The organism is Embleya hyalina, assembly GCF_003967355.1.
Classification (GTDB): domain Bacteria; phylum Actinomycetota; class Actinomycetes; order Streptomycetales; family Streptomycetaceae; genus Embleya; species Embleya hyalina.
Window position 1 is genome coordinate 57,672 of the sequence record NZ_BIFH01000035.1, and the last position, 94,639, is coordinate 152,310.

General features: G+C 67.1%; 100 protein-coding genes, 1 other RNA gene and 2 pseudogenes (1 of these 103 running past the window's edge). 53 read left to right on the forward strand and 50 right to left on the reverse strand.

The window, feature by feature from the left end; translation table 11 throughout:
* The 3 genes from EMA17_RS37120 to EMA17_RS37130 all read left to right on the forward strand — a co-directional run.
* Positions 1 to 432, forward strand: the 3' portion of a protein-coding gene (locus EMA17_RS37120; protein WP_126641601.1) for an amino acid ABC transporter permease. The gene continues 216 nt to the left of window position 1, outside the view; the window shows 432 of its 648 coding nt (coding positions 217-648); the start codon falls outside the window, past its left edge; its stop codon occupies positions 430 to 432.
* Complete coding sequence (locus EMA17_RS37125; RefSeq protein ID WP_126641602.1) at positions 429 to 1,316, forward strand: amino acid ABC transporter permease; 888 nt, start codon at positions 429 to 431, stop codon at positions 1,314 to 1,316. The genes EMA17_RS37120 and EMA17_RS37125 overlap by 4 nt, the downstream gene beginning before the upstream one ends.
* 150 nt (positions 1,317 to 1,466) lie before the next feature.
* Positions 1,467 to 3,176, forward strand: coding sequence for an FAD-dependent monooxygenase (locus EMA17_RS37130; protein ID WP_160161710.1), 1,710 nt, complete (start codon positions 1,467 to 1,469; stop codon positions 3,174 to 3,176).
* Between the two features lie 265 nt (positions 3,177 to 3,441).
* On the opposite strand, the gene EMA17_RS37135 is transcribed toward EMA17_RS37130, so the two are convergent.
* The 17 genes from EMA17_RS37135 to EMA17_RS37215 all read right to left on the reverse strand — a co-directional run bounded on the left by EMA17_RS37135 (position 3,442) and on the right by EMA17_RS37215 (position 15,864).
* Positions 3,442 to 4,515, reverse strand: a complete 1,074-nt coding sequence (locus tag EMA17_RS37135; RefSeq protein WP_160161711.1) for a tyrosine-type recombinase/integrase — start codon at positions 4,513 to 4,515, stop codon at positions 3,442 to 3,444.
* Between the two features lie 355 nt (positions 4,516 to 4,870).
* On the reverse strand, positions 4,871 to 5,026 hold the full coding sequence (locus EMA17_RS37140) for a helix-turn-helix domain-containing protein (RefSeq protein WP_126641605.1): 156 nt from the start codon (positions 5,024 to 5,026) through the stop codon (positions 4,871 to 4,873).
* Positions 5,027 to 5,037: 11 nt separating this feature from the next.
* Positions 5,038 to 5,253: a hypothetical protein gene (locus EMA17_RS37145; protein ID WP_126641606.1), complete on the reverse strand. Its 216-nt coding sequence runs from the start codon at positions 5,251 to 5,253 to the stop codon at positions 5,038 to 5,040.
* Positions 5,254 to 5,262: 9 nt separating this feature from the next.
* Entirely contained in the window at positions 5,263 to 7,059 is a 1,797-nt protein-coding gene (locus tag EMA17_RS37150; RefSeq protein WP_126641607.1) for a DNA polymerase, read from the reverse strand.
* A gap of 104 nt (positions 7,060 to 7,163) precedes the next feature.
* Complete coding sequence (locus EMA17_RS37155) at positions 7,164 to 7,415, reverse strand: hypothetical protein (protein ID WP_126641608.1); 252 nt, start codon at positions 7,413 to 7,415, stop codon at positions 7,164 to 7,166.
* Positions 7,416 to 7,494: 79 nt separating this feature from the next.
* Positions 7,495 to 8,016 (reverse strand): D29-gp49 family protein, encoded by a 522-nt coding sequence (locus tag EMA17_RS37160; protein ID WP_126641609.1) that lies wholly within the window; start codon positions 8,014 to 8,016, stop codon positions 7,495 to 7,497.
* Between the two features lie 41 nt (positions 8,017 to 8,057).
* Positions 8,058 to 10,061 (reverse strand): ribonucleoside-triphosphate reductase, adenosylcobalamin-dependent, encoded by a 2,004-nt coding sequence (nrdJ, locus tag EMA17_RS37165; RefSeq protein WP_126641610.1) that lies wholly within the window; start codon positions 10,059 to 10,061, stop codon positions 8,058 to 8,060.
* On the reverse strand, positions 10,058 to 10,273 hold the full coding sequence (locus EMA17_RS37170) for a hypothetical protein (protein WP_126641611.1): 216 nt from the start codon (positions 10,271 to 10,273) through the stop codon (positions 10,058 to 10,060). Before EMA17_RS37170 ends, nrdJ begins: the two co-directional genes overlap by 4 nt.
* Positions 10,266 to 10,817 (reverse strand): hypothetical protein, encoded by a 552-nt coding sequence (locus EMA17_RS37175; RefSeq protein ID WP_126641612.1) that lies wholly within the window; start codon positions 10,815 to 10,817, stop codon positions 10,266 to 10,268. The genes EMA17_RS37170 and EMA17_RS37175 overlap by 8 nt, the downstream gene beginning before the upstream one ends.
* On the reverse strand, positions 10,814 to 11,593 hold the full coding sequence (locus EMA17_RS37180; protein ID WP_126641613.1) for a hypothetical protein: 780 nt from the start codon (positions 11,591 to 11,593) through the stop codon (positions 10,814 to 10,816). The genes EMA17_RS37175 and EMA17_RS37180 overlap by 4 nt, the downstream gene beginning before the upstream one ends.
* On the reverse strand, positions 11,590 to 12,216 hold the full coding sequence (locus EMA17_RS37185; protein WP_371863102.1) for a toprim domain-containing protein: 627 nt from the start codon (positions 12,214 to 12,216) through the stop codon (positions 11,590 to 11,592). The genes EMA17_RS37180 and EMA17_RS37185 overlap by 4 nt, the downstream gene beginning before the upstream one ends.
* Positions 12,140 to 12,529, reverse strand: a complete 390-nt coding sequence (locus tag EMA17_RS56140) for a CHC2 zinc finger domain-containing protein (protein WP_126641615.1) — start codon at positions 12,527 to 12,529, stop codon at positions 12,140 to 12,142. The genes EMA17_RS37185 and EMA17_RS56140 overlap by 77 nt, the downstream gene beginning before the upstream one ends.
* 117 nt (positions 12,530 to 12,646) lie before the next feature.
* Positions 12,647 to 13,054, reverse strand: a complete 408-nt coding sequence (locus EMA17_RS37195; RefSeq protein WP_126641616.1) for a hypothetical protein — start codon at positions 13,052 to 13,054, stop codon at positions 12,647 to 12,649.
* A 62-nt stretch (positions 13,055 to 13,116) separates the two neighbouring features.
* On the reverse strand, positions 13,117 to 13,932 hold the full coding sequence (locus EMA17_RS37200; protein ID WP_126641617.1) for an AAA family ATPase: 816 nt from the start codon (positions 13,930 to 13,932) through the stop codon (positions 13,117 to 13,119).
* Between the two features lie 86 nt (positions 13,933 to 14,018).
* Positions 14,019 to 14,807: a RecB family exonuclease gene (locus EMA17_RS37205; RefSeq protein ID WP_126641618.1), complete on the reverse strand. Its 789-nt coding sequence runs from the start codon at positions 14,805 to 14,807 to the stop codon at positions 14,019 to 14,021.
* On the reverse strand, positions 14,804 to 15,136 hold the full coding sequence (locus tag EMA17_RS37210) for a hypothetical protein (protein ID WP_126641619.1): 333 nt from the start codon (positions 15,134 to 15,136) through the stop codon (positions 14,804 to 14,806). Before EMA17_RS37210 ends, EMA17_RS37205 begins: the two co-directional genes overlap by 4 nt.
* 227 nt (positions 15,137 to 15,363) lie before the next feature.
* The gene (locus EMA17_RS37215) at positions 15,364 to 15,864 is read right to left on the reverse strand and encodes a hypothetical protein (RefSeq protein ID WP_126641620.1); all 501 of its coding nucleotides are present in this window, start codon (positions 15,862 to 15,864) and stop codon (positions 15,364 to 15,366) included.
* Positions 15,865 to 16,409: 545 nt separating this feature from the next.
* Here EMA17_RS37215 and EMA17_RS55590 point away from each other — a divergent pair.
* The 25 genes from EMA17_RS55590 to EMA17_RS37340 all read left to right on the forward strand — a co-directional run bounded on the left by EMA17_RS55590 (position 16,410) and on the right by EMA17_RS37340 (position 39,683).
* Positions 16,410 to 16,727, forward strand: coding sequence for an HNH endonuclease (locus EMA17_RS55590; protein WP_218043192.1), 318 nt, complete (start codon positions 16,410 to 16,412; stop codon positions 16,725 to 16,727).
* A 249-nt stretch (positions 16,728 to 16,976) separates the two neighbouring features.
* On the forward strand, positions 16,977 to 17,405 hold the full coding sequence (locus EMA17_RS37225; protein ID WP_126641621.1) for a phage terminase small subunit: 429 nt from the start codon (positions 16,977 to 16,979) through the stop codon (positions 17,403 to 17,405).
* A 13-nt stretch (positions 17,406 to 17,418) separates the two neighbouring features.
* Complete coding sequence (locus EMA17_RS37230) at positions 17,419 to 18,021, forward strand: terminase large subunit domain-containing protein (protein WP_126641622.1); 603 nt, start codon at positions 17,419 to 17,421, stop codon at positions 18,019 to 18,021.
* Entirely contained in the window at positions 17,975 to 19,021 is a 1,047-nt protein-coding gene (locus EMA17_RS37235) for a terminase TerL endonuclease subunit (protein ID WP_126641623.1), read from the forward strand. Before EMA17_RS37230 ends, EMA17_RS37235 begins: the two co-directional genes overlap by 47 nt.
* Positions 19,022 to 20,449, forward strand: coding sequence for a phage portal protein (locus EMA17_RS37240; RefSeq protein ID WP_126641624.1), 1,428 nt, complete (start codon positions 19,022 to 19,024; stop codon positions 20,447 to 20,449). It begins immediately after the preceding gene.
* A 64-nt stretch (positions 20,450 to 20,513) separates the two neighbouring features.
* Positions 20,514 to 21,086 carry a hypothetical protein gene (locus tag EMA17_RS37245; protein WP_126641625.1) on the forward strand — a complete coding sequence of 191 codons (573 nt, stop codon included), beginning with the start codon at positions 20,514 to 20,516 and terminating at the stop codon, positions 21,084 to 21,086.
* 20 nt (positions 21,087 to 21,106) lie between these two features.
* Entirely contained in the window at positions 21,107 to 22,183 is a 1,077-nt protein-coding gene (locus EMA17_RS37250) for a phage major capsid protein (protein ID WP_246127144.1), read from the forward strand.
* An 8-nt stretch (positions 22,184 to 22,191) separates the two neighbouring features.
* Complete coding sequence (locus EMA17_RS37255; protein ID WP_126641626.1) at positions 22,192 to 22,788, forward strand: phage gp6-like head-tail connector protein; 597 nt, start codon at positions 22,192 to 22,194, stop codon at positions 22,786 to 22,788.
* A 312-nt stretch (positions 22,789 to 23,100) separates the two neighbouring features.
* The gene (locus EMA17_RS37260) at positions 23,101 to 23,457 is read left to right on the forward strand and encodes a hypothetical protein (RefSeq protein ID WP_126641627.1); all 357 of its coding nucleotides are present in this window, start codon (positions 23,101 to 23,103) and stop codon (positions 23,455 to 23,457) included.
* Between the two features lie 6 nt (positions 23,458 to 23,463).
* Positions 23,464 to 23,850 (forward strand): hypothetical protein, encoded by a 387-nt coding sequence (locus EMA17_RS37265; protein WP_126641628.1) that lies wholly within the window; start codon positions 23,464 to 23,466, stop codon positions 23,848 to 23,850.
* Between the two features lie 8 nt (positions 23,851 to 23,858).
* Positions 23,859 to 24,572: a phage tail tube protein gene (locus EMA17_RS37270; protein WP_126641629.1), complete on the forward strand. Its 714-nt coding sequence runs from the start codon at positions 23,859 to 23,861 to the stop codon at positions 24,570 to 24,572.
* Positions 24,573 to 24,574: 2 nt separating this feature from the next.
* Positions 24,575 to 24,757 (forward strand): hypothetical protein, encoded by a 183-nt coding sequence (locus tag EMA17_RS37275; protein WP_126641630.1) that lies wholly within the window; start codon positions 24,575 to 24,577, stop codon positions 24,755 to 24,757.
* Positions 24,758 to 24,842: 85 nt separating this feature from the next.
* On the forward strand, positions 24,843 to 25,148 hold the full coding sequence (locus EMA17_RS37280) for a hypothetical protein (RefSeq protein WP_126641631.1): 306 nt from the start codon (positions 24,843 to 24,845) through the stop codon (positions 25,146 to 25,148).
* Positions 25,148 to 25,552 carry a hypothetical protein gene (locus EMA17_RS37285; protein WP_246127145.1) on the forward strand — a complete coding sequence of 135 codons (405 nt, stop codon included), beginning with the start codon at positions 25,148 to 25,150 and terminating at the stop codon, positions 25,550 to 25,552. The genes EMA17_RS37280 and EMA17_RS37285 overlap by 1 nt, the downstream gene beginning before the upstream one ends.
* A 9-nt stretch (positions 25,553 to 25,561) precedes the next feature.
* Positions 25,562 to 31,351: a CHAP domain-containing protein gene (locus EMA17_RS37290; protein ID WP_126641632.1), complete on the forward strand. Its 5,790-nt coding sequence runs from the start codon at positions 25,562 to 25,564 to the stop codon at positions 31,349 to 31,351.
* Between the two features lie 159 nt (positions 31,352 to 31,510).
* Positions 31,511 to 32,416, forward strand: coding sequence for a phage tail domain-containing protein (locus tag EMA17_RS37295; protein ID WP_246127146.1), 906 nt, complete (start codon positions 31,511 to 31,513; stop codon positions 32,414 to 32,416).
* A 1-nt stretch (position 32,417) separates the two neighbouring features.
* A complete protein-coding gene (locus tag EMA17_RS37300) occupies positions 32,418 to 33,647 on the forward strand; it encodes a siphovirus ReqiPepy6 Gp37-like family protein (protein WP_126641634.1) in 1,230 nt (409 codons plus the stop codon).
* Positions 33,647 to 34,720 (forward strand): hypothetical protein, encoded by a 1,074-nt coding sequence (locus EMA17_RS37305; RefSeq protein WP_126641635.1) that lies wholly within the window; start codon positions 33,647 to 33,649, stop codon positions 34,718 to 34,720. The genes EMA17_RS37300 and EMA17_RS37305 overlap by 1 nt, the downstream gene beginning before the upstream one ends.
* A gap of 1 nt (position 34,721) precedes the next feature.
* Positions 34,722 to 35,507 (forward strand): hypothetical protein, encoded by a 786-nt coding sequence (locus EMA17_RS37310; protein ID WP_126641636.1) that lies wholly within the window; start codon positions 34,722 to 34,724, stop codon positions 35,505 to 35,507.
* Positions 35,500 to 36,327 carry a hypothetical protein gene (locus tag EMA17_RS37315; RefSeq protein WP_126641637.1) on the forward strand — a complete coding sequence of 276 codons (828 nt, stop codon included), beginning with the start codon at positions 35,500 to 35,502 and terminating at the stop codon, positions 36,325 to 36,327. Before EMA17_RS37310 ends, EMA17_RS37315 begins: the two co-directional genes overlap by 8 nt.
* 7 nt (positions 36,328 to 36,334) lie before the next feature.
* A complete protein-coding gene (locus EMA17_RS37320; RefSeq protein ID WP_126641638.1) occupies positions 36,335 to 36,871 on the forward strand; it encodes a hypothetical protein in 537 nt (178 codons plus the stop codon).
* Entirely contained in the window at positions 36,871 to 37,413 is a 543-nt protein-coding gene (locus tag EMA17_RS37325; protein ID WP_126641639.1) for a hypothetical protein, read from the forward strand. Before EMA17_RS37320 ends, EMA17_RS37325 begins: the two co-directional genes overlap by 1 nt.
* Positions 37,414 to 37,419: 6 nt before the next feature.
* Positions 37,420 to 37,683 carry a hypothetical protein gene (locus tag EMA17_RS37330; RefSeq protein WP_246127147.1) on the forward strand — a complete coding sequence of 88 codons (264 nt, stop codon included), beginning with the start codon at positions 37,420 to 37,422 and terminating at the stop codon, positions 37,681 to 37,683.
* A gap of 72 nt (positions 37,684 to 37,755) precedes the next feature.
* Entirely contained in the window at positions 37,756 to 39,405 is a 1,650-nt protein-coding gene (locus tag EMA17_RS55595; protein ID WP_126641640.1) for a LysM peptidoglycan-binding domain-containing protein, read from the forward strand.
* Positions 39,402 to 39,683 carry a hypothetical protein gene (locus EMA17_RS37340; RefSeq protein ID WP_126641641.1) on the forward strand — a complete coding sequence of 94 codons (282 nt, stop codon included), beginning with the start codon at positions 39,402 to 39,404 and terminating at the stop codon, positions 39,681 to 39,683. Before EMA17_RS55595 ends, EMA17_RS37340 begins: the two co-directional genes overlap by 4 nt.
* Positions 39,684 to 39,747: 64 nt before the next feature.
* On the opposite strand, the gene EMA17_RS37345 is transcribed toward EMA17_RS37340, so the two are convergent.
* The 15 genes from EMA17_RS37345 to EMA17_RS37415 form a co-directional block, all read right to left on the reverse strand.
* Positions 39,748 to 39,978 carry a hypothetical protein gene (locus EMA17_RS37345; RefSeq protein WP_126641642.1) on the reverse strand — a complete coding sequence of 77 codons (231 nt, stop codon included), beginning with the start codon at positions 39,976 to 39,978 and terminating at the stop codon, positions 39,748 to 39,750.
* A 252-nt stretch (positions 39,979 to 40,230) separates the two neighbouring features.
* Positions 40,231 to 40,722, reverse strand: coding sequence for a hypothetical protein (locus EMA17_RS37350; RefSeq protein WP_126641643.1), 492 nt, complete (start codon positions 40,720 to 40,722; stop codon positions 40,231 to 40,233).
* A gap of 293 nt (positions 40,723 to 41,015) precedes the next feature.
* Positions 41,016 to 42,407 carry a DUF3987 domain-containing protein gene (locus EMA17_RS37355; protein WP_126641644.1) on the reverse strand — a complete coding sequence of 464 codons (1,392 nt, stop codon included), beginning with the start codon at positions 42,405 to 42,407 and terminating at the stop codon, positions 41,016 to 41,018.
* Positions 42,404 to 42,931, reverse strand: coding sequence for a hypothetical protein (locus EMA17_RS37360; protein WP_126641645.1), 528 nt, complete (start codon positions 42,929 to 42,931; stop codon positions 42,404 to 42,406). The genes EMA17_RS37355 and EMA17_RS37360 overlap by 4 nt, the downstream gene beginning before the upstream one ends.
* 14 nt (positions 42,932 to 42,945) lie before the next feature.
* A complete protein-coding gene (locus tag EMA17_RS37365) occupies positions 42,946 to 43,206 on the reverse strand; it encodes a hypothetical protein (protein ID WP_126641646.1) in 261 nt (86 codons plus the stop codon).
* Entirely contained in the window at positions 43,203 to 43,748 is a 546-nt protein-coding gene (locus EMA17_RS37370; protein ID WP_218043193.1) for a BRCT domain-containing protein, read from the reverse strand. Before EMA17_RS37370 ends, EMA17_RS37365 begins: the two co-directional genes overlap by 4 nt.
* A 78-nt stretch (positions 43,749 to 43,826) precedes the next feature.
* Positions 43,827 to 44,057 (reverse strand): hypothetical protein, encoded by a 231-nt coding sequence (locus EMA17_RS37375; RefSeq protein ID WP_126641648.1) that lies wholly within the window; start codon positions 44,055 to 44,057, stop codon positions 43,827 to 43,829.
* Positions 44,047 to 44,340 (reverse strand): hypothetical protein, encoded by a 294-nt coding sequence (locus EMA17_RS37380; RefSeq protein WP_126641649.1) that lies wholly within the window; start codon positions 44,338 to 44,340, stop codon positions 44,047 to 44,049. Before EMA17_RS37380 ends, EMA17_RS37375 begins: the two co-directional genes overlap by 11 nt.
* A 49-nt stretch (positions 44,341 to 44,389) precedes the next feature.
* Positions 44,390 to 44,755: a hypothetical protein gene (locus tag EMA17_RS37385; RefSeq protein WP_126641650.1), complete on the reverse strand. Its 366-nt coding sequence runs from the start codon at positions 44,753 to 44,755 to the stop codon at positions 44,390 to 44,392.
* A gap of 1,050 nt (positions 44,756 to 45,805) precedes the next feature.
* Positions 45,806 to 46,012 (reverse strand): hypothetical protein, encoded by a 207-nt coding sequence (locus EMA17_RS37390; protein WP_126641651.1) that lies wholly within the window; start codon positions 46,010 to 46,012, stop codon positions 45,806 to 45,808.
* Positions 46,009 to 46,281 (reverse strand): hypothetical protein, encoded by a 273-nt coding sequence (locus EMA17_RS37395; RefSeq protein WP_126641652.1) that lies wholly within the window; start codon positions 46,279 to 46,281, stop codon positions 46,009 to 46,011. The genes EMA17_RS37390 and EMA17_RS37395 overlap by 4 nt, the downstream gene beginning before the upstream one ends.
* A gap of 85 nt (positions 46,282 to 46,366) precedes the next feature.
* Positions 46,367 to 46,894 (reverse strand): antirestriction protein ArdA, encoded by a 528-nt coding sequence (locus EMA17_RS37400; RefSeq protein WP_126641653.1) that lies wholly within the window; start codon positions 46,892 to 46,894, stop codon positions 46,367 to 46,369.
* Positions 46,891 to 47,142, reverse strand: coding sequence for a hypothetical protein (locus tag EMA17_RS37405; RefSeq protein ID WP_126641654.1), 252 nt, complete (start codon positions 47,140 to 47,142; stop codon positions 46,891 to 46,893). Before EMA17_RS37405 ends, EMA17_RS37400 begins: the two co-directional genes overlap by 4 nt.
* Before the next feature lie 72 nt (positions 47,143 to 47,214).
* Positions 47,215 to 47,892 (reverse strand): hypothetical protein, encoded by a 678-nt coding sequence (locus EMA17_RS37410; RefSeq protein ID WP_126641655.1) that lies wholly within the window; start codon positions 47,890 to 47,892, stop codon positions 47,215 to 47,217.
* Positions 47,893 to 48,586: 694 nt separating this feature from the next.
* A complete protein-coding gene (locus tag EMA17_RS37415) occupies positions 48,587 to 48,844 on the reverse strand; it encodes a hypothetical protein (RefSeq protein WP_126641656.1) in 258 nt (85 codons plus the stop codon).
* Between the two features lie 1,208 nt (positions 48,845 to 50,052).
* On the opposite strand from EMA17_RS37415, the gene EMA17_RS37420 reads away from it, so the two are divergent.
* Positions 50,053 to 50,898 (forward strand): hypothetical protein, encoded by an 846-nt coding sequence (locus tag EMA17_RS37420; RefSeq protein WP_126641657.1) that lies wholly within the window; start codon positions 50,053 to 50,055, stop codon positions 50,896 to 50,898.
* Here EMA17_RS37420 and EMA17_RS37425 read toward each other — a convergent pair.
* From EMA17_RS37425 to EMA17_RS52180, 5 genes are all read right to left on the reverse strand, one after another.
* Positions 50,883 to 51,659 (reverse strand): aldo/keto reductase, encoded by a 777-nt coding sequence (locus EMA17_RS37425; RefSeq protein ID WP_246127148.1) that lies wholly within the window; start codon positions 51,657 to 51,659, stop codon positions 50,883 to 50,885. The two genes, EMA17_RS37420 and EMA17_RS37425, sit on opposite strands and share 16 nt — an antisense overlap.
* A 14-nt stretch (positions 51,660 to 51,673) precedes the next feature.
* Positions 51,674 to 52,897, reverse strand: a complete 1,224-nt coding sequence (locus EMA17_RS37430; RefSeq protein ID WP_126641659.1) for a JmjC domain-containing protein — start codon at positions 52,895 to 52,897, stop codon at positions 51,674 to 51,676.
* Between the two features lie 85 nt (positions 52,898 to 52,982).
* The gene (locus EMA17_RS52740; protein WP_170222327.1) at positions 52,983 to 53,153 is read right to left on the reverse strand and encodes a hypothetical protein; all 171 of its coding nucleotides are present in this window, start codon (positions 53,151 to 53,153) and stop codon (positions 52,983 to 52,985) included.
* A 356-nt stretch (positions 53,154 to 53,509) separates the two neighbouring features.
* On the reverse strand, positions 53,510 to 54,298 hold the full coding sequence (locus EMA17_RS52175; protein WP_160161712.1) for a phosphotransferase: 789 nt from the start codon (positions 54,296 to 54,298) through the stop codon (positions 53,510 to 53,512).
* Positions 54,295 to 54,750, reverse strand: coding sequence for a hypothetical protein (locus EMA17_RS52180; protein WP_160161713.1), 456 nt, complete (start codon positions 54,748 to 54,750; stop codon positions 54,295 to 54,297). The genes EMA17_RS52175 and EMA17_RS52180 overlap by 4 nt, the downstream gene beginning before the upstream one ends.
* Positions 54,751 to 55,633: 883 nt before the next feature.
* On the opposite strand from EMA17_RS52180, the gene EMA17_RS37440 reads away from it, so the two are divergent.
* A complete protein-coding gene (locus tag EMA17_RS37440) occupies positions 55,634 to 56,470 on the forward strand; it encodes a helix-turn-helix domain-containing protein (protein WP_126641661.1) in 837 nt (278 codons plus the stop codon).
* The gene (locus EMA17_RS37445; protein WP_246127149.1) at positions 56,467 to 56,655 is read left to right on the forward strand and encodes a DUF397 domain-containing protein; all 189 of its coding nucleotides are present in this window, start codon (positions 56,467 to 56,469) and stop codon (positions 56,653 to 56,655) included. Before EMA17_RS37440 ends, EMA17_RS37445 begins: the two co-directional genes overlap by 4 nt.
* A gap of 73 nt (positions 56,656 to 56,728) precedes the next feature.
* On the opposite strand, the gene EMA17_RS55845 is transcribed toward EMA17_RS37445, so the two are convergent.
* From EMA17_RS55845 to EMA17_RS37460, 3 genes and pseudogenes are all read right to left on the reverse strand, one after another.
* A complete protein-coding gene (locus tag EMA17_RS55845) occupies positions 56,729 to 57,406 on the reverse strand; it encodes a GntR family transcriptional regulator (RefSeq protein ID WP_307721585.1) in 678 nt (225 codons plus the stop codon).
* Between the two features lie 265 nt (positions 57,407 to 57,671).
* An RNA gene (rnpB, locus tag EMA17_RS37455) (RNase P RNA component class A) lies at positions 57,672 to 58,081 on the reverse strand.
* A gap of 80 nt (positions 58,082 to 58,161) precedes the next feature.
* Positions 58,162 to 59,322: pseudogene (locus tag EMA17_RS37460) on the reverse strand (RNB domain-containing ribonuclease); the annotation flags it as partial.
* 384 nt (positions 59,323 to 59,706) lie between these two features.
* Here EMA17_RS37460 and yaaA point away from each other — a divergent pair.
* On the forward strand, positions 59,707 to 60,504 hold the full coding sequence (gene yaaA, locus EMA17_RS37465) for a peroxide stress protein YaaA (protein WP_126641663.1): 798 nt from the start codon (positions 59,707 to 59,709) through the stop codon (positions 60,502 to 60,504).
* Between the two features lie 4 nt (positions 60,505 to 60,508).
* Here the strand turns inward: yaaA and EMA17_RS37470 are convergent, their stop codons facing one another.
* A complete protein-coding gene (locus tag EMA17_RS37470; RefSeq protein WP_126641664.1) occupies positions 60,509 to 60,769 on the reverse strand; it encodes a hypothetical protein in 261 nt (86 codons plus the stop codon).
* Between the two features lie 109 nt (positions 60,770 to 60,878).
* On the opposite strand from EMA17_RS37470, the gene EMA17_RS37475 reads away from it, so the two are divergent.
* From EMA17_RS37475 to EMA17_RS37485, 3 genes are all read left to right on the forward strand, one after another.
* The gene (locus EMA17_RS37475; RefSeq protein WP_126641665.1) at positions 60,879 to 61,586 is read left to right on the forward strand and encodes a DUF732 domain-containing protein; all 708 of its coding nucleotides are present in this window, start codon (positions 60,879 to 60,881) and stop codon (positions 61,584 to 61,586) included.
* 177 nt (positions 61,587 to 61,763) lie between these two features.
* Positions 61,764 to 62,000: a chaplin gene (locus EMA17_RS37480; RefSeq protein WP_126641705.1), complete on the forward strand. Its 237-nt coding sequence runs from the start codon at positions 61,764 to 61,766 to the stop codon at positions 61,998 to 62,000.
* A gap of 320 nt (positions 62,001 to 62,320) precedes the next feature.
* Positions 62,321 to 63,010 carry a bifunctional DNA primase/polymerase gene (locus tag EMA17_RS37485; protein WP_246127150.1) on the forward strand — a complete coding sequence of 230 codons (690 nt, stop codon included), beginning with the start codon at positions 62,321 to 62,323 and terminating at the stop codon, positions 63,008 to 63,010.
* Positions 63,011 to 63,032: 22 nt separating this feature from the next.
* On the opposite strand, the gene EMA17_RS37490 is transcribed toward EMA17_RS37485, so the two are convergent.
* Both EMA17_RS37490 and map read right to left on the reverse strand, forming a co-directional pair.
* Positions 63,033 to 63,992, reverse strand: coding sequence for an SCO2278 family lipoprotein (locus EMA17_RS37490; protein WP_126641666.1), 960 nt, complete (start codon positions 63,990 to 63,992; stop codon positions 63,033 to 63,035).
* 90 nt (positions 63,993 to 64,082) lie between these two features.
* Entirely contained in the window at positions 64,083 to 64,931 is an 849-nt protein-coding gene (gene map, locus EMA17_RS37495) for a type I methionyl aminopeptidase (RefSeq protein WP_126641667.1), read from the reverse strand.
* 81 nt (positions 64,932 to 65,012) lie between these two features.
* Between map and EMA17_RS37500 the strand changes: the two genes are divergently transcribed.
* Positions 65,013 to 65,231 carry a hypothetical protein gene (locus tag EMA17_RS37500; protein WP_246127151.1) on the forward strand — a complete coding sequence of 73 codons (219 nt, stop codon included), beginning with the start codon at positions 65,013 to 65,015 and terminating at the stop codon, positions 65,229 to 65,231.
* A 27-nt stretch (positions 65,232 to 65,258) separates the two neighbouring features.
* Here EMA17_RS37500 and EMA17_RS37505 read toward each other — a convergent pair whose 3' ends face one another.
* A complete protein-coding gene (locus EMA17_RS37505) occupies positions 65,259 to 66,032 on the reverse strand; it encodes an MgtC/SapB family protein (protein ID WP_246127152.1) in 774 nt (257 codons plus the stop codon).
* 144 nt (positions 66,033 to 66,176) lie between these two features.
* On the reverse strand, positions 66,177 to 66,710 hold the full coding sequence (locus EMA17_RS37510; protein WP_126641668.1) for a YegP family protein: 534 nt from the start codon (positions 66,708 to 66,710) through the stop codon (positions 66,177 to 66,179).
* Positions 66,711 to 66,845: 135 nt separating this feature from the next.
* On the opposite strand from EMA17_RS37510, the gene npdG reads away from it, so the two are divergent.
* The gene (gene npdG / locus EMA17_RS37515) at positions 66,846 to 67,538 is read left to right on the forward strand and encodes an NADPH-dependent F420 reductase (protein ID WP_101897013.1); all 693 of its coding nucleotides are present in this window, start codon (positions 66,846 to 66,848) and stop codon (positions 67,536 to 67,538) included.
* A 145-nt stretch (positions 67,539 to 67,683) separates the two neighbouring features.
* On the opposite strand, the gene EMA17_RS37520 is transcribed toward npdG, so the two are convergent.
* Positions 67,684 to 68,292: an NADPH-dependent FMN reductase gene (locus tag EMA17_RS37520; protein ID WP_126641669.1), complete on the reverse strand. Its 609-nt coding sequence runs from the start codon at positions 68,290 to 68,292 to the stop codon at positions 67,684 to 67,686.
* Between the two features lie 263 nt (positions 68,293 to 68,555).
* Here EMA17_RS37520 and EMA17_RS37525 point away from each other — a divergent pair, with 263 nt between their 5' ends.
* The 5 genes and pseudogenes from EMA17_RS37525 (at position 68,556) to EMA17_RS37545 (ending at position 72,950) form a co-directional block, all read left to right on the forward strand.
* On the forward strand, positions 68,556 to 68,747 hold the full coding sequence (locus EMA17_RS37525) for a hypothetical protein (protein ID WP_078975031.1): 192 nt from the start codon (positions 68,556 to 68,558) through the stop codon (positions 68,745 to 68,747).
* A 207-nt stretch (positions 68,748 to 68,954) separates the two neighbouring features.
* A pseudogene (recA, locus tag EMA17_RS37530) lies at positions 68,955 to 69,968 on the forward strand (recombinase RecA); the annotation flags it as partial.
* Positions 69,969 to 70,104: 136 nt separating this feature from the next.
* Complete coding sequence (locus EMA17_RS37535) at positions 70,105 to 70,971, forward strand: regulatory protein RecX (protein WP_126641671.1); 867 nt, start codon at positions 70,105 to 70,107, stop codon at positions 70,969 to 70,971.
* Between the two features lie 123 nt (positions 70,972 to 71,094).
* Complete coding sequence (locus tag EMA17_RS37540) at positions 71,095 to 72,462, forward strand: L-serine ammonia-lyase (protein WP_126641672.1); 1,368 nt, start codon at positions 71,095 to 71,097, stop codon at positions 72,460 to 72,462.
* Positions 72,463 to 72,572: 110 nt separating this feature from the next.
* A complete protein-coding gene (locus tag EMA17_RS37545; protein WP_126641673.1) occupies positions 72,573 to 72,950 on the forward strand; it encodes an STAS domain-containing protein in 378 nt (125 codons plus the stop codon).
* Positions 72,951 to 73,195: 245 nt separating this feature from the next.
* Here EMA17_RS37545 and EMA17_RS37550 read toward each other — a convergent pair whose 3' ends face one another.
* Positions 73,196 to 74,158, reverse strand: a complete 963-nt coding sequence (locus EMA17_RS37550) for an alpha/beta hydrolase (protein ID WP_126641674.1) — start codon at positions 74,156 to 74,158, stop codon at positions 73,196 to 73,198.
* Positions 74,159 to 74,326: 168 nt separating this feature from the next.
* On the opposite strand from EMA17_RS37550, the gene EMA17_RS37555 reads away from it, so the two are divergent.
* From EMA17_RS37555 to EMA17_RS37565, 3 genes are all read left to right on the forward strand, one after another.
* Positions 74,327 to 75,544 carry a putative hexosyltransferase gene (locus EMA17_RS37555; RefSeq protein WP_246127153.1) on the forward strand — a complete coding sequence of 406 codons (1,218 nt, stop codon included), beginning with the start codon at positions 74,327 to 74,329 and terminating at the stop codon, positions 75,542 to 75,544.
* Positions 75,545 to 75,784: 240 nt separating this feature from the next.
* Complete coding sequence (locus tag EMA17_RS37560; protein WP_126641709.1) at positions 75,785 to 76,951, forward strand: 4-hydroxybenzoate 3-monooxygenase; 1,167 nt, start codon at positions 75,785 to 75,787, stop codon at positions 76,949 to 76,951.
* A gap of 31 nt (positions 76,952 to 76,982) precedes the next feature.
* The gene (locus EMA17_RS37565; protein WP_126641676.1) at positions 76,983 to 78,704 is read left to right on the forward strand and encodes a methyltransferase; all 1,722 of its coding nucleotides are present in this window, start codon (positions 76,983 to 76,985) and stop codon (positions 78,702 to 78,704) included.
* Positions 78,705 to 78,925: 221 nt separating this feature from the next.
* On the opposite strand, the gene EMA17_RS37570 is transcribed toward EMA17_RS37565, so the two are convergent.
* The 3 genes from EMA17_RS37570 to EMA17_RS37580 form a co-directional block, all read right to left on the reverse strand.
* Positions 78,926 to 80,092 carry a bifunctional RNase H/acid phosphatase gene (locus tag EMA17_RS37570; RefSeq protein WP_126641677.1) on the reverse strand — a complete coding sequence of 389 codons (1,167 nt, stop codon included), beginning with the start codon at positions 80,090 to 80,092 and terminating at the stop codon, positions 78,926 to 78,928.
* The gene (locus EMA17_RS37575) at positions 80,089 to 80,832 is read right to left on the reverse strand and encodes a zinc ribbon domain-containing protein (RefSeq protein WP_126641710.1); all 744 of its coding nucleotides are present in this window, start codon (positions 80,830 to 80,832) and stop codon (positions 80,089 to 80,091) included. The genes EMA17_RS37570 and EMA17_RS37575 overlap by 4 nt, the downstream gene beginning before the upstream one ends.
* A 207-nt stretch (positions 80,833 to 81,039) precedes the next feature.
* Entirely contained in the window at positions 81,040 to 81,867 is an 828-nt protein-coding gene (locus EMA17_RS37580) for a Nif3-like dinuclear metal center hexameric protein (RefSeq protein ID WP_126641678.1), read from the reverse strand.
* A gap of 166 nt (positions 81,868 to 82,033) precedes the next feature.
* On the opposite strand from EMA17_RS37580, the gene EMA17_RS37585 reads away from it, so the two are divergent.
* From EMA17_RS37585 to EMA17_RS37615, 8 genes are all read left to right on the forward strand, one after another.
* Positions 82,034 to 83,335: a PASTA domain-containing protein gene (locus tag EMA17_RS37585; protein WP_126641679.1), complete on the forward strand. Its 1,302-nt coding sequence runs from the start codon at positions 82,034 to 82,036 to the stop codon at positions 83,333 to 83,335.
* Positions 83,336 to 83,453: 118 nt separating this feature from the next.
* Complete coding sequence (locus EMA17_RS37590; RefSeq protein WP_126641711.1) at positions 83,454 to 84,215, forward strand: SDR family NAD(P)-dependent oxidoreductase; 762 nt, start codon at positions 83,454 to 83,456, stop codon at positions 84,213 to 84,215.
* An 86-nt stretch (positions 84,216 to 84,301) separates the two neighbouring features.
* Positions 84,302 to 85,567, forward strand: coding sequence for a sensor histidine kinase (locus tag EMA17_RS37595; RefSeq protein ID WP_218043196.1), 1,266 nt, complete (start codon positions 84,302 to 84,304; stop codon positions 85,565 to 85,567).
* A complete protein-coding gene (locus tag EMA17_RS37600) occupies positions 85,564 to 86,235 on the forward strand; it encodes a response regulator (RefSeq protein ID WP_174861493.1) in 672 nt (223 codons plus the stop codon). Before EMA17_RS37595 ends, EMA17_RS37600 begins: the two co-directional genes overlap by 4 nt.
* A gap of 520 nt (positions 86,236 to 86,755) precedes the next feature.
* Complete coding sequence (locus EMA17_RS37605; protein ID WP_126641680.1) at positions 86,756 to 89,974, forward strand: class III lanthionine synthetase LanKC N-terminal domain-containing protein; 3,219 nt, start codon at positions 86,756 to 86,758, stop codon at positions 89,972 to 89,974.
* 5 nt (positions 89,975 to 89,979) lie between these two features.
* Positions 89,980 to 91,797, forward strand: coding sequence for a S9 family peptidase (locus EMA17_RS37610; RefSeq protein ID WP_246127160.1), 1,818 nt, complete (start codon positions 89,980 to 89,982; stop codon positions 91,795 to 91,797).
* 77 nt (positions 91,798 to 91,874) lie between these two features.
* A complete protein-coding gene (locus EMA17_RS52185; protein ID WP_160161714.1) occupies positions 91,875 to 92,012 on the forward strand; it encodes a VenA family class IV lanthipeptide in 138 nt (45 codons plus the stop codon).
* A 366-nt stretch (positions 92,013 to 92,378) separates the two neighbouring features.
* Positions 92,379 to 94,181: an ABC transporter ATP-binding protein gene (locus EMA17_RS37615; protein WP_126641682.1), complete on the forward strand. Its 1,803-nt coding sequence runs from the start codon at positions 92,379 to 92,381 to the stop codon at positions 94,179 to 94,181.
* Positions 94,182 to 94,639: the final 458 nt, after the last annotated feature.

A 94,639-nucleotide genomic window follows, 5' to 3' on the forward strand; every position in this document is an offset into this window, starting at 1 on the left:
CTCGGTTTCCCGAAGCTGCGGTTCAACCTCTCCTACTTCGAGTTCGCGGTCATCGCGCTGAGCACCTACACCGCCGCGTTCATCTGCGAGGCGATCCGCTCGGGCATCAATACCGTGCCGATCGGCCAGGCCGAGGCGGCCCGCAGCCTCGGAATGTCCTTCACCCAGTCGCTGAGCCAGATCGTGCTGCCCCAGGCCGGTCGGGCGGCGGTCCCGCCGATCGGCAGCCTGCTGATCGCGATGGTCCGCAACTCGGCCATCGCCAGCGCCTTCAACGTCACCGAACTCATGGGCACCAGCGCGGAGATGGTCGAGAACGGCTACAAGTCGCTGTGGGTCCTGCTGTGGATCGCGGTCGGCTACCTGATCATCACCCTGTCCATGAGCGCCGCGCTGGCCGCGCTCGAAAAGAAGCTGGCGGTGGTCCGATGAGCCGCGAAGCGAGCGTGCTGTTCGACGTCCCCGGTCCCAAGGCGCGTCGCCGCAACCTGATCATCGGCGTCGTCGGCAGCCTGGGCCTGGCCGCGTTCCTGGTCTTCGTGATCGTGCGGTTCAACGACACCGGCCAGTTCGAGTCGGCGAAGTGGGACCCGTTCCAGTACAGCGGTGTCCAGCAGTTCATCTTCGACGGCCTCAAGGCCACGCTGAAGGCGTTCGCGCTGGCCGCGGTGTTCTCCATCCTGCTCGGCGCCTTCCTGGCCGCCGGTCGGCTCTCCGATCACCGGATCGTGCGCTGGGCCTCGACCACGTTCGTGACCTTCTTCCGCGCCATGCCGCTGCTGGTGCTGATCTTCATGCTCTACCTCGTCCCGGGCAGCCAGGGCTGGTGGAAGTGGGATCCGATGTGGCCGCTGGTGGTCGGTCTGACCATCTACAACGGCACCGTGCAGGCGGAGAACATCCGCGCCGGCATCCTCGCCGTGCCCAAGGGGCAGAGCGAGGCGGCCTACGCGCTGGGCATGCGCAAGACCCAGGTGATGACGATGATCCTGGTCCCCCAGGGCATCCGCACCATGCTTCCGACGATCATCAGCCAGATCGTGGTGACCCTCAAGGACACCTCGCTCGGCTTCCTGATCACCTACCCGGAACTGCTCGCGGCGGCCAAGCTGATCGGCGGCTACCAGGACTACAACATGCCGTTCATCCCGGTCACCATCATCGTCGGCACCATCTACGTGGCGATGTGCATGATCCTGTCGGCGTTCGCGACCTGGCTGGAGCGCAGGCTGCGCACCTCCCGCAAGGGCAAGCCGCCGGCCGTCGTGCCGCCCACGCAGGCCGAGTTGTCCCGCGACAACGTGGCCATCGTCTGACCCGGTCGAACGCGCCGTCCCACCCCCGCACCACCGACCGACGCCCCGCGGTGAACGCCACCCGCGGGGCGTCGCTTTGTCGTCGTAGGGCCCCGGTGCCGGATGATGGGCGACGAGTACGACACGTCTTGCAACACTTGGGGGGCCACGATGGCGGGCAACGCTCCGCGCGCGGACTCGGTGATCATCGCGGGCGCCGGGCCCGCCGGTTTGGCCGCCGCACTGGCGCTGGCCGGGCGCGGGGTGCGCTCGGTGGTGCTCGACACGGGCAACGGCACACCGCGCGCGGGCTCGCGGGCCTGCGGTCTGGAGGCCTCGACACTGGCCTTCGTCTACGACCTGACGGGCACTCGGCTCGACGGCGCCGCCGAACCGTGGGGCGTCCAGCGCATCCGCCGCCGCGGTCGCGACGTACCGCAGCCGGCGGCCGAGCCCGAGGCTCCCGTGCGCTACGGGTTGTCCCAACAGCGGCTGGAGCGCGCCCTGTTGGACGCCGCGCACGCCAGCCCCCTGGTGACCACCGCGTGGCGCCACCGGATCGAAAGCGTCGAGCAGGACGAGACCTCCGTCACCGTGCTCGCCCGGGGCCCGGGCGGGCCGGTCAGGTTTCGGGCCCAGTGGCTGGTCGGCTGCGACGGCGCCCGCTCGGTGGTGCGCCGCGCGGTCGACGTGCGCTTCCCGGGCCGGCCCCGGGTGGACCGGCTGTTGTGCGCGGACGTGAAGGTACGGCTGCCGCGCCGGATCACCGCGACCGCGCTGGTGCCGCCGGACCCCTCGCTCGCCGACGAGCCCGCGAGCCCGGACGTCGGCGGGCCGGCCACGCCGTGGTTGTTCGTCGACCCGCCCTTCCACCGCGGCGGCACCGTCCTGGCCCAGCCGCTGCCGGACGACGTCTGGCGGCTGACCTGGCAGTTGCCGATGGCCCACGGGGTGGCCAAGGCCGCCGAGGAGACCCGGGTGATCCCGGTGACGGGCGATCCGGCCGACCCCAAGCGGATCGCCGCGCGGGTGCGTTCGGTGCTGCGCACCCTCGACGCGCTCTCGCCCGAGCCCGACACGTCCGAGGATCCCGCGCACGACCTGCTGTGGAGCGGCGAGTACGAGGTGCATCAGCGGCTCGCCCGACGCTTTCGGGTCGGCCGGGTGCTGCTCGCCGGCGACGCCGCGCACCTGGTCCACCCGTCCGCCGCCGACGCGGTCGAACTCGGCCTCCAGGACGTGCGCAACCTGGCCTGGAAGCTGGCCTTCACGCTGCGTGGCTACGCGCCCATCCGGCTCCTGGAGACCTACCACGGCGAACGTCGAGGGGCCGCCCGCCGTCGGCTCGCGCTCGGGGAGGACGCGCTGCACTTCCTCGCGCCCGCGAGCCCGGCGCAGAAGGTCGGCCGCCGGTTGACCCTGATGGGCGCGCGCGGCAAGGGCACCACGCTGCGCCGGCTCGACCCGCGCGGGCCGGCGGCGAACACGTCCGGCCCGGACTACACCGGCTCGCCGCTGCTCACCCCGGGCCCCGGCGTGGGCGAGTGGATCCGCGACGTGGAGGTGTTTCGCGCGGACGGTGCCGAGGGGTGGCTGAGCGAGTGCCTGGACCGCGGCCTGGTCGTGCTGCTGATCGCCCCCGGCATAGAGGTGTGGCACGGCGGCGGCTGGCGCGAGGCGGGCCTGATGCCGAGGCTGCGCGGACGGCTGGACAAACTCGCCGCGCCCGCCGAGCTGGTGGTCACCCCGGACTACCCGGGCGCCACCGCCCACACGATCCTGCTGATCCGCCCCGACGGCTACATAGCCGCCCACCTGCCCCCCGACCACCTGGACATCCTGGAACAGTCCATCGACCGAGCCCGCGGAGCCGGCCACTGACACGGCACCACACCAGGCACCGGACGGGCCGATTTTCGGCCCGCCCGGAACAGGCAAGGTCGACCGGGAGACCCGACCGTGCCGGCGGAGTTCGAAAAGGCCCTCCGACCTGCTTGTGCACAGGTCGGAGGGCCTTCGTTCGGCCGGCCGGCGGATGAGTCGGCCTCTACGCCGGGTATATGCGAGTCATGGGCAGTGACCTGCGGTTTTCTCTTCGAACGATGCCCGATCGCCACCGAATCGCCACATCGATGCGGATCGCCACTCACGCCGCCGTCTCGTAGTCCACCTCGTTGCCCTCAACCTCGACCACCGCAGGAGGCGGGATGAAGCGAGTGCTCGTGATCGAGAAGACGTTGTCAAGGAAGCGTCGACCACTCGCCGCAGAGCCGGCCACCTGGTGCTTGTAGGTGCCTTCCGTCTCTGCTTCGCTAGCGTGCCCCACCCACAGACTGACCTCGGACAGTGGTGCGCCCGCTGCAAGAGCCGTCGAGACGAAGGTGTGCCGAAGGTCGTGGAATCGGAAGTCTTCTGGCAGTCCGACAGCCTTCCGAGCCTTGTTCCACGTCTTGTAGAACGCGTCACGACGGATCAGGTTACCCCGGGAGGATACGAAGATTACGGGGCGACTCGCTGGCACGTTGTCTTCGACGTGCTTGAGCAGCACTGCCTTGGCTAGGTCGGGGAACGGTGTTTCACGGCCGTAGGACGCGGCGGTCTTCGTATAGTCGACCAGAACGGCCCGGGACTTGACCTTAATCACCTGTCGCTTGACGACGAGAACGCCTTCGTCCCATTGCACGGCATCTCGACAAAGTCCCAGCGCCTCGCCGAGGCGCAACCCACATAGAGCCCCGATGAACACCACGGCTCGGTAGTGCTTTGGCAAGTTCTCGTAAAGACCCAAAACCTGTTCCAGCGTAGCCGGGACAACCCTGCGTTTTGTAATTTCTGGCAGTTCGATATCGACGCAGGGCGAGACCGGAAGAATACGTTTCTTAACCGCTCGATTGACGCAGGCCCTGAATGTTTTGTAAATCAGGTGAACGGTCCGGGGAGCCAAACCCTTGGCCTCAAGCGCCCAAACCCAGCGCTGCACCTCCATGGGTTCTATCCGGTGGAGCAAGGTTCCACCAAAGTGCGGAACGATGTGATTTCTCTGGTTTCGCTCGTACGACTCCTGCGTGCCCGGCTTGCGCTTGCCGAGTTTTATCCACTCGTCCGACCACTGCTTGTAGGTGGTCTTCAGATGCTGGGGGCGTAGAACTTGCCCACGAGACTTTGCCGCCTTGACCTTGGCTTCGTATGCCTCGGCCTGCGCCTTGAGTTCGAAGGTCATGTCGGCGGGGTCGCCGTTTGCATCTCGAACCCGTGCCGTCCACCCGTGGGTGCAACCCTCTCGGTTGCATTCGCACCTAACTAGGCAGATGCATTTCTTTGCGTTCTTGTGCCTGCATTTCTCCGCGCACAGGCATGGGCACTTGCATCTCTTGCTGACTGACACAACGATCCTTCCGAGTTGCGTACGAAGGAGTGTCCGCTTCTGATGCAGCAGCGGAAGCATCCCGACAGCCAGAAGACTACAGGAGAAACCTACCAAGTCAACTTCTGATTGCTCGTGACATGTCCCACCATGGGCCCGAGTCATGGACACGCAAAGAGCCCAGGAGCCGTAGCTCCTGGGCTCCTCTATGTCAGTTCTGTTGGTCGATCCACCGCTCAAGGTCCGCAGGGCGGCATCTCAGTGTGCGGCCGATTTTCCGAAATGGGATCTTGAGAGGGCGCCAGTTTTCGTAAACCCACGAGGACGGCCGCCCGAGGTACGTTGCCACGTCGTCCACTCCCAGCATTGAGGGCGGGGTCACGCAGCCGCCCCCATGGAGACCTCCCAGTACCGGCGAGCCATGTACTCGGCAACCTCATGGCCCAGACCCCAGTTACGTGCCTCGTCGTAGATGAGGGCCGCGTACCTGGTGAGCAAGAGCGCAACCTTGGCTCCCTGCTCCATCAGCTCCTGATTCAAACCCTCGCCAATCTCGGCGATCAGCTCCTCAAACGAGTTCTCGTTCTTGTCCATGAAACTCCTTCAGTGCTTACTGTCGGCAAGGTCGAGAATCGATCCCCAGGAGCGATCCCCGATTTCAGGCTCGGCCGGGATGAGTACACCGCGGATAGTGATCTCCATGATGCGAGCAGCTTGCTCCGCCAGCTCTCCGGCACGTTCCCTCGGGAATGAAAAGACCAGCTCGTCATGGATCGGCAACCGAACGTGCGGCGTGAATCCGGCCTTATCGAGTTCGATCAGGGCTCGGGCGGTGATGTCTCGCGAACTCGACTGAATGAAGTAGTTGAGAGCGCTATACGCCCGATGCTTATCCACGGGGAGTCTGCGCCCTGTGGCTGTGTAGATGTATCCCGAGCGCTTTGCTTCCCGTGTCAGCCTGTCGGCCAGGCGGCCGACGCCTCGATAAGTCTCGTTGAAGGCGGCCAGAGTTGCGCGGGCAAGCTCCAGGGAGATCCCGGCCTGTTGTGCCAGCGCTTTCGGCCCACCTCCAAAGACGGTCAAAAAGTTGGCCATTTTCCCGACCTTGCGGGGGACTCCTGCGGCATCGGCGGTGATCTGGTGTAGGTCTTTTCCGTCTCGGAAGGCATCCAGCATGACCGGGTCTTGGGAGTAGGCTGCGAGGACTCGCAACTCCATGTTTCCGTAGTCGATGCTGACGCTGACATCGCCCTCATCGGCAAGAAATTCGTGGCGAACGAAAGAACTGCTGGCGGGGAACGTCTGAGCGGCAACGGCACCGGTAATGGTCATGCGTGCCGTCCGAGCTTGGCAACTGTTGATGGATGCGTGGACCCGATCATTTGAGTCACGGTTCAAGACGGCATTCTCGAACCAGGTCGTTCGCCATTTGCCCGCGCGCTTCGCCCGAATCACTGCCTGGCAGAGAGGGTCGTCCGGGTAGCTGGCAAGCAAAGCATCGTCCACCTTCGGGAGTCCCGTTTTGGTACGCCCCGGGATTTTGATTCCTCGCTCGATCAAAGCCTGAGCAACCTGCCGAGTGCTGGCGACGTTTTCGACGCCGTGTTCCGCGGCAATGGCCTGCCATCCACGTTGTTCAGACGCGAGTGCTGCTATCTGCTCAAGGGCGTAGTCGACATCGAGCAGATAGCCAGTTCGTTCGATCTTGGCCGTGATGTGAGCAAGCCTGTGCTCCCACGAGATCAGGCCCGCCCGGCGTGACCGAGGAGGGACCTGCGGCAGCAGTCGAGCACACAGCCGGTATGCAAGAACCGGATCGCACCCGGCGTACAGCAGGTATTCATCGTCGGTGAGGTCAACTGCCTTCCACATCTCGGCCCGGCTGACCTTTAGCCGGCGGGCGATCTGTGAGGCGCTGCCCTTGACCTCGGCCGCCGTCCGGGTGCACAGGTAGTAGGCCGTCAGCTCTTCGAGCCGTAGCCCCGACCCTCCCTCCTTGAGGGCCCGCGGATCGACGAGGTGCGCCAGGAGCTTGGTGTCCAGGGATTTCGGCGCCACGGCCTCCATGGGCAAACCGCATGCCGCTTCCATGGCGTGCATGTCGAAGGTTCCGTTGTGAGCTACGAGCTGGCTTGCGAACCCCAGCGCCCACACGGCGGCGTCGGTGAAGTGGCTATCCAACTCCACTGGGAGTACCCAAGACTCGTCAGCGGTGCCGAACTGTACGAGGCGGACACGGAAGTCGTCGCTCCACCAGTCGAGTCCCGTCGTCTCGGTATCCCACCCGAGGAGCTGTCGGTTGTCGCGAACGAAGAGGTAGAAACGTGACAGATCATCGACGGTTTCGACGATGTTGATCTGTACCGGCGTGGAACGAATGGTGTAGCTCAGCCGCTTCAAGCAGCCTCCCTTCGTGGATTCATTGGGACCGTCTCCCGGCTCGGTATCCCTGGATATAGGCGAGCAGCAGCCCCGGCACGGCGCCGCCCAAAGCGGCCATGAACTCACCCACGGCAGTCGTTTTCGATGTCGTCGAAGGCAAGGTTGAGGCCCGTGACCAGCGATTCCCCAAGGCTCAGGAAAAGGTCGTGTGCAGCCCGCACGGAGAGGTGCGCAACGTGGCTGGACGCGTGTCGATCGTCGGTCGAGTGAGTGATGACGATCGTGATCGTCACTTGCCCTTCACTCGTTTGGGATGCGGATGCTGTCGCCGCTTCGTTGACGACTCCGAGGGTGACGGGCAGATCCAATTCCACAGGGCTCCTTGAGAAGGAGCGGGGGCGGGCCGTCGAACCCGCCCCCACTCAAGTCAACTTTTCGGGCAGGCCAACGCCGCTACTTGACCTTGAACTTGCCGGTCTTCTTGTCGAACCACGCCGGTTCGCACTGATCGGCCTTGTCGGGCGCCGGGCAGAACAGCGCCTTCCAGGTCGGCTTCTCCACCAGGTTTCGTCGACCGTGTTCGCAGGTCACATCGCCCTGCGGTTCTCCACCGTCCCGAGTCGTTACCTTGCCGCCTTCGAACGACTTGGCTGCACCGCTTTTCGGGCCACCGCCCTTGTACTGGTTCCGCGTGTATTCGGCGGCTCGCGCGGTGAGGTCGATGGCACCCTCGGCCTTGAGGGCGGTCAGCAGCTCCACCGTGCGCTTGGCCGCCTCCGTCGCGGTGTGGCCGTACACCTTGGGAGTCAGCCACTCGGCGTCGTAGCCCGCGGCTCCCTTCAAGGTCATGCCAACGACGAACGGCGCCGGAGTGTTCGGAACCTCGGACATGGGCGACTCCTGTGCGGTAGTGGGTTGTTCGGGCGGCGTCTCGTCCCACGGGGACGTGTCGGCGAAAGGATCGATGTCGGTCATCTCTAAGCCTCGATATCTATCAAGTCAACTTTTGGGGATGGCTAAATCGGGCATGCGCCGGATGCGCACCACTCGTCGTAGCCGGTGTCCGTTTCGAAGGTGAGGCCGTTCGAGCGGAGAAGGAACTCGTCCTCGTCGATCCGCTCGTACGGTGCCTGATCTCGGCTCGTCTCGGGGAAGATCGTGCTCCCCTTCAGCCGGGGCATGTACTCGCGGAGGATCCTCATGAGTTCGCTCACGGTGTACTGCTCCGGTCGAATCGAGGCCGTGTACGACACGGCCTGGTCTGCCCAGAGGCGCTGGTAGAGCACTTGCACGTCAAGCTGCTGTGGCAGAGTCAGATCTGCTGCACTCTCGAAGTTGGAGAGGCAGTCGATACGGTCTGCCAGGGGGTCGAGCGTCGGTATCTCAACTACGCCGGTGTTGGGTGCGTATCGGCAGGGTTCGATGTAGTAGCCGGCCGCGGCGTACCGTTCCATTTGCTGAACCTCGTCGGCCGCCACGGTCGAAAACCGGACCCGCCGAATGAAGTAGGGGCTGAACGGTGCGTGAATTCCTTCGCCACTCACGCCTGCGAGCTTCGAAATCGTACCGGTGGGGGCTACCGCCCGCGTTTTGATCGGGCGCGGAATCCTCAGCTCGTTGCTGTAGTCTGCGGCGGCCTTGTCCACAACTTGCGCAAGCGACTGCAAAAGGTACGCCACCCTGGTATCGGTCGATGCCGACGAGTACCAGATACCACGCATGGCCAGGTGATCGGCAAGTCCCGTGTGGCCCACGCCGATCCTGCGGTACCGCTCGATCGCCGCCTGCGATTGCGGATCGGCGACAGTCGCGAAGGTAGCTCGAATCAGGAAGCGAACCAAAAGCCGATGAGCTTCGTCCAGTGATTCGTACTCGACATCCCCGTAACCGTTCACGAATGCGCCCAGGTTGATACTTCCCAGCGTGCACGGTTCCCAGGCCGTCAGGGTGGCTTCCCCACAGGGATTGGTCGTGTAGACCCCATCTACCTCGCCCTCAGCCGACAACGATGAGTTCCAAAACCCCGGCTCGCCGTTGCTGAGCGCTGCCGCAGCCAACTGCCGGAGAACCCAGATGGCCCGCTCGTCGTCGCGATCCAGGGCTTCGAAGAAGGCGTCGTCGACCTCGACCGAGATGTTCGTTGTCCAGTGGTCGGACTGGTCGCGTTTGGCGTTGATGAAGAACTCGATGTCCAGGTCGGCCCAGTGCTTGATGGACATACGAGCGGACCGACGTACACCACCACTCATGATGCATGCCGCGATCGAATGATCGATGGCCATGGCATCCATGCCGTCGAGACGGTACCCAACCGCTGAACTCAAAGTACGGCCGACCTCCACCAGCATCCGCGCAAACGGAGTAGGTCCACTGGCCGTACCACCGAATGCGCGCAGCGCTGCCCCCTTGGCTCGCACGCGACCTACATCGAAGACCTGGCTTCGGTCCTCGGTGGTCGGGTCGTGTGCCACACGAATCAACTCGGCGAGCGCGGCAGCCCAGCCTTCGCGGCTGTCCTCCACCGGGTAGGCGCCCGGCCAAGTGGGGTCGTACTCCGAAGAGATGAGGCCGGCGGCCAGCAACTCGGCGTAGTCGGGATGGGCCGGGTCACAAACGATGTGCACTACCGGCGCGGTCCAGACGAGCGGGTATTGCTCGAAGTACCGCTGCGAGTAGTTGCTTCCAACTCCTCCGCCCTCGGCCAGGCGAAGGAGTGTGAAGGTGAAGTGTCGCGCAGGCTCCGCCGGATCCCAGCCGGCGGCCCAACAATTGTTGAGGGCGAAGTCGCTGACGCCGCCGGCTCGCAAGTGCCGGCCGGCCGGCAGGATCCGAAACCGACCGATCTCGTTGATCAGGGCCTGCCGCTCTCCAGCTTCGATGTAACGCGGCGGCACCAGACGAAGGTTGGCGTCGACCACGCGCTCTACGGTCTCGGGCCAGGTTTCGAGGGAGCCGTCCGGCCGCTCCCGACGGTAGGTGCGCTCGTACACGGTCCGGGCGGTCTCGCTTGCGAAGGTCATGCATCTCCATGGGTGTAAACGGCAGCGGCGGTCAGCATGCGAAGGAGCGGCTGTACGTCCGCAGCAGCCAGGTTGAGTTCCACGAGTTCGCCCGAGGCGGCCTGGTGGCTCAGATACAGCGGGGTGTGTAGAGCATCGTCGTAGACGATCGTGATCTGGACGGATGCCGACGAGGTGACGTGGCGGACGTACACGTCGGTGATGTCACGCACGGCGACCCGCCCGGCTGGTCCGGTTCATAGCCAGTGCCAGAGCATCAATGGCCCTGTTCGCGCGCTTTCGCTCGGCGTCGTCTGCTGGCGGCAGCCCGCGGGCGTACACCCTCATCAGTACGTCGCGGTACCCGTCGTTCAGCGTGGCGAGCGCAATGCTGGCGTCGATGCGGGCACTTACCAGGTTGTCTGTGATGCGGCACCGCGACAGGTCGTCCTTGCGGCCGATCATGTCCCCGATTTCCGAGTCCGTGTACATGAACGAAACGACGGCTGCCCGAGCCTCCGAGGGGGTGTAGTAGTACTGGTCATCCAGAAGATCCGCGGCGTTGCGTTCCCGGCTCGCGTATCGCTTGCCTTCCACCCACGCGATCTTCCGGACCATGTCATCGTCGGCCAGGTGCTCACTGAGGCGGGTCTCGTGTTCGACGAGGTGGGCCATTACCTCCTGGTGAACGTCCTCGGCCTCCACGCATGGCCACTTCCCGGCGACTTCCCGGCCGACCTTCGCCGCGATCGAGTTGATGTGTTCCCAGTTGGTCATGCTGCCTCCGGCTGGTAGTAGCGGAAGCCGCCGTACTCGAACGAGGCGTCAGGGCGCATGTACACAACCTCCGGTTGGAACGTCTCGCCCGAGAGGTGTAGTACGACAAATGCCCTCTGCCAGTTACCGGGAGCCCCCTTCAGGTAGTCCGCTCGCGAGTCGTCCATCAAGTTGCCCGCCTCGACGCCCCACACCGTGCGCGGCTCGCCCAGGCCCGACGTTTCCGGGACTGCGGCTGCTCGATGGGTGTGCCCCATGACAACCGACACGCCCCATCGCCGTACAGCGGTGAGCGCTGTCAGACCGGCGGTCCTGTTGAGGGTGATCCGCCCGAGGTGCCCATGCGTGGTGATGACGTTGGGGCCGACGCGGTTGAAGTCGGGAAGCCGCCGAATGTCGTAGTCGTCGAACCGCAGCAGCCGTTCCATGTGGAAGTGCTGTGAGGCGCCGAGCCCGGGTGCGCGCCCTTCGAGGTACGTCCGCGGACGGGAGTCGTGGTTGCCCTCGTGGAAGCCCAGGGGGCCGCTGAACACCCCGCGAAGCGGGACGATGAACTCCTGGACGAACGACTCGGACTCGCTCTCGACGTTGCCCTCGTACTCGGCACGGGTGCCCGTCGACCAGCGACTCGGGGCCTCGTAGTCCAAGGCATCGCCAATCTGGATGACTTCGGTCGGCTCGATGTCACCGATGAAGTCGATGACCGCCTTGAGTGCGATCGGGTCGTGCTTCGGATACTGAATGTCGGGGATGACAACGATCGTGCGATCGGTCATTGACCACTTCCTTGGGTTGGGGTGTCCTCGCGTAGACCGAGGCGAGCCCGAAGAGCCGCCTCGCCCCGTGCGTGGAGATAGCCGTTCACGTCATGGCCTCCGCCGAGCACAATGACCTTGGCGTTGGGCAGTTGAGCCGCGAGCTTGTCTGCGAACTTCAACCCGGGTTCGTCGTCGTCGGCCATGAGAAAGACGCTCTCGAAGCCGCGCAGTGCCGGGACGAAGAAGGGCTTCCACGCGCTGACGCCTTGGATGCCGATGGCGGGAACTCCGGCCGCTTGCATGGCCATTGCGTCCATCTCGCCTTCGCAGAGGGCGATGTGGTTCGAGCGTCGAACCAGAGCCCAGGTGTTGAAGATCCGGTGAGGGTCACCCGGTTGGCTGTCGTATTTCGAATGGCCTTCGTGTTTTTCGGGGCCGGGGAATCGGAACCGTCCGTCGTGCTTGACACACGCGTCTCGGATGCATCGGAATCGCACGGTGGCCACCGCATCTGTGCCGCCGGCAGGTCGGACATAGGGCACCGCGAGGCGTCCGCGTTGGCGCTCATGACCAGTTAGAGCCGAACCTACGTACCCGAGTCCGAACGCTCCGGCCACCTTGTCCAGTCCGCGAGCCCGGATGTACTCCTCGGCCGGGCTGCCCGGAAACTGATTCCGATACGTCTTTGCTGCCGTCACTGAACCGGCTATGTGCCCAGCGAACTGCGTCAGGGAAATCGCAGGACTCCTCTCGCATGATCACGTCCCATGAGTCCTCGGCGATGTCGCACACGAAGCAACTCCAGCGCTGTGCGTCTGTGTTGATCGATGCCGATGGGCGGCTCTCCTGGTGCACGGGGCAGCAGATCTTGTCCCACCGCCCGGTGCCGCGGACAGGTGTTTCCGGGTAGTAGTGCGCGAAAACGTCAGCGATCGGTGGTTTGGGGGTCTTCATCAGCGATTTTCCGAACCGTGACGGGGAAGTCGTACTGCCGGAACGAGGCGATGTACGTCTGATGGTTGCCTCGCCATTCGCGGCTGCTGACGACGTGGGACGAGGATGGAGTGTCGCTCATGGGTGCTTTCTCATCTCTCGCTCGGCGGCCAGGAGCCGCTTCAGGTCTCGGTTCTCCCGGAGGAGGGCAAGGAGGCGGCGGATCGGCATGACGCCGTAGGAGTCGCCGATGCCGCGGAGCCGGGCCTTGATGACGACTGCGCCGTTTTGGGCTTCGGGATGAGCGGCGATTTCGCGCTCCAGTTCTTTGCAGAACCCCGCGAGATCGAACGTCTGAACGTTCTTCAACTCGAAGACGAATGCCAGATCGGCAAGTTGGATGTCGCCGCGGTCGTTCGATCCGTACAGCGTGCCATTTCGACGTATCTCATCCGGATCGATGTCCGGGAACTCGTCGACCAGGTAATCGACGAATTCCTTCTCGAAACGGTATCCCTTGCGCTTGTTGGCTGTCGGGCTTGGCAACCGCCTACACCTCCAAAGTAACCACACTGACCTACCAAGTCAACTTTGTTTTCATGCGAAGGTCAGGTGGCGTGCTCGACGTCCTTCAGGCGCATCGTCCGGGGGTCAAGGTCGTACGGTGCACTGGTCCCGCCGCTGCTGTCCTCGAATCCTTCGCGGTTCTTCACCGGGCTCACGTACAGCGTTCGGCTGTCCATGCCGTCGATCTCCTTGTGGATCGTCAGCACCAGAGAAGGCACCCGACTGATTTTGCCCTTGAGCCCTGACTGCGGAACTGGGGTCAGGCCGTCCGCATACTCGCCGACGACGTGATGCAGCGCCAGGACGTGCGCATTGGTCTCCCGTGCCATCTCCGAAAGAAATTCGCAGATGCTTTCCAGGCTGAACGAGTACTGGCCCGCGTCTCCTGCATCCCCACTGTCGACATTGGAGATGTTGTCGACGATGACGAGGTGGGGAAACGTCCCGTACACCGCGTGGTAGCAGAGCAGGTGCATCTCCATCTCGGCCGGGGAAGGTCGGGAATTGTAGTTGAACCGCATCCACCACCTTTCTTCGAGTGCCCCGTTGTAGGCGTCGAAGTCGTCCGAGAGCAACGCTTGTTTGACAGCCTTGATCGGATCGCCGGTGATCAGTGCGGCGGCTCGCGACAGTTGGGTTGCCGCGTTGCTGTCCGCACTGAAGTACATGACGGGAAAATTCCCGTGGGTGGCCAGGTTCATCGCGAAGAGGCTCTTCCCGGTGCCGGCCCCTGCTGCGACGATCGAGAACTCGCCGCGGCGGAAGTCGGCGTCCAACCGCGCCAGCCCCTTGAACGGAGTGGGCAGAGGCTCACCGGCCGCTCCCTTCATGCGGGCGCTCTGCGCCAGAGAGTACATGACCTATCAAGACAACTTTCTTTGTCGAGAAACGGCCCGATCGCTCGGGCCTCCTGTGATCAGACTGACGGACCCCTGCTACCAAGTCAACTTCTTTGGCGCGAAAAATCGCAGGCATGCGACACGTCACAGAACTTGCAGCCGAACCCGGGGGCAGGCATGAAGTCCTCGCGCTTGACTCCGGCATCCATGGCGGCGTAGCGCTGGCCCACGTCCTCGGAGGAGACGTCGGACAGCTTCACGGTTCGACTGAGACGATGATCCTTGGCCAGGTACCAATCGCCGGAGTTGACCGGGACGTTGTACTCCTGGCGCACCGCCACGGCGTACGTCTCAAGCTGGAACCGCGATTTCGTGGACCCCGTCTTCAGGTCTCGCACTCGCACGGAACCGTCAGGCTCCGCGATCAGTTGGTCGATGTAGCCGCGGACAACGACACCGCCGATGACTGTCTCAAAGGCGAGTTCCAGTCCGGCGGTTCCGTCCGGAGCCTTCCAGATGACCGGACCCGACTCGCGAGCCCATTCCACATACCTGCGGGTCTGCTCCCGGCCCCGTTCGAAGCGCTGCTCGATGTCGTCGGCCGCGCCACCCGTGCAGGCGTGCAGCCAGCGATCGAGATCGGGTTCGTCCGCGAGGGCCTGGTTGATCAGTCGCCCGTACTCGTCGGAGAAGAGTGCCACCGCTTCGTCCGCAGTCATCTCCCGGCCGGACCGTTCCACCGCTTCGCACGCGGTATGAAAGGCCGTGCCGTGGTGGGACCAAGCGGCCGGCCTCGACGCAACGCGCTCAACGCGCCGCAGGTAGTACCTGTGCCCACATTCCTCGTACTGCTGCGCTTGTGAAACCGACCTCGGCTGATTCTCGACGCTCATGCGACTCCCGGGTAGATGAGGTGGTATCGAAAGGATTTGCTGCCTGGGAACATCGGGTGTGGGCAATGCGCCTGTTCCACGGAAATGGAACCTTCGTCAATCGAGCAGCCGAGGACCTGGTGAACATCCCGCTGAAACTCGTCGTTCAGGACCAGATCCGTGACGATGGCTTCGAAATACTGTCCGATGGTGCTGGACAGGGCGGAGGTGATCATCACTCCCGATGTCACCAGCCGAACTGCATAGTTTGTTACGTCACCCTCGGCGAGGGCTGCAAGCACGTCCGTACGCGACTTCACCATGGTCTGTGAATTCCGGACCATGTTCATATGTGCTCCCCAACCCCTGACAATAAAACTGACCCCCGCAGCGTTCTTGCCGTCCCCCGTACCTACCAACACAACTTCTTGGTGGGCCCAACTTCACCGTAGCCTGTGATCCTTTGCGGGTCTAGGCGTTTGCAAACCTTCCAGAATCGGAAACGGGCCCCCAGTGCACACTAGGGGCCCGAGCGGACAATGTCACGCAACCATGTGATGCTCATGACAGTCTGCGATCACCTCTCCTCTGGCGGCTCCTCGGGCAGCTCCAGCAGACCCATGACCTGGGCGTCTGCCCGCGGACGGTCGGCGGGCCAGGCAACAACGAGCTTGCCGTCAGCGCTTGTACGTGGCCGGTAGTACCACCCTTCTTCCGTCTCGGGGTCATATCCGAGAACTTCGCCCGAAGCGCGCATACGGGACTCCCACTTGCGTGCTTCGACCAATTGGGCCGCACTTAGCCTCTTGTCACCTATGCGCATCCGAAGCCACAGCTTGACCCGCTGTGCCTTGTACCGGCTGTGGTGGGTGGTACCCGTAGGATTGCTCTTGATGTCCCACATGGTCCGTAGAATGTCATTGACATCCAGAATCTCATCACGTCTGTGAATACCCGCGTTCAGCAAGCGCTTGTTTACTGCTTGCTTTGAAACCCCGTATCGCTCGGCGATTTCAAGATCCGATTTTCCCATCGTATGCAGCTTAACCAGCTCAGCATCTGAGGGCAGTGCCGTCATGGCCGACCCCTCTCACCGTCTCTTGTCACGTCCCAATCCTAGCCGGTGCCACCTACCAACACAACTTCTCGACGGGTCTGTTTCATCGAACTGACGTTCGAGTGTGATGTGTGGCACGTTCAGACCGTGAGTGTCCGGAGGACTACCACAGGACACCTACATCTGTAGTGAGAGCAGTTAAAAAGAAATCGATGAGAGACCCAAAAGCGGTACTCCTCGTTCCTCTTAGCCTTTGCCCAGAGCAAACGACAGGGCTATTTGAGCTTCCTCGTTGAACTCCTCGTTGAGCGCCTGTACATGCTCCGAGTGGAGCCGCCGAGGGCGGCCCCGGGCGCCAGACCAGCATCCGCCCGGGGCCCACAAACAGAGCCGATCGTCAGCGGGTAGCTCCGTGCAGGGTCGGCTCAGGGGGTCGGTGTAGGTGTGCACCCAAGGCCGAGTACCACGCGGCAGCTACCGCGCGGGAAACGCTGGAGGAGCTGGTTTCGAGTCCAGCGCCCCCGCGAGGTCCCTCAACGGGGCCTTTTCCTATTGGAGGTGAGTACGTGCCCAGAGCCGCATCGATTTGCCTGCGAGACGGATGCACCTCCAAGACCGTTCTGGACGGCCGGTGTAGCGACCACCAGCTCCGCAAGAGTTGGGACCGACCTTCGGCCCGCAACCTCAGCCGACCGAGCGACTTCCGCACCCGGCGGACGCGGGCCCTTGTCCGCGATCGGTGGACGTGCCAACGGTGCGGTGCCCGCACCGAGCTGGAGGTCGACCACATCGTTCCGGTGTCCCGCGGAGGGACATGGGATCTGTCCAACCTCCTGACGCTCTGCCGGGCCTGTCACCGACAGAAAACCTACAGCTCAGGCTGAGCTTCCAAATCTTCAGCGTTTACCGCACTCCCCATCTTCGGCGGCAGCCGACCCTATCCAGGAGTCCTCCATGTTCGTGTGCGATGGCCGATGCTCATCGGATTGCATCTGCCTGCCCGCCGCTCCGCCGGTTCCCCGGCGTCAGAGCCGGGCCGCAGATCGACGAGCCTGGCGGCAGCTTGCCCTCGACGAGTTGACAGACCTCGGTGACATCTACGAGGTACCTGATCGAATTCGCGGGGCTGGCTGATGGCCGGCAGGGGGCCGGCACCCAAGCCGAATGCCGTTCGACGGAACAAGGCGCCGTACGAGCATGACCTTGTCGGCGAGACCCAGGTGGGTCGCGAGCTTCCCCGCGCCCTGGGCGTGAAGTCCGCTGGTGCCAAGCGCTTTTGGCGTACATGGTCAACGTCTCCGCAAGCCCGGGAGTGGCAGGAGACCGATTGGGCCGAGTTGGAGCTGACCGTGGTCCTGGTCGACGCCTTCTTCCTTGGTGAGACCAAGCACGCTTCCGAGATCAGGCTTCGCGTTGCCAAGTGGGGTGCCACCACGGAGGACAGGGCGAGGCTCCGCATGACCTTCGACAAGTCGGCTGAGGCCGACGAGGACGAACCGGCAAACGAGACCGCGGCCGACCTGGACGAGGAGCTGTTCCGCTTGCTCAACACGACTGACTGAATCGAGGTGAGGGATGCTCACGGGAAACATGCCGGAGGGCGTTCCTCATCCGACACGCAGCCTCGGTTACGAGATCATCCGCTGGGCTCAGCGCTACATCGTCCAGCCGGACGGAGAGAACGCCGGGGCGCCTTGGGCGTTCTCTCCTGAGCAGCTTCGGTTCGTCCTGTGGATGTACGCCATCGACGAGCACGGCCGGTGGCTCTACCGCACGTGCGCCCTTCGGCGCGCGAAGGGGTGGGGCAAGACACCCCTGTTGGCAGCGTTGGCCATCGTGGAGTTCATTGGCCCGTGCCGCTTCTCCCACTGGGATTCCCTGGGTAGGCCGGTAGGCAAGCGGGTTCCTTTGCCGCTTGTCCAGATCGCGGCCACCTCGCTCGATCAGACGGCAAACACCCGGGACATGATCCGCGGCATGCTCGCGGAAAGCCCAGCGGAGCGCGAATACGGTCTCGACATCGGTAAAGGGCTGATCCAGTTCCGTTCCGGTCGCCCGGGTCGTATTGAGCCCGTCACCTCGTCCTCGCGGGGACTTGAGGGGGCGAGGCCCACCTTTGTCCGGCCCCGACATGATCCGCTCTGTCGGGGCCGGGCTTTGCCACTTCGTTGTATGTGACGAGGTCCACCACTGGGTTGAATCCAACGCAGGCATCTACGTATGGGAAACCCTGGACCGCAACGTCCAGAAGACCGCAGGCGCCGGCTCGCGGTTGATCGAGACGACCAATGCCTTCAATCCCAATGAGGCGAGCATTGCTCAACGGACCTTCGATGCCGCCATGGAGCAGGGCGCTAAACGCATCCTCTACGACTGCCGTGAAGCCTCTGGGGAAGTTGACTTCCAGGACCGCGAGGCGGTCATGGCTGCTGTGGCCGAAGCCTACGGCGACTCTTATTGGGTGGACCTCGGCGGTATTGCCGACGCAATTCAAGACCCTCGAACGAGTACGGCTGTCAGCTACCGCTTTTACCTGAATCGGATTCAGGAGAACGCCGACGGATGGATGACCAAAGAGCATTGGGATCTATGCCTGTCCGAGGCGGATCCCATACTTCCTGGCGATCAAATCGCAGTCGGCTTCGACGGCTCGATTCGCGGAGACGCAACAGGGATTGTCGGCTGCCGACTTCGTGACGGCAAGCTATTCCTTCTGGGGCTGTGGGAGAACCCGCGGACCGACCCCGACTGGGAAGTGGATGTCCTCGCGGTCGAGGCAGCCGTCGAGCGCACATTCAAAACGTACCGCGTCGAGTGGATGTATGCCGACCCACCGTACTGGCAGGAAGCCATCGGACGTTGGTCGATCGAGTGGGAAGACAGGGTGTTCGAGTACTGGACCAATAAGCCGACCCGCATGGTCAACGCCACCGAACGCCTGCGCAGCGCTGCGGCCGTTCAGGACGTCAAGCACGACGGTGATTCAGATATTCGACGCCACGTACTCAATGCGGTCACCCGCGAGGTTCCGCAGGGGCTTCTGATTACGAAGGAGTCGCCGAGGTCCAAGAAGAAGATCGACCTGGCTGTTTGCAGCATTCTTGCTTTCGAGGCACGAGCCGACGCTATTGCAGATGGGCGGATGAAGATACGACGATCCAGAGTGGTGGGGTTCTAGATGAGCGGTGCTTTCGATTCACCTCCTGATTCCCCAGAGCAGTGGATCAGGTATCTCCAAGGCAAGCTGCTGTCTTCCGCTGGTCGCTTCAAGGCCCTTGGAGACTACTACGATGGCGAACATCAGAAATTGGTGTTTGCGCAAGCGCGGCACAAGGAGCAGTTCGCCAGCCTCTTCAACAACTGGTCGGACAACTTCACCGGGCTGATTGTCGATTCCGTCAACGAGCGTTTGGCCATTGACGGCTTTCGGATGACCGAGGAGCTACACGCCGACAAGGCGGCCTCGGAAATCTGGCAGCGGAATTTCATGGACGCTGAGTCCAACGCAGCTCACCTTGACGCCTTGATTCACGGAGTCTCGTACGCGATTGTTTGGGCAGATAAGGACGGCCGCCCGACAATCACCATTGAGTCGGCCGAGCATGTGGTCGTGCAGTACCGCCCCGGCAGTCGCAGGGAGATCGAGGCCGCAGCAAAGTTCTACGTCGACGATTGGGGCCGTACCTGGTCAACGCTGTGGCTACCCAATGGGGTGTACACGTTCCAGGAGGCAGGCCAGACCTGGCGACAGGCCAAGCGAGCCCGCAACCCGACTGGCGTCGTACCGGTTGTCCCCATTTCGAACCGGTCCCGTCTGACGGGGAAACCGCTGTCAGACCTCCGCGGCGTTATCCCGCTCCAAGACGCGATCAACAAGATTGTTTCGGATGCCCTGGTGGCATCCGAGTTCATGGCGTGGCCACAACGCTTTGTCACGGGCTTGGAAATCCTTGAGGACGAAGACGGTCGTCCGGTCGAACCCTTTCAGGTGGCTGTCGACAAGCTTTTGCAGGCCGAGGACCCGAACGCCAAATTTGGGCAGTTCGAGGCCGCTGATCTTTCCAACTACTGTGATCTTGTCGCCATGCTCGTCCAGCACATGGCCTCGATTTCGAGGATCCCTTTCCATTATTTCCTGTTGAATGGTGGCCAAGCCCCGTCCGGCGAGGCAATCACATCCGCAGAGGCCGGCCTTATCAGCAAAGTTCGCGAGCGCATGCTCCACTTCGGTGAGGCGTGGGAGCGCGTCCTGCGTTTGTGCTTCGCGGTCATGGGTGACAAGAAGCGGGCCGAAGCCTGGTCCGCCGAAGTTATGTGGCGTGATCCGGAGAACCGTACCGAGGCTCAGCATATGGACGCGTTGATGAAGCTCAGTCTCATCGGCGTCCCGCGGAATCAGCTTCTGGCCGATGCCGGTTACTCCCCACAACAGATCGAGCGGTTCAAGAGCATGCGCGAAGACGACGCCAAGGACGAAATGGAATTGGCGAGGAAGTACCCCGCGCCCGTGCCAGCCGAGAAGGAAACCCCCGGCGACGAGAAAACCCAGGTCGCGAGCAAGTCTCCACAGGGCAACGCCGGCAACGCAGCGCGCGAAGCTGCATGACACCAGCTAACCCCGAGCCCCCGAAACGGGGACTCTCTTTATGCCTCCGAAATGGATGGTTTGCATGACTGATGACACCAACTCTCCCGATCCCTCCGGAGCTTCGGCTGCGGTGCTCGTGGACGAGACCCATGTTCACACGCTCGAAGAGCTTCAAGCCGAGGTCGCCAAATGGAAAGCCCTGAGCCGTAAGAACGAAACCGCGTTCAAGGCGGCCAGCACTGAGTTGGATGGAATTCGACAGTCGGCGATGAGTGACCAGGAGCGGGCCATCGAGGCCGCTCGAACCGAAGCACGGACCGCAGCTCTTTCCGAGGTCGGGAATCGCCTCGTCGAGGCGGAGCTTCGAGCCTCCGCCGCGGCAGTAGGGGCAACCCTTCCTGCCGCCGAATTCTTGAACACTGCCGCCTTTCTCGGCGCAGACGGCTCCCCGGACACGGAACGAATTTCCGCGTTCGTCTCCACCCTTCCCAAGTCTCCCGTCGAGCCGGTCTATGACCAGTCCCTCGGGCTGGGACGACAAGGCGCCGTGAGCGGCCAATACACCCGAGACGACCTGTCTCGAATGACTCGCGCTGAACGTATCGAGGCCCGCAAGGCGGGAAAGCTCGACGCGCTCATGCGGGGTGACATCTGATCTAACAGACGAGGTCCTGCATGGCAATTGAATCCGGCCCGATCAAGGGCGTTTACACTCAGGCCGGCGACAAGCTCAATACGGGCGTCGCCGGTACCTTCATTCCGGAGATTTGGACTGACCAGCTCCTGGAAGACCTGGAGGAGGCTCTTGTCCTCGGGTCGGCGACGATCACCAACCGGAACTACGAAGGAGAGTTCCGCCGGGAGGGCGACGTCATCCGCATCCCGCACTTCGTTGACACTGTCGACGACAAGGGGCGGGTTGGTGCCTACGGCTCGATCGGGGATGCCGACCGAGCCGAGCTTGAGTACATCAAGATGACCGTCAACAAGGGATCCTCGTTCCACCTGGAGATCGACGCCCTTCACCAGCTTCAGACCAAGGCCGGCATCGACCTCATGTCGGAGCTGATCCGCCAGCGAGGCAAGGCGCTCGCTCGCACCATGGACAGGGTCATCGCCCAGACCATCGTTGCGGCCGTCGCGGGCAAGGACTCCAACGGTGTCGAAGCCATCAACGTGGCTCCCGCCGAGTTGGCAAAGTTGCCGGACCTGCACGGTGCCATCGACACGGCCGCGCTGCCGCAGTCCGTCAAGGACACCAAGGCTGTCAGCGTCTATGACTATGTCGTCGACATGCTTGAGCGGCTGGACGTTCGGAGCGCGCCGGAGGACAGTCGATACCTTTTCATCGCTCCGAAGTTGCGGAGTGCGATCCTGCGGGACAAGAAGTTCATCGACGCCAGCCACTTCGGGCACGGCGTCATGCCGACCGGTGTGATCGGAACCATCCTCGGTGTGCCGGTCCGAGTAACGAACTCCCTTGGTGTGACGGCTGGTTTGCCTCAGCCGAAGCTCGGCGCCAAGCAGGGCCATGGCGTTCTGTCCGGCATCGACATGATCATGGGCTCCACTCAGGCCGTGTCGCTTGTGATTCCGCACGCAGAGATGGACTCGTACCGGCCCGAGAAGAAGTTCGTGGACGCGATCAAGTCGCGAGTCATCTACGACACCAAGGTGATTCGCCCCGAGCAGATCATCGTGGCCAAGGCGGTTGAGGCCGACATCGCGGCGATCAACAAGCCGACCCCGTAGGGGGCCGCATGTCAGTAAGTGTTGACGACGTGGCCGCCCGTTTGGGGCGGCCCGTCACCGACGAGGAACGGCCGCGGATCGGCGCCTTCCTCGTAGACGCCCTGGCCTTCGTCGAGGACTACACCGGTCGGGACTTCCAGCGCCGCGAGCACGAGAGTTTCACCGTGTCGGCCGGGCCGGATCCACAGATCTCCCTGCCCATTCGCTACCTGCATGAACTCGCCATCGAGTCTGTGCGGAGAACGGACGGAACCGAGCTGCTGGGCTACACATTCGATGGCACCTCGCTTTGGCGAAGCGGGGGTTGGGGCTCGACAGCACAGGTTCGCGTAACGGGTACGTGGGGCTACTCCACGATCCCGGCGGTCGTACGGGCAACGGTATGCGCCGAGGTCATTCGGTGGCTGGCCATCTCGCCTGGCATCGTCAGCGAGCGGGTGGGCGAGGTCGAGGTCGAGTTCGGCTCGTCCTCGTCGGTTCAGTCGCTTTCCGCTTCAGCGCGAACATCGCTGCGAGGGTACCGCCGGCGCTTTGCAAGCCTCTCCGTGCGGCGGTCGTACGTTCCTCTGCACGTGGGGGGGCCGCCTGGTGCTCCTCGCTACTGATCACATTGAGATCTACCGCGCCGAGCTGGTGGTCGACGCCTACATGCATCGACGGGACTGGACATCGGCACATCTCGTCTGGTCCGGGCTTGCCCATGTGCAGCCCGACGGGGCGGCTGTCGAGTCCCGGTCCCCTGAGCGCGAGACAGCCGAGGAGCGACTACGCATCTGGTTGCCCCCGGGGGCCGTCGTCGACTCGGCGGACAGGGTTCTTCGCGGCGGCCACTGGTACGAGGTCCAGGGCGTGCCTCTTGCTTGGGCCCACGGATCCCTACGACATGTGCAGATCCGAGCCTGGCTGGTGAAGCACTGATGGCAGCCAAGAAGACGTTCGTTCTCCACATGCTCCCGAGTTGGGAGCGGCCCATCCTCGCCTCCACCGAGACTCACCGCCTGGTCGAGACCACGACCGAGGACATCCTTCGGCTTGCCCGCCAGGGGGCCCCGCGGTCGCGCGGCGGGCGCTACCACTGGAACTCCATCCGGAACCACCTGTCCAGTGCCGTTCTTTCCGATCTCGACGGCTACTTCGGTCAGGTCATCGTCGAGTTCGACCCGAGAGTTCGACACGCGATGCTGCAAGAGCTGGGCTATCGAGATCTCCGAGGCTCCCGGCATCCCGGTCGGCTCTACCTCAAAGCCGCCCTGGAGAAAGCGAGGATCGAATGATGCTGAATGATGCTTGATCCCGTTGCTCTCGTGGCCGGCTACCTGACGAGTTGCAGCGACGTTCCGGCGGCTGCCGTAACCGGAGATCTCCTCGACCGGCAGGCCGGCCAGACGAGCATTTACCTGCGCCACTCCGGCGGATTCCGGGTAACGCGACACCGTATGGACCGTGCCGACGTCGAGTACGACGTCTACCACGAACACCGGTCGGAGGCTTCCACTCTGTCTCGGGTGTGCCGGGATCTCCTCCTCGAAGACCTGCCGGGGCGCGTCGTCAACGGCGCCCTGGTCCTCGATGTCGTTGAGATCTCGTCTCCGCAGTACTACCCAGATCCCACTTCTCGTGAGCATGTCTACGGGGGCGAGGTCACTATTTTCTATATCGAGAGCTAGGAGCCTGTATGGCTAATGACGCACATCAGATCCGTTTCGCGCCTGCCGGTGCCCTCTATCTCGCTCCGGCTCCGAAGAACACGCCAGGCGGTACTGTACTGCCGACCACGATCGGTGACGGCAAGACCGCTCCGGCAGGTTACAAGGATTTCGGGTACGCCGATGAATCCGGGGTGACGATCACCCCACAGATCGAAACCGACCCTGTCAATGTCTGGCAGTCGGCCGTACCGGTTCTGTACAACGTCAAGGGCGCCTCGTTCAAGATCAAGGCCACCCTGATGCAGACCACGAAGATTACGACGGAACTGTTCTTCGGCGCACCGTGGAAGCCGGTTCTCGGTAACGACGGCAAAGAGACCGGAATTTTCCGCCTCGACATCTCCTCGACTCCCGACCTGAGTGAGCTTTCTCTTGTTGTCGACTGGTCCGAACGTAACGTCATGTATCGATGCGTCATCGGTCGGGCCATGGTTTCCGATCGGGGTGCCATTCAGCTCCAGCGGACCGAGAACCAGAAGTACGAACTGACCATCGACGCCTTGGACTACTCGGGTTCGCTGGGTTACGTGCTCACCAACGACGACATTAACGAGACCGGCAGTGTCGTTACCCCGGCCTCGGCGGCGTTGGCCGCCACCACCGTCGAACAGGGTGCGACCGTGAAGATCAACGGCTTGCACTTCAAGGCGGGCTCCAGTGTCACCGGAAAGGCGGCCTGACCATGGCAAACACCCCCACCAAGATCACGTTTACCGCGCCGACGGCGGGTTCCGACGGCACGTTCGTGATGAGCGCGACCGTCGCCGCCGACTGTGCGCCGGGCGTTTACGCCATCACCGTCTCGGACGGCTCGGTCGAAGTCTCCGCCGGCACGCTCACCGTGACGGCGAAGGCCGGCGGCTGACTCGGCTTCACCCCCTTTTCTTGTTGCGCCGGGGAGGGTTTGCCTCCCCGGCTCTTCCATATCCGTTAGACCTCCGGGAGACACCATGGCTACTGCGAAGCCCGCAACCCCTCGTAAGACCGCCCCGCGGAAGACGGCAGCCGCTCGAAAGGCCGAGGCGACCAAGAGCACCACCTCTGTCGAACATGCCGGTGTCACGTATGAGATTCCGGCTGCACTCGATATGCCGGTCGGTATTCTGGAGGCCCAGGACGAGGTCGAGGCGATCCGCCTGATTCTCGGTCAGGATCAGTGGGACGCGTACAAGGCAACCGGCGCGACGATCGGCGACTTCTCCGTCTTCGCGGACAAGATCACCGCTGCCGCCGGGCAGGGTGACGCGGGAAACTGATGGGAACCGTCCGTGCCATCGATCGGTTCGGTGACGAACTCGAAGCCGATTTCCTGGAGTTCTTCGGAATCGATCTGCTCGACCTGTGGCGCGGGCGGCTGTCTCTACGACGAGTCGCCGTTCTCATCAAAGCATTGGGACTGAAGAACGGCCGTTCGAACTTTGTTGCGGCGGTCGACGAAAGCACCACGTGGTCCACGACGGACCACCTTCTTGCGCGCGTGTCAGACGCGCTCGAACTGAGCAATTTCATGTTCATCAAAGCCAACTCCGACGGATCGAACAACCTCGATCCGCCGTCGCCCATTCCGCGCCCGGGTGCTCCTGCGGCCCCGGCGCCCCCACAGGAATTCGCGTCCGGTGCCGAGGTGAGCGAATTCTTCGCGCGCATGAATTCCCTGTAGGAGATGCCTATGGCGCGCGGGCCCATCAAGGTCGGCACCGGTTATATCGATATCATCCCGCAGTTGAATACCGCGGGAACGGCGGCGATGCGTGCCGAACTGACCCGAGAAATGCAGGCCGCCGGCGCCACAGCCGGCACCAGCATGCAGACCGGCATGACCCGGGGAGCCGCACAGGGGGCATCCCAGACCCGGCAAGCAGTGGCTCGCGAGGCCCGCGACTCACAGGCGACGCTGACACGAATCGAGCGGCAGATCACCGCCGAGTACGGCCAGCAGGCGGCAGCTCGCTTTCGCGCGTTCCGAGAAGCGGAGCTTGAGCGGCGATCCCTGCTTCAGGGAACGTCCCAGGCCACGCAGAGCGCGATCAGGCAGACGGCTGCCGCCGAGGCCCAGGCGGCGCGCGAGCGACAGCGGCGCGTCGAGGACTCGGCCCGTATGGACCGGGAGCTGCACCGCGAACAGCTTCGCTTGGCGCGAGAGCAGACGACCAACCGCCTGACACAGAGTCAGATTGTGGACCGGGCCCATGCCCAGGCCCTCCGGGAGCAGGCTCGCCGAGAGTCCCAGGCGCAGGCCGAGGCTCAGCGCATGGGCCGCCTGCGGGTCCAGGCCGAGCGGATGATGCATGCCGACATCAGGTCGTCCGAGCAGGCCCTGTTGAGGGACTGGCAGCAGGGACAGCTTCAGCGACTCCGCGGCGAGGTCACCACGACCCAGGGGATCCAGGCCCAGCTTCGCGACCGCATCGCGGCTCAACGCACGGCGATGAACGACGTGGCGAACACCCACACATCCGGACTGACGGCCGTGCGGGCTCAGTGGGACCAGACGTCCCAGGCAATGCAACGGGTGGGCACGAATGCCCAGGAGTTGGGGCGCTCGATCACGACGAGCCTGATCCTGCCTCTGACGACCGCGGCCGGTCTGCTGACCAATGTGGGTGTCAAGAGCGCGGACAGGAACTTTCTCTCGTCGGCGGGTCTGGCTCGTGCCGGGTTCGACCAGAAGCAGGTGGCCGAACGGCTCAAGAGCATCCAACAGTTCGCGGTGATGACCCCGTTCTCGCTGGAAGACATGATCGATAAGTTCATGCAGTATTCGCGGAACTTCGCGAACCATGACCCCCGGTTCGATGGCGAGGACCGAAACGCGAAGCTTGACGCCGGCAACACCGCCATGAAGCAGGCCGAAGCCCTGATCAAGGCGATTGCCGACGCCGCCGCGGCGTATGGCGTCATGGACCCCGAGCGGGTCAAGGGTGCGATGTACGCGGCCGACCTGTTGATGGACTACTCCAAGCTCAATACGCGTTCCCTCAAGCAGTTCACGCGCGGCACTGGTATTCCGATTCAGGAACTCGCGAAAATGGCGGGTTTCACGATCGAGCCAGGCAAGGGCAAGAACGCGGTGAAGAACGCCGAGATCGACGATTTCAACTCCCGGGCACAGTATGCCTATCAAGGCAAGCTGGATCAGTACAAGGCCGCCATGGAGCGCTGGGAGGCTATGAGCCCGGAAGAGCGCAAGGGAAAGGCCAAGCCCCAGGTGCCCTTGGCACCGAAGCTGAAGACACGCCTCGACGACGAGGAGGCGGAGGAAGAGGAGTCTGCGGCTTTCCTGGCCAAGATCCAGGAGCGTGGTGGACCCGGCGTCAGCAGCAAGCAGTTCTTCGACAACTTCATCAAGTTCACGCAGGAAAAGACGATGAACGGCAAGCCGATCTCGGGTGCCGCGGTCGAACTTTCACAGGGATCCATCGGCGGCAAGATTCAAGGTCTCAAGGAGAAGACACAGCTCAGCCTCGGAAAACTGTTCGGCGACTTTGACCCGGAGACCGGGAAGTTCGAATGGACCGAACTCGGCCAGCGTGTTCACGCCCTCGTGGGGAAGCTTGACGATATCGGTCAGGCTTTCAAGCCGACCGTCGTCACCCTCTTGGAGAACTTCTTCTCGGGCCTCGAAAAGGCCGGTGCCGGACTCCAATGGATCGCGGATGGCCTCAAGGCCCATCCTGTGCTCCGGGAGATGCTGGGCAAGTTCATCCAGATCCTTGCCATTGCCGCCCCGTTCATCATCGCCTTCGGCATCCTCACCAAGGTCATCGGCAAGACCGGGAAACTGCTCGGCTCGATCGGCGGGGCGGCAGCAACGGCAGGGCGCGGAGCCCGCGGAGCCGGCCGCTTCGGAACCCAGGTGGCCAGCGGTGCGAATCGGTGGTCTCAGGGAGGCAGCTTCCGGGACGGCTACACGGACCGGCGGGACCGGTACCGGCAGCGGGACCAGGACCGCGCGAACCCGGGCGGCCGTGAGCTTCAGCGCTTGCAGAACGAGCTGCGCGACGTCGACAGCCGAATCGGCGCTCTGCGCCGGGAGATGGCCGCCGTCAACAACGTCAGCCTGAACGACGTCATCAACACGTTGAGCGGTGCTGGTGGACGCAGTGTGGGTTCAGCGGCTCGCAACGCCGAGGACATGGTTCGACGGGTCGGCACCCAGGGCATCCGGGACCTGAACGGGACCTCGCTGAACCCGACAATCCGCAACCTTGAAGGGGTCCGCGACAAGGCCGATGCAGTCGAGCGGGCTGTCAAGGCAATCAGCGCGGAAGTGGGGCAGCTCAACGGCCGGAGCCTCATCGGCTTGCGTGCCGAGTTCTCCACGACGACCAGTGCGGCCGACGGCCTCTACGAGAAGATCGGCCAAGGCACGGGTGCTACCAGCATCGCGGGCCGCGTCGGACTGCTGAACGGACGCACACTCTCGGGGATCCGCAGCGAGTTTGATCAGCTCACAGCGGCTGCCGACAGAACCTACGAAAAGGTCGGCCAAGGAACCGGTGCTACCAACCTGGCAGGCCGAATTGGCCTCCTGAACGGCCGCACTCTCGCTGCCATCCGCGCAGAGTTCGAGGCGCTTACAGCCGCCGCAGACGGCGCCTACGAAAAGGTTGGCCAAGGTACGGGAGCCACATCGCTCGCCGGCCGTGTCGGGCTGCTCAACGGGCGGTCCTTGTCGGACATCACTCAGCAGGTCAAGGATCTCCGGGACGCGTTGAAGGATGCGGACGACAAGGCCGAAGGGCTCGATCGCAGTATCCAAAGCATCAACGGCTCAACAGGCCGTGATGGCGGAAATAACGGGGGCGGCAAGAACAAGAAGTTCGCCGCTGGAGGTGTCCTCCCGGGCTATGCCCCGGGAATCGACTCCATTCCCGCGATTCTGTCACCGGGAGAAGCGATCCTACGACCCGAGGTCGCCAACGCCCTGGGACACGGAACGATCCACGCCTGGAACGCGGCTGCCACCCGAGGCTTGATCTCACGGTTTGCCTCCGGCGGCGTGGCGGGCCGAGGAAACGGCGGGAAACTGTCGTTCCTCCTCGATGCCCTGGACACGTTCAACATCGGCCCCCTGGCAGCGTCGTTCGGCAAGTCCGTGGGATTCCAGAGCGCCGCGTCCCGAGTTGGCGGCGACACCAGCCGGAACCTGATGGGCTGGGGCCGGGACACCGTGAAGTGGAACGGCACCCAAGGCGCCGGCAAGTTCGCGGGCATGTACGACTGGGTCCTCAACAAGCTGCCCGAGGGCCTGCGGAACCTCCCGACCGGTTACAGCCAGATCATCGGCACGGTGGCCGGCGCCATCGCCCCGACCCTGGGCGAGAACTTCTCCAAGGACATTTGGCACGGCACGGGAAACATTGTCGAGCGAACGGGGAAGTTCCTCTGGGACTCGTTCAACCCCAAGGCCGTTTTCGACATGGCCAAGGATCTCGTCACAAATGGTCTCGACTCTGTGAAGGGAATCTGGGAATTCGCGAAGTCTGCGGTTACCGACCCCGTTGGGACCGTGACGGATGCGATCAACGACGTCAAGGACCTGTTCACGGGGACAACCGATGGCCTGACGGAGATGATCCGGTCCGTCAACGACATCCGGAACAACCCGGGTGAGCATGCCCGGGACATGGCGGACGCCTGGATGTCGACGGCCAGGGCGGCCATGCCCAATACGGAAGGGCTCTTCGAGTTCTCCGAGGGTGGGATCGTTCCCGGCTACTCGCCGGGGCGAGACTCCGTTAGGGCTCTCCTGTCGCCGGGTGAAGCCGTACTCCGCCCGGATGCGGTCAGGGCACTCGGTTACCGGGCTGTGCTCGGTCTCAACCAGGGGGCGAAGACAGGCTCCCTTGCGGTCGGGGACGCGACTCAGGGGTTCGTGCCCGATGCCGCGGCCGTCGAGGACGCGGTGACGCGCATTCGCACGTCGCTGACCGATCTCGTCGACCAGTTCCAGGCCGTCCAGGCGAAAGCGGGCTCGTCCTGGTCCTCGATGACGATCGGGCTCCAGGGGCTACAACGTCAGGTAACGATGTCGGCCGATGACATGGGTACGCGGATGCGCGCCTTCCAGATGACGAACTCCGTTGTCTGGACAGCCTCTCAGGCTGACGTTCTCCGCTCGGTCACCTCGATGCAGACCGGCCTTCGAGGGCTCGAAGGGTCCTTCAACGCCACCGAGGTTGCCGTCTCGGGTTCGATGGGCCGTCTCTCTTCGGCTGTGCAGAGCGCCGTGCGAAGCGCGGTCAGCTTCATCCAGGCCGCCATGGTCGAACCGATCAACACCAAGCTCCTGGCACCGGCGAAGATCCCCCTGATTGGAGATCTTCCCAGGTACGCGGCGGGCGGTGTGCTGCCTGGTTACGCGCCCGGCGTGGACTCCGTACTCGCGATGTTGTCGCCCGGCGAGTCCGTCCTACGGCCCGAAGTTACTCGGGCTCTCGGATCCGACACCGTGCACGCCCTCAACGCGGCAGCGATGCGAGGCAACCTTCCTCGCTTCGCTACCGGAGGGGTCGTGGGGGATTGGAGTTTCGCGGGGAACTCGTTCCCGGGCTCCTTCGCTGCGGACTCGAAGCCCGCGCTCGACCAGTCGATGAATGCATTCCTTGGGGGGATGACACAGCTCGGCTGGCTCGGTGGCATCGTCCAGGCCGGTGTCGAAAAGGCGCGCTCCGGAATCGACGCCTTGCTTCGCTCGCGCGACGAAGAGTTCGGTACAGGCGCTCAGGCGGTCGTCGATGCCGCCCGCCGAGAGATCGGTCAGGGCGACAGCGGCGGCGACAACCGCAACAAGTACAACGGTTTCAACGGCGAGGCTTGGTGCGCGGATTTCATCTCGTGGATTGTGGGTGAAACGCGCTCCCAGCGCGGCTACTGGGGTCTCGGCGGCTTCCGCTCCGCCCCCGCCGTTGCGACGTGGGCAGGGGCCGCCGGTTCGGCGGGGGACAGCTTCACCGACCCGAACCGGGCACGGCCCGGCGACCTCGCGATGTACCGCGGATCCGGTCCCGGATCCTGGGGCCACATCAACCTCGTCGAGGAGAACCGTGGCGGCCTGTTGACCACGATCGGCGGTAACGAGGGCCCGGTAGTCAAGCGCTCCGTTGGCTACGGAAACCGCGCCGATCTCTTCGCGAGGCCGAACGCCAAAACCTTGGCAGCGCTCAGGGACGGCGGAACGGCTGAGGAGAGCCCCTTCGACGAGAGGGCGCTGACCGGCCGGGGCTACTGGATGGGTACGCCCAGCGCCTCACCGGGACTGGCCCTCGTGGGCGAGCGCGGTCCGGAGTTGGTGAATTTCAGGGGCGGCGAGCGCGTTATCCCGGCCGCCGAAACGGCAGGTCTACTCAGCAGTGGGCCTCGCTACGAGATCCACATCCACGCCGTTCAGGGCGTGCCGACCGACAGGGAGATCGTCCGAGCACTCCAGTACGCGGAGTCGATGTACTCGCTGTGATGTCCAGCCCTCCAGAGTCGATGTCCGGCTCTGGAGGGCTTTCCGCTGCCCCCAGGGAGGGTGCCGATGCCGATTCCGTCCCTACCGGGGCCGATAGCCCCAGACAAGCCGAACCCGAGTCCCCGCCCTCCGCTACCGATGCGGTGGGCCCACACGTATGTGTCCATCGCAGGGTCGAACGGTGCCGGCGAAGAGATCCCCCTGACGGGATTCGTCGATCGAGAGTGGCCGGCGATCATGATGCGCGAAGGCGCGACCGGGCTCGACATGCCGCCCTTTGAACTGCACGCGGATGACAGCCCGAATTTGGACGGAAGCATCTACCGGTCGAGCAGGGCGACCGCGCGACAGATCATGCTGCCGCTCCATCTCCAAGGTATCGACAGGCGCACGCTCAAGGAGCTGAAGCGCAAGCTCTCACGAGCACTCAACCCGCGCAACGGTGCCTGCAAACTGACGTTCACCGAGGCGGATTCTCAGCCTCGGCATCTTTGGTGCTACTACGTCGACGGCATGCAGGGCGCGGAAGGCGTCGACACAGCCGGGTTCAAATGGTGCCGCTACGGCATTCAACTGATTGCCCACGACCCTTGGTTCTATTCTCCGGATCTTACCGTTGCCGAGTGGACCTTCACGAAGGGGTCGGCGTTCCTGAAGAAGGGGGCGACGCCCTTTCTGCCGATAACTATCAACAAGGGTGTGCTTTCGTCCGAGGCGGTACCTGTCATCAATCCGGGTGACGTAGAGGCGTGGCCGGTGTGGGAGATCAAGGGCCCTGTTCGGTCGCTGACTTTCACATCGCCGACAGGAGCGTCCTTTGCCCTTCCCGGCCGATCCGATGGCCAACCCGCTGTTGCCGACGGGCGAACCCTCTCCGTCGATACGCGGCCGGGGAAGAAGACGCTGGTCGACGACCGCGGCGAGAACTATTGGCCGCTGCTAGGCCCGAACCCCTCCTTGTGGTCGGTGCCGGCCGGTAAATCAACCGTCTCCATTGTGCTCGTACCAGGAGCAGGAGATCCACGGCTGAGATTGACGCTTCGCCCCCGCTACGAGAGCTACTGACATGGGATATCGCATCGAGGTGCGCGATCGAAACCTCAATCGAGTCGGCGAGATCGACACCTGGACCAAGCTCGATTTCACAGTGCGCTACTGCGACAAGGGGTACTGGAAGCTGCTGCTCAAAGACGGAACCGCGCAATCCCGCCTCATCGAGAAAGGCGGTGGGATCGCGATCTGGCAAGACGGCGTCCCCGTCCCCGTCATCTCCGGACAGGTCGAGGAATTCAACCGCTACTTCACCGTGGAGCAACACACAGGACCCGGCTCGGTCTACATATCCGGGCAGTGCGACAACAAGGTGGCGTTCAACCGGCTCGCCTGGCCGGATCCGACGAAGCCGATCAATCAGCAGTATCAGGCGCCGGACAACCGCGGGGCATCCGGCCCTGCCGGTCAAGCGCTCTGGTGGGAGCTGGACAGGAGTATCGGGGACAACGCCCTCGTCGACCGTCGCGTTCCGGGAATTGTTATCGGACCGAACCCCGGGCTGGGTGACATAGTGGCGGACAGCCTTCGTTTCGACGTCCTTGGCACCAAGTTCCAGGAATGGTGCAAGGCGAAGTCCGTGGGTTACAGGTTCGTGTGGAATCCGGATCTGAGAAAGATCGTCCTCGACATCTTCAGGCCCTCGGACAAGTCGACGAAGGTCCGCTTTTCCACGGAGTTGGGGAACCTGCGCGAGTACACCTGGACACTGACCGCACCGAGGGTGACGAGAGCCATCGTTGCCTGTCAGGGCGAAGGCGCCGATCGATACATCCATCAGAAGGTCGATGCCACCGCCGAGGCGGAGTGGGGGTTTTCCATCGAAAGCTTTGTGGATCGCCGTGACCTCCCGTTGAAGACGGACCCCGCAACCGGTCTCCCGATCAAGGCGAAAGCCGAGACCACCGACGACGAGTTCGCAAAGGCGAAGCTCGCCGTGGTCGAAGCGGCTGATGCGGCACTGAAGGAAGGCGCGGGAAGCGGCAATTTCCAGATCTATCCCATCGACACCGAACAGATCCAGTTCGGTCGAGACTATTTCGTCGGCGATCGGGTTACGGTTGCGGTCGATGGCGAGGAGTATTCGGACATCGTCCGCGAGGTCAACATCTCGGTGGAAGACGGCGGGAAGTCCTCGTCCGTGACCCCGGTAATCGGCGAACAGGGCACCAATGCGCCCCTGAACCTGTACGCACACGTGGCCGCCATGCGCGATCGAGTGCGACGACTCGAAGCGAGGCTCTAATGGCGGAAATCAGCTACCCCTATACGGAAAAGAACGCCTCGGGAGCTACGGATCTGGTGAGTCAGGTCCAGTGGCAACGCATGGCAACCACGTGGGGCGGTGACTGCGTGGACTTCCAGTTGACCGCTGGAGGCTATTCGAACGGCTCTCTACCGTTCGATTATCAGGTAGTAAATGGCAGGTCTCTTCAACTGGGTCCGGGTGCCGCCGTCGTCGGAGGCTTCCACTACGAGCTGACGTCGGCCCTCGCACTTGACGTCCTTCCGAATCCGACCGATCAGACGCGACTCGACACCATTGTGATTCGAACGGACCTCACGCGGGGGGCAACGAACCTGGCGATCGTCAAGGGGCAGCCGGCCACGATTCCGATTGCCCCGCAGCCTCAAAGGGTTCCGGGGCAGATTTGGGAAATGGTGCTCTACGAGATCATCGTGGCGCCGAAGGACGGCGTGATTTCCCCACGCGATCGGCGTACCTTTCGAACCCCGAGCCCGGTCGGCATGGCCTGGAACGTCGAGGAGTCCTCGAAGAACCTGGTTCCCGGCACGTTCGTTCTCGACATGGACGCGGACGGCTCCGATACCCAGTACGAGGGGTGGAGGGGGCGCGACGGGTACATGGTGACCCGCCATCTGGGGCGCTCGCTGGGGTACACGCCCCGTCTGGCACGAGCGACGAATGCGCCGGCGGAACTGCGTGCCGTCGGCCGGTGGCGTTTCATCGCTCCCGGAACGGTGTGGTTCACGGCCAGGATCCAGAACGCGACGGACATCACCATTCGCACCAACGGCGAATCGTTGGGCCTCGGACTGCCCATGCAGGCGAGCGGCACCGTGGGACAGGTACTCACGGGTCATCTTCAGAATCCGTACGAGAAATCCGGCATGCCGAACTTCATGCTGCTCCAGGCCCTGTGCTGGGAGGGGAACGGGATGGAGAACCCTTCGCTGTACACCCAAAGCCAATGGTCCGCCGCGGATGGCATGGATGTCCTGACCACAATGCCCGCTCAGTCGAGCATCTACTTCAGCGGTGTGTACGAAGCCAATGTGTTCAACGAAAGGGGCTGACATGGCACGGAATCTTTTCGGCGGAACCCCCGCCGATGTGGCGGAGGACATCGACGGTCGCCGAATGTCCGGCGCCGTGGGCACGGCCTGGGACGGGCCGGGCGAGACCGCCCGCCGGATCACCGACCTCGCGGCGGCGGACGGGTCTCCGCTGATTCAGCTCCAGGCCGACCACCGCGGCATGATCGCGCCCTTCTACGGACCTGCCGACGACAGCGAACGGCTGTGGGTCGACTTCGGGGTCGGCCGCCTGGCGCTGGTGTCGACGACGGTCGGTGAGCGGCTGAGGGACCACGCGACGGCGGACGACCCCCACCGCAGCAAGGCGTACGTCAACGACCAGATTTCCAAGGTGCTGCCCAAAACCGGTGGGGTGGTCGAAGCCGTCTCCGAGACGAGCTGGCTCACGGTCACGGTCCCGCCCGCAGTCGCCGGGACCGCGGACGGCGTCGGAAACGCGTGGGTCCTGCGAGCCCAGGACGGCACCGGCACGAAGGACTTCACCCGCCTGAAGAACAGCGGCGCACTTCAGATCGATCCCGTGGGAGCCCATCTGCCCCTGGCGGTCGGCTCGTTCCAAACCGAGCCGGGATCGCCACTGATCCGGGGGCATCGAGGTCGCAGTGGGACCGGCGGCGGTCCGGTCGTGTTCGAGGTGACGACCGGTGGTGATGTTCACGCCGAGGGCGCGGTATCCGCCTCCAACATCGGTTCCGCCCGCGTGTATTCGGGCCCCAACCCTCCGGCGAACCCTCGTGCAGGAGATGTGTGGGTGCGCTATGCCTAACGTCCTTGAGTACAACGGAACAGCGTGGGTCGAGAGAGTGCTCACCGCCCGCTCCGGAACATCGTGGGGATCCGCCGAAGCCCTGTACTGGGATGGCCTGGAGTGGCGCACCGGGGCACCGCCGGCTCAGGAGTTCCCCATCTATCGGAGCAGCAGCCAGGGCGAGACCGTCAACAGCCCCAGTGTCGAACTACGCCTGCCCGCAGTCGCGGTGTCCGATCTCGTGGTGTCCGTCTGCACGTCGGTCGGGCCGATCGACAGGGCGCCGAGCGTGGTCGCCCCCGCCGGCCTACTCACCACGCAGTACCGGCTGCGCGCGTCCGGCGTGCTGTTGCAGGTCGTCATGTGGCCGTGGGCTCCCGAACGCGGGAAGCAGGTCGTGTGGGACCTGGGCGGTGCGGCACACGCCGCGGTCACGAACCTCGTATACCGGGCCGCCGACCTGTCCGCCCTGGGCGTCACACCGGTTGTGGAGATCAAGGAGGTCTCCAATTCGACGGAGATTCCGCTCGCGGCCTCTCGCAACCACACGACGCTCTACCTGGCGGCCACGGTCAGCAGCGATTTGACCGGGGCGGCCTGGCCCCCGGGCGTGATGGCCCGCACCACGCAACTCGGGGTCTGGGGCGAGGACCGCGTCAGTGTTCTCACAGCCGACACACCGGGCGCAGGCGCCTCACCGGGATCCCTGCGGCTCGACACAGCCGTGCGCGGCGCCGCCTGCGTCGTCATCACGATCCCCGGCCAATCCGACGGACTACCGACGTGGATTCTCGGCGACCTGGCATCCCGCCTCGGTCCGACTACCTATCTGGGGTGATGACGGCATGCCAAAGCCAACCATCAAAAGCTGGAACGCGCGTGAACAGGTCACCGCAGAAAAGCTGAACGAACAACTGCGGGACACGACCGCATTCCTGTACCAACCGCCGTATGCCTCCCTTTGGACGGCGGACAACACGCAGACCGCGGGCGGATCCGTGACGCAGCTCTCGTGGACCGATTGGGAGTTCCGGGGAGTGGCGATCCAAAGCAGCGCTCCTCGTGCCGCCTCCGGCATCCTCGTGCAGGAACCCGGTCTCTATCAGATCGACTATGCAGTGTTGGCTCAACCCGTCGGTGGCATCAGCCACATCCTTACCTACGTAAGAGTGAACGGGACAGAAGTCATCGGCAGTGCCGCAACCGCCGCAGACGTGGGGTTCATGTCGACGGGCCGCATCAACGGGGTTGTGAAGTTGCGGGCAGGCGACGTGGTGTCCTTTGCCTACTACTTCTCCAGCGGTCGATCCGGCGTGGTTATCGGAAACGGCGCAGTCAAGCGCGGCACCCATGCCTATGTCTACTACGTAGGGGAAAGCTGATGTCCATCGTCACCCCCATATTTCCCGCCCCACGCACGTGGGTGGCAGGAGAGTTGATCACGCCGGCCATGCTCGACGAACAGATATATCGAACTCGCCTGAGCCTGTGCGCAAGACCCGCAGCGGCATTCAGCGCCGCAGTGGTCAAGGCCGGGGCATTTCCGGCTCGGAACATCACATGGGGCGCGGTCGAAAAGAGCGAGATCGATGTCCTCACAAACTCGGAGTTCGCCTACCGGGCAGCGAGCATCCGCCATGCCGGGCTGTACGAAGTACGCCTGGGCCTGCGCTGCCAGGCCGCGAGCGGACGGGGGACCACACAAATCTCGGCGGTCATCCGTGTCAACGGCACGGAAGGCGCACGGGGATCGACCGCCGCGGCGGGATGGTGGGACGCCTGCGAGGCATCCACCCTGGTCAACCTCCAATCCGGGGACTGGGTCGAAGCCTACTGGGACACATCCGACGCAGCCGGCGCGGCCGTTTTCGAAGGAGCGGGATCGAGCCGCTTTTCCGTGCGAATGATTTCACCAACACTGTGAGGCCCTATGACGCCGACTGACATCTTCGGCTATGCCGGAACCCTCGCCTCCGTAATCGCTGCCCTGGTCATGGTCAAGGCAGCCTGGCACATCAACACCGCCCAGGTATGGCGCGGCGAAGCCGAGGCACAAAAAACTCGGGCCGATAGATTGCAGGAGGACATGAACGAGGTCAAGGAACGCCTCGTGCGCATCGAGAGGGAAAACGCGCGACTCATCGAGATCCTGACCTCCCTCGCCCCATCTCAGGTCCAACCGCCACGCATCTAAACACGTAGCCGAGACAAGCCGGATCCACTTTCGTGGGGGCCGGCTTTTTTGCTGCCCAAAAACAGGAGGACCATGGCGAATTCCGCTGCGTCGATGATCGAGCTGGCTGCTACGCAGGTCGGCTACAAGGAAGGCCGAGACAACTGGACGAAATATCCACCCGAGGTACCGGGCCTCGGATGGGCACAGAACGATGCTTGGTGCCAAACCTTCATTAGCTGGTTGGCCGTCAAGACTGGTAATACCGACGTTGTTCCCATCACCGCGAGTTGCGTAACCTGCACGAATTGGTACAAGAACAAGGGGCGTTTCTACTCCTCTCCTCGGGTCGGCGACCTCGTCATGTTCGGACCGTCGGGCGGCTCGCACGTCGAGCTGGTGGTGGGCGTCTCCGACTCCGAGATCACCACGATCGGTGGCAACACCAGCGCCACGTACTCCGCGACCGGTGACGGGGTCTACCGCAAGAAGCACGACCGCTCGTTCTCGCGGATCCACGGCTACTGCCGACCGGCCTACACCTCCGGCTCGACATCGCCCGGCGGCAGCTCGGGCACGTGGACCGTAAAGCGCGGGCAGACGCTGACTGCCATCGCCGCGGCCCTGGGCGTCAGCATCGCCGCGATCCTCGCCCTCAACCCGTCGATCAAGGACCCGGACAAGATCAACGAGGGTCAGGTCATCTCGGTACCCGCACCGGCGACGCCGGGTGTGCCAACCGGCCCCGGCAAGCCGGTGGATCCGCCCACCGCGGGCTCGTCGGAACTCCTGCCGTACGCACTGACGGTGAAGCAGGAGACGTTCTCCCCCAATGACAGCCAGTGGGCTCACGCGCGGACGATCGTCGAGGTCGGCCGCGAGCGGGGTTTGCCCACGCGGGCCTACGTCATCGCGGTGGCGACCGCACTCCAGGAGTCAACGCTTCGGAACCTGTCCTACGGCGACCGAGACTCCCTCGGCCTCTTCCAGCAGCGGCCTTCCCAGGGGTGGGGGACTCCGGCTCAGCTCCAGGACCCGACCTATGCAAGTAACGCCTTCTACAGGGAGTTTCAGGCCCGCAGCATGGCGAAGTGGAGCGATTGGCGGACACGCCAGCTCTGGGAGGTAGCGGACTACGTTCAGCGGTCCGGCTACCCGACGTACTACGCCCGCTGGGAGCGCCAGGCGGCGAACATGGTGGCGACGATCCTCGGCGACGGAGTTCCTACCGAGGTACCGTCCACGCCCGCGGAGAGCCCGACGTCACCGCCTCCTGCGGGGGCCCGCGTCATCGTCCGCGAAGGGCAAACGCTGTCGGGCATCGCGGCATCCCTCGGAGTGTCACTGAGCCGCCTCCTGGCGGCGAACCCCCAGATCTCGAACCCGGATCAGATCTACCCGGGCCAGCGCATCAACATCCCGGGGAGGGGAGGCGCGGCGGCTGAGCTGGTCGTGAATCCTCGAAAGTCGAAAACTCCGAAGACGAACACCACCGCGCCCGTCAAGCAGCATAAGGGCAAGCGGCACACGATTCACTGCGTGCATGTCACGAATGTGAACGTGACGGTGAACAACACCATCAACGTGATCGTCGTGCAGCCGAAGCCCAAGCCCACGGAGAAGCCCAAGCCGCCGGTCATCAACAAGCCCGAACCGACACCGATCGAGACCCCGAAGGAGAAGGAGAAGGAGCAGGAGAAGAAGCAGCCGACGAAGACTCAGAAAGAGGTGAAGGCAGCATGACCTTCATCCGTACCAACCCTGCCCGCCTGTACTCCATCGTGACTGCGGCTCTGCCGCTGGCCGTTTACTACGGCCTCGACCTGCCGATCGAGATCGTCATCCCCTTGGCGGCTGCGCTCTTGGGGCTGGGTGAGGTCGTCCAGCGCACCGAGGACCGCAAGACGACGGACGCACTGTACGCGCCGTCTCCCGAGCACGAGGTAATGCCGGTCATCGGCTACCTCGGCTTGGTGGACGGCGACCAGGACGACGAGTCCACCGAGGCGAAGAACGCCTAACGCACAATGGCCCCGGCCGCCCAGAGGGCGGCCGGGGCCATTTTCTCGTATTGCGGCGCGGCGGCTATTCGTCGACGGGTACGAAGTCCTTGCCCACGATCCACCCCACGAGCAGGCCCGACACGGCGTGGTAGACCGGACGCCTGTCCGACTCAGCCACGGTGGGTGCGGCCTGTTCCGGCACGGAGATCGAGAACGGCGTGAGCGTCTGTGGCCGGGTCGGCGCAACCGTCAAGGTTGGCTCAGGCTCCGAGGGTGGAGCCAGGAACGCCAACGTCGGCAGGCTCGGGTTCATGGGTGTGCTCCTGGGACGGTCGTGGGGTTCGACCCAGGATCGCATCTCACCCCGACAGTTGCCTTCCGTTTTCGGACATGACAAAACCGCCCGGCACCGTGAGGTGCCGGGCGGCAGGCGGAGCCGAGCTGCATCGGACATCCGCAATCTTCGTCGAATGGCGCTCTCCGAAGGCTGGTGCTCCACCAGTGTGCACAGTCCCCGGTCCGAAATCCAATCGCGGTCGGACAGAATGAAACAACTGAATCCTTGCTAGGGGCAGACGAGTTCGGCGAGCGGACGCAGAGCCACAAACTCGTCACCCCGGAGATATCCGATCAGCTCGCCCGTCTCGTAGTGGTGGACCTCCCCGGTCTCCCAGTCGACCGGGTGAGCGGTCGCACCGTAGGCATCACTCGACGCTTTGGAAAGGGGCACCTCCGCCTTCCCCGGGCCCGCGTCAACATGTGGCGGGCTCACAACAGAGTGCTTCTCCACGAACGCCGCTGCCGCTCGTCGCCCCTGCGCCTGCCTACCGGTGACTGCCATTTCCGCAGCACGCTCAACCATCCACTCACGCGTGACCGACGAAACGGCGCCAGAAGCACCCTTCCCCGGCCTTCGGGTCAACGACCGAAGCTCTGCCCGAATGGCTGCATGCGCATCGGCCGCCTCGCAGTAGCCCCAGAGTCCTTCACCGACAGCAACGGTCGTCAGCCCAGAAATCTTGCTCTCCTTGGTTGGTTTGAACTCTCGACTGTCCATCAGGACGTTCAGACGCGGCGCGGAAATGCGCTCCGCGCAGACGTCGCAGTCACAGGGATGGCTCATGCACCAGCACGTGACCTCGTCGCACAACCGGTCGGGCCCATGCCCGTCACCACGGTGGTACCAGGTGGGGTAGACGACGTGTTGTCGGTCGTACGGGTGTCCGTGCGGAAGCGGGTAGCCCAGGCACGGTTGCGTTGACCGTGTCGCAGAATCCTCGTTGGCCCAGGCTGCTCGGCATGCGAGGCACTGAAGCCGGCCCTCGGGCCGCAGTCTCAGCCGATGCTGGCTCAGAGCAGCGCCCGCAGAGGGTTGGTCGATGCCTGGCGTGCAGCATGCGGCTTGGGAACCCGGGCCTGCGTGGTCGAACCGGCCGACGGCCGATCCGGTGCTACTCGAACCACCCGGAGCGGCGGGGAAGTTGAAGGCGGCTCTGTCACGGGCTCGTTGCCCTCCTGCCTCTCATCGCGACTCACGAACCGGTACACCGTCGGGCGGTTGCCCAGCCCGCTTGCGCTTTGGCCCCTGACCATCTCGACGTCAGACATCGACGCGACCGCCTCTTTGATCTCATCAGCCGTCGCTCGATGCATCAGGCCGCGCGTCATCAGCTTTCCCGTGGCTTCGCCGCCGTTGCGTTGGATCACCCCCCGAATCAGCTCGGGCAACGTCTTGGGGACAACGCTCGTCGCCTTCGTCGCGGAAGCATCTGTAACCAGCTTCTCGACGGAAGCACCGGCGTACTCAATGAAGGCCATGGCCGCTTCGAGGCATTCCACATCAATGAACGAGCGGCGAGCGCTGGCACTGAGAACGGTCGCGACGCGTTGAACCTGCTCCGAGGCACGAGCCACGAACGCGCCGATGTGGTCGGGCATGGCCCGGACCTTCGCCCGATGCTCGACCCGGAACGCGTCGAAGCGCTCGGACGCCTCCCTGTCGAAGACGATTCTTCGTGGCCTGGAAGTCGCCCATGTGTAGGCGTCCGTCAGATCTCGCGACTCAGTGATCTCGGGTACGTGGCTCTCAGGGAGGACAACATCACTTTCGACGGAGATGAAGAGGTAGCGGTTGTAGGACCCGCCGAGTGCATCCCGCACCTTGATGTACGCCGCGAACTCGCCGGGGGTGATGTGAGCGTGCAGACCCAAAAGGGGGCGGGCAACAATCTGCTCGTTGTCCTTGCCGTCCTTCCCCTTCGCGCGGTTGGCGATCCTCTGTCCGTCCCACGCGGTCCGAAGGTGAGGCCCGAACGTCGGGCACGTGGCACTGCGGCGAAGAACTGTGGGCCACTCTTGCTCGACCAGGAGGGCGCGGCCGTCCACTCCTCCCTCTGTGCCCCTGGTGGCCACCTCCAAGCCATGGAGAAGGTCTACAAGCGACGGCCCCGACGTGATACCTGAGTACGTACGGGCCGAGAGGAACCCGCTGATCGAAGGGCCCACGGCCGCTCGTGCGGTGGACAAGGCGTAACCCTTGTTGCCGTCAGCTGTACGACCAGCCAGAACCGTCCAGACGCCGACGGGTCGCGCTTTGCCCGTTCGTATGTGCCCGTTCAAGGCCGACGAGAACAAAGTCAAGGCCGCCGCGTACACCCCTACTGGGTCCGCCTCGGTGTGGGGCAGGGCCCGCTCGACTGCTTCGCCGAGCGGGCCATACTGCATGGCATCGATCGAGGTCACGCGGCCCGGTCCTCCTGCGCCTCGACGATTCCGTGAAACCGAATGCTGTCGATGTCTTGCTCATCCACGGTGCCGTCGGGATCCTCGTTCCACACGGCTTCCATAAGTCCGATTTCTTCGTGCTCAAGCAGGTACTCACGCACGCTTGCGGCACTGCGCGCGACGTTCGCGGGAACCTCCATCGTCACTGTGGCCTCGTACGAGACGGACTCGGTAACTTCCACCGTCACGGAGACATGGACGGTTTTGCCTTCGTCGACCAACGCCTGTTCGGCGGCCACCTGAAGAACCATCAGATCCGCTGCCTTCTTGTGGACGGGGACCAGTTCCCGCACGTCCGTGACGGTTCGCTCCAAGAACAGGCGGGTCAGGTCAACGTCGCCCGCAGTGGGGTCAAGCCGATCCCGGAGCATCTTGGCCACGACGGTGCAGGCGTCGTACTCATTCGATGCGCGGGCCCGCAGTTCGAACGTGTCGGCGGCGGACGCTCCGCCCCAATAGCCGGTGACCAGGTAATCACGCATGCTGTCTCCTATAATCAGTTGGTGGGTTCGAGGGGGCTGCTGGCGCCCCATTGGGCGTTGAAGGAAGCGGCAATCTGGGTCATGGTCGAGACCACCGACCGGTCGAGGACGCAGTTCTGGCAATCAGCGCACGTCACCTCGATGTCCTCCGTATCGATGCGGAGAAACCTTGGGGGCCCGTGCTCTCCGCTCGCGTCCCAGCGGAGACACAGAGGTGGATTGATTTCGAAGTCGGTACTTCCACAATGCGGACACAGCGCGTCGTCACGGTTCATGCAGACTCCTTCAATCGAGTGGACTTCCTTTTCAGGGAGGGGAGTTCATCTCCCTCGGGCAGTCGACCAGCCGAGATCGCGCGGGCGAATGCACCCGGTGTGGCAGCGTCAAAGCAGCCCGTGGCCGCCTTGCGCGCTGCTCGCACAAGGGCTGCCGACGGGTCGTCGCCACATACGATCAGCGACGTATCGGGGCCGATCTCATCGACGACGACGTAACCCCTGCTTCTGACCGCGTCGGCCGCATCGTGAGGGTGGTAGCCGGGGATACTGCCGGTGATGACGACGGTGGGTGCCGGCCCCGTGGGGTGGCCCGACTTTTCGTCGTCCTCCTGGACATCCGGCCCAGGTTCGTCCTCGTCGGCTTCGGGCTCGGTTGGCATCTCGAATAGGTCCCGAAACCAGCCGGCGAATCGGTTCGCGTGTTCGCCGCACAGGTCCCAGGCATCCGTCCCGAGACGAAGTTCGTCGGACGCCGGTACCTCTTCTCCCTTCGCCGCGCATGCATCGCACTGGACTACTTCGATCACTCGTCGTGCCACGAGTCCCCTTTCGGTCCGGGCGGACATCACCAGGGGGCGACGTCTCGCCGCCCCCTGATGAACCCCAACCGGCTTTCACTACTGGACAGGCACCGGGCCTGTGTCGCTGACGTCGACGTCGTCTAGCTCGATGTCCTCACCCGCCAGAGAAAGGGCGGTCCACACCGCGACCCGGACCATGCCCTCAGTCCAATCCGGCGGTGCTTCCAGCTCGATGACATGCATTTCGAACTGGCCCAGACTGGGTGCGGTGCACAGCCACAGACGCGGCGTCAGCTCGGGCGTCGCGTTCCCTTCGTCAGGCGGCATCGGACGCCGTCACCCCCGCCCTATGCCTGCGTAGTGCGTCCTGGTAGATGGCCCCGACCGCTTGGACGAGCCCGCAGTGAGCACTCGTTCGTTCGTCTGCTGGGTAGAGCGTCGATCGGTCGTAGGCATCCACGTAGATGCGAGACAAAGCCACGTGCCGACCCGCCGGGCTGTCGATCACGGCGGCCTTCTCGGCGGAGGCTTGAAGGTCGGACAGGTCATCCCAATACAGAGACACCTGATCCCATTCGATCGAATCCAAGGATTCGATGTAGCGCTTCATTTGCGACAAGTAGGCGCTCCAAGGTTTAGACGGTTTATGGTCAACGTGCTCACTCGTTCCCGGGACAACTATCGTGGGGCTCGGCGCATGCGTGGATTCCGAGAACCGAGATTCCTCCGGGCTGGAGCGCGAGCAGTGCTACGGCGCTCATCAAGGCCACGCGGCTTTCACGCCGCTTCTCGGTCTGCTTGCCGCCGTACTGGAGGATGTCTCCGTAGTGGGCAATCAAATCCAGAGCCATCACCCGTATTGCCTCGCGCTCTCCTTCGCTGGCAGAGCGCAACTCGTAAATGCGCCATGGGACGAAGCCCAACAGGAAATCGACGAGGTTGTCACGGAAGGGGTCACTGCGGAGCGGGACCGGTGTGGTCTCGTGGGGGACGGCTCTTCCCAGCGGACCATAGGATTCAGTCATTACTCCTCCGCTCCCAACGCTCCGCCGACCCCTGGTGCGGACACTGGCCGTTGGGGACCCCGAGATGGTAAAGATCCGCGTCGCACTCACAAGGGTCCGTGGCTACGCGTTCTTCCCACATTCGGTAGCACACACCGACTCGGCGCCAATCGAATCCCCACCACGTTTCGTAGCGGCCGAGATGATTCAAGAATTCTTCGGTCTCGACTTCGACGAGGGCCGCGCGTTCGAAGCGCACTCGATCGATTTCTCGCTTCGGAACGTCGTCCCTGTAATCCGCAGCCAACAGACTTCGGGTGAGCTGCGACACTACGAACGGCAGGACCGCGCTTTGCGAACGCTGCTCGTTCAGAAGGACGGGATGTCCGACCTTAGTGGTGTCCTTGAGCATTACGTTGAACCCGAACTCAGGCAGAAATCTGATATCTCCCACATTGCACCTTCGGCTTGTGGCTCCCTCTTGACGGGCGCCCATCAGACGGGCCCGGCCCAATTGCCGGGCCCGCATGAAAGGGGTCCGCTAGTGCTTTGCGTCCAGCGACGCCACGTAGCGTTTCGAATCCCATCGGTTCAACGTCAAGACCTCTTCGTGACACTCCATACGGGTGCTGGATCCGTCGCGGAACCTGATGTCCATGTGTTGGATCGGAAGGCCGTTGGAATGGAGCGTGAAAGCCATCGACCAGCGATACAGCGAGACGATTACGCGCCGCTGTGACCCCTCGGTGAGGACATCTCCGACCTTCAAACGGCGGACCAGGCGATAGACGGGAGAGTGTTCGCCGTTGGCGTCACGCCATTTCGACATCGACACCGTTGCCGGTCCCCCATTCCTCCACCTTGATCACGTAGATGCGGACCGATCTACCTTCGGGGGAGACGCCCGGTATTCCCGTGGACCCATAGCGGTTGACTTCCCGGCGGCACTCGGAGCACCGATTTTCGGTCCACGCGGTACCTTCGGATTCGAAGGTGATTGAGCACTCGGGCCCCCACAAGCAACCCCTTGCGGCACAACCACCAGAGCGACGCGGTTTCGCCATTCCTGCCTCAGTTCCTCTCGTCAATGATGTCGGTGGGGTTCGCGAAGTCGTCCTGCCGATCGCGGGCTCCATAGAAGAAACCCACGTATTCCGCCCCCCACCACCCGACGCGTTCCCGCGCGAGATCCCTTGTGTTCGCCCACGATTCGCTTTGGACGATCACCACCATCCACGAATAGTCACCGCGCTGCCCGATCCCGGTGATTGTTTTCACGCGTCTTCCTCTTCGTCTGCCCGCTCGTACTGGTAGTGCTGGAGACCCCGGTTGTTGCACTCCTCGAATTCGAGGCCCAAGGAGTCGCAGGCGTGGCGCAAGTCGCACAGGAAGTCGGCAACGACAACTTGAGCCGCGTCCCGTTCGTCATCGCTCCCGGTATAGATCATCCAATCGGGGCAATCCTGTCCCGTCAGTCCTGTGAAGAATTCGAGCGCTTCCTTTGCCCACTCGGCCCTATCGGCATTTGTGAGAATGTAGGCAGGCATAATCCTCCTGTTAACGTGTGATGTCAGGTCCGGCGGACCATGGACAGGGCCGGTACGAGACCGGCCCGACCAAAGCACTCGGGGCCTAGTTGTCAGCGAAGATGTGAACACCGTCGGGTGCTTGGACCACGTCGTATGCGTTCTCAAGATCTCTGGCGTACGACTCGTAATCGAAGTACTCCGTTATGAAGTCCGGATACTCAGAGAGCATGGCGTCTGCATAGGAGTCCGAGAATTCTCGGAACGAGTCGTGAGTGCCTACGTAGCGATCCTTGATGTGCCGCTCCAATTCATTGAGAGCGCACGTGTTCTCGCCCAGGAAGTGAGCCAACACGGCCGATCCGCAGGTTTCGATTAGGCGCGAATAAATGACGAGGTCCCCAATTGGGGTGTACTCGCCAATCGCTATCGGATCGAACCCCTCAGAGTCATGAATTGCCCATTCTTCGGCCGCTTCACCGTATTTCCGGGCCGTGGGGGATGCTTTGAGCATTGCCTCAATTTCATCCCAAATCCCGGATTCGGTATTATCCGCTACATCGATCCACGCCCCGTGAAGAATCTCATGGTTGTAGTCGCTGAGACTGGCTACGTAAATACGCTCGGTACTCATTGATTTCCTGCCAAGGTTGAAAGGATGTCAAAACCGTCGATAAAAGCAACCGGCATCTGAACCACCACCGGGACGTTGAAAGCCGAAGTCGCGTCCCGCAGACAAGCCTGCTGCCCCCACCCCAAGGACTCCACGAACGCCACTGCATTCGTCAACTGGGGGAATTCGAGGTCATAGAATTCTGCGCAAGATCCATGCACGATGCCCTCGTGCATGTGCACTACTCTGGCCAGTTCGATGATGTTCACGCTGGCTCTCCCTTTCTGTTCGACCATGCCAGAGACTCAGAGAGTCTGAGCCCCGGCAAAGCGGAACAGAGGTCAGAGAGGCAGACGCATTTGCCCCGCCGATTCGAGAGCGCGATACATCAACCGAATCTCGCCCGCCCGAATTGCCTCTTCGCGTTCTCCCGCTTCGACGTGGTTCTGATCCCACTCATAGCAATAGGGGCAGTCCCAGGCGTAATCGTTCGAGGGTGAGGCGGAACCGTCCTCGATTGCCTCGCGAAAGAGCGTGATGCATTCGTGAGCATCGATTTTCCGCTCAAGCTCTCTGACGGGACACTCGCAATCTTCCTGTGCGTAACATTCGGTGTCGCTGGGGTGATTCATCTCCCATTCGGTTTCGGAGTAATGAACGTCGTCCGCAACCCCGTAGTCGGCAAGCTGATCGATCCACTGCTGAACGGACCGCAGCGCAAGGGCGTCATCGCGACGCACATAGATGCGGTCGTACCAGCCGTAGGCCCAGTGCCCGAAGTGAAGCGCTTGGATCGTTTCCGGGTGTTCCTCGCTCAGCCGTTCCGAAATAACCTCGAAATTTGATCGTTCGAGTGCTTCGGCATCACGGTGTTGGCTGAATGGCGTGGCCAACCAGAGCGTGAGGGATTCCCTGTCCCATATGGCCGCACCCTTGTGGACATCACGGGTGTAGTCCGTCAGTTGCTGCACAATGGGCATGGCAGCGGCAATGCGTTTGATTCGCTTGGTTCGAGACATGAATTTCCCCCGAGTCGATTGAATGGAAATTGGCTTGAGAAGCCATGGACAGGGCCGGTACGAGACCGGCCCGACCAAAGCACGTCAAGCAGCGACGGAATCCGCTTGTTTGACCGGCTCACATTCGCCCGGATATGTGCAACCAGATCCGTCGCAGTACCCGGTATAGCAATGCCACGCACTTTCGAGATCACAGACGTCGTGCTCGTGACACGAAGGACAGGGGTCTCCCCTGTAGCCATGGACAGCCGTGCCGCAGCACGGGCAGTCAAAGACGCCGGACAAGGTCATGTAGACTCCTTAGACAGCGGCCCCGGAGTGTTAGCGTCATTCCGGGGCCGCTTCCGTATTGTTGAAGCGAATGTTGCTACACGGGCAGAAGTACGAGGTTGTAGCCGGAGGCCACGTATTGGATTCCGTCGTACGTCCCGATCTGCGCGATCCAGTCGGGGGCTTCACGAGTGCTGAACTCAGCCACGAGTTCCCATCCGCGTCCCAATTTGCGGACGTAGATCTTCTCTGGACTGACCCCATGTGCCCGGAGTGCCATTCCGAGTGCGATGGTCGACTTTCCCAACCAGTGCCGAGGGAGATAGCGGTTCTCGGCCCACTCGGTCAACTGATTAACGCTGTCGAACTCTTTGCTGTACACCGATCTCCTGTCCTACCAAGTCAACTTTTTGGGCATGGCGAACTACTCCTTCACGAGAGAGACCACTCCCGTGTGGCAGACGTGCTCCTTCATCCATGTTGCTACGGTCTCGTCCACCTCATTTTCGGTAGGGGTGTCAGTGAAGCCCAGTGCCCTACCGAGGGAATCGTTGTAGACGTACTGCAATTCGATACCGTGCTCACACGTGGTGCAGTGAGCCCAGCGGTACATCCTGTAGCTGTTCCCGTCGTGAATCATGGCGGGCGAGCCGCCGGATATTCTGCTAATACCGATGATCATGTTGCATCCTCTTTTCCTGGCACACCAAAGGCCATAGACGCCCCCCTAAGAGCCTCTTGCGGCCCCGTGGTCACGAAGTACCACAGTGGCCCCGTAAGCGTCTGAGGGCGACGCCTATGGTTTTTGGTAGTGCGTTCGGGCAATGCGCAGTGCGGCTCGTACTCCCTTTCATTTGTAGTCCGTTTTCCGGCTCCTATGCCCGATTCGTTGCTGTTCTCCACGCCACTCGGGAGAACTCACCTAGAATTGATTGGGGGACTAGGGAGCCCCATACACGGTTTGACAGGTTCCGCGTGTTCGGGTGTGGCCCGAACCTTCAGAGTTTCCTGCGCTTCCGTTCTTGTCGTACCCATCACCGGGACTGCCCGCCCCAGAACGAAAGCGCTCTTTTCCCTCATATCAGCGTGCTCGCTGATCGGTACTCGGTGGCTGTTCTGTGGGGCTTGCCCGACACCGAGAACGTTAAGGGCCAGAGACCTACCAAGACAACTTCTGTGTATGTGACGCCGGTCACATTGCCTTTCGTCTCTTGTTGGCAAGTGGAGTGTGCGCGGGACATGCGCGCGTGTAGCCCACGTACAGCTTTCTGGCAATGCTCGAACGGTCTGGAGAGTGTGGGAGTCGCCACAGGATTCATTCACGAACGAAGTCGAGCGATAGGCCGGAGCAACGCTCCTAGCCGGCACCCTCGCGCCCTGCCGGCTATTCCTGGCGCCGTGGTAGCGGAGGAGAACGGGTGAACGTGAATGAATGGATGGATATGCAGACGGGGGTAACATCATGCATTCACGCATAAGGACCCACCGGGGGTGCTGTCCTCCGGGCAGGTACGGGTCTGAATCTTTCAGCGCGAGCCTGACGGCCTCCTGGGGCCCACCCGTCCCGGGAGTCCCCTCAGACCTTTCTAAGCCCGTACGGAGCCGTCAGCGCCTCCGGAGTACCGAATATCGCCAAAACCCATGTTGACTTGGTGTGTGAATGAATGAACGGCCGTGAGGTGAGCCACTTCTCACATGACAACGTCCAAAAGTTGCTCGTAGGTCAGCTACATCTTTAGTGCGGGTGTATATCTTTGGCGCTTTAAATGCGTTGACAGGCTGCTCGGCCGATGCTCCAAGTGATCGGCTGGTCCCGGGCCCCCGTGGTTGGACCGATGGGCCGACTGAGGTGTCCTGCGCAAGGCAGCCGCAAGGGGTTAGATTCGCGGCATGGGTTATACACCGGACCTGCGCACTGAGGCCATCGATGGCATCCTTCGCCGAGTCGAGCGCGGCCTCGGGACGCACCTTCGTGCGGGCACCGTAATTCGCAAACGGCGTTCGATCGGTGCCGTGACCGATCGGGGCACGTGGGTACGGATCGAGCGTCGGCCGCTGTCGCGCATCGATGGCCAAGGCTGGAACGGCATCGAGACTGCGGCGACGCTCGAAGGCATTGCCCAACCAAGGTGGATCGCTGGCATGTCGTGGCGGGACACCGAGGTATCGGCAATGTGGCGGGCCGACGAGACCGAACTCGTGGCCGCGGAGCCGGTGAAGTCCGGTGGCCGATTGTCCGTCGACCCGAAGTTGTCGGACGCGTGGTGGGCAACGCTGAACGCTTCTCTCGACTCCTTGGCTGCGCAGGAGACAACGCGTGTGGCAACTCCGGACACGGTGACAATTACTCAAGTCGGAGTGACAAGCACGATTGGCAAGGCGTTCGGCGACCACATCGATACCACGGTGGACGAGTGGATCCCCGCGCACGCCGACCTGAACTGGGCGAACGTAACGGCCCCGGACTGCTGGATTCTCGACTGGGAGGACTGGGGCCTCGCACCCCGCGGCCTCGACGCAGCAACGTTGTGGGGCAACTCCTTGGCCCTTCCCACTCTGGCTGAACGAGTACACCGGGAGCGGTGCGCAGACCTGGAGTCACGGTGCGGTCGGATCATGGCCCTGTTCTTCTGCGCCAAGGTGGTCGGCGAGTATGGCGACCCCGCCGACCCCCTTTACGCACCTAGTTGCCGCCAGGCGAAGCGGTTGCTTGAGGAGCTTCAAGACGCTGGCTGAGCCCGTGCTTGCAGCCCGGCTCGATAGGCAGCGAGGCGTTCCGCATGGGGCGTGAGTCTCAATGCCTCGACGAGGGCGCGCAGATGACCGGGATCGTCGGTGCCCACGGCTACTGCGGACACAGAGGGAAGGCAGTAGGAAATACGGAAGGCGGCTTCGATCCGCGTGGTGTTCCCGGGATCCCGAAGGAAAATCCGCGGATCCACCCTTTGCCACAGCTCACTTGCGGTGCTGCCTCCGAAGGGGCTCATGCCCCAGCGGTGATGTTTGTCGACTTGCCATTGGGCTGCAAGCGCGTCAGCCGCGTTCAGGACTTCGATGCCTGCAAGCAGCCCAGCACGGGTCATGAGGACGTTCGGTCTCGGCAGCCGGTCATCGACAAGGGCGGGTAGGCAGCGCGGATTCCAGGATGCGATGCCCCAAGCCCCACACATCCCGTCAGTGGTGGCTGCGGCGACTTCCGCACAGGCCGCGGCAAGCACGGCTCTTGCTTCGTTGCGAACCTTTGCCGCAAGCGATCTTTCGGGGCTGTGGATGAAAACGACGTCCGGTTCGCGGCCCAGGTCCCGCGCTGCCTGCTCCATCGCCGACCGTAGCCGGCGGGGGTCTAGCGAGTGCTCCGCTCCTCCCGGCTGGGGGAAGAATCCGACCTTGGTCGAGATGAAGAGGCGGTTGAGCAGGTCCGGGGCCACGCTGGCAAGGCGCCTGTGTGCCCCGAAGCTGGCGTAGTTCGTCGCCGTGTCGATGGCTTGGACGCCCATGTCCAGTGCGGTGGTCAGGGTATGGCGTTGGTAACGAGATCGGTGTAGCCCGAGAACAACTCGGGGGTCAGGACTGAACACAGTCCCTCCTTGACGAAGACGGAGGCCAAGCCGCGAAGGATGCCGTCGAGCCGGGTCTCGATAGGGACTTCCGGGGTGAGGTGTACGGGATGCCCACTCAGCAGCATTCGTGCGGCAGGTTCGGCTTCGGCAGCGATACCGAGCCGCAGGCCGCTGGAGACGATCTCGACCTGGCCCTCGTTCACGTCAATACGCGGGGCGAACTCGGTGGTGCAGACCACGGCGTCCAGGGGACCGAACGCCTCGATCCACGGGACGTGCCGAGCGGGTGTCGTCTCCTGCTCGATGCGGTCGAGGTAGAGGGAAGGCCCTCGGGCCGCGATCAATTTTCGGGCTGCTTCGGTCAGCTCTCGGGCCTGCTCCTCCTGCTCGCGTGGAGAGTCGTCGCGGTGGAGGTTGTGGCGGAAGACTTCGTCGTCTCGGCACCACTCGGCCAGCCAGCCCAGCCAGGATGCCCCGGTGCGCCGGGGGAATCCGAACGTCATGTGGGTGCTGTGGCCGCCCGCCCCCTGCCCTACGCGAGTTGCGCAATGCCAGTAGCCACGAGGGATGTGCATGACGTCACCGGCGACCATCGTGCCCTCCCACACGATGTCCTTGGGTGGTGTGTCGTTCCGCTCCGAGTCCCTGAACATCGGGGCAACGCGCGATGCCCCCCGGACCTGCCAAGCCTTCTCGCCGGCGATCTGTACGACCAGAACCTCGTGGTCGTCCCAGTGCAGTCCGAACCCGGCTGTGTCGCCGGTGGTGGTGTAGATGTTCACCTGCACTCGTTCGTGCGCCCACCACTGCATCGCCCGGCAGGCAACCTCCAGGGTGGCGTCGAAAGCGTTTCCGCCGTCCAACACCAACGTCGCCCCGGAGTCGAGGAGGTTGCCCAGCCGCCGCATATTCACCATGGAAATGTTCTGCCCGCGGCGCGTGGTCACGGGGCTCAGGTACTCGCGAGGGTGCAACTCGTTCCCCTCCCGAAACAGCCTGACTTGCGGGTTGCTCAAACTCCGTCGCATCACGAGGTCCAAGAGCTTGTTCGGGGTCAGCAGGCGCTCAAGCAGGTCGGGATCTCCGAGGCCGCCGCGGGCGAACTCGCGTCCGAGTTGGGCTGAACCACGCCAGCCCAGGGCCTGTTCGACGGCGTTGACCAGCCGGTGTTCCACAGCGTGCCTCCAAGTGGGGACAGCAGAAAGGAGAGGCCGCGCGGCATGTACCGCGCGGCCGTGGCTCGCGTGCGCTCGGAGTTGACTAGGCGGGGTAGTTCAGGCCGTCGCCGTCCGGCTGGCTGTCGCCGGTGGCGTGGGGCGGCGGGTCAGAACGATCGGCGTCGTTGCGGTCGTGGACAGCGCCGAGTTCTTCGATCGTGACGACCAGATCGTGAGCGAGAACCTGAACGGCCTCGCGTTGTGGATCACTCATGCGGATCACTCCCTCCATATCGGGTGGGTAGTGCTGTGCCGCTGTGCGAAGGGCCGAACTACTGCCGATGAGGCAGGAGTTCGGGCCGGTTCCATCGTGCGCAGTACGGGTTCGAACCTGCAACGGTTCGGAGGGGCCCGGCTGCGTGGTCGGCCGTTCATTGGTAGACCCTTCGAGAGCGTGGTTGGGGTGGTTCAGTCATCGGGGCACGACGACGCGTCCGGGATCATCCCGGACCCGCAATCGCAACACGTGGACAGGTTTCCGCGCGTCGACCGGTGCCCGCCTTGGGCGCACTCGTCCGGCTCCAGCGGGTAGAGGCTGCCGTCCGGGCGTTGCTTCTGTTTCCCCACGGCTCAGGCACTCCCTACGAGTAACGGGAGCCAGCCCTCGCAGTGCTCGGGAGGGTCGGGGATTTCCGACCGGGCAGCGGCCAGGTACGCGCTCCGAGCCGAGCGGGACACGCTGTTCCAGGCCGGGCACACCTCCAGCACCCACCTCATCGCGCTCGTATGCGTGTGCCCGGCGTATACGAGCCATCGATACATCCCGGCGGCTTCCACCCAGGCCGGGCCGATGCTGGCTCGCCCCCAGTCCAACAGCGCGAGCGTCCCGTCGTTCGAAACTCGCGTGTTGCCGGGCGATACGTCGTAATGCAGCAGGGAACTGCCCTGGAGCAGGGAGCGATGAGCGGGTGCGAGATGCGGCCCGAAACGATCCACGACCGTGGGCAGACCCGAGCCTGGGGCCAACTGCACCGTACCTACCGCGCGTAACGCCTGAACCAGCAGAGGCAGATCGGCGGAACCGGGCGAGTAGTCGGCCGGGCGCCCCGGAGCCTCGTGAACGAGGAGCACCGACCACTCGTCGACCGACAAGCTTCGGATGAGACGGGGTGAGATGCCGAGCGGCGCTACCAAGTTTGCTGCGATGACTTCGTAGCCCTGACTGGCGGCCGAGTGAGGATTGCGGATGCGGCTGGAAGCCTTCAGGAAGACCCGCTCTCCATCCCCGCGGATCACAATGCCGGCAGCACAGCTCGTGTGTGGGTCCGTAGCCGCAGGCCCGGGTTTGACTCCACCGATCTGCCCGATGACGGCGCGCCGTACATACACCGGCAGCGCCTCGTACCACGTTGCACTCATGAGGCTTCGCCCTCCACGCAGAAAAGCTCGGCCCAGTTCGCCACATGCCCCATGGGGTGCGGGAAGTTGGTCCACACGAGATCCGACAGCAGTGCAAACCACGCCCCCGTGGCCGGGGGCTGAACCGTGGCCATCGCACCGCCCCCGCGGAGCGCCCACATCTCCATCAGTTGCCCGGGGGAACGCCGCGTCGAGTCGTCGGTGCCGACGTACCGCACGTACGCACCAGAAACGGGTGGGGGCGGGCTCACGACCACCAAGTACTCCATGTAGCAGTCGAACTCGAAGCCGCTTGCGTCGCGCAGGTAGAGGTGTGTCCCTACGGCGTCCATGAGTACACCGTCTTGGCCCGTCTCGTCGTTGCGGCAGACGGCGTGTCGGTACCGCGCGAGAAACGCGTTCCCTGCGGTAATTGCCTCCTGTGTATGCGCGGAAATCGGCAGGGTGGTCATCGGGTCCGCCCCCATCCCCTGCGAAACCACCGCAGCCATGGTTGCCGCAGACGACGCCCCTCAGTTGCCGGCGCGTTGTTGCGCGGGACCGCATCTGCCAAAGCCGCCAACAGGTCGGCGGAAGCCTTCAGTTGGGCTCGCGCCGCGGCAATGCGTTTCGCTTCGTTCTTGCGGGCAACGGCGGCGTCCCATTGGGCCTGGGCCTGGGTGGCGTCGTCGTCCGCCTGGACGTCGGTGGTCCATCTCCGGACAAGATCCCGCAGCCGTGCATCCTGTACCCGCTCAACGGCCAACGTTCGGGCTGCGCCACTGTGAATCTCGGCAGCCGAATCTGTCATTGTTGTCGTGTCCCTTCCAATCGGGGCACGTAGGGGACGGGGCCACTGTCCAGGTAGATCCCCGTCCCCTACGCTCGTCGCGCAGCCGGGCGAGCCGCCGCTGCGCTGCCACCCCTCCCGAGAACTACGTCACGGGAGGTTCACAGCCCCAGCGTGCGAGGAGAGGCATCGCACACCGGGGCAGTCTCATGCGGGCGCCAACCGGCGCACGGGTGACAGGAGTTCGATCCCCGAGCGCGTGCGAATTTTGACGTTCGGCCCGTCGTAACCGCAGACGGTACCCGAGCGGCCAGAGATGACCTCTTGAACTTCGCGACCCTCGTACTCGTCGGCAAAATTGCGTGCGGACTCGTGGGCTCTGTCACTGTCACCGGGCATGGCTGTGCCTTCTTCCGGTTGCGTGTATCGGCAGTGCCGCCACCGATGATGATCACGCGGCGTAGTGCGGTACTGACTCGTCACGTTCGCATGCAACACTTGTTACAGCAACCGTTACAGCGATGCGCCACGGAATGATTCATCAGATCTGAGCCGAGGAGCTGTTTGTGGAGCCACGACGGACGGGAGGGGTTGCCGCCGAACTGCGGCGCCTACGCACCGAGAAGGGCCTGTCAGTCGAAGCCGTGGCGGCGCTCGCGCCCGGTTGGAACAAGGCCAAAGTGTCGCGGATCGAGACCGGCAAGACGCCGGTGACAGCCGATCACGTCGAAGACCTTGCCGGCCCTCTGGGACTGACACCCGTGGGCCGGATAAGACTCCTGCGCCTTCTTGGCGGTGCACAGGGTGACGAGTGGTGGCAGCCGTACCACAGCGTCCTGCGAGAAGAGTACGAAGAACTCATCTACTGGGAGTCGCTGGCTGTAGAAATGGACGCGGGGCACGCACTGTTCCCGGGGTGGCTTCAGGAGGAGAGCTACGCGCAGGCAACTATCATGCGGAGCGCCTTCGTTCCCGATCCGGACGATGCCGAGATGCTTCTGAGTGTCCGCTTGGAGCGACAACGCGTCATCATCGATCGGCGCGTCAAGCTGTGCGTGACCCTGGCCGAGACGGCACTGACGGATCAGTTCTGCGGGCGAGTAGCCTTGAAGGCACAACTACGTCATGTGCTCGACCTCAGCGACTTGGACCACCTCAGCCTGCGGATCGTGCCCGCTGCCGCTGAGGGCACGAGCTTCTTGGGCGGAGTCACGGTCATGGACTTCCCGTCAGACCTGGGGCAACAGCCCTTGGCGTTGATTGAGTACCAGTCAGGGACGGACTTCTTGAAGCGCGAACGCATTGTGAAGCGCTACCGCCGAGACCTAGCGCACTTCAGGTCTGCGGCAGTCACTGAAGACCAGTCTCGGGCGATGATTGCGGAAAGATTGGATGTGCTGTGACCAGCATCGATAGACGCCCTTGGCGCAAGTCTCGTTACTCGAACGGCGACGCAAGCTGTGTTGAGGTAGCCCCGCTCGACAGCACCGCTACTGGGGTGCGTGACACCAAGGACCGCGAACGAGGCCACTTGGAGATCGCTCCGTACGCGTGGTCGGCCATGTTGAAGGCCATCAAGCCGAGTTGATCCGCGCCTTCCGTAGCGCGTGAATGAATGGATAGGACAGCGGGCCCGCCACCGGCGGGCCCGCTGTCGTTTCTCAAGTCTGCGCCACGCCCGGAGGAGCTGGCCGCTCCCTCACGAGCCGACCGCGGCCCTTAACCACCTCGATCAGCCCGCGGTCCTCAAGATCTGACAGAGCGCGGCGCAGGGTGTTCCGAGCTACCCCGTATTGCTCGCTTAGTACGCGCTCGCTGGGCAGTGGTGATCCCGGAGACAGGGACTCAACGAGCGTCGTGAGGGCTCGAAGCGCGTTCTCATGCGGCCAGAGGGCTGGGTCATTCTCCACGTCGGACAGCGTAGTTGTTGAACCACTTGAACCACCTGAACCACTCTCGTAGTGTGGGCGGCTGAACTGCATGAAAGTGCCCGGCGACCGTGCGACCGGTCCCGGGCGTTGGCCGTAGCTTTCTGAGGAGCTATCGACGTGAGCAATGCTATTGCTTCTGCACTCGCATGGTGCGCCCGCCTCCTGTTTTGTTCGCGGGGACGGGACGCTTCGCTGACACCAGCGCTGGCACCTGCGAATCCTCGCTTCCGTGATACGCCCCCCGTGGAAGTGCGCCAAGCTCAGCCACAGCCCGATGAAGTCAAGTTCGTTCGGCCGTTTGTGCTTGTTGCCCAGCAAGCTCTGCTGAAGGCTCGCCAGGCCGAGCGGCGCGCCGCGCTGGAGGCCGCGATCCGGGCTCACGAAGCTGACCTGACCGCGATGGCTCATGCCGCAAGTGCCGCCGCTTGGCCTCGTTCGGAAGCACTGGTGGCAAGGTAGCCGGCCCGCCCCTGGCGGGCGTCCCAGGCCGATCGAGAAGGCCCGTCCATGCGGCGGGCCTTCTCGATCTGTCGCCACAGGATCGCCACACGGCACCCAGAATCAGGCCGGAATAGGCATGATCAACCAGGAGAACCGACCGTGCAGACCGAGATCGAAAAGGCCCCCTGACCTGCATGTTCGCAGATCAGAGGGCCTTCGTTCAGATGGCCGACGGACGAGTCTGCCTATACGCCGGGTTCTGTCTCCCGGGAGCCTTGCGGCGCCCGGGGAGGCGGCCATCCATCTACGACTGCCGTTGCCGACAGCCTCCAGCGGTCTACCCGCGAACTCGGGCGGGCCGCCCTCGAACGTTCGCGCGGAGCACGTTTCACGGTGCTCGTCTTGACCTTGCTCCGGGTGGGGTTTACCTAGCCGCCCGAGTCGCCTCGGGCGCTGGTGGTCTCTTACACCACCGTTTCACCCTTACCGGTCGTCCGAGGACGCCGGCGGTCTGTTTTCTGTGGCACTGTCCCGCGGGTCGCCCCGGGTCGGTGTTACCGACCACCCTGCCCTGTGGAGCCCGGACGTTCCTCGGCGGAACCCTCCGAGGAGGAATCCCGACGCGGCCGCCCGGCCGACTCATCCGCCGTGCCGTCCATCCTAGCCGGGGCGAAGCGAACCCTTCGCCGGGTGTCGTCGGCCTCGGTGAGCCGCACCCGCACCCGCTCGCCCAGACCCAGGCCCGGCCCGTCGAAGCGGGCCCGGACGGCCGGCTCGGCGAGTTGTACCGTGCCGCCATCGCCGCGCTCGTTGAGATCCACCACCACCGCGTCGAACACGTCGCCGACGTGGTCCGCCAGCACCACCGCCTCGACCAGGGAGACCGCCTCGCGCTCGACCTCGTGGGCCCGGCGATCACCGCTCTCCATCGCCTTGGGCAACTCGTGCAGCCGCGCGCCCACCCACTCGGGCACCTCGACGCCCGCGACCAGCGAGAGACAGATCTCGCCCGCGTACCGGTCGACCAGGCGCCGCAACGGCGCGGTCACGTGCGCGTACTCGTCGGCGACCGCCGCGTGCCCGGCCTGCTCGGGCGCGCCCGCGTCGAACGCGGTGTAGCCGGCTCCGCGCAGCAGCCCGGTGGCCTCCTCCAGGAACGCGGCGTGCCGGGGGTTGTCGGGGTCGAGCGAGCGGATCACCGCGCCGTAGGTGGCGCCCTCGGGCCACGCCACGTCGAGCGCGCGCCCGACGCGGCGGACCCGGTCGAGCGCCTCGGGCGCCGGCTGCGGCAGGGTGCGCAGGACGCCGATGCCCGCCCGGGTCATCAGGTCGGCGGCGGCGATCCCGGTGAGCAGCGAGATCTGCGCGTTCCAGCCCTCGGCGGGGATCGGCGCGCGGTACTCCAGCCGCCACGAGTCGCCGTGCTCGACGATCTCCTGCTCCGGGATCGGCAGGCTCACCCCGCCGCGCTCGATCTCCAACCCCTCGCGCAACCGGCCGATCTCGGCGAGCAGCGCCAACGGCTCCGCCGCGGACCCGCTCTCGATCGCCCGTTGCACGCCGGGATAGTCGTACCGGGCCCGACTGCGCACCAGCGCGCGAAAAACGTCGGTGCCGACCAGGTCGCCGGACCCGTCCAGGTCGAGCACCCACACCAGGGCCGGCCGGTCCCGACCCGGGAGCAGGCTCGCCGCCGCCTCGGACAGGGCCGGCGGATGCAGCGGGATGCGCTCGTCGGGCAGATACAGCGTCTCCACCCGGCGCATGGTCTCCGCGTCCAGAGCGCCGCCCGGGGTGACCCACGCCGCGACGTCGGCGATCGCGTAGTGCACCCGGTAGCCGCCGTCCCGACGGGCCAGGTGCATCGCCTGGTCCAGGTCCATCGACTCGGCCGGATCGATGGTCAGGAACGGCAACCCGGTCAGATCCCGCCGAGTCGATGTCGGTCCGCGCCGCACCGCCACGTCGGCCTCCGCCAGCACCTCCGGGGAGAACGCGCCCGGCAACGCCAGATCGGTGCGCAGGCGGGCGAAGCCGGCCCGCAGGAGATCACCGTCGGCGGACCTGATGTGGAGATGGCGACGAGGCACGAGTCGAGCTTAGGAAAGATCCGCCGCACCGAGAAGGACTTTCCCGGCTTTTCGCCCGCGCGCCCGGAGCGCCGGCGGCGCGTTCGGTCGGGGTCGTCCCCATAAACTTGGTCGGTCGCCCGCCGGCCGCGAACCCGGTCGGTCGCCCTGCCGTCCGCGTCGCTTGGAGTTGCGCCCGTGCTCGTGTTGTTGCCGCCCTCCGAGGGCAAGGCCGCTGCGGGGACGGGCCCCGCGCTCGATCTCGCGGGTCTTTCGATGCCGGAACTGAACTCCGTGCGGCGGCAGGTGCTCGACTCGCTGATCACCCTGTGCGAGGGCGACGAGCGCAAGGCGCTGGAGGTGCTCGGCCTCGGCCCGAAGCTGCGCGGCGAGGTGCTGCGCAACCTCGACCTGCGCGAGGCGGCGACGCTGCCGGTGGCCGGGCTGTACACCGGGGTGCTGTACGACGCGCTCGACCTGTCCTCGCTCACCGGCGCGGCGGCGGCGCGCGCGGCCGGTTCGATCCTGGTCTTCTCCGGACTGTGGGGCGCGCTGCGGCCCACCGACCGAGTGCCGCCCTACCGCTGCTCGATGGGGGTACGGCTGCCCGGCATCGGCGCGCTCGCCGGGCAGTGGCGCGCGGTGACGGCGCCGGTACTGCCCAGGCTCGCGGGCGACGACCTCGTCCTGGACCTGCGGTCGGCGGCGTACGGCGCGGCCTGGAAGCCGGTCGGGGCGGTGGCCGAACGCACCGCGACCGTGCGGGTGCTGCACGAGCGGATCGTGGACGGGGTGGCCAAGCGGTCGGTGGTCAGCCACTTCAACAAGGCGACCAAGGGCCGGATCACCCGCGACCTGCTGGTCTCCGGCGCCGAACCGCGCAACCCGGCCGAACTCGCCGACGCGCTGCGGGAACTGGGCTGGACCGTGGAGACCGCCGAGCCGAAGCAGGCGGGCACCCCCTGGGCCCTGGACGTCGTGGTCGCCGCGGTCTGACCCCTCACTCCCGCCGCCGGAACACCTCCCGCCCGGCCACCGAGCCGACCGACTCCCATGCAATCCCGGGCCGTTCCCGCTCGGCCGGGCGGTCACCAGCACGGGTCTCCCGGATCCGGTGCGGCCCGTCGATTCGATCCCCGGCCTCCCGAGTGCCCTCCTCGACCATCTTCCTGGCATCGTTTCCGGTGCACCCCACGGCAAGTGGCAAGAGGGCGATCACGATCGCCGTCGGTCCCATCTTGACAAAACCGGGGAGCTTCATGATCCTGACGCTTCCTCCGCAGACGGAAAACAAAGCATTTCGTCCTACTTTCGGACGATCCGTGCGTCACGTCAGACGGAGTGAACGACCCGACATCCATGGGGGATGAGTGAGTTACCCGCCGCCGCCCGGCCAGGACCCGAACCAGCCGTACGGCCAGCCCCAGTACGGGCAACCGCCCTATCCGGGTCAGAGCCAGGGCCAGGGCCAGTACCCAGGTCAGTACCAGCAGCCCCAGTACCCGCAGGGGCAACCGGGCCCGTACGGACAACCGCAATACCCGGGCGCCTACCCGCAGGGCGGCGGCTACCCGCCCCCGCCGAACCAGAGCCGCAAGGGGCTGTGGATCGGCGTCTCGGTGGTCGCCGTGCTCGCGATCGTCGGCGTGCTCGTCGCCGTGGGGCTGTCCGGTGGCGACGACGACAAGAAGTCGACGGCCTCCTCCACGTCTTCGGCGACCGGCACGAGCGCCCCGAAGTCGGGTTCGCCGATCCCGACGACCAAGGCGACCAAGCGCACCGTCGCGCCCGAGCCGTCCGACGACGACTCGACCTCCGCCCCCGGCCCCGGCACGCGCGGGCTGGGCGAGGACAACTTCCTCACCACGATGCACCGACTGATCCCGGGGACGAAGTCGACCCCGGACGCCGAACTGGTCTCGCAGGGCAAGCAGGCCTGCTCCGACCTCAAGTCGGGCAAGACCCTGCTCGACACCGCGATGAAGGTGACCGCGGTCAGCGGTGTGTCGGAGAAGGGCATGCTCGTCGGCGGCGCCATCGCGGCGTTCTGCCCGGACCAGTCGGGCAAGGTCTCCTGACCCGCCCCACCGCCCGAACGCCGGCCTGAAAGCCGGCCCGGGCGCCGGACGGGCCCGGCCCGCGAGATGAAAGTGTGAATCTCGCGGGCCGGGCGTTTCCCCTTCACGATCACGTCGTTGACCAGCCTGCCGAACCTGGTCGGCACGCTACGTGGAGGAACGAACGCAGTGACGAACATGAAGAAGATCGCCGCCGTCGCGGCCATGGCCGGTGGCATCGCGGCCATGGGCGCCGGAATCGCCAACGCGAGCGCCGACGCGGACGGCGCGGCGGTCAACTCGCCCGGTGTCGTCTCGGGCAACAACGTCGAGATCCCGGTGCACGTGCCGGTCAACATCTGCGGCAACACGGTCGACATTCTGATCGGCGTGCTCAACCCGACGTTCGGCAACGTCTGCGTCAACGCCGGCTGATTCGCCCGCCCCGGCCTGCCTCCTTGGTCGGTGGCCGGCGCGACCGCCCCGTTTCCGGCATTCCGGGAACGGGGCGGTCGTCGTTGTGAGCGCCGCGCCGAACACAAGCGGATCCGCGATGTACATTTCTCGCAGGCTCGCGGCGTCTTACTCGTGCCATTCCGTGCCATTCCGTGCTGGTCCGGTCATCTCCGAACCCGGTCGGCAGATGGACGCGGGCGACCCGCGATGATGGGGATTGCCCGGACGGGTCTTCCGCGTTGTATACGCAGAGGCGCCGTGTGGGGCGCGCACGCAACGCACGCGGAAGAAGGGGTTCCATGGAGCGAATGGGCAGAATGGCCGGATGGCTGCGCCGTCGACCGCGTGAGGATCCGGACACCGTTCGCGACCGGCGGGCCGGACTGCTCATGGACGTGGTGGAGCGTGGTTGGCCCGTCTGTCCGGCGGCGCACCCGGTGGGCTTCGGCTGTTCCTGCGACCGGGTCGGCTGTCCGTCGCCGGGCATGCACCCGGTCTCCTTCGCCTGGCAGACCCAGGCGTCCACCGACCCCGTACAGGTGGCGCGCTGGCTGGAGCTGTATCCCGACGCCAACTTCGTGACCGCGACCGGCACGGGCCACGACGTGCTCGACGTGCCCGCGCGGGCCGGGGAGATCGCCCTCGCGGTATTCGCCGAGCAGGGCATCGAGATCGGCCCGGTGGCCTCCTGCGGCCCCGACCGCACGCTGTTCTTCACCGCGACCCGGGGCACCCCCGCCGACGAGGACGAGTGGTGGCCCTGCGAGTTGGACTGCCACCCCGAGACGCTGGACGCCCACCCGGGGCTGCGCTGGCACTGCCGGGGCAGCTACGTCCTGGTGCCGTCCTCGCAACACCCCTCGGGGCAGCCCGTGCGCTGGATCCGCGGCCCCGAACTCCCGCTGCCCGACCCGCTGCGGGTGCTCGACGTGCTCACCGACGCGTGCGACACCGTGGGCGCCGCGGCCGCCGACGGACGCTGGTCCTAGCGGCCGTCCGGTCGGCGACCGCTCACTCGCCCTCGGCGCCGACCAGGCCGTACACCCAGCCGACCAATTGCACCTTGCCGCCGGCCTTCGGGACCACCGCGACGTACTCGGAGAGCCGGTGCTCGGTGACCGACCGGCTCGGCTTGCCGGTCAGGAACGCCAGCGTCGACGGGTCCACGTCGCCGAGTCGGCGCGGGGGTTGCACGGTGAGCTTGATGCTGTGCTGGAGCGCGAACAACACCAGCGCGCCGCCGTCCGCGGTGCGCACCGCCAGCGGCGGGAACTGCGCCGCCGGGCTGTCCACGGTCTGCCGGACGTAGCCGTCGCCGATCGGCTCGTCCCGCTGCTTGCGCAACTGCGCGGTGTACGGGTCGGGCCCGAACAGCTCGGCGCGGGTCTTGCCGTCCTTGAGGAACTCGGTGAGTACGGGGGCCAGTTCGCCGGGCGAGGCGGCCAGTCCGCCGGCGTTGGGGGAGACCTGCTCCAGATGGCCGGACGAATCCCGCTTCAGCTTGGGCAGTTCGCTCCGCAGCGTCGGCCCCCACGCCGCCTGCCACACCGCGTCCGGGCCCGCCCGGAGGAAGACCAGGAACTGCGGCTTGGCGTTGTTGAAGTTCGGGGTGTTCTGCACGGCGAACCACTTGGGCCAGCCGATCACCTTCGGGATCAGGAACTCCGGCCGCTCGTGCAGGATCGGGGCCCGGCCCAGATTGCCGTTCGGGTCGGTGAAGGCGAGGATGCGCAGACCGGCCTGGTCGAGCACGCCGAGCGAGCCCGTCTCGGCCCGCGCGTTGAGCGGGAGATCGCGGTTCGCGTACGCCTGGTTGTTCTGCACCTCGTAGTCGTGCAGCACCTTGGCGGCCTCGTGCTTGTCCAGCGCCGCGACGGGCGTGCTCGCGCCGCTGACGGTGACACAGCCGGTCGCGGCGAGCGCGGTCGCGAGCAGGGCGGCGACCGCGGCCGGCATGCGGGATATGCGCATCGGTAGTCGGCAACTCTTCCGGGGGAGCGGGCAGGAGGAGATCTCGCGAAACCATACTGCCCGCACCCCGGAACGCAGCGCGCCCAGGCCCTAGGCCAGGGTGAGGACCTCGGCCCCGGAGTCGGTGACGACCAGCGTGTGCTCGAACTGGGCGGTGCGCCTGCGGTCCTTGGTGACCACGGTCCAGCCGTCGTCCCACATGTCGTAGTCGTGGGTGCCCAGGGTCAACATCGGCTCGATGGTGAAGGTCATCCCGGGCTCCATCACGGTGGTCGCCCGCTCGTCGTCGTAGTGCGGGATGATCAGGCCGGAGTGGAACGAGCTGTTGATGCCGTGGCCGGTGAAGTCGCGCACCACGCCGTAGCCGAAGCGCTTCGCGTAGGACTCGATGACCCGGCCGATCACGTTGATCTGCCGACCCGGCTTGACCGCCTTGATGCCCCGGTTCAGCGCCTCGCGGGTGCGCTCGACGAGCAACCGCGACTCCTCGTCCACGTCGCCCACGAGGTAGGTCGCGTCGGTGTCGCCGTGCACGCCGCCGATGAACACGGTGACGTCGATGTTGACGATGTCGCCGTCCTCGAGCCGGGTGGTGTCGGGGATGCCGTGGCAGATCACCTCGTTGATCGAGGTGCAGATGGTCTTCGGGAAGCCCCGGTAGCCCAGGCAGGACGGATAGGCGTGGTGGTCGAGCACGTACTCGTGGGCGACCTTGTCCAGCGCGTCGGTGCTCACCCCGGGCGCGATGTGCGCGGCGGCGGCCTCCATGGCGCCCGCCGCGATCCGCCCGGCGATCCGCATGCGCTCGATGGTCTCGGCGTCCTGCACCTCGGGCCCGGTGTACGGGGTGGGGGCCGGCTTGCCGACATACTCCGGCCGCGGGATGTCGGCGGGTACGGAGCGGATGGGGGTCGGCTTACCGGGTACGAGAATCGCCATAACCAGCGAGTGTAGCCGGCGCCGCGACCGAGCCGGCGGGTGATCCGGTCGGCGGCGGCATCGAGTGGGTGGAGGACGGCCGTGAGGTTCAGACTGTGGCGCAGGCCCGAGGGTCGCGCCGGCGAGTGGTACTACTGCATCAAACACGGCAAGGTCGAGGAGGGACCCGACTGTCCGGCCCGTGACCGGCTCGGCCCGTACGCGACCCGCGCCGAGGCGGCGAACGCGTTGGAGACCGCCAAGACCCGCAATCAGGCGTGGGAGAACGATCCGCACTGGAACGACCCCGGACGCCGCTGAGCGGGCCCGCGGCCGGCGGCGGGCGGGTCACTCGGCGGGTTCGGGGACCCGCCCACCGCCGGCGGTGAGCACCCCGGGCAGTTCGGACAGGCCCGACAGCAGTTCCCCCGGTTCGCCCGGCCCCTCCAGGAGCAACACCACCGCCGCGGCCCTCGGTTCGGTCACCGGCACCTCGCCGGCCTCCTCGACGGGCTCGCGCTCGCGGTTGTGCACGGAGACGTCCACCACGGTGAACCCGGCGCCCGTACAAGCCACCAGGACCGCGGACAACACGCCGTATCCGGGCAGATAGGAGAGCCGGATCTCGGCCGCCCGGTCCCGGGGGCCGCCGATCCGGCGGATGATCGGCGGATAGCCGTAGACGACCACGAAGTGCAGCGTGGTCACCCCGATCGCCAGGTACGGCAGGCCCGCGCCGCAGGCCATGCCGATCGCGCAGGTGAGCCAGACCACCGCGGCCGTGGTGAGGCCGCGCACGGTGTCGCGGCGGACGAAGATCAGGCCGCCGCCGATGAAGCCGATGCCGGAGACCACCTGCGCGGCGATCCGGGAGGGGTCCCAGCCGACGTGGCCCGCGGGCAACACGTCGGTGAAGCCGTACTTGGAGATCTCCATGAACAGCGTGGTGCCGACCCCGACCAGCGCGTGGGTGCGCAGTCCCGCGCTCTTCTGGCGCACCTCGCGCTCGACGCCGATGACGCTGGAGAGCACGAAGGAGAGCATCAACTCGGAGAACTGGGTCCACCCCTGACTCGCGCCGATCCCCTCCGACCACGCCGCCAGGGTCGTTCCGGAATGCACGCGCCCACCTCCTCCGCCCGGGACCGGGGGTCCCGGGGCTGCTCGATCCTCTTCCTCTGCTCGCTCGCTACGACTCCATACGGAGCAATGGGTCACGGACGAGGTTCGGATACCGCGATCGAGGGAGGGGTGGGCGACGGAACGTCAGGCGCGCGAGCGAGCCGTGGTGCGCGTGCGCGAGGTGGTCGTCCTGGCCACGGCCTTCCGCGGACGCGACGTGGCCGTCCTGGATACGGCCTTTCGGGGACGCGACGTGGCCGTCCTGGATACGGCCTTTCGGGGACGCGAGCCGGCCGTCTTGGATACGGCCCTTCGCTGGGACGCGGCCTTTCGGGGACTCGATACCGCCTTTCGGGTACCGGATACCGCCTTTCGGGGACGCGAGGCGACCGGTTTGGACACCGGGCGCTTTCGCACGACGGCGGCCGACGCGCGTGCCGCCGTGGTGTCGACCGTACGGTCGTCGACCGTTTCGGTGTCGCCGTTGCGCTGGATGTAGCGAAGTGCGGTCAGCGCCTCGCGCTTCGTTTCATAGGGCGCGGACTTGATGACCGTCGAACCGTTGGCGGCGGTCAACACGAATCCGAACTTGCCGGAGCGTCCCTTGGTGACGATGAATTTGGCCGGCACGACATCTCCCTGGGAGAGAAGAGAAAGTTTTCTCCTCCACGGAAACATGGTTCGTCCCGGTTGTCATATATAAGTGCTATTTAGGGGTGAATCGACCTCCGCAGCCGAAAACCACTGTGACCTCGACTGCATCCGGGCGCGGACCCCGTGTTCTCTCGGGTTTCGGCCGGCAGGATCGCGCCCATGACAACCCCCTCGTCCCCCAAGCGTGACCCGCGCGACCTGCCGAACATCGACGATCTGGTGGTCGGCGTCCTCGGCGGCACCGGTGAGCAGGGCCGCGGCCTCGCGTACCGCCTGGCCGTCGCCGGCCAAAAAGTGATCATCGGCTCGCGCAGCGCCGACCGTGCCGCGTCCGCCGCGGCCGAACTCGGTGCCGGCGTGCGCGGCGCCGACAACGCCACCTGCGCGGCCGAGAGCGACATCGTGATCATCGCCGTCCCCTGGGAGGGACACCGCGATCTGCTGCTCTCCCTCACGGGCGAGCTGGCGGGCAAGATCGTGGTCGACTGCGTGAACCCGATGGGCTTCGACAAGCAGGGCGCGTTCGTGCTCGACGTCGAGGAGGGCAGCGCCGCCCAGCAGGCCGCCGCCGTGCTCCCCGACTCGACCGTGACGGCCGCCTTCCACCACGTGTCCGCGGTGCTGCTGCTCGACCCGAACGTGGAGTCGCTCGACACCGACATCATGGTGCTCGGCGACAAGCGTGAGGCCACCGACGCGGTGCAGGCGCTCGCGTCGCGGATCCCCGGCATGCGCGGGGTGTACGCCGGCCGGCTGCGCAACGCGCGGCAGGTCGAGGGGCTGACCGCCAACCTGATCTCGACCAACCGCCGCTACAAGGCACACGCCGGACTGCGCGTCACCGACGTGTGAGCCGGCCCGGCCACGCCCGCCAGTGCCCGTCCGACGCACGACGGCGTGCGGCCCCGCGCATCCGAGGATGTGGGGCCGCACGCCGTTCGTGGTTTTCGGGGCCGGAGCCGAGGGTGCCGGGGGATCGCCCGGAGTCGCCCGGGGATCAGACCTGGGCGGCGTTCCAGGTCCGGAGCGGGCGGGTGACCAGCTCGCCGGCACCGTTGTCGATCGCGTCCCGCAGGCCGCCGAGCACGTGGGTGACCATGCCGGCGGTGACCGGGTCGGTCAGCACGTGCTGTACGTCGGCCTCGACGCCGAGCCGGGTGTGCACCTCGGGCACCGCGATCTCCGGGCCGGAGACGACGAAGTTGCCCAGGTCCCGCAGCAGCGCCTTGAGCTGGATCAGCGCGCGGATGCCGCCCTGGGGGCCGGGCGAGGCGGACATGGCGACGATCGACTTGCCGGTCAGGACGCCCTGGGCGTACGGACGCGAGGCCCAGTCCAGCGCGTTCTTGAGCACGCCCGGCAGGCTGCGGTTGTACTCGGGGGTGGTGATGATCAGGCCGTCGGCCTCGACGATCGCCTCACGCAGGCGCACCACGGTGGCGGGCGGGTTCGGCTCCAGGTCCTGGTTGAAGTGCGGCAGTTCGTCGAGACCCTTGAACACCTCGATCTGCATGCCCTCGGGCGCGAACGGCTGGAGGGCGTTCAGCAGAGCCGTGTTGAACGACTCGGCGCGCAGCGAACCGGAGATGGCAAGGATGCGGGACATGGGTTCCTCCGTGGATGGAGAGAGGGTGCCGGGTAGGGCCGGGGGGAAGGTTGTTGAACGTTTAACAATGTAGCGCGGGCTTGTTGCGGATTCAACTTCCGGCCGGGGCCGTGCCACGGGTCGTGGCGCCGAGTGGCCGCGGGTGGTGCGAGGTGGCGCCGGGTGGGTGCGGGCCGGGTGGTCGTCGGGGGCGACAATGGAGCCGCGTCGCGCCGGAAAGCGCCGCGACCGAGGTCTGCCCGCACCCGTCTGGAGCCCCCGCCATGCCCCGCATCGTCGTCCTCGCCGTGATCGTGTGCGTGCTGGCGCTCGCCGCCGCCGTGGTGGCCTTCGTCAACGGGAGTTGGCTCGGCCTGCCGTTCGTGCTCCTCGCCGCGCTCGACGGCAACATCGCGTTCTACTACCTGCGCCGGCAGCGGGTGCGCCGTGCGCGCGACCTCGCCGCGCGGGCCTGATCCCCGCTCCCGCCGCCCGCCGGCCGTCCCCCGTAAGGGTGGATGCCGGTGCCGGATGGTGTGTCGGCATCGAATTCGAACAAAGGTTCGGGCTACGCTTCGATCCGACGTTGTCCACAGGCGTGCGCCGGTCGTGCCTCCGTGTCGGTGCGACGGGTTAGCGTTCAAGGTGTGAAGCGAACACCACAGACCGGCAAGGCGGCATCCATGGCTGGACAGGATCGCGAGAAGGCGCTCGAAAACGCCCTCGCCCAAATTGAACGACAGTTCGGGAAGGGCTCGGTGATGCGCCTCGGCGACGAGGTGCGCGCGCCGATCGAGGTCATTCCCACCGGCTCGATCTCGCTCGACGTGGCGCTGGGCATCGGCGGACTCCCGCGCGGCCGGGTCATCGAGGTCTACGGCCCGGAAGGCTCCGGCAAGACGAGCCTCGCGCTGCACGCCATCGCGAGCGTCCAGCGGGCCGGCGGCATCGCGGCCATCGTCGACGCCGAGCACGCGCTCGACCCGGAATACGCCAAGAAGCTCGGCGTCGACACCGACGCCCTCCTGGTCTCCCAGCCGGACACCGGCGAGCAGGCGCTGGAGATCGTCGACATGCTGACCCGCTCCGGCGCGGTCGACATCATCGTGATCGACTCGGTGGCGGCGCTCGTGCCGCGCGCCGAGATCGAGGGCGAGATGGGCGACTCGCACGTGGGTCTCCAGGCCCGACTGATGAGCCAGGCGCTGCGCAAGATCACCGGTGCGCTCAACCAGACGAACACCACCGCGCTGTTCATCAACCAGCTGCGCGAGAAGATCGGCGTGATGTTCGGTTCGCCGGAGACCACGACCGGTGGCCGGGCGCTGAAGTTCTACGCCTCCGTCCGCCTCGACATCCGGCGGATCGAGACGCTCAAGGACGGCACCGAGGCGGTCGGCAACCGCACCCGGGTCAAGGTCGTCAAGAACAAGCTCGCGTCGCCGTTCAAGCAGGCCGAGTTCGACATCCTCTACGGCATCGGGATCAGCCGCGAGGGCGGCCTGATCGACATGGGCGTGGAGCACGGCTTCGTGCGCAAGTCCGGCGCCTGGTACACGTACGAGGGCGACCAGCTCGGTCAGGGCAAGGAGAACGCGCGCAAGTTCCTCCGCGACAACCCCGACCTCTCCGACGAGATCGAGAAGAAGATCAAGGAGAAGCTGGGAGTCGGCCCGAGGGTCGACGCACCGGCGGAGGCGGAACCCGAGGAGGGCTGAGTCCGTGGTTCGCCCTGCCGGCGAGTGGTCGAACACGTGGGGAGACGGATCCGTCGACGGATCCGTCTCCCCAGCCCCCCGGCCACCGGTCGACGCCGCCGAACTGAGGGCCGCGATGGCCGCCATCGAGGCCGCCGCCCCGTCGGGCGCCGACACCGTGGCCGGCGGCACGCGCGGTGCCGGCGGGCGACGTGGTGCTCCGGGAGCCGGTAACCGCCGGGCTCGCTCGGCGCGCCGTGGCTCGGAAGAGCACGAGGCGGGCGAGCGGGATGCGATCGACGACGGCTCGGGGGCCGGCGTCACGGGCACGGACCGACACGCTCGCGGTCGTGGGACCGGGAGTGGTCGGGCGAAACGCGACAGGCGGGCCGGGACTCGGGGCCGGGCCCGTCGTGACACCGAGGACTCGGAGCGGCCGGCCGACGAGGACGTCGACGCGGCTCCGGAACCGCTCGCCGATCCGGAGGCGACGGCGCGGGCGATCTGTCTGCGGCTGCTGACCGGGCGGGCGCGCACCCGGGCCCAGTTGGCCGACGCGCTGCGCCGCCGCGAGGTGCCCGACGAGGTCGCGGAATACGTACTGGGCCGCTTCACCGACGTCGGCCTGATCGACGACACGGCCTTCGCCGACGCGTGGGTGAGCACCAGGCACACGGGCAAGGGGCTGGCCCGACGGGCACTGGCCCAGGAACTCCGCCGGCGCGGGGTGGACGCGGTCGTGGTCGACGAGGCGGTCGCGCAACTGGAACCCGAGCAGGAGTTGGAGACCGCCCGGGCCCTGGTCGCCCGCCGGTTGCCGGGCACGCGCGGCCTGGATCGGGACAAGCGAATCCGCAGGTTGGCGGGCATGCTCGCGCGCAAGGGATACGGCGAGGGGTTGGCCGTCCGAGTCGTCCGCGAGGCGCTCGATCACGAGGCCGAGGCCGACGAGAGCGACGACCCGGCCGAGACTCCGTGGCGCGCCTGGGACGGGCCGGCCTGATCCCGGCCTCCGCCGGATCGCCCGGTGACCTAGCCTGGGAGCGTTGTCCGAGCCGTCGGGCCGTCACGAACGGGTCCGCCGGCACCGTTTCGCTCCAGCCGTCCGCTTGAAGGGCCATCCGCCTTGGCGATCAGTGTGTTCGACATGTTCTCGATCGGGATCGGCCCGTCGAGCTCCCACACGGTGGGTCCGATGCGCGCCGCGCGGATGTTCGCGCAGCGGCTGAAGAGCGAGGGTGTCCTCGACCGGGTCGCCTCGGTCCGGGTCGAGCTGTACGGCTCCCTGGGCGCGACCGGGCACGGGCACGGCACCCCGCGCGCGGTGCTGCTCGGCCTGGAGGGTTATTCGCCGCGCACGGTCGACCCGGAGGAGGTCGAGCCGGAGCTGGCCCGGATCCGCGAGTCGGGGATGTTGCGGCTGCACGGGGTGCACGAGATCGACTTCGACGGCGACCGCGACCTGGTGCTGCACCGCCGCAAGACGCTGCCGTACCACGCCAACGGGATGACCGCGTGGGCCCGGGACGCCGACGGCACCGAGTTGCTGAGCAAGACCTACTACTCGGTCGGCGGCGGCTTCGTGGTGGACGAGGACGCGGTGGGCGCGGACCGGGTCAAGCCCGACGACACCGTGCTGCGCCACCCCTTCCGCACCGGCGACGAGTTGTTGCGGCTGACCCGGGAGACCGGGTTGTCGGTGTCCGCGCTGATGCTGGAGAACGAGAAGGCCTGGCGCACCGAGGCGGAGATCCGGGCCGAACTGCTCGAGATCTGGCAGGTGATGCGCGGGTGTGTCGAGCGCGGCCTGGCCACCGAGGGAATCCTGCCGGGCGGCCTCAAGGTGCGCCGTCGCGCCGCCCGTACCGCCCGCACGCTGCGCGCCGAGGGGGACCGGCCCACGCACGCGATGGAGTGGGTCACCCTGTGGGCGATGGCGGTCAACGAGGAGAACGCGGCGGGCGGCCGGGTGGTCACCGCGCCCACCAACGGCGCCGCCGGGATCATTCCGGCCGTGCTGCACCACTACGTGGAGACCGTCCCGGGCGCCGACGACGACGGCGTGGTGCGCTTCCTGCTCGCCGCGGGTGCGATCGGCATGTTGTTCAAGGAGAACGCCTCGATCTCCGGCGCCGAGGTCGGCTGCCAGGGCGAGGTGGGCTCGGCCTGCGCAATGGCCGCCGGCGGTCTGGCCGAGGTGCTGGGCGGCACCCCCGAGCAGGTGGAGAACGCCGCCGAGATCGGGATGGAGCACAACCTCGGGCTGACCTGCGACCCGGTCGGCGGCCTGGTCCAGATCCCGTGCATCGAGCGCAACGGCATGGCCGGGGTCAAGGCGGTCACCGCGGCCCGACTGGCGCTGCGCGGCGACGGCCGGCACCACGTGTCGCTGGACAAGGTCATCAAGACCATGAAGGAGACCGGCGCCGACATGAAGACCAAGTACAAGGAGACCGCCCGGGGCGGCCTCGCGGTGAACATCATCGAGTGCTGAGTCTCGGCGAGTGCCGAGTGCCGAGTCTCGCCGAGCGCCCGGTCGCGGGGTGCGCGATCGCACCGACGGGGTGAGGTGTGCTTCCGGGGACGAGGGGTAGGCATGCGCCCGTGAATGACGAGAGTGGTCCCCTCCTGGTGCAGGTGTCGGCGGTCGGAGCCGGTCATACGTTGGTGACCGTGCACGGCGAGATCGACATGGACAGCGGTCCGATCCTGGACGACGCGCTGGGTCGACAGGTGTCGGCCGAGCCGACCCGCCTGCTCCTGGATCTGTCCTCGGTCGCCTTCATCGACTCCTTCGGACTGCGGATCCTGGTCCGCGCGGAGCGACGCGTGCGGGAGGCGGGCGGCTCGCTGCGGCTGATCGCGCCGACGCGCGCGGTCGAGCGGGTGTTGCGGCTGACCGGCTTCACGCTGATGGTCGCCGTGCACGAGACGGTGCGCGAGGCGCTGGACGCCGAGGGGGCGCCCGTCGGGCGCGAGTAGCCGCGCCACTGTCCGATACGCGCTGCGCTGTGAGCGGAATCGGTCCCCGACATGATCAAAGTCCGGTCGAGGGGTGGCCGGATTCGATCATGCACGCCACACTTGGAGTGTCCGCGCGCCGGATGTTTCTGCTGTCGCCCGAAGGCCGTGGACCTTTGGCCGTCCCGTCGAGCGCAAGCCCGACGGGACGGCCGCCGCATGTTCGGGGTCGGGGCGGGGGCGGGTGAGGCGGCCCCGCGCCCGGATCAGCCCAGGGTGCGCTCGAGGAACCGCGCCATCGTCGAGCGATACTCGCGCGCCTCGGGGAGCAGCGCGGTCAGCTCGCTGGCCCCGTGCACGAAACCGTCCCAGCGCTTGCCCTCGACCGCGACACCGGCTTCCTCCAGGCGCTTCGCGTACGCCTCGCCCTCGTCCCGCAGCGGATCGTACTCGGCGGTGAGCACCAGCGCGGTGGGCAGCCCGGCCAGGTCCTCGGCGTGCAGTGGCGAGGCCAGCGGGTCGGTGGCCTCGCTGCGCGGGCTGGACAGGTACTGCGCGACGGCGAACTCCAGGCCGGCGCGGGTGAGCAGGTGGCCCTCGCCGTTCTCCGCCACCGACGGCCGCGCCAGGGTCAGGTCCAGGATCGGGCAGTCCAGCACCTGGGCCACCGGGGTCGGCTGGCGGCGGTCGCGCAACATCAGGGCGCAGGCGGCGGCCAGATTGCCCCCGGCGCCGGTGCCGCCGATGGCGACCTTGTCCGCGTTCACGCCCAACTGGAACGCGCGCTCCTGAACCCAGATCCACGCGGCGTACGCGTCCTCCAGGGGCCAGGGGAACTTGAACTCGGGGGCCAGGCGATACTCGACCGAGACCACCACCGCGCCGCTCTCCGCGGCGATGTGCGCGCAGTGGCTGTCGGACGCGTCGACCGAGCCCAGCCACCACGCGCCGTCGTGGAGGTACACGTAGCCTGGACGACCGCCCTTGGGCGCGGGTCCGGCCGGCGTGTACACGCGGGCGGTGATCCTGCCCGGCTCGGGCTCCTTGACGGTGATGCTCACTTCCCGCGTCGTCACATCTTTCGGCGCGGGCTCGACGGACGCGAGGATGGTCGTCTCGAGACCTTTGTTCGACGCGGCACGACGCTCCGCCAGGGGCAGGTCGGCCGGAAGGGGCGGCGCGGCGGCGACAGCGTCGAGGATCGGCTGGATCTGCGGTGCGACGGGCATGCGACTCCTCCGAACGGAACTACGAAGCAGCACAGTAGAACTTCACGCCCGGAGTTGACAGAGCGTCAGAAGTCGAGCGCGTGACATAGGCCACACAGAAACGGCACGAAGGGCGTCAACCGCCCCAGTTGCCCCCAGCGTTCAATAGACGAACCCAACGAGGAGTACGTGTTGACCGTCATCGACGAACCCCGGATACCGGGCGCGCCCCCGTCCGGACCGGGCCGGGGCGCATCCGACGAGCGCTTGTCGGGAGCCCTGTCGTTCGTGGAACGCGGGCTTCGCATCCTGTGGCGACCGCTGGCCGTCTACGCCGCCACCGCGCTGGCGCAACTGCTCGTGCTCTCGTGGATGATCCCGCCGGGCGGACCGAGCCTGCGGGATCGGCTGTTGCAGTGGGACGCGCACTGGTACGTGGACGTCGCCGCGCACGGCTATCCGGACAGCTTCACGTACACCCCCGAGGGCGACCTCACCGGGAACACGCTCGCGTTCTTCCCGCTGTATCCGGGCCTGGTCCGGATCGTGCACTACCTGACCGGCACCGACTACGAGACGGCCGGTCTGATCGCCGGGCACCTGGCCACGGCCGTCGCGATGTGCGTGCTGTACGTGTTCATGACGCGCCTGTACGACCGGCGCGCGGCGCTGGCGATGGTCGTCCTGGTGGGCGGCGCGCAGCCGATGTCCGTGGTGTTCTCGATGGCCTACAGCGAGACGCTCTTCCTGGCCCTCGCGGTGGGCACGCTGCTGGCCGCGCATCGCCGAGCCTGGTTGACCGCGGGCCTGCTCGCGTGTCTGACCAGCGTGACCCGACCGGCGGGCATCGCGGCGATCGCCGCGCTCGGGGTGGCGGCGCTGATGGAGATGTGGCGGCATCGGCGGCTGATGTCCGCGCCGATCGCCGCGTGTGCGATCGCGTGCATGGGGATGCCGCTCTACCTGTTGTGGGTGGGCGAGCGGTTGGGCGAGATCGACGCCTGGTTCACCATCCAGGACGCCGGGTGGGGCACCAAGTGGGACAACGGGGACGCGGTCCGGCACTTCCTCACCGACACGCTGCGCAACGGCGACCAGTGGATAGCGGTCAGCACGGCGGTGCTGATCATCGCGGCGGTGGTCGGCTCGCTGGTCGCGCTGAACCGGCGCATCTGGCCGCCGTTGGCGGTGTACGGGCTGTCGATCCTGGTGATGACGCTGTGTCAGAGCAACTACTACCACTCGAAGTTGCGGCTGATGATCCCCACGCTGCTGTTCTTCGTCCCGCTCGCGACGGTGCTGGCCCGGGCGCGGACCCGCACGGCCGTGCTGGTGCTGGGCGGCGCGTGCCTGTTCGGGATGTGGTACGGCGCGTACATGCTGACCACGTGGCACTACGGAATCTGACCGGACCTCGGCCGACCTGCCCGGCGTAGCGGCCGACTCGTCCGCCGCCCCTCCCCCGGCCGGCGCGTGCCCCCCGTGGTCCCGGTCGCCTGGGGAGTGCCCCGACCGACGTGGGATTTCGCTGCCGCGACTGTTGTGATCGGCATTCGGGTGATGGCCGAATAGTTGGGCATTTACCGACGATTAGCATCCATTCCTGTGACAGAACACCACAGTGCCGGGACTCGTGACACGACCGACGTGGTCATCCTCGGGGCCGGGCCCGCCGGGCTGATCCTCGCGAACATCCTGCACGGGCGCGGGGTCGACTGCGTCGTCCTGGAACGTGCCGGTCGGGCGCACATCGAGACCCGGGCGCGGGCGGGGTTCCTGGCCGCGAACACCGTACGGGTGCTGGAGCGCAACGGCCTGGCCGAGGGCCTGCGCAGACGAGGCCGGGAGCACGGCGTCTGCGAGTTCCGCACCGAGGGCGAGCGCTTCCGGCTGGACTACGGCCGGCTGGGCAGCGGGGAGGCACACACGGTCTACCAGCAACAGGACCTGGTCACGGACCTGTTGGCGCGGTATCTCGACGCGGGCGGCCGGATCCGGTTCGGGACCGAGGCGACGGCGGTGGTCGACGCGGACACCTCGCGACCGTCCGTGCGGGCGCGCGAGGCGGACGGGCGCCCCGGCGGCTGGACGGCCGGATACGTCGCCGGCTGCGACGGCCGGCACGGGGTCGCCCGGCGGTCGATCCCGCCCGGTGCGGTCCGGCACCACCGGCGCGACCACGGCGTGTCCTGGCTGGGTGTGCTCGCCGACGCGCCGCCGAGCATGGACGCCGTCGGCTACGCGATGCATGCGCGCGGCTTCGCCGGCCACATGGCGCGCACCCCGGACACCACGCGCTACTACCTGCAGTGCGCGCCGGGCGCCTCGATCGACGCCTGGCCCGACGAGCGGGTCTGGGACGAGTTGGCGGTGCGGATGCGCGCGGCGGACTACGGGCCGCTGCGGACCGGCCCGATTCGGCGGCGCGCCGTCGTGGACCTGGAGTCCGACGTGCTGGAACCGCTGCGGTACGGCTCGCTGTTCCTGGTCGGGGACGCGGCGAGCCTGGTGAGTCCGTCCGCCGCGAAGGGCGCGAACCTCGCGGTCCTGGAGGCGGAGATCCTGGCCCGGGCGCTGATCGCGGACCTCGTGCACGCCGACCCCGAGCCGCTGGCCCGCTACTCGGCGCGGTGCCTGGCGCACATCTGGCGGGCGCAGGAGTTCTCGCTGTGGATGATCCGGCTCCTGCACCGCCCGCCCGGGTCGGACGACGAGACGTTGTTCCGGGACCGGTTGCGCCGCTCGCGGGTCGAGTCGCTGCGCACCTCACGGGTGCAGCAGGACTGGTTCGCCGAGAACTACGTCGGCGTGTGACGAGATCCATCGCGACGAAGGAGTCCTTCAGATGACCACACAGACGCAGACGCCGACGAGGACGAGCGGCCGTGACGACACGGCCCGCCTGAGCGCGGCGATCGACATCGTCCGACACCAGCACACCGCGACGCTGCTCGCGCTGCTGTTGCCGGGCCTGGACGGCCCGGAGTTGCGGGCGCTCGTGGATCGTTGCCGCTTCGTGCACGCCGGGCTGCTCGTCTGCCCGCCGAGCATGGCGCAGTTGCGCGCGGAGTTGGCCGCGCACGGGCTGGACGCGGACGACCCGCGGCTGCCCAGCGTGGTGGTCCGCGAGCGGCTGGCGTTACGACACCGGCGCGACGTCGCCGACCTCGACGTGGGCATCCTGCGCCCCGCCGTGCGGGGTCTCGACGGCGAACGCCGGGCGGTCGAGGTGTTCGTGCTCCCCGTGCCGCCGGGGTCGGAGTTGGCGGACATCGCCGCGCACGAGCGGGAACGGGAGCACGAGGCGCATCTGGCGTTCGAGGTCCGGCGGCCCGATCCGCTGGTGCTGCGCGGCCTGTGCGCGACCTTCGCCCGGCACGGCGCGTTCGCCGACGGCGGCGGGTACAACCCGCACGAGGACGGCACGGTCTTCTACTTCACCGCTCCCGCCGACTCGAAGGCCGCGTACCGCCGCCTGGAGCTGTACGCGAGCGGCGACCACCGGCAGGTGCTCGCCGCCCACCTGGAGGACTTCCGGACCCGGCAGCCCGCCGAGACGCTGCTGCGGCTGTCGACCGGCGCGTGGACGACCCAGGCGCTGGCGACGTGTGCGCGGCTGGGGCTGGCCGACGCCATGGAGACGGGCGCCGCCGTCGGGCTCGCGACGCTGGCGCGGGCGGTCGACGCCGATCCGCCGAGCCTGGCGCGGCTGCTGCGCTACCTCACCATGCTGGACATGGTCGTGGAGGACGCGAACGGCTTCCGGCTCACCGAGGCCGGCGCGCTGTTGCGCGCGAACTCCCCCGGTTCGATGCGGCCGTTGACGCTGATGTACGGCGGCCCGTTCTACCGGTCCTTCGCGCTGCTCACGCACAGCGTGCGGACCGGGGACACCGGCTTCGAGCGGCTGTTCGGCGAGAATCACTTCGACTACTTCGCCCGCCGGCCCGAACTCGCCGCCTGCTTCGACGAGTCCATGGCCGCGAGCGCGCGCATGTTCGATCCGCTGCCCGCGCACCCGGTGATCACGGCGGCCGGCGACGCGGCGGGACCCAGGACCGTCGTCGACGTCGCGGGCGGTACGGGCGAGTTGCTCGGCCGACTGCTCGCCGCGCGCCCGAACCTGCGCGGCGTGCTGCTGGAGCGTCCGCACGTCGTGGCGGCCGCCCGCCGCTCGCTCGACGCGGCCGGGGTGGGCGAGCGCTGCGCGTACCGGGCCGGCGATTTCGCGGACGTACCGGCGGGCGGGGACGTCTACGTGCTCTCCCGCGTCCTGCACGACTGGGACGACGAGCGCTGCGGGCAGATCCTCCGGCACTGCGCCGCCGCCATGCCCGTACACGCCGACCTGCTCGTCGTCGAGCGCCTGCTGCCCGCCGACGGCTCCCCGGCGCCGGCCATCGCCTGGGACCTGCACATGATGTGCAACGTCGGGGGCCGCGAGCGCGGCGTCGACCACTACGGCCGGCTGCTCGGCGACGCCGGGCTCCGGCTCGTCGACGCCTCGCCGCTGCCGCTGGGCGCGAGTGTGCTGCACGTCCGCAGGGCCGACGCGGCGCGGCCCTGAGGCCGGGGGCGGGGTGGCTCGCTACGACGAAAGCCCCGGCCGGGATCGGCTCGGGGCTTTCGGAAGCTTGGTCCTCCGCGTGGTCCGCCCGGATTCCACTGGCGGGCACGCTGAAGCCACTCGCCACTATGCCACACCCTCCACGCCGGGGTCAAACTTTTGTTCGATCCGGGCGCGGGTCGCGTGCGCTCCCGGGTCGGGCGGCCGGCGAGGCCGGGCCGTCAGCGCAGGTGCGCGGTCTCGTTGAAGACGCGCAGCGACGCGTTGCCGTCGGACCACCACTGGACCGCGCTGATCGCCGCCGCCGACAGCTCCATCCGGAACATCGATTCCGCCGGTGCGCCGAGGGCGATCCGGACCAGGGTCTTGATCGGCGTCACGTGGGTGACCACGAGCACGGTGCGGCCGGCGTACCGGGCGATCGTCTTGTCCCGCGCCACCTCGACCCGGCGGGCCACCTCGGTGAAGCTCTCGCCGCCGGGCGGCGCCGCGTCGGCCGAGGTCAACCACGCGTCCAGGGCGTCCGGGGTACGCTCGCGCGCCTCGGCGAAGGTCAACCCCTCCCACGCGCCGAAGTCGGTCTCCCGAAAGCCCGGCTCCTCGCGCACCTTCAGCCCGAGCCGCTGCGCCACCGCCTCGGCGGTCTGCCGGCAACGGCCCAGCGGCGAGGACACGATCGCCTCGATGGTGCCGCGCTCGGCCAGCGCCTCCGCGGCGCGGGCCGCCTGCCACCGGCCGCGTTCGGACAGCTCCGGGTCGGCGCCGGTGCCGGAGAAGCGCTTTTGCGGGGTGAGCGCGGTCTCGCCGTGGCGCAGCAGGACCAGGGTGGTCGGGCGACCCAGGTCCGGCCCCCAGCCGGGCGCGGTCGGGCGCGCCTTGGCGGACGCGGCCGGCCCGCTCGGCACGGGTTCGGCGGCCGGCGCGGCCTCGGCCGGTCCGGCCGTCGCGAACGCGGTGGAGTTCTGCGCGGTCCAGGCCCGGCCCTTGGCCGCCGCGTCCATCGCCTCGTTGGCGAGGCGGTCGGCGTGCTTGTTCCGCTCGCGCGGGATCCACGTGTAGGTGACCTGCCCCGGCGGGTGGATCCCCCGGGCCTTGGTCGCCAGGTCGCGCATGTCGGCGTGCTTGATCTTCCAGCGGCCCGACATCTGCTCGACCACGAGCTTGGAGTCGGCCCGCACCTCCACGGTCGCCGTCGGGTCGATCGTGTGTGCGGCGGTCAGCCCCGCGATCAGGCCCCGGTACTCGGCCACGTTGTTCGTGGCCACCCCGATCGCCTCGGCGATCTCGTGCAGCACCTCGCCGGTGTCCGCGTCGCGCACCAGCGCGCCGTAGGCCGCCGGGCCCGGGTTGCCCCGGGAGCCGCCGTCGGCCTCGACGACGAGCCTCACAGGCCCGACTCGGCGGTGCGGACGAGGATGCGCCGACAGTTCTCGCAGCGCACGATCGCGTCCGGCGCCGCGGCCCGGATCGCGCCCAGGTCGGTGATCCCCAGCTCCAGCCGGCAGCCCTCGCAGCGGCGCTGGAACAGCGGGGCCACCGCCACGCCGTGCGACTGCTCGCGGATGCGCTCGTAGAGCTTGATCAGGTCGGCCGGGATCGCGCCCGCGACCACCGTGCGCTGCTTGCCGGCGGCGTCCGCCTCGGCGTCGATCTCCGCCTCGGCGGCACCCCGGCGGGCCTCGGCGGCGTCGCGGGCGGTCTGCGCCTCGTCCCGCTCGCCGACCAGCCGGCCCAGGCGGCCCAGGATCTCCTCGCGGCGTTCCATGACCTCCAGGACCACCTCCTCGAGGTCGTCCTGGCGCTTGGCCAGCGAGGTCACCTCGCGCTGCAGGTTCTCCAGGTCCTTGGGCGAGGTGACGTGGCCCGAGTCGAGCCGCTGCCGGTCGCGCTCGGCGCGCTTGCGGACCTGGTCGACGTCCTGCTCGGCCTTGGTCTGGTCGCGGGCCGCGTCGCTCTCCTCGGTCTCGGCGGCGACCACGAGGTCGCGCAACCGGGCGAGCTGCGAGCCGAGGCGGTCGATCTCCTCGTTCTCCGGCAGCGTGCGCTTCTTGTGGGCGAGCAGGTCGATTCGCGAGTCCAGGGCCTGGAGGTCGAGCAGGCGGAGCTGGTCGGCGGGCGCGGCGTTCAGCGGGGGCTCCTTGGATACGGCTCGGGTGGATACGGCGCGGGTGGGCGGGAGGTTGTGTTCCCACCCGGCCACCCGGTGCGTTCGGTGGGTGGGTTCGGGTGCTGGGGGTTCGGGTGCCGCGGACGACGGACGGGCCGGGCGGGCCCGATCACCCGCGTCGCGGTGCCCGGTCGCGGTGTGGCTGCGTGACGGTGTGTACGGCGGTGTTCAGGGATGCGGTGTGTGGAACGTCCATGGGTCGGTGACTAGTTCCGAGACGTGGGTTTCCACCGTAGTACCGCCGGCGGTCAGTGCACGGGTGAGTTCGTCGGCCGCGTGGCGCAACCACGGCCACTCGGTGGCCCAGTGTGGGGCATCGAGCAGCGCGGGGCCGCCGGCCTCCAGCGCCTCGGACGCCGGGTGGTGGCGCAGGTCGGCGGTGACGTAGACGTCGGCGCGACTGCGCCGGACCGCGGCGAAGAGGCTGTCGCCCGCGCCGCCGCACACCGCGACGGTGCGCACGAGGCGATCCGGGTCGCCGGCCACCCGCAGGCCCGTCGCGGTGGCGGGCAGGGCTCGGGCGGCCCGGGCGGCGAACGCGGCCAGCGTCTCGGGGGCGGCCAACTCGCCGATCCGGCCGATGCCCCGGCACTCGCTCGGGTCGGCCGGGGCCGGGTCGAGCGGCGCGGTGACGGTCAGCCCGAGGGCCGCGGCGAGTGCGTCGGAGACCCCGGGGGCGGCCGAGTCGGCGTTGGTGTGCGCCACGTGCAGGGCGCAACCGCCGGTGATCAGCCGGTGTACGACGCGTCCCTTGAACCCGGTCGCGGCCACCGAGTGCACGCCGCGCAGGAAGAGCGGGTGGTGGGTGACCAGGAGGTCGGCGCCGCGCGCGAGCGCTTCCTCGGCCACCGCCAGGGTCGGGTCGACGGCGAACATCACCGAGCGCACCTCGGCGTCCGGGTCGCCGCAGACCAACCCGACCGCGTCCCAGGATTCGGCCCAGTCGGGGTGGTAGATCCGTTCGAGAGTGGCGACGACGTCGGAGAGCTTGGGCACGAAGGGAGGTTACCTCTCCGCGCCCGCCGTCCCGATTCGGGCATCCCGGACGGACGGTGACGGAGTACACCGGAATGCCTGTCGGTTGTGTGAAGTCGGCCCCATCCGAAGCGTTTGTGCGGTATGCAGGCTCGCACTGTCGTACGACACGAGGGGGACGACGACGATGCTGCACTGTCTGCTGTGCGGTACGCCCTATCTGGAGACGGACGCGTACTGCCCGGGCGAACAATGCGGCACCGACCTGCACGGTCAGCGCATGGGCGACCCGGCCTGCGCGGTACAGGCGTGGTGCGAGCCCCGTCGGATCACCGCGGCTCCCGGCGAGACGGTCATGGTGACGCTGACCCTGCGCAACACGGGCAGCGTGTCGGACGTCTACGACCCGGAACTGCCCCGGGACGCCGCCCGGCGGATCGGCCTCGATCGACCCGGGCCGCCCGAGTTGCAGCCGGGCGAGGTCCGGACCTGGACGATCGTGTACACGGTGCCCCCGGACGTCGAGGACCAGCTCGCGCCGAACGGGATGTTCGGCCTCGGCGAGGTCGGCGCGGACGGCGGCGGCAGCGCGTTCGAGGAGGACTCCCGGGTCGTCGAGGAGAACGACGTGCCGGTGCGGGTGGTCTCCGCCCGGGACATGCGGGTGGCGGCGTGCGCGCCGTTCTCGGTACGGGTGGTCGCCGGCGCCGGCGCGGGGGCTTGGGGTACGGCGGGGGCGGCTGCGGGGGCGGCGGTCGACCGCGAGCACCGGAACGGGAATCGGCGGACGAAGGTCGTCGCGGCCGTGTTCGCCACCGTGGCCGCGATCGCGGTGGCCCTGGTGGTGGGCATGGCGATGGCGGGTTCGGACGACGCCTCGCCGGCGGCCAAGACGAGTCCGACCACGTCCGTGCCGGAGTCGACGGGCCCGAGGCCGACCGCCGGGCCGACCACCGAGGCGCCGGTGACCAGCACGCCGGACGCGAGCGACTCGGCCGCGCCCGCCACGAGCGCGCCCGCCAGGCTGACCGTGCCGAACGTGGTCGGGATGACCGAGGCGCAGGGCGTCGCGCTGCTGCGCGAACGGGGCTTCCGGGGCAGTGTCCGGGGCAGCGGCGGCACGATCGTGTCCACCGATCCGGCGGCCGGGACGAAGGTGGACCGGGACCGGGCGGAGATCGTGGTGGTGATGTCGGGGGCCAGGACGACCCCGCCGCCGACCACCACCGCGCCGATCTCCTCCCCCACGGCGACCGCGCCGGCGACGACCACGGTGCCGCCGCTGGTCGGCGCGTCGTCGTCCGAGGCCGAGTCCCGGCTGCGGGGGGCGGACCTGGTGGCGAACATCGTCCGGGTGCCGACCGCCGATACGCCGGAGGACACGGTCGTCGACTGCGCCCCGGGCGAGGGCTCGAAGGTCCGGCGCGGCTCGACGGTGACCGTGCGGGTGGCGACGGCGCCGAGCACGGGGTCGCCGGCCCCGCGCTGAGATCGGGTCGATCCGCGCGGGGTGGGCCCGGGCGGGCGCTACGGCGGGCCCTGGCCGCCTCCCCACGCCATGCAATAGCTTGCTTCAGTCAAGAACAGGCGAAGGGAGCTTGCTCATGCTGGATCTCACCGGCTCGTCCGCGATCGTCACCGGCGGGGCCTCCGGGCTCGGCGAGGCCACCGCCCGCCGGCTCGCGGCCGGCGGCACCTCCGTGGTGATCGCGGACAAGAACGAGGAACGCGGCAAGGCGGTCGCCGCCGAGATCGGCGGTGTCTTCGTCGCCACCGACGTCACCCGGGAGGACCAGGTACAGGCCGCGGTGGACGCGGCCGTCGCCGTCGCGCCGCTGCGCGCCCTGGTGTCCTGCGCGGGCACCGGCATGGGCGCGCGTACCGTGGCCCGGGACGGCACCCCGCACCCGCTGGCCGCGTTCGAGTTCATCGTCCGGCTGAACCTGATCGGCACCTTCAACGCCGTCCGCCTGGCCGCCGCCGCGATGGCCTCGGTCGAGCCGCAGGCCGACGGCGAGCGGGGCGCGATCGTGTGCACCGCCTCCGTGGCCGCCTTCGACGGGCAGATCGGCCAGGCCGCGTACGGCGCCTCCAAGGCCGGCGTGGTCGGCCTGACCCTGCCGGTGGCCCGCGATCTGTCCGCGATCGGCGTGCGGGTCAACACCATCGCGCCGGGCACGATGGACACCGCGCTGTTCGCCGCCGCGCCACAGGCGGTCAAGGACACCCTCGGCGCGCAGGTGCTCTTCCCCAAGCGCATGGGCGTGCCCGACGAGTTCGCCTCGCTTGCGTACGAATTGCTCACGAACAGCTACCTCAACGCCGAGGTGATCCGGCTCGACGGCGGAATTCGCTTTCAGCCGAAATAGCGGTAATCACCGCGAACCGGGAGGATTCGCACGCCGTTCGGCGTCAATGGTCGGCACGTCCGTCCCCATGATGTTGGGATGGGGTCGTGAGCGATCAGACCTCCGCGTGGCAGCGCCCCCTGCCCCTGCACCTGCCCGGCCTGGCGCCGCCGATCCGCCGCGACTGTGCGATCGGCGGCGTGGTGCTCGCGGGCGCGCTCGTCCTGCTCTTCACCCGTTCGTATGTGGTCTGGAGCGTCTGGGACCCGAGTCCGTGGTTGCGGCTGGGGCCGCTGCTGTTGCTCACGCTCGCCCAGTGCCATCGCAGTTCGTCGCCGCGCTTCGCGCTCGCCCTCGGACTCGTCGGCGAGGGGTTGGACACCGCGCTCGGGCCCTCGATCGGCGGCCTGATCATGTGGTCCGACGTGCTGTACGCGGTCGCCGTGTACGGCAGTTCGCGGCTGGCCTGGCGGTTGTTGTACGGCAATCTGGCGTTCCTGGTGGTGACTACGATCACCATCTGGGCGACGATCCGCAGCTTCCGGGTCTTCGTCCTCGCCGTCTTCTACATCGGCCTGGTCGCCATCTCCCCCGTGCTCACCGGGTTCTCGGTGCGCGAGCACCGGGAGAAGGCCGAGGTGGAACGGCTGCGCTCCGCCCAGACGGCGCGGCTGGCCGAACTCGACCACCAGGCCGCCGTGATCGCCGAACGTGCCCGGATGGCCCGCGAGTTGCACGACGTGATCGCCAACCACCTGAGCGCGGTCGCGGTCCAGTCCACCGCCGCGCTGTCCGTGAAGAGCCTGGACGAGGCGCGGCTGCGCGAGGCGCTGGAGGTGATCCGGGAGAGCAGCGTGCAGGGGCTCACCGAGATGCGCCGGATGATCGGTCTGCTGCGCTCGGAGAACACCCCCGAGGAGCCGGTGTCGGTACCCCGCCTCGCCGAGACCGATCGACTGGTCGAACACGTGCGCCGGGCCGGGCTGCTCGTGGACATCGAGATCGTCGGCGTGGTGCGGGAGTTGCCCACCCCGGTCGACCTCGCGGCCTATCGGGTGGTCCAGGAGACGCTGACCAACGCCCTCAAGCACGCCACGCCGCAGCGGTTGCGCCTGGTCTTCGCCTATCGCGCCGATGATGTGGTGATCACCGGCGAGAACGGGATCGACCCCGAGCACGTCACCGGGCTGCCCGGCGCGCGGGCCGGTCTGGTCGGCATGTCGGAGCGGGTCTCGTTGCTCGGCGGCCTGTTCGAGGCGGGCCCGCGCGACGGCCGGTGGCATCTGCGGGCCGAACTCCCGTGCGGTGACGACGTGGTGCTCGACGCCGGAATCAAGAACGCCCCGACGGGGCCGAAGGGTGGGACCGGGTGAGCGACGCCGAGACGCTGCGGGTGCTGGTCGCGGAGGATCAGGCGGCGGTCCGGGCGGGGCTCGTCCTGATCCTGGACGCGGCACCGGGCATCGAGGTGGTCGGCGAGGCCGCCGACGGCGAGGACGCGGTGGCACTGGCCCGGGCGTTGCGCCCGGACGTGGTGCTGATGGACGTACGGATGCCGCGCCTCGACGGGATCAGCGCCACCCGGGAGTTGACCGCGGCGGGCCTGGACGTGCTCGTGCTGACCACGTTCGACCTGGACGACTACGTGTTCGGCGCACTGCGCGCGGGCGCCGCCGGGTTCCTGCTCAAGACGGTCGACGCCGCCCGGTTGGTGGAGGCGGTGCGCCTGGTCGCGCGCGGCGACGGCTTCGTCGCGCCGGAGGTCACCCGTCGGCTGATCCACGCGTTCGCGAGCCCGCCCCCGACCCGGCCGACGGACGGCCCGGAGGTCCCCGCCGAGGCCCTGGCCTCGCTCACCCCGCGCGAAAGCGACGTCCTGGCCTGCCTGGGCCGAGGCATGTCGAACCAACGCATCGCCGCACACCTGGACATGGCCGAGGCCACCGCCAAGACCCACGTGAGCCGCATCCTCACCAAACTCGGCCTCAACAGCCGAGTCCAAGCCGCAATCCTGGCCCAACAACGCGGCATCGCCGACTAGCGAGCGGCCGCGGGCCGGGTGCGCCCGCCGTCCGGACGCCGCTTCGGTGCCGGATGTCGGTCGGCTTCGGTCGGTTTCCGGGACGGGGGATCCGCTTGCCGCGCCACCTGGGCTTTCGGGTGATGGTGATTCGGTGGGGTTCGGGGCCGAATCGCGGAGTGGGAGTCGGGGCGGGGCTCGCTCGATCGGGCCATCCTCTGGCGTGTGGGGGCCGGGCGGTGGGTGGGCTGAGCTGGGGGGATGGTGGCCCGGCGGGAATATGCAGATGAACTGACCAACAGGTCCTCAATGCGGGTCACTTCACTCAATTGGGTGAAGGGTGTCGCAACTCGTTGAGCTGTCCCGAACGCGCTGCGTACGGTCATGCCGTCCCGTCGGGGGGAGCGATCCGAGGCGGGGCGGCCGCGTCGGCGACCGGGGCACCCGGTCGCTCGACAACCGTTTCCGGGCATCGGTCGACGGGCGCGCGACGCGTCGTCGGCCGGGGCGCGAGGGCACTGTCGAGGGGGGAAGTCCAGGGATGGCGACGACGACTCGTGGACACCGGGCGGAGCGCACCGGCGGCCACGGCGCGCCGGGTACGAACCTGGTCGACCACGTCCGTGCGGCGCTCGATCGCGACGCGGTCGGTGCCCGGGAACAGGGAACCGGCGAAGGAGCCCCGGGCTCGGCCGGTGCGTGGGATGTGCGCTCCGACGACTTCTGGTGCACCGTACGGCCGCCGGGCCACGCGGCTCGCGCACAGGGCTGGAAGATCCATGTCAGCGCGCGGACCGGGGACGCCCCGCATGTGCTCGGCCGGGTGTGCGACGTGCTGTTGCCGCGTCGGGTGGCGTTCAAGTTCGCCGGTGACCTGGAGCGGCTGCGGATGCTCAACTCCCGTGAGGCGGACCGGGCTTCGGCGGGCAAGTTCATCACCGTCTACCCCGACGACGACGAGCAGTTCATGGAACTGGTGGACGCGCTCGACGAGGTCACGCGCGAGCTGACCGGCCCGGGCATCCTCTCCGACCGGCCGTGCCGACCCGGCAGCGTGGTGCACTACCGCTACGGCGGGTTCGGCCGTCGGGCGGTGCTCGGCAACGACGGCGGCTATCGCGCGGTGCTGACCGACCCCGACGGGTCGGCCGTGGACGACGCCCGGGAGGCGTGGTTCACTCCGCCGCCGTGGGCGCCCGATCCGCTGGTACGGCGGGCCCGTTCGGCGCCGTCCGCCGCGTCCGCGTCGGCGCCCCGGCGGGCGGGGGTGCTGATCGGCGGCCGGTTCGCGGTCACCTCGGCACTGCGGCACTCCGCCAAGGGCGGCGTGTTTCTGGGCCGGGACACCACCGACGACACCGAGGTCGTGGTCAAGCAGGCCCGTGCGCACATCGAGGTGGACCGCTCCGGGCGGGACGCGTGCGCGGCGTTGCGGCACGAGGCGGTGCTGATGCGGCGGCTCGAACACACCGGCGTGACTCCTCGGCACGTCGCGCTGCTCGAAGAGGCCGAGACGATCTTCCTGGCCCAGGAGCGGATACCGGGCGAGCCGTTGCGTGCCTGGGCGGTCCGGCACGCCGCGGATCCGGACGTACCGTGGGCGCGGGCCCGGCCCCTCGTCGAGGGGCTGATCCGGCTGGTCCGGACCGTGCACGGCGAAGGTCTGGTGATTCGCGACCTGTCGCCGACTAATGTGCTGGTCGGGCCGGACGGCGCGCTGCGGCTGGTGGATCTGGAGCTGGCCGCCGAGATCGGCGCACCGGCCGGTGCCGCCGGTACGCCCGGCTATCGGGCGCCGGAGCAGCGGCCGGCCGTCGACGGCAGTCATCGGGCGCATCCCTCGGCCGACCTGTACAGCCTCGGCGGCCTGTTCTTCCTGCTCGCCACCGGCGCCGACCCGGCCCTGCCCGAGGACGTGGGCACCACCCGCGACACGGTGGAACGCCTGGGTGCGTGGCTGGAGTCGGCGGCCCGACACGGCGAAACCGCGCGGCGCCTGGCCCCGGCGATCCGCGGCCTGTGGCACGAGGACCCGACGCGACGCTGGTCGACGGAGCGGGTGTCCGCCTTCGTGACGGGGCCGGCGGGCGGGGGCGGGGGTGGGGCGGACCCGGTCGACGATGTGCGCTCGGGTTCGGGCGGCGGGTCGCTCGACGAGCCGAGGGGCGGGGCGAGGGGCGGGTCGGCCGCCGGGGCGAGCGGCGAGTCGGGCGACGGGACGGCCACCGAGGCGAGCGGCGGGGCGGGAAACGGGTCGCCCGCCCGGTCGGTGGGCGCGTCGGGCGACCTGGCCGGCGGCCGGTCGGGCCGCGTCGTGTCGGCAGGGCCGCCGGGTGACGGCCCTCGGCGCGAGACGGGCCACGCCGTGGGCGCGTCGGGCGACCTGGTGGACGGCCGGTCGGGCCGCGGGTCGGCGGGGCGGTCGGGGCAGGGCCCTCGTCGTGAGTCCGGCCTCGTCGACGGTGCCGCCGACGGCCGTACCGGCTGTGCCGCTCGGCAGGATGTGCCGGATGGGCCTCGGCCGCATCCGGACACCGAGGGCGACAAGGTTCCGCCGCATCCGCAGCCGCCCGAGGACGACGTGCTGCTTCGGGACGGGCTCGCGCACCTCGTGGCCACGATGACGCCGGGGCGGGTGGATCGGCTGTGGCCGATGACGGCCGGCGCGGCGGCGATGGATCCGTGCGGCGTGCAGTACGGCGCGGCCGGCGTGCTCGGCGTGCTGGCCCGGGCCGCGCACACCACCACGCTCGAACCCCGGCTGCGCTACACCCTGCATCGCGCGGTCGAGGACGGCGCCGCCTGGCTGCGCGATCGGGCCGCGGCCGAGCCCGTGGTCCTGCCCGGGCTGCACTTCGGGCGTTCCGGCACCGCCTGGGCGCTGCACGACGCGGCGACGCTGCTCGGCGACGCCGAACTGGCCGCCGGCGCCGCCGACCTCGCCCTGCGGGTACCGATCGCCTGGCCCAACCCGGACGTGTGCCACGGCGCCGCCGGGGCCGGTCTGCTCCAGGTCCGGATGTGGCGGGCGACCGGCGACGAACGTTTCCGGCGGCGCGTCGTCGCGTGTGCCGACACGCTGCTCGGCGCCGCCCGGCAGACCGGCGACCTGACCCTGTGGCCCGTACCGCGGGACTTCGACTCGCGCCTTGCCGGCGCCGCGCACCTCGGGTTCGCGCACGGCGTCGCCGGGGTGGGCGCGTTCCTCCTGGAGGCGGCCCTGACCACCGGCCGCGAGGGCTACCTCGACGGCGCCCGGGCGGCGGCGCGTACCCTCGCCCGCACCGTGCGCGTCGACGGCGACACCGCGTGGTGGCCGCAGGGTCCGGGCGATCCGGACGGGGTCCGCCTGGCGTACTGGTGCAGCGGTTCGGCCGGCGTCGGTACGTTCCTGATCCGGCTGTGGCGGGCGGACCACGATCCGCTCCACCGCGACCTGGCCGAGCGCGCCGGTGCGGCGGTGCATCGGGCCCGGTGGCACTCGGGCACCACCGCGTGCCACGGTCTCGCGGGCAACGGGGAGTTCCTGCTCGACCTGGCCGAGACGCTGGGCGATCCGATCCATCGTGCGCGGGCCGCCGAGCTCGCCGATCAGCTGCGGGTGCGGACCGCGATCGTCGACGGCCTGCGGGTACCGGCCGACGAGACCGCCACGGGTGTGTCCGCCTCGTACGGCACCGGCACCGCCGGTGTCCTGGGCTTCCTGCTCCGGCTCGGCCACGGCGGAGCGCGGTTGTGGTTGGACGGTGAGGAAGCGTGAGCACGATGGTGACGACTCGACCGCTGCGGCGGATCAGTTGGTCGTTCGCGGCCGACGGCGGACACGCCGCGTGCCTGGCCACGCCGGGCGACGGCACCTGGCGGGTGGAGTCGTGGTCGTTGCGGCCGGGGCGGGCCAGTGGCGCGATCCCGGTCGGCACCGGCGCGCCCGAGCGGCTGCACACCCAACTGCTCGCCCTCCCCGACGGTCGGGTGCTGGCCTGCCGACACGAGCCCGGGCGGCACGAGTTGGCCCTGCTCGAAGCCGACGACGCGGGCAGCGAACGACACGTGACCACGGTGCGGCTGCCGGGCCTGCGGCTGCTCCCCTACCCCGGTACGGACGCGCTCGCCCTCGCCCTCGGGGCGGACACGACCCCGTCGACGACGGTGTGGCTGGTCCGCGAGGACGGCCGGTTGGACCCCGTCGCCGAGTTGTCCGGGCTGTACAGCGGCGGGGTCTGGCTCGACCCGGACGGTCACCGGCTCGCCCTGGACGAGGTGCGCGGCGGCCGGGTCAAGACCGTCGCGCTCGACCTGGGGACGGCGACCGTACGCCCGTTCCTGGAGCTGACCGACGACAGCAACGACCGGCTCCTGCTCGCCGATCCGGTCGGCGGGCTGCTGGTGATCGCGAGCAACGCGCCGGGCTCGGACCGGCTCGGCTGGATCCGGCTGCCCGCCGACCGCACGCAGGCGCCGGGCCGGGTGCGTTTTCCCGAGGTCGTACACGTGCCCGACGCGCAGGTACGCCCGATCGCGATCGCGCCGGACGGCCGCCGGGTGGCGGTCCAGCTCGACCGGGGGGCGATCTCGCGGCTGGCCGTATGGACCCCGGAGGAGGGCGAGCTGGTCGAGGCGGCCACCCCGGACGGGTGTCTGGGCGCGGTCGGCCGGTGGACCGAACAGGGGTTGCGGATCCCGTTCTCCGCGCCGGATCGGCCCAGTTGCCTGGCCCGGCTCGACCCGTCCCGCCCGGGGTCGTGGCGCCAGGACGGCGAACCGGGCCCGTTCGTCGGGTTCGACGACGCGGACCGGCCCCAGTGGCGGCCGGCCCATCTGGAGCTGCTGGTCGGCGGGACGGGTCCGGTCGAGTCGATCGTCTACGGCGGCCCCGACTGGCGGTGCGCCGAGCACGTCCTGCTCGCCCTGCACGGCGGTCCGGCGGCGGCGTGGCGGTTCGAGTTCGATCCGCTGCTGCAACGGCTCGCGGCGGCGGGCATCGCGGTGGTGGCGCCGAACCAGCGCGGCAGTACCGGGTACGGCGCCCGCTTCGCCCGCGAGCTGCACGGCGCGTGGGGCGGCCCGGACCTCGCCGACGTCACCGCGATCGGCCGCACCCTGGCCGCCGAGCGAGCCGCCTTCGGCCGCGCGCCGGCCGCCCTGTTCGGGGTCAGCTACGGGGCCTACCTCGCGCTGCTCGCCGCGTCGCTCGCGCCGGGTGCGTGGTCGCGCTGTCTCGCGGTCGCGCCGTTCCTGTCCGGTCCGAGGTTGATCGCCGAGGCGTCGCTGCCGATCCGCGCGCTGATGACCCGGCTCGGCGGCGACACCGAATACGTCGACGACCAGGGCCCGCGCGACGTGCTCGCGGTGTGCGAACGCATCGCCGTACCGCTGCTGTTCGTGCACGGCGACCGGGACGACACCATCCCGGTCGGCCAGTCCAGGGCACTGCGCCACACGCTGCTCGCGCGCGGCCGGGTCGAGGGCGCCGACTTTCGCTACCTGGAGCTTCCCGGTCTCGGCCACGAGGCCCTGGCCGGGGATGGGGCACCCGATCTCCACGCCCACCTCACCGGTTTCCTGCAAACCGGCCGGGTGTGACGACAGGGGGGAATCGCCCCGCACCACCCGTCGGGGGCAACCGCTCACGACGGCGGCACGTCCGAAGGAGATTCGCCATGGAGCCCATCGAGACCGACCTCGCCGCGCTGCAGCAGTTGCCGGAGACCGAGTCGGTCGAGCTGGGCGGGCACGGCGGCAACGGGTGTCAGTTCACCTGCCTGCTGATCACCTGCCTGCTCTTCACGATCAACTAGCGCACCACGTCCGGTACCCGGATTCGGCCTGCGGGCACGATCGGTCGAGCTCGTGAGACCGGTCGACGCCCGGGTTCGATCGACACCGTGATCGTTCGGCGGGCGGGGTGGACCACCCGTCCGGTGTTCCCGAACGGTCGACGCGTCGCGGGTCGGCGGGTTGTTCGACAAGTACGAACCCGGGACCGGGAGTTCCTGCCGGAATCAGGAGCTCCCGGTCACCGGGCCCAGGTCAGCATCGCAATCCGGGCGACCGACGCCGAGCGGGCGCGCCGCTCGCCCGCCTTTTTCCTCTCGACGGCGAGGGCGAGGGCACGGCCGCCGGTCCGCCGCGCTCGACGATCCGCGCATCCGAGGAGGCCCGCCGTGGTCGACGTCCCGATAGCCGCGCAGGCCGACCCGATGGCCGCGCAGGCGCTCCCGGCGGGCGTGCCGACGCCGACGGCGACGCCGACCGATCGCACCGGCACCGGGGTGCGCGGGGCGCTGCGGGTCGCGCCCGGGGCGACGGTGACCCTCGCGCTCGCCGTTCCGGCCGGATCGATCGCCGCGCTGTTGTTGCCGGCGGCGGTGGCCGGCTCGGTGGACGCGGTGGTGCGCGGCGACTCCGCTTCGGGGCCGACCGTACGGCTGATCGCCGTCCTGGTCCTCGGGTTGCTGGCCGGGTTGCTCGCGGAGATCGCCGGTCCGGGGCTGGCCGCCGAGCTCACCGCGCGCCTGCGCCGCCGGCTCGCCGTGCACGTCACCGACCTGGGCACCGGGTCGCGGAATCCTTTTCCCGCCGGCGACGTCACCTCGCGGCTGGTCGGCGCCGCACCCGACGCGGCCGGGCTCGTCCCGTCGCTGCTCGGCACGCTCGGCGCGCTGGTCACCTCGCTCGGCGGCATCGTCGCGCTCGCCCTGATCGACCCGTGGCTCGCGGTCGGCTTCCTCGGCGGGCTGCTGCCGGGGCTGCTCGTGGTGCGGGTGTTCATGGCCCGCGCGACCGATCTGTTCGGCCGCTACCAGGCGGTACAGGGCGGGTTGGCCGGCCGGTTGACCGACGCACTCGCGGGGGCCCGGACGATCCGCGCGTGCGGCACGCGCGATCGGGAGATCGCCCGGATCCTGGCCCCGCTGCCGGAGCTCTCGGCCGCCGGACACGGCCTGTGGCGGGCCCAACGCAGCGCCGTCGCACAGGTGTTGCTGCTCGCGCCGATGGTCGAACTGACGGTGCTCGCGACGGCGGGGTGGTTGCTCGCCGAGGGGCGGATTCCCCCGGGGCAGATGGTCGCGGCGGCGGGATACGCGGCTCTCGGTCTGGGGTTCCTGGAGCAGGTGGAGGCGCTGGTCGGGGTGGCGCACGCCCGTGCGGGGCGGATACGGGCGGCCGAGTTGCTGGCGGTCGAGCCCGCCGGGTACGGCACCGCGCGCACCCTGCCGCCGGGGGGCGGCGAACTGGTCTTCCGGGGCGTGCGGGTGCGGGTGCCGGAGGGGGAGGCCGGCTCGGGCGGGGGTCGGGCGGTGCTCGACGGGATCGACCTGACGGTGCCGGCGGGGGCGTGTGTGGCTCTGGTGGGGGCGTCCGGGTCGGGCAAGTCGACGCTGGCGGCGCTCGCGGGGCGGCTGCGCGAACCGGACGAGGGCGAGGTGCTGCTCGACGGCCTGCCGGTGACCCGGTTGGCGCGCGGCGAGTTGCGGCGGGGGGTCGCCTACGCGTTTCCGCGCCCGGTCCTGGTGGGCGCCGATCTGGCGGAGGCGCTGGCGTACGGCCGGCCCGGGGCGGATCCGGAGGCACTGACCCGGGCGGCCCGGATGGCCTACGCGGACGACTTCGTCCGCCGACTGCCGGCCGGCTACGCGACCCGGACCGACGGGCTGGCGCTGTCCGGCGGGGAGGTGCAACGGCTCGGCCTGGCACGCGCGTTGGTCCAGGACGCACGGGTCCTGGTGCTGGACGACGCGACCAGCGGCCTGGACACGGTCACCGAACACCACATCCACGAGGCCTTCCGCACGGGTCTGGCCGACCGCACCCGAATCGTCGTCGCCCACCGCGCCGCGGCAGCGGCCGACGCCGACTTCGTGGCCTGGCTCGATTCCGGCCGCATCAAGGCCCTCGGCCCCCACCGGGAACTGTGGAGCGACCCGGCCTACCGCGCGGTATTCACGAGAGAGGAGCGGACGTGAAGGGGGCGACGGGGGACGGGGACAAGGACGGAACCGAGCCCGAATCGCAGCCCGGGACCCGAGCCGGGACCGGGACCGGGCGCGAGCCACACACGGGGGCTGCGCCGGGGTCTTCGGCCACGGGACCCGAGGTTGGCGTCAGGGCGGGAAACCGTGCCCGACCCGACGCAACGACCAGACCCGGCATCGAAGCACGGACGGGCGCCGCGCAGGGGCCATGGGTCGGCCCCGAGGTCGGGGTCGAATCCGAAACGACCGACCGAACCGGAGCCCACACCACACCCCGGCCCGAGATCGACACCCCGGTAACGACCGCCGGCGGACCCACACCCCCGTCTCGGGCCACGATCAGGTCCTGGGAGGCGACACCGGCGAGTGACGGAGCCGGATCCGACACCACGACCCCGTCCGAGATCCACGCCCCCACAACGACCACCGGCAGGCCCCGGCCCCGGGAC

Excerpts from the sequence above, each read along its gene's own strand:
- EMA17_RS37380 (WP_126641649.1), bottom strand. The coding sequence starts at position 44,340 with ATGAAGCGCTACATCGAATCCTTGGATTCGATCGAATGGGATCAGGTG.
- EMA17_RS37425 (WP_246127148.1), bottom strand. The coding sequence starts at position 51,659 with ATGGGCGTCCAAGCCATCGACACGGCGACGAACTACGCCAGCTTCGGG.
- EMA17_RS37240 (WP_126641624.1), top strand. The coding sequence starts at position 19,022 with ATGAGCGGTGCTTTCGATTCACCTCCTGATTCCCCAGAGCAGTGGATC.
- EMA17_RS37415 (WP_126641656.1), bottom strand. The coding sequence starts at position 48,844 with ATGATCATCGGTATTAGCAGAATATCCGGCGGCTCGCCCGCCATGATT.
- EMA17_RS37345 (WP_126641642.1), bottom strand. The coding sequence starts at position 39,978 with ATGAACCCGAGCCTGCCGACGTTGGCGTTCCTGGCTCCACCCTCGGAG.
- EMA17_RS37230 (WP_126641622.1), top strand. The coding sequence starts at position 17,419 with ATGCTCACGGGAAACATGCCGGAGGGCGTTCCTCATCCGACACGCAGC.
- EMA17_RS55595 (WP_126641640.1), top strand. The coding sequence starts at position 37,756 with ATGGCGAATTCCGCTGCGTCGATGATCGAGCTGGCTGCTACGCAGGTC.
- EMA17_RS52180 (WP_160161713.1), bottom strand. The coding sequence starts at position 54,750 with ATGACCACCCTGCCGATTTCCGCGCATACACAGGAGGCAATTACCGCA.
- EMA17_RS37410 (WP_126641655.1), bottom strand. The coding sequence starts at position 47,892 with ATGTCTCGAACCAAGCGAATCAAACGCATTGCCGCTGCCATGCCCATT.
- EMA17_RS37305 (WP_126641635.1), top strand. The coding sequence starts at position 33,647 with ATGGCGGAAATCAGCTACCCCTATACGGAAAAGAACGCCTCGGGAGCT.
- EMA17_RS37490 (WP_126641666.1), bottom strand. The coding sequence starts at position 63,992 with ATGCGCATATCCCGCATGCCGGCCGCGGTCGCCGCCCTGCTCGCGACC.
- EMA17_RS37385 (WP_126641650.1), bottom strand. The coding sequence starts at position 44,755 with ATGACTGAATCCTATGGTCCGCTGGGAAGAGCCGTCCCCCACGAGACC.
- EMA17_RS52175 (WP_160161712.1), bottom strand. The coding sequence starts at position 54,298 with ATGAGTGCAACGTGGTACGAGGCGCTGCCGGTGTATGTACGGCGCGCC.
- EMA17_RS37270 (WP_126641629.1), top strand. The coding sequence starts at position 23,859 with ATGGCTAATGACGCACATCAGATCCGTTTCGCGCCTGCCGGTGCCCTC.
- EMA17_RS37350 (WP_126641643.1), bottom strand. The coding sequence starts at position 40,722 with ATGGACAGTCGAGAGTTCAAACCAACCAAGGAGAGCAAGATTTCTGGG.
- EMA17_RS37265 (WP_126641628.1), top strand. The coding sequence starts at position 23,464 with ATGATGCTTGATCCCGTTGCTCTCGTGGCCGGCTACCTGACGAGTTGC.
- EMA17_RS37275 (WP_126641630.1), top strand. The coding sequence starts at position 24,575 with ATGGCAAACACCCCCACCAAGATCACGTTTACCGCGCCGACGGCGGGT.
- EMA17_RS37215 (WP_126641620.1), bottom strand. The coding sequence starts at position 15,864 with ATGACGGCACTGCCCTCAGATGCTGAGCTGGTTAAGCTGCATACGATG.
- EMA17_RS52185 (WP_160161714.1), top strand. The coding sequence starts at position 91,875 with ATGGAGCCCATCGAGACCGACCTCGCCGCGCTGCAGCAGTTGCCGGAG.
- EMA17_RS37535 (WP_126641671.1), top strand. The coding sequence starts at position 70,105 with ATGGCCGCCATCGAGGCCGCCGCCCCGTCGGGCGCCGACACCGTGGCC.
- EMA17_RS37175 (WP_126641612.1), bottom strand. The coding sequence starts at position 10,817 with ATGACCAACTGGGAACACATCAACTCGATCGCGGCGAAGGTCGGCCGG.
- EMA17_RS37510 (WP_126641668.1), bottom strand. The coding sequence starts at position 66,710 with ATGTTTCCGTGGAGGAGAAAACTTTCTCTTCTCTCCCAGGGAGATGTC.
- EMA17_RS37330 (WP_246127147.1), top strand. The coding sequence starts at position 37,420 with ATGACGCCGACTGACATCTTCGGCTATGCCGGAACCCTCGCCTCCGTA.
- EMA17_RS37470 (WP_126641664.1), bottom strand. The coding sequence starts at position 60,769 with ATGAAGCTCCCCGGTTTTGTCAAGATGGGACCGACGGCGATCGTGATC.
- EMA17_RS37395 (WP_126641652.1), bottom strand. The coding sequence starts at position 46,281 with ATGCCTGCCTACATTCTCACAAATGCCGATAGGGCCGAGTGGGCAAAG.
- EMA17_RS37260 (WP_126641627.1), top strand. The coding sequence starts at position 23,101 with ATGGCAGCCAAGAAGACGTTCGTTCTCCACATGCTCCCGAGTTGGGAG.
- EMA17_RS37130 (WP_160161710.1), top strand. The coding sequence starts at position 1,467 with ATGGCGGGCAACGCTCCGCGCGCGGACTCGGTGATCATCGCGGGCGCC.
- EMA17_RS37200 (WP_126641617.1), bottom strand. The coding sequence starts at position 13,932 with ATGTACTCTCTGGCGCAGAGCGCCCGCATGAAGGGAGCGGCCGGTGAG.
- EMA17_RS37180 (WP_126641613.1), bottom strand. The coding sequence starts at position 11,593 with ATGACCGATCGCACGATCGTTGTCATCCCCGACATTCAGTATCCGAAG.
- EMA17_RS37160 (WP_126641609.1), bottom strand. The coding sequence starts at position 8,016 with ATGACCGACATCGATCCTTTCGCCGACACGTCCCCGTGGGACGAGACG.
- npdG (WP_101897013.1), top strand. The coding sequence starts at position 66,846 with ATGACAACCCCCTCGTCCCCCAAGCGTGACCCGCGCGACCTGCCGAAC.
- EMA17_RS55845 (WP_307721585.1), bottom strand. The coding sequence starts at position 57,406 with ATGAGCCATCGCGGTCAGGTCAGCTTCGTGAGCCCGGATCGCGGCCTC.
- EMA17_RS56140 (WP_126641615.1), bottom strand. The coding sequence starts at position 12,529 with ATGAAGACCCCCAAACCACCGATCGCTGACGTTTTCGCGCACTACTAC.
- EMA17_RS37315 (WP_126641637.1), top strand. The coding sequence starts at position 35,500 with ATGCCTAACGTCCTTGAGTACAACGGAACAGCGTGGGTCGAGAGAGTG.
- EMA17_RS37360 (WP_126641645.1), bottom strand. The coding sequence starts at position 42,931 with ATGCGTGATTACCTGGTCACCGGCTATTGGGGCGGAGCGTCCGCCGCC.
- EMA17_RS37245 (WP_126641625.1), top strand. The coding sequence starts at position 20,514 with ATGACTGATGACACCAACTCTCCCGATCCCTCCGGAGCTTCGGCTGCG.
- nrdJ (WP_126641610.1), bottom strand. The coding sequence starts at position 10,061 with ATGACCTTCGCAAGCGAGACCGCCCGGACCGTGTACGAGCGCACCTAC.
- EMA17_RS37375 (WP_126641648.1), bottom strand. The coding sequence starts at position 44,057 with ATGCCGCCTGACGAAGGGAACGCGACGCCCGAGCTGACGCCGCGTCTG.
- EMA17_RS37135 (WP_160161711.1), bottom strand. The coding sequence starts at position 4,515 with ATGACCTTCGAACTCAAGGCGCAGGCCGAGGCATACGAAGCCAAGGTC.
- EMA17_RS37145 (WP_126641606.1), bottom strand. The coding sequence starts at position 5,253 with ATGGACAAGAACGAGAACTCGTTTGAGGAGCTGATCGCCGAGATTGGC.
- EMA17_RS37235 (WP_126641623.1), top strand. The coding sequence starts at position 17,975 with ATGATCCGCTCTGTCGGGGCCGGGCTTTGCCACTTCGTTGTATGTGAC.
- EMA17_RS37610 (WP_246127160.1), top strand. The coding sequence starts at position 89,980 with ATGGTGACGACTCGACCGCTGCGGCGGATCAGTTGGTCGTTCGCGGCC.
- EMA17_RS37565 (WP_126641676.1), top strand. The coding sequence starts at position 76,983 with ATGACCACACAGACGCAGACGCCGACGAGGACGAGCGGCCGTGACGAC.
- EMA17_RS37365 (WP_126641646.1), bottom strand. The coding sequence starts at position 43,206 with ATGAACCGTGACGACGCGCTGTGTCCGCATTGTGGAAGTACCGACTTC.
- EMA17_RS52740 (WP_170222327.1), bottom strand. The coding sequence starts at position 53,153 with ATGAGTGATCCACAACGCGAGGCCGTTCAGGTTCTCGCTCACGATCTG.
- EMA17_RS37285 (WP_246127145.1), top strand. The coding sequence starts at position 25,148 with ATGGGAACCGTCCGTGCCATCGATCGGTTCGGTGACGAACTCGAAGCC.
- EMA17_RS37320 (WP_126641638.1), top strand. The coding sequence starts at position 36,335 with ATGCCAAAGCCAACCATCAAAAGCTGGAACGCGCGTGAACAGGTCACC.
- EMA17_RS37280 (WP_126641631.1), top strand. The coding sequence starts at position 24,843 with ATGGCTACTGCGAAGCCCGCAACCCCTCGTAAGACCGCCCCGCGGAAG.
- EMA17_RS37340 (WP_126641641.1), top strand. The coding sequence starts at position 39,402 with ATGACCTTCATCCGTACCAACCCTGCCCGCCTGTACTCCATCGTGACT.
- EMA17_RS37290 (WP_126641632.1), top strand. The coding sequence starts at position 25,562 with ATGGCGCGCGGGCCCATCAAGGTCGGCACCGGTTATATCGATATCATC.
- map (WP_126641667.1), bottom strand. The coding sequence starts at position 64,931 with ATGGCGATTCTCGTACCCGGTAAGCCGACCCCCATCCGCTCCGTACCC.
- EMA17_RS37255 (WP_126641626.1), top strand. The coding sequence starts at position 22,192 with ATGTCAGTAAGTGTTGACGACGTGGCCGCCCGTTTGGGGCGGCCCGTC.
- EMA17_RS37585 (WP_126641679.1), top strand. The coding sequence starts at position 82,034 with ATGCTGCACTGTCTGCTGTGCGGTACGCCCTATCTGGAGACGGACGCG.
- EMA17_RS37300 (WP_126641634.1), top strand. The coding sequence starts at position 32,418 with ATGGGATATCGCATCGAGGTGCGCGATCGAAACCTCAATCGAGTCGGC.
- EMA17_RS37250 (WP_246127144.1), top strand. The coding sequence starts at position 21,107 with ATGGCAATTGAATCCGGCCCGATCAAGGGCGTTTACACTCAGGCCGGC.
- EMA17_RS37525 (WP_078975031.1), top strand. The coding sequence starts at position 68,556 with ATGCCCCGCATCGTCGTCCTCGCCGTGATCGTGTGCGTGCTGGCGCTC.
- EMA17_RS37605 (WP_126641680.1), top strand. The coding sequence starts at position 86,756 with ATGGCGACGACGACTCGTGGACACCGGGCGGAGCGCACCGGCGGCCAC.
- EMA17_RS37485 (WP_246127150.1), top strand. The coding sequence starts at position 62,321 with ATGGAGCGAATGGGCAGAATGGCCGGATGGCTGCGCCGTCGACCGCGT.
- EMA17_RS37520 (WP_126641669.1), bottom strand. The coding sequence starts at position 68,292 with ATGTCCCGCATCCTTGCCATCTCCGGTTCGCTGCGCGCCGAGTCGTTC.
- EMA17_RS37225 (WP_126641621.1), top strand. The coding sequence starts at position 16,977 with ATGGCCGGCAGGGGGCCGGCACCCAAGCCGAATGCCGTTCGACGGAAC.
- EMA17_RS37125 (WP_126641602.1), top strand. The coding sequence starts at position 429 with ATGAGCCGCGAAGCGAGCGTGCTGTTCGACGTCCCCGGTCCCAAGGCG.
- EMA17_RS37210 (WP_126641619.1), bottom strand. The coding sequence starts at position 15,136 with ATGAACATGGTCCGGAATTCACAGACCATGGTGAAGTCGCGTACGGAC.
- EMA17_RS37480 (WP_126641705.1), top strand. The coding sequence starts at position 61,764 with ATGAAGAAGATCGCCGCCGTCGCGGCCATGGCCGGTGGCATCGCGGCC.
- EMA17_RS37140 (WP_126641605.1), bottom strand. The coding sequence starts at position 5,026 with ATGCTGGGAGTGGACGACGTGGCAACGTACCTCGGGCGGCCGTCCTCG.
- EMA17_RS37310 (WP_126641636.1), top strand. The coding sequence starts at position 34,722 with ATGGCACGGAATCTTTTCGGCGGAACCCCCGCCGATGTGGCGGAGGAC.
- EMA17_RS37325 (WP_126641639.1), top strand. The coding sequence starts at position 36,871 with ATGTCCATCGTCACCCCCATATTTCCCGCCCCACGCACGTGGGTGGCA.
- EMA17_RS37205 (WP_126641618.1), bottom strand. The coding sequence starts at position 14,807 with ATGAGCGTCGAGAATCAGCCGAGGTCGGTTTCACAAGCGCAGCAGTAC.
- EMA17_RS37400 (WP_126641653.1), bottom strand. The coding sequence starts at position 46,894 with ATGAGTACCGAGCGTATTTACGTAGCCAGTCTCAGCGACTACAACCAT.
- EMA17_RS37550 (WP_126641674.1), bottom strand. The coding sequence starts at position 74,158 with ATGCCCGTCGCACCGCAGATCCAGCCGATCCTCGACGCTGTCGCCGCC.
- EMA17_RS37420 (WP_126641657.1), top strand. The coding sequence starts at position 50,053 with ATGGGTTATACACCGGACCTGCGCACTGAGGCCATCGATGGCATCCTT.